The 112305-nt window shown below is 70.3% G+C and carries 102 protein-coding genes and 5 pseudogenes; 59 read left to right on the top strand and 48 right to left on the bottom strand.

Going from position 1 to position 112305, the window contains the following annotated elements; translation table 11 throughout:
• The first annotated feature begins 633 nt into the window (after positions 1-633).
• Complete coding sequence (locus tag ABZ826_RS08865) at positions 634-1860, top strand: cytochrome P450 (RefSeq protein WP_361444410.1); 1227 nt, start codon at positions 634-636, stop codon at positions 1858-1860.
• A gap of 82 nt (positions 1861-1942) precedes the next feature.
• On the opposite strand, the gene ABZ826_RS08870 is transcribed toward ABZ826_RS08865, so the two are convergent.
• On the bottom strand, positions 1943-2635 hold the full coding sequence (locus ABZ826_RS08870) for an SUMF1/EgtB/PvdO family nonheme iron enzyme (protein WP_361444413.1): 693 nt from the start codon (positions 2633-2635) through the stop codon (positions 1943-1945).
• A gap of 296 nt (positions 2636-2931) precedes the next feature.
• Entirely contained in the window at positions 2932-3693 is a 762-nt protein-coding gene (locus ABZ826_RS08875) for a metallophosphoesterase family protein (RefSeq protein WP_361444416.1), read from the bottom strand.
• Positions 3694-4099: 406 nt separating this feature from the next.
• Between ABZ826_RS08875 and ABZ826_RS08880 the strand changes: the two genes are divergently transcribed.
• A complete protein-coding gene (locus ABZ826_RS08880) occupies positions 4100-5206 on the top strand; it encodes a PP2C family protein-serine/threonine phosphatase (protein WP_361444419.1) in 1107 nt (368 codons plus the stop codon).
• An 88-nt stretch (positions 5207-5294) separates the two neighbouring features.
• On the opposite strand, the gene ABZ826_RS08885 is transcribed toward ABZ826_RS08880, so the two are convergent.
• The 4 genes from ABZ826_RS08885 to ABZ826_RS08900 all read right to left on the bottom strand — a co-directional run bounded on the left by ABZ826_RS08885 (position 5295) and on the right by ABZ826_RS08900 (position 8979).
• Positions 5295-5795 carry an NUDIX domain-containing protein gene (locus ABZ826_RS08885; RefSeq protein WP_361444422.1) on the bottom strand — a complete coding sequence of 167 codons (501 nt, stop codon included), beginning with the start codon at positions 5793-5795 and terminating at the stop codon, positions 5295-5297.
• 310 nt (positions 5796-6105) lie between these two features.
• The gene (locus ABZ826_RS08890; protein WP_361444425.1) at positions 6106-7005 is read right to left on the bottom strand and encodes a hypothetical protein; all 900 of its coding nucleotides are present in this window, start codon (positions 7003-7005) and stop codon (positions 6106-6108) included.
• On the bottom strand, positions 7002-8015 hold the full coding sequence (locus tag ABZ826_RS08895; protein WP_361444428.1) for an SPFH domain-containing protein: 1014 nt from the start codon (positions 8013-8015) through the stop codon (positions 7002-7004). The genes ABZ826_RS08890 and ABZ826_RS08895 overlap by 4 nt, the downstream gene beginning before the upstream one ends.
• 337 nt (positions 8016-8352) lie before the next feature.
• Positions 8353-8979, bottom strand: coding sequence for a TetR/AcrR family transcriptional regulator (locus tag ABZ826_RS08900; protein WP_361444431.1), 627 nt, complete (start codon positions 8977-8979; stop codon positions 8353-8355).
• 162 nt (positions 8980-9141) lie between these two features.
• Between ABZ826_RS08900 and ABZ826_RS08905 the strand changes: the two genes are divergently transcribed.
• Both ABZ826_RS08905 and ABZ826_RS08910 read left to right on the top strand, forming a co-directional pair.
• Positions 9142-10023, top strand: a complete 882-nt coding sequence (locus tag ABZ826_RS08905) for a phosphatase PAP2 family protein (protein WP_361444433.1) — start codon at positions 9142-9144, stop codon at positions 10021-10023.
• Complete coding sequence (locus ABZ826_RS08910; RefSeq protein ID WP_361444436.1) at positions 10020-10985, top strand: hypothetical protein; 966 nt, start codon at positions 10020-10022, stop codon at positions 10983-10985. The genes ABZ826_RS08905 and ABZ826_RS08910 overlap by 4 nt, the downstream gene beginning before the upstream one ends.
• Positions 10986-11139: 154 nt before the next feature.
• Here ABZ826_RS08910 and ABZ826_RS08915 read toward each other — a convergent pair whose 3' ends face one another.
• Both ABZ826_RS08915 and ABZ826_RS08920 read right to left on the bottom strand, forming a co-directional pair.
• A complete protein-coding gene (locus ABZ826_RS08915; protein WP_361444439.1) occupies positions 11140-11694 on the bottom strand; it encodes a PadR family transcriptional regulator in 555 nt (184 codons plus the stop codon).
• Positions 11695-11794: 100 nt separating this feature from the next.
• A complete protein-coding gene (locus ABZ826_RS08920; RefSeq protein ID WP_361444442.1) occupies positions 11795-13810 on the bottom strand; it encodes an NADPH-dependent 2,4-dienoyl-CoA reductase in 2016 nt (671 codons plus the stop codon).
• A gap of 238 nt (positions 13811-14048) precedes the next feature.
• On the opposite strand from ABZ826_RS08920, the gene ABZ826_RS08925 reads away from it, so the two are divergent.
• Complete coding sequence (locus tag ABZ826_RS08925; protein ID WP_361444445.1) at positions 14049-14576, top strand: DoxX family protein; 528 nt, start codon at positions 14049-14051, stop codon at positions 14574-14576.
• A gap of 64 nt (positions 14577-14640) precedes the next feature.
• On the opposite strand, the gene ABZ826_RS08930 is transcribed toward ABZ826_RS08925, so the two are convergent.
• From ABZ826_RS08930 to ABZ826_RS08950, 5 genes are all read right to left on the bottom strand, one after another.
• Positions 14641-15780, bottom strand: coding sequence for a hypothetical protein (locus tag ABZ826_RS08930; protein ID WP_361444448.1), 1140 nt, complete (start codon positions 15778-15780; stop codon positions 14641-14643).
• A 307-nt stretch (positions 15781-16087) separates the two neighbouring features.
• Positions 16088-17278, bottom strand: coding sequence for a PP2C family protein-serine/threonine phosphatase (locus tag ABZ826_RS08935; protein ID WP_361444451.1), 1191 nt, complete (start codon positions 17276-17278; stop codon positions 16088-16090).
• 166 nt (positions 17279-17444) lie between these two features.
• Positions 17445-18350 (bottom strand): polysaccharide deacetylase, encoded by a 906-nt coding sequence (locus ABZ826_RS08940; protein WP_361444454.1) that lies wholly within the window; start codon positions 18348-18350, stop codon positions 17445-17447.
• A gap of 17 nt (positions 18351-18367) precedes the next feature.
• Complete coding sequence (locus tag ABZ826_RS08945) at positions 18368-19588, bottom strand: hypothetical protein (RefSeq protein ID WP_361444457.1); 1221 nt, start codon at positions 19586-19588, stop codon at positions 18368-18370.
• Complete coding sequence (locus ABZ826_RS08950) at positions 19585-20934, bottom strand: MFS transporter (RefSeq protein ID WP_361444460.1); 1350 nt, start codon at positions 20932-20934, stop codon at positions 19585-19587. Before ABZ826_RS08950 ends, ABZ826_RS08945 begins: the two co-directional genes overlap by 4 nt.
• Before the next feature lie 224 nt (positions 20935-21158).
• Here ABZ826_RS08950 and ABZ826_RS08955 point away from each other — a divergent pair, with 224 nt between their 5' ends.
• Complete coding sequence (locus ABZ826_RS08955) at positions 21159-21830, top strand: GntR family transcriptional regulator (protein WP_361444463.1); 672 nt, start codon at positions 21159-21161, stop codon at positions 21828-21830.
• Between the two features lie 829 nt (positions 21831-22659).
• Positions 22660-23202 (top strand): annotated as a pseudogene (locus tag ABZ826_RS08960) (MFS transporter); the annotation flags it as partial.
• A 281-nt stretch (positions 23203-23483) separates the two neighbouring features.
• Here the strand turns inward: ABZ826_RS08960 and ABZ826_RS08965 are convergent.
• Positions 23484-23990 (bottom strand): pyridoxamine 5'-phosphate oxidase family protein, encoded by a 507-nt coding sequence (locus ABZ826_RS08965; protein WP_361444466.1) that lies wholly within the window; start codon positions 23988-23990, stop codon positions 23484-23486.
• Between the two features lie 243 nt (positions 23991-24233).
• Between ABZ826_RS08965 and ABZ826_RS08970 the strand changes: the two genes are divergently transcribed.
• Together ABZ826_RS08970 and ABZ826_RS08975 are read left to right on the top strand one after the other, a co-directional pair.
• The gene (locus tag ABZ826_RS08970; protein ID WP_361444926.1) at positions 24234-24713 is read left to right on the top strand and encodes a hypothetical protein; all 480 of its coding nucleotides are present in this window, start codon (positions 24234-24236) and stop codon (positions 24711-24713) included.
• On the top strand, positions 24710-25426 hold the full coding sequence (locus tag ABZ826_RS08975; protein WP_361444469.1) for a vitamin K epoxide reductase family protein: 717 nt from the start codon (positions 24710-24712) through the stop codon (positions 25424-25426). The genes ABZ826_RS08970 and ABZ826_RS08975 overlap by 4 nt, the downstream gene beginning before the upstream one ends.
• Here ABZ826_RS08975 and ABZ826_RS08980 read toward each other — a convergent pair.
• The gene (locus tag ABZ826_RS08980) at positions 25377-26714 is read right to left on the bottom strand and encodes a globin domain-containing protein (protein WP_361444929.1); all 1338 of its coding nucleotides are present in this window, start codon (positions 26712-26714) and stop codon (positions 25377-25379) included. The two genes, ABZ826_RS08975 and ABZ826_RS08980, sit on opposite strands and share 50 nt — an antisense overlap.
• Before the next feature lie 340 nt (positions 26715-27054).
• Between ABZ826_RS08980 and ABZ826_RS08985 the strand changes: the two genes are divergently transcribed.
• Positions 27055-27756 (top strand): response regulator transcription factor, encoded by a 702-nt coding sequence (locus tag ABZ826_RS08985; RefSeq protein ID WP_361444932.1) that lies wholly within the window; start codon positions 27055-27057, stop codon positions 27754-27756.
• 35 nt (positions 27757-27791) lie between these two features.
• Here the strand turns inward: ABZ826_RS08985 and ABZ826_RS08990 are convergent, their stop codons facing one another.
• Positions 27792-29462: a GAF domain-containing protein gene (locus ABZ826_RS08990; RefSeq protein ID WP_361444935.1), complete on the bottom strand. Its 1671-nt coding sequence runs from the start codon at positions 29460-29462 to the stop codon at positions 27792-27794.
• Between the two features lie 543 nt (positions 29463-30005).
• Between ABZ826_RS08990 and ctaD the strand changes: the two genes are divergently transcribed.
• The 5 genes from ctaD to ABZ826_RS09015 all read left to right on the top strand — a co-directional run bounded on the left by ctaD (position 30006) and on the right by ABZ826_RS09015 (position 34871).
• Complete coding sequence (gene ctaD, locus ABZ826_RS08995) at positions 30006-31790, top strand: cytochrome c oxidase subunit I (protein WP_361444938.1); 1785 nt, start codon at positions 30006-30008, stop codon at positions 31788-31790.
• 47 nt (positions 31791-31837) lie between these two features.
• Entirely contained in the window at positions 31838-32197 is a 360-nt protein-coding gene (locus tag ABZ826_RS09000) for a hypothetical protein (RefSeq protein ID WP_361444472.1), read from the top strand.
• Positions 32198-32275: 78 nt separating this feature from the next.
• Positions 32276-32605 carry a hypothetical protein gene (locus ABZ826_RS09005; protein WP_361444475.1) on the top strand — a complete coding sequence of 110 codons (330 nt, stop codon included), beginning with the start codon at positions 32276-32278 and terminating at the stop codon, positions 32603-32605.
• A 42-nt stretch (positions 32606-32647) separates the two neighbouring features.
• Positions 32648-33052 carry a nuclear transport factor 2 family protein gene (locus tag ABZ826_RS09010; RefSeq protein WP_361444478.1) on the top strand — a complete coding sequence of 135 codons (405 nt, stop codon included), beginning with the start codon at positions 32648-32650 and terminating at the stop codon, positions 33050-33052.
• Between the two features lie 334 nt (positions 33053-33386).
• Positions 33387-34871 carry an NAD(P)/FAD-dependent oxidoreductase gene (locus ABZ826_RS09015; RefSeq protein ID WP_361444481.1) on the top strand — a complete coding sequence of 495 codons (1485 nt, stop codon included), beginning with the start codon at positions 33387-33389 and terminating at the stop codon, positions 34869-34871.
• Between the two features lie 86 nt (positions 34872-34957).
• Here ABZ826_RS09015 and ABZ826_RS09020 read toward each other — a convergent pair.
• Positions 34958-35629 (bottom strand): annotated as a pseudogene (locus tag ABZ826_RS09020) (amidase family protein); the annotation flags it as partial.
• Between the two features lie 189 nt (positions 35630-35818).
• Entirely contained in the window at positions 35819-36310 is a 492-nt protein-coding gene (locus ABZ826_RS09025) for an FBP domain-containing protein (protein WP_361444484.1), read from the bottom strand.
• An 84-nt stretch (positions 36311-36394) separates the two neighbouring features.
• Between ABZ826_RS09025 and ABZ826_RS09030 the strand changes: the two genes are divergently transcribed.
• The 4 genes from ABZ826_RS09030 to ABZ826_RS09045 all read left to right on the top strand — a co-directional run bounded on the left by ABZ826_RS09030 (position 36395) and on the right by ABZ826_RS09045 (position 40735).
• Positions 36395-36976, top strand: a complete 582-nt coding sequence (locus tag ABZ826_RS09030; protein WP_361444941.1) for a WHG domain-containing protein — start codon at positions 36395-36397, stop codon at positions 36974-36976.
• A 56-nt stretch (positions 36977-37032) separates the two neighbouring features.
• Positions 37033-38214 (top strand): GDSL-type esterase/lipase family protein, encoded by a 1182-nt coding sequence (locus ABZ826_RS09035; RefSeq protein WP_361444487.1) that lies wholly within the window; start codon positions 37033-37035, stop codon positions 38212-38214.
• Between the two features lie 235 nt (positions 38215-38449).
• Positions 38450-39802 carry a diaminopimelate decarboxylase gene (gene lysA / locus ABZ826_RS09040; protein WP_361444490.1) on the top strand — a complete coding sequence of 451 codons (1353 nt, stop codon included), beginning with the start codon at positions 38450-38452 and terminating at the stop codon, positions 39800-39802.
• A gap of 9 nt (positions 39803-39811) precedes the next feature.
• A complete protein-coding gene (locus ABZ826_RS09045; protein WP_361444493.1) occupies positions 39812-40735 on the top strand; it encodes a LysR family transcriptional regulator in 924 nt (307 codons plus the stop codon).
• A gap of 19 nt (positions 40736-40754) precedes the next feature.
• Here ABZ826_RS09045 and ABZ826_RS09050 read toward each other — a convergent pair whose 3' ends face one another.
• Genes ABZ826_RS09050 through ABZ826_RS09070 form a run of 5 tightly spaced genes read right to left on the bottom strand, consistent with a single transcriptional unit; the run spans position 40755 to position 45853 of the window.
• Positions 40755-41600 (bottom strand): serine hydrolase, encoded by an 846-nt coding sequence (locus ABZ826_RS09050; RefSeq protein ID WP_361444496.1) that lies wholly within the window; start codon positions 41598-41600, stop codon positions 40755-40757.
• Entirely contained in the window at positions 41597-43216 is a 1620-nt protein-coding gene (locus tag ABZ826_RS09055) for a D-aminoacylase (RefSeq protein WP_361444499.1), read from the bottom strand. Before ABZ826_RS09055 ends, ABZ826_RS09050 begins: the two co-directional genes overlap by 4 nt.
• Positions 43216-43989, bottom strand: coding sequence for an amino acid ABC transporter ATP-binding protein (locus tag ABZ826_RS09060; protein ID WP_361444503.1), 774 nt, complete (start codon positions 43987-43989; stop codon positions 43216-43218). Before ABZ826_RS09060 ends, ABZ826_RS09055 begins: the two co-directional genes overlap by 1 nt.
• Positions 43986-44960, bottom strand: coding sequence for an amino acid ABC transporter permease (locus tag ABZ826_RS09065; RefSeq protein WP_361444506.1), 975 nt, complete (start codon positions 44958-44960; stop codon positions 43986-43988). The genes ABZ826_RS09060 and ABZ826_RS09065 overlap by 4 nt, the downstream gene beginning before the upstream one ends.
• Positions 44961-44968: 8 nt before the next feature.
• Complete coding sequence (locus tag ABZ826_RS09070; protein WP_361444509.1) at positions 44969-45853, bottom strand: ABC transporter substrate-binding protein; 885 nt, start codon at positions 45851-45853, stop codon at positions 44969-44971.
• A gap of 722 nt (positions 45854-46575) precedes the next feature.
• On the opposite strand from ABZ826_RS09070, the gene ABZ826_RS09075 reads away from it, so the two are divergent.
• The 8 genes and pseudogenes from ABZ826_RS09075 to ABZ826_RS09110 all read left to right on the top strand — a co-directional run.
• Complete coding sequence (locus ABZ826_RS09075) at positions 46576-46917, top strand: nucleotide pyrophosphohydrolase (protein ID WP_361444512.1); 342 nt, start codon at positions 46576-46578, stop codon at positions 46915-46917.
• 218 nt (positions 46918-47135) lie between these two features.
• Positions 47136-48320, top strand: coding sequence for a PP2C family protein-serine/threonine phosphatase (locus ABZ826_RS09080; protein ID WP_361444515.1), 1185 nt, complete (start codon positions 47136-47138; stop codon positions 48318-48320).
• Between the two features lie 193 nt (positions 48321-48513).
• Positions 48514-48663 (top strand): hypothetical protein, encoded by a 150-nt coding sequence (locus ABZ826_RS09085; protein ID WP_361444518.1) that lies wholly within the window; start codon positions 48514-48516, stop codon positions 48661-48663.
• Positions 48660-48959 (top strand): annotated as a pseudogene (locus tag ABZ826_RS09090) (hypothetical protein); the annotation flags it as partial. The gene ABZ826_RS09085 and the pseudogene ABZ826_RS09090, both read left to right, overlap by 4 nt.
• Entirely contained in the window at positions 48956-49282 is a 327-nt protein-coding gene (locus tag ABZ826_RS09095; protein WP_361444521.1) for a hypothetical protein, read from the top strand. The pseudogene ABZ826_RS09090 and the gene ABZ826_RS09095, both read left to right, overlap by 4 nt.
• Positions 49283-49452: 170 nt before the next feature.
• Entirely contained in the window at positions 49453-49998 is a 546-nt protein-coding gene (locus ABZ826_RS09100; protein ID WP_361444524.1) for a GNAT family N-acetyltransferase, read from the top strand.
• Between the two features lie 88 nt (positions 49999-50086).
• Positions 50087-51352, top strand: a complete 1266-nt coding sequence (gene istA, locus ABZ826_RS09105) for an IS21 family transposase (protein WP_361444527.1) — start codon at positions 50087-50089, stop codon at positions 51350-51352.
• A 263-nt stretch (positions 51353-51615) separates the two neighbouring features.
• Positions 51616-51957, top strand: a pseudogene (locus ABZ826_RS09110) (transposase); the annotation flags it as partial.
• A 120-nt stretch (positions 51958-52077) separates the two neighbouring features.
• Here the strand turns inward: ABZ826_RS09110 and ABZ826_RS09115 are convergent.
• Positions 52078-52293 (bottom strand): hypothetical protein, encoded by a 216-nt coding sequence (locus tag ABZ826_RS09115; RefSeq protein ID WP_361444530.1) that lies wholly within the window; start codon positions 52291-52293, stop codon positions 52078-52080.
• Between the two features lie 46 nt (positions 52294-52339).
• Between ABZ826_RS09115 and ABZ826_RS09120 the strand changes: the two are divergent.
• From ABZ826_RS09120 to ABZ826_RS09130, 3 genes and pseudogenes are all read left to right on the top strand, one after another.
• A pseudogene (locus ABZ826_RS09120) lies at positions 52340-52543 on the top strand (aspartate 1-decarboxylase); the annotation flags it as partial.
• Positions 52544-52573: 30 nt separating this feature from the next.
• Positions 52574-52936 carry a GNAT family N-acetyltransferase gene (locus ABZ826_RS09125; RefSeq protein ID WP_361444533.1) on the top strand — a complete coding sequence of 121 codons (363 nt, stop codon included), beginning with the start codon at positions 52574-52576 and terminating at the stop codon, positions 52934-52936.
• 34 nt (positions 52937-52970) lie between these two features.
• A complete protein-coding gene (locus ABZ826_RS09130; RefSeq protein ID WP_361444536.1) occupies positions 52971-53597 on the top strand; it encodes an aspartate/glutamate racemase family protein in 627 nt (208 codons plus the stop codon).
• A 364-nt stretch (positions 53598-53961) separates the two neighbouring features.
• Here the strand turns inward: ABZ826_RS09130 and ABZ826_RS09135 are convergent, their stop codons facing one another.
• From ABZ826_RS09135 to ABZ826_RS09145, 3 genes are all read right to left on the bottom strand, one after another.
• On the bottom strand, positions 53962-54405 hold the full coding sequence (locus ABZ826_RS09135) for a hypothetical protein (protein WP_361444539.1): 444 nt from the start codon (positions 54403-54405) through the stop codon (positions 53962-53964).
• A 2-nt stretch (positions 54406-54407) separates the two neighbouring features.
• Positions 54408-54893, bottom strand: coding sequence for a MarR family transcriptional regulator (locus ABZ826_RS09140; protein ID WP_361444541.1), 486 nt, complete (start codon positions 54891-54893; stop codon positions 54408-54410).
• Between the two features lie 151 nt (positions 54894-55044).
• Entirely contained in the window at positions 55045-56436 is a 1392-nt protein-coding gene (locus ABZ826_RS09145) for a tetratricopeptide repeat protein (RefSeq protein ID WP_361444944.1), read from the bottom strand.
• A 403-nt stretch (positions 56437-56839) separates the two neighbouring features.
• On the opposite strand from ABZ826_RS09145, the gene ABZ826_RS09150 reads away from it, so the two are divergent.
• Positions 56840-58252, top strand: a complete 1413-nt coding sequence (locus tag ABZ826_RS09150; protein WP_361444544.1) for a M64 family metallopeptidase — start codon at positions 56840-56842, stop codon at positions 58250-58252.
• A 7-nt stretch (positions 58253-58259) separates the two neighbouring features.
• Here the strand turns inward: ABZ826_RS09150 and ABZ826_RS09155 are convergent, their stop codons facing one another.
• From ABZ826_RS09155 to ABZ826_RS09170, 4 genes are all read right to left on the bottom strand, one after another.
• A complete protein-coding gene (locus ABZ826_RS09155) occupies positions 58260-59057 on the bottom strand; it encodes a family 1 encapsulin nanocompartment shell protein (RefSeq protein WP_361444547.1) in 798 nt (265 codons plus the stop codon).
• Positions 59057-60127: a Dyp-type peroxidase gene (locus ABZ826_RS09160; RefSeq protein WP_361444550.1), complete on the bottom strand. Its 1071-nt coding sequence runs from the start codon at positions 60125-60127 to the stop codon at positions 59057-59059. The genes ABZ826_RS09155 and ABZ826_RS09160 overlap by 1 nt, the downstream gene beginning before the upstream one ends.
• Before the next feature lie 332 nt (positions 60128-60459).
• Entirely contained in the window at positions 60460-61902 is a 1443-nt protein-coding gene (gndA, locus tag ABZ826_RS09165; RefSeq protein ID WP_361444553.1) for an NADP-dependent phosphogluconate dehydrogenase, read from the bottom strand.
• A gap of 115 nt (positions 61903-62017) precedes the next feature.
• Complete coding sequence (locus ABZ826_RS09170; protein WP_361444947.1) at positions 62018-62770, bottom strand: NAD(P)H-dependent oxidoreductase; 753 nt, start codon at positions 62768-62770, stop codon at positions 62018-62020.
• 73 nt (positions 62771-62843) lie between these two features.
• On the opposite strand from ABZ826_RS09170, the gene ABZ826_RS09175 reads away from it, so the two are divergent.
• Entirely contained in the window at positions 62844-63734 is an 891-nt protein-coding gene (locus tag ABZ826_RS09175) for a sigma-70 family RNA polymerase sigma factor (RefSeq protein WP_361444556.1), read from the top strand.
• Between the two features lie 297 nt (positions 63735-64031).
• Positions 64032-65354, top strand: coding sequence for a transglycosylase family protein (locus ABZ826_RS09180; protein WP_361444559.1), 1323 nt, complete (start codon positions 64032-64034; stop codon positions 65352-65354).
• On the opposite strand, the gene ABZ826_RS09185 is transcribed toward ABZ826_RS09180, so the two are convergent.
• Positions 65324-66541 (bottom strand): DMT family transporter, encoded by a 1218-nt coding sequence (locus ABZ826_RS09185; protein WP_361444562.1) that lies wholly within the window; start codon positions 66539-66541, stop codon positions 65324-65326. The genes ABZ826_RS09180 and ABZ826_RS09185 overlap by 31 nt on opposite strands.
• Before the next feature lie 234 nt (positions 66542-66775).
• Here ABZ826_RS09185 and ABZ826_RS09190 point away from each other — a divergent pair, with 234 nt between their 5' ends.
• Positions 66776-67456 carry a (2Fe-2S)-binding protein gene (locus ABZ826_RS09190; RefSeq protein WP_361444565.1) on the top strand — a complete coding sequence of 227 codons (681 nt, stop codon included), beginning with the start codon at positions 66776-66778 and terminating at the stop codon, positions 67454-67456.
• A gap of 183 nt (positions 67457-67639) precedes the next feature.
• Here ABZ826_RS09190 and ABZ826_RS09195 read toward each other — a convergent pair whose 3' ends face one another.
• The 3 genes from ABZ826_RS09195 to ABZ826_RS09205 all read right to left on the bottom strand — a co-directional run bounded on the left by ABZ826_RS09195 (position 67640) and on the right by ABZ826_RS09205 (position 70593).
• Positions 67640-69286: an APC family permease gene (locus tag ABZ826_RS09195; protein ID WP_361444568.1), complete on the bottom strand. Its 1647-nt coding sequence runs from the start codon at positions 69284-69286 to the stop codon at positions 67640-67642.
• Between the two features lie 340 nt (positions 69287-69626).
• Positions 69627-70352: a dienelactone hydrolase family protein gene (locus ABZ826_RS09200; RefSeq protein ID WP_361444571.1), complete on the bottom strand. Its 726-nt coding sequence runs from the start codon at positions 70350-70352 to the stop codon at positions 69627-69629.
• A gap of 109 nt (positions 70353-70461) precedes the next feature.
• The gene (locus tag ABZ826_RS09205) at positions 70462-70593 is read right to left on the bottom strand and encodes a hypothetical protein (protein WP_361444574.1); all 132 of its coding nucleotides are present in this window, start codon (positions 70591-70593) and stop codon (positions 70462-70464) included.
• A 539-nt stretch (positions 70594-71132) separates the two neighbouring features.
• Here ABZ826_RS09205 and ABZ826_RS09210 point away from each other — a divergent pair.
• Entirely contained in the window at positions 71133-73742 is a 2610-nt protein-coding gene (locus ABZ826_RS09210) for a PA14 domain-containing protein (RefSeq protein ID WP_361444577.1), read from the top strand.
• Between the two features lie 131 nt (positions 73743-73873).
• On the opposite strand, the gene ABZ826_RS09215 is transcribed toward ABZ826_RS09210, so the two are convergent.
• The 3 genes from ABZ826_RS09215 to ABZ826_RS09225 all read right to left on the bottom strand — a co-directional run bounded on the left by ABZ826_RS09215 (position 73874) and on the right by ABZ826_RS09225 (position 77319).
• A complete protein-coding gene (locus tag ABZ826_RS09215) occupies positions 73874-74329 on the bottom strand; it encodes an ATP-binding protein (protein ID WP_361444580.1) in 456 nt (151 codons plus the stop codon).
• A gap of 99 nt (positions 74330-74428) precedes the next feature.
• Positions 74429-76054 carry an ATP-binding protein gene (locus ABZ826_RS09220; RefSeq protein WP_361444583.1) on the bottom strand — a complete coding sequence of 542 codons (1626 nt, stop codon included), beginning with the start codon at positions 76052-76054 and terminating at the stop codon, positions 74429-74431.
• Positions 76051-77319, bottom strand: coding sequence for a fused response regulator/phosphatase (locus tag ABZ826_RS09225; RefSeq protein ID WP_361444586.1), 1269 nt, complete (start codon positions 77317-77319; stop codon positions 76051-76053). Before ABZ826_RS09225 ends, ABZ826_RS09220 begins: the two co-directional genes overlap by 4 nt.
• A 295-nt stretch (positions 77320-77614) precedes the next feature.
• Between ABZ826_RS09225 and ABZ826_RS09230 the strand changes: the two genes are divergently transcribed.
• The 4 genes from ABZ826_RS09230 to ABZ826_RS09245 all read left to right on the top strand — a co-directional run bounded on the left by ABZ826_RS09230 (position 77615) and on the right by ABZ826_RS09245 (position 81359).
• Positions 77615-79099, top strand: coding sequence for an SDR family NAD(P)-dependent oxidoreductase (locus ABZ826_RS09230; RefSeq protein WP_361444589.1), 1485 nt, complete (start codon positions 77615-77617; stop codon positions 79097-79099).
• A gap of 347 nt (positions 79100-79446) precedes the next feature.
• Positions 79447-79623 (top strand): hypothetical protein, encoded by a 177-nt coding sequence (locus ABZ826_RS09235; protein WP_361444592.1) that lies wholly within the window; start codon positions 79447-79449, stop codon positions 79621-79623.
• 408 nt (positions 79624-80031) lie between these two features.
• The gene (locus ABZ826_RS09240; RefSeq protein WP_361444595.1) at positions 80032-80994 is read left to right on the top strand and encodes an urea transporter; all 963 of its coding nucleotides are present in this window, start codon (positions 80032-80034) and stop codon (positions 80992-80994) included.
• A 59-nt stretch (positions 80995-81053) separates the two neighbouring features.
• A complete protein-coding gene (locus ABZ826_RS09245; RefSeq protein ID WP_266750742.1) occupies positions 81054-81359 on the top strand; it encodes an urease subunit gamma in 306 nt (101 codons plus the stop codon).
• A 248-nt stretch (positions 81360-81607) separates the two neighbouring features.
• Here the strand turns inward: ABZ826_RS09245 and ABZ826_RS09250 are convergent, their stop codons facing one another.
• Positions 81608-82135, bottom strand: a complete 528-nt coding sequence (locus ABZ826_RS09250; RefSeq protein ID WP_361444599.1) for a hypothetical protein — start codon at positions 82133-82135, stop codon at positions 81608-81610.
• A gap of 82 nt (positions 82136-82217) precedes the next feature.
• Between ABZ826_RS09250 and ABZ826_RS09255 the strand changes: the two genes are divergently transcribed.
• The 7 genes from ABZ826_RS09255 to ABZ826_RS09285 all read left to right on the top strand — a co-directional run bounded on the left by ABZ826_RS09255 (position 82218) and on the right by ABZ826_RS09285 (position 90737).
• Positions 82218-82715, top strand: coding sequence for an urease subunit beta (locus ABZ826_RS09255; protein ID WP_361444602.1), 498 nt, complete (start codon positions 82218-82220; stop codon positions 82713-82715).
• Entirely contained in the window at positions 82715-84439 is a 1725-nt protein-coding gene (gene ureC, locus ABZ826_RS09260; RefSeq protein ID WP_361444605.1) for an urease subunit alpha, read from the top strand. Before ABZ826_RS09255 ends, ureC begins: the two co-directional genes overlap by 1 nt.
• A 7-nt stretch (positions 84440-84446) precedes the next feature.
• A complete protein-coding gene (locus tag ABZ826_RS09265; RefSeq protein ID WP_361444608.1) occupies positions 84447-85217 on the top strand; it encodes an urease accessory UreF family protein in 771 nt (256 codons plus the stop codon).
• Positions 85218-85246: 29 nt separating this feature from the next.
• The gene (gene ureG / locus ABZ826_RS09270) at positions 85247-85867 is read left to right on the top strand and encodes an urease accessory protein UreG (protein WP_361444611.1); all 621 of its coding nucleotides are present in this window, start codon (positions 85247-85249) and stop codon (positions 85865-85867) included.
• A gap of 1 nt (position 85868) precedes the next feature.
• Entirely contained in the window at positions 85869-86834 is a 966-nt protein-coding gene (locus tag ABZ826_RS09275) for an urease accessory protein UreD (RefSeq protein ID WP_361444614.1), read from the top strand.
• A gap of 44 nt (positions 86835-86878) precedes the next feature.
• Positions 86879-88228 carry an ammonium transporter gene (locus ABZ826_RS09280; RefSeq protein ID WP_361444617.1) on the top strand — a complete coding sequence of 450 codons (1350 nt, stop codon included), beginning with the start codon at positions 86879-86881 and terminating at the stop codon, positions 88226-88228.
• 142 nt (positions 88229-88370) lie between these two features.
• Positions 88371-90737, top strand: coding sequence for an alpha-L-fucosidase (locus tag ABZ826_RS09285; RefSeq protein WP_361444620.1), 2367 nt, complete (start codon positions 88371-88373; stop codon positions 90735-90737).
• Positions 90738-90749: 12 nt separating this feature from the next.
• Here ABZ826_RS09285 and ABZ826_RS09290 read toward each other — a convergent pair whose 3' ends face one another.
• Genes ABZ826_RS09290 through ABZ826_RS09300 form a run of 3 tightly spaced genes read right to left on the bottom strand, consistent with a single transcriptional unit; the run spans position 90750 to position 93578 of the window.
• A complete protein-coding gene (locus tag ABZ826_RS09290) occupies positions 90750-92165 on the bottom strand; it encodes a lipase maturation factor family protein (RefSeq protein ID WP_361444623.1) in 1416 nt (471 codons plus the stop codon).
• A gap of 37 nt (positions 92166-92202) precedes the next feature.
• Positions 92203-92727: a DUF1990 domain-containing protein gene (locus ABZ826_RS09295; RefSeq protein WP_361444626.1), complete on the bottom strand. Its 525-nt coding sequence runs from the start codon at positions 92725-92727 to the stop codon at positions 92203-92205.
• Entirely contained in the window at positions 92724-93578 is an 855-nt protein-coding gene (locus ABZ826_RS09300; RefSeq protein ID WP_361444629.1) for a YndJ family protein, read from the bottom strand. Before ABZ826_RS09300 ends, ABZ826_RS09295 begins: the two co-directional genes overlap by 4 nt.
• 117 nt (positions 93579-93695) lie before the next feature.
• On the opposite strand from ABZ826_RS09300, the gene ABZ826_RS09305 reads away from it, so the two are divergent.
• Positions 93696-93938, top strand: coding sequence for a hypothetical protein (locus ABZ826_RS09305; protein WP_361444632.1), 243 nt, complete (start codon positions 93696-93698; stop codon positions 93936-93938).
• Between the two features lie 15 nt (positions 93939-93953).
• On the opposite strand, the gene ABZ826_RS09310 is transcribed toward ABZ826_RS09305, so the two are convergent.
• From ABZ826_RS09310 to ABZ826_RS09320, 3 genes are read right to left on the bottom strand one after another with little or no spacing between them, the layout of a single operon-like run.
• Positions 93954-95018, bottom strand: a complete 1065-nt coding sequence (locus ABZ826_RS09310) for an iron chelate uptake ABC transporter family permease subunit (RefSeq protein WP_361444635.1) — start codon at positions 95016-95018, stop codon at positions 93954-93956.
• Entirely contained in the window at positions 95015-96052 is a 1038-nt protein-coding gene (locus ABZ826_RS09315) for an iron ABC transporter permease (RefSeq protein WP_361444638.1), read from the bottom strand. The genes ABZ826_RS09310 and ABZ826_RS09315 overlap by 4 nt, the downstream gene beginning before the upstream one ends.
• An 11-nt stretch (positions 96053-96063) precedes the next feature.
• Positions 96064-97119: an iron-siderophore ABC transporter substrate-binding protein gene (locus ABZ826_RS09320; protein WP_361444641.1), complete on the bottom strand. Its 1056-nt coding sequence runs from the start codon at positions 97117-97119 to the stop codon at positions 96064-96066.
• A gap of 259 nt (positions 97120-97378) precedes the next feature.
• On the opposite strand from ABZ826_RS09320, the gene ABZ826_RS09325 reads away from it, so the two are divergent.
• Positions 97379-98428 (top strand): chitinase, encoded by a 1050-nt coding sequence (locus tag ABZ826_RS09325; protein WP_361444950.1) that lies wholly within the window; start codon positions 97379-97381, stop codon positions 98426-98428.
• A 95-nt stretch (positions 98429-98523) separates the two neighbouring features.
• Here ABZ826_RS09325 and ABZ826_RS09330 read toward each other — a convergent pair whose 3' ends face one another.
• Positions 98524-99891 (bottom strand): FAD-dependent oxidoreductase, encoded by a 1368-nt coding sequence (locus ABZ826_RS09330; protein WP_361444644.1) that lies wholly within the window; start codon positions 99889-99891, stop codon positions 98524-98526.
• 261 nt (positions 99892-100152) lie between these two features.
• Here ABZ826_RS09330 and ABZ826_RS09335 point away from each other — a divergent pair, with 261 nt between their 5' ends.
• The 10 genes from ABZ826_RS09335 to ABZ826_RS09380 all read left to right on the top strand — a co-directional run bounded on the left by ABZ826_RS09335 (position 100153) and on the right by ABZ826_RS09380 (position 110912).
• Complete coding sequence (locus ABZ826_RS09335) at positions 100153-102219, top strand: SpoIIE family protein phosphatase (RefSeq protein ID WP_361444647.1); 2067 nt, start codon at positions 100153-100155, stop codon at positions 102217-102219.
• A gap of 120 nt (positions 102220-102339) precedes the next feature.
• A complete protein-coding gene (locus ABZ826_RS09340) occupies positions 102340-103716 on the top strand; it encodes a wax ester/triacylglycerol synthase family O-acyltransferase (protein ID WP_361444650.1) in 1377 nt (458 codons plus the stop codon).
• Positions 103717-103860: 144 nt separating this feature from the next.
• On the top strand, positions 103861-104850 hold the full coding sequence (locus ABZ826_RS09345; protein WP_361444653.1) for an aldo/keto reductase: 990 nt from the start codon (positions 103861-103863) through the stop codon (positions 104848-104850).
• 1 nt (position 104851) lies between these two features.
• Complete coding sequence (locus ABZ826_RS09350) at positions 104852-105163, top strand: L-rhamnose mutarotase (RefSeq protein WP_361444656.1); 312 nt, start codon at positions 104852-104854, stop codon at positions 105161-105163.
• 1 nt (position 105164) lies between these two features.
• Positions 105165-106019, top strand: coding sequence for an amidohydrolase family protein (locus ABZ826_RS09355; protein ID WP_361444659.1), 855 nt, complete (start codon positions 105165-105167; stop codon positions 106017-106019).
• 36 nt (positions 106020-106055) lie between these two features.
• Positions 106056-106916 (top strand): DNA-formamidopyrimidine glycosylase family protein, encoded by an 861-nt coding sequence (locus tag ABZ826_RS09360; RefSeq protein ID WP_361444662.1) that lies wholly within the window; start codon positions 106056-106058, stop codon positions 106914-106916.
• 120 nt (positions 106917-107036) lie between these two features.
• Positions 107037-107789 carry a LytTR family DNA-binding domain-containing protein gene (locus tag ABZ826_RS09365; RefSeq protein ID WP_361444665.1) on the top strand — a complete coding sequence of 251 codons (753 nt, stop codon included), beginning with the start codon at positions 107037-107039 and terminating at the stop codon, positions 107787-107789.
• A gap of 65 nt (positions 107790-107854) precedes the next feature.
• Positions 107855-108217, top strand: a complete 363-nt coding sequence (locus ABZ826_RS09370; RefSeq protein WP_361444668.1) for a hypothetical protein — start codon at positions 107855-107857, stop codon at positions 108215-108217.
• A complete protein-coding gene (locus ABZ826_RS09375; protein WP_361444671.1) occupies positions 108214-109695 on the top strand; it encodes a cation acetate symporter in 1482 nt (493 codons plus the stop codon). Before ABZ826_RS09370 ends, ABZ826_RS09375 begins: the two co-directional genes overlap by 4 nt.
• Entirely contained in the window at positions 109692-110912 is a 1221-nt protein-coding gene (locus tag ABZ826_RS09380; RefSeq protein ID WP_361444674.1) for a histidine kinase, read from the top strand. The genes ABZ826_RS09375 and ABZ826_RS09380 overlap by 4 nt, the downstream gene beginning before the upstream one ends.
• Before the next feature lie 19 nt (positions 110913-110931).
• Here ABZ826_RS09380 and ABZ826_RS09385 read toward each other — a convergent pair whose 3' ends face one another.
• The gene (locus ABZ826_RS09385; RefSeq protein WP_361444677.1) at positions 110932-111450 is read right to left on the bottom strand and encodes a hypothetical protein; all 519 of its coding nucleotides are present in this window, start codon (positions 111448-111450) and stop codon (positions 110932-110934) included.
• Between the two features lie 125 nt (positions 111451-111575).
• Here ABZ826_RS09385 and ABZ826_RS09390 point away from each other — a divergent pair, with 125 nt between their 5' ends.
• The gene (locus ABZ826_RS09390; protein WP_361444680.1) at positions 111576-111773 is read left to right on the top strand and encodes a zf-HC2 domain-containing protein; all 198 of its coding nucleotides are present in this window, start codon (positions 111576-111578) and stop codon (positions 111771-111773) included.
• Here the strand turns inward: ABZ826_RS09390 and ABZ826_RS09395 are convergent.
• Positions 111707-112276, bottom strand: a complete 570-nt coding sequence (locus ABZ826_RS09395) for a sigma-70 family RNA polymerase sigma factor (protein WP_361444683.1) — start codon at positions 112274-112276, stop codon at positions 111707-111709. The two genes, ABZ826_RS09390 and ABZ826_RS09395, sit on opposite strands and share 67 nt — an antisense overlap.
• Between the last annotated feature and the right edge of the window lie 29 nt (positions 112277-112305).

The following is a 112305-nucleotide window of genomic DNA, read 5'->3' on the forward strand; positions in this document are numbered from 1 at the left end:
TGTCGGAACGCCCGAATACATCCAGTATTCGGGCGTCCCTCCGCCTTGCGATGCACCGCATCTGACGCCGCACGCTGATCCACCAGGGATTACGGGACAGCCCTTGGCTGGCCGCCCGAGTGCACAGTACCCATCGGATCGCGGACAACGCCGCGATCCGGATCGGCTGCATCAGGTTCCACGAATCCGTGACGCCGCACGTGCTCGAGGTCGAGAACGGGCAGGTCAACTGGCCGACCTAGAAATGTCTCAGGCGGACGGCCGGCGTCAACCGGAAGCGCATGTCCCAGAAATCGACACAACAGGCCCGCCATCGCGCCGGTTTGGGGGCTGGCCCGGTCATCGGCTTCGGCGCGATGATCGCGTCGAACACCAGGGCCGAGTGGGGCGAGGCGATGCCCGTCGGGACCGTTGGCCATCACGATCGCCCCGCGAAGGACCGGTACGGCGTGAGGCCAAACGCGCCGGGTTCCGACCCGAGAGCGTCCGAGGAGCGGTGGCCCGGCCGGTATGCCGTGTCGGGCTCGGGCCGTATGTTCCCTCGATGGTGCCCCCGGCCCATTAGGCTGGGATGAATCAGATAAAAATCGCACAAATATGCGCGAACAGGCGCGATGCCCCACGGGAGGCATGATGAGTCAGCAGCCGGTCCTCCTGCCCTATGGCGATCCGGCCTTCGTGGCGAACCCTTTTCCGTTCTACCGGCAACTGCGCCAGGAGGGCCCGGTGCGGCGCGGTGTCGTTGCCGGGGGCCTGGAAGCCTGGCTGGTCACGCGGTACGAAGACGGCCTCGCGGCCCTGTCCCACCCGCAACTGAGCAGCGACGTCCGTGATGCGTCGGATCCCCGTTTCGCCGAACGGCTGCCCACCAGCGACCGCGAGTCCGTACTGCGCAACATGCTCCGCGCCGATCCGCCCGACCACACCCGTCTGCGCCGACTGGTCTCCCGGGCGTTCACCGCGCACAGGGTGGCGCAGCTGCGGCCCCGCGTCCAGGACATCGCCGACCGACTGCTCGACGAGATCGCGCCGGCCGGTCGCGCCGACCTCATCGAGAGCTACGCCTTGCCGCTCCCGGTCACCGTGATCAGCGAACTGCTCGGGGTGCCCGTGACCGACCGGCACGACTTCCAGCAGTGGACCGACGACATGGTCCTGAGAGGGGCCGAACCACCGGACCCGGCCCGGATGGACGGGGCGTGGCGCCGGATGCGCTCTTACCTGACCGGGCTTCTGGAGGCCAAACGCGCCCAGCCCGGGGACGATCTGCTCAGCGCACTGGTCGTCGCCCGGGACGAGCAGCAGCGGCTGGACGAGGACGAGCTGATCGCCATGGCCTTCCTGCTGCTCGTGGCCGGCTACATCACCACGGTCAACCTCATCGGCAGCGGCATCGCAGCACTGCTCGCCCACCCCGACCAGATGAGGATGCTGCGGGACGATCCGGCGCTGCTGCCCGGCGCGATCGAGGAGTTCCTGCGCTACGACGGACCCGTCAACCCCGGCATCGCCCGGTTCGCGCGCGAGGACGTCACCCTCGCCGGGGTGGACATTCCGCGCGGTGCGACCGTGCTGATCGCTTCCGCCATCGCCGACCGCGACCCGGAGCAGTTCCCCGACCCCGACCGCCTCGACATCGCCCGCAGGGACAACGCGCACCTCGCGTTCGGGCACGGCATCCACTACTGCCTGGGTGCCCCGCTGGCCCGGCTCGAAGGCCAGATCGCCGTCGGCACCGTCCTGCACCGACTTCCACGCCTCGCCCTCGCGGTGCCGCCCGGCGAACTGCGGTGGCGGCCGGGCGGCCTGCGTGGCCCGGAATACCTGCCGGTCACGTTCACCGCAGGTGCCCCGGCCTGAGAGGAACTCACAAAATGGGCGCCCGGCTCGGCGGCCGCCCCGGAGCGGGGGACAGCCGCCGGGCGCGCTGCGCATCCCCGGCTCAGTTCGATCGTGCGAGCCGGAAACCCAGGTCGTCGATGCGGAAGGTCGGGTGACTCTTGCGGCGGCAGGACGCCCGGCACCCCCGGGGGCGGTCGTACGCGCCGCCACCACGGAAGACACGGTACGGGCCGTAGACGCTGGGATCGTAGACGTCCCAGCACCACTCCCACACGTTGCCGATCATGTCGTGGAGCCCCCACGCGTTCGGTGCCCTCGTCGCGACATCGTGCACCGTGCCACCGGAGTTGCCGCGGTGCCAGGCGATCTCGTCCAGCTCTCCGTAGCGGGCGTCGGACGTCCCGGCCCTGCACGCGTACTCCCACTCCGCCTCGGACGGGAGACGGTAGCCGTCGGCCTCCCAGTCACAGACCACGTCCTGCCCGTCGGGATCGTCACCGAACGCGTAGCAGGGTTCGAGTCCCGTCGCTCGCGAGAGCAGATTGCAGAAACCGACGGCCTCCTTCCAGGAAACCTCCGTCACCGGTGCCCGCGGGCCCGACGGGCCCGCGGGCACCTCGCCCCGGACAGCCAGGTACAACTCGGTGGTCACGGGATACGGCGCCAGCCGGAAGGCCCCGACCGCGACCTTCCAGTTCGTCCTGGTGCCCTCGTCCCGCAGGACGATCTCCCCGGCGGGGATGGCCCTCATGTCCTCGGCGGCCGCCTGTCGGAGTATGGCTTCAGGGCTCATCGCTGCTCCTCATACGCTCCGGCGCCTCGGGCCCATGTACCGCTGACCCAGCGATACGGGAATCCGGTCCGGGCTCGCGAACTTTCGAACAAGTGACGATACCGATCACAACGGAACGCTGCCGGGGCGGATCGGGGGACGGCCGCCGTGCCCGGCTCCCGCGCCGCCCGAACCGCTCTCGGCCGGGGCGTCGCACCGAGTGCGGCTGCTGAGCGGCGTGCACGCGGTCGAGGCCGTGGGAGTCATCGCCGAGAGCGGTCCGCCCGCCCTGCTCGCCGGGGCGCCGAGGGGGAATGTCAGGGCGCGTGCTCGCGGCCGTCCCGTGGGGCGAAGGCCCGTAGAGCGTCCTCGTCCGTGGCGCGGGCGTGCAGGAAGTAGTCGGCCCAATCGGAGATTTCCGGGTAGCCGGAGTCCTGCCCGATCTGCGCCGAGGCGGTCTCGATGTCGAACGCCGTGGTGCGCAGTTCGACGCCCGGTCCGAGAACGGCCCAATGGGCTCCCGCTCTTCCGTAGGGCATGCCGACACTACCGGGGTTGACCACGAGCCGGCCGTGGGCGAGGCGGACGAACGGCATGTGGGTGTGGCCGCAGACCACGGTGCGCACGTCGTCGTCGAGTCCGCCGAAGACCGCTTTCCAACGGTCGAGGCGGGAGTCGACCAGGACGACTTCTTCATCGTCACGGGGAGTCGCGTGGCAGAACAGCACCTTCCCGAGGCCGCGCACGGACAGGGAGAGCGACCGAGGCAACGAGCCGAGCAGGTCGAGGTGATCCTCGCGCAGCTGCTCGGCGGCCCAGGGGGCGATCGGATCGGGAATCGAGTCGCGCTGTCCGCGGCGGTATTCGACGAGTTCGCGGTCGGCGTTGCCGCTGATCCACACGACGCGGTCGCCGAGGCCGACGAGCCGGTCGAGGACCTGGTTCGGCTGCGGACCGGCGGTGATGTCACCGGTGAGCACGATGCGATCCGCGGCTTGCACGTCCGGATCGGCGAGCACGGCCTCCAAGGCCGGCAGGACTGCGTGGATGTCGGACAGTACGGCTACTCGATTCAGCATGGTCACAAGTGTGCGGTGAGAACGGTCAGGGGGCGGGAGCGTTCGCCTGATGGGTGGCCGCCGCGGACCGGGGTCTGTGCCGCGTGCCGGTGGCCCGCGAGGACCGGGCGTGGTGGCGCCACGACCCGCAGGCGGTCGAGTGCGTCCCGCACCTCGTGCCGCGGATGTCCCGCGCCACGGGCGCAGCGACCCGCCGCCCGCCCCGACCCGTCGCCCGCCTGACGGGCCCACGCTCACCGATGACGTCGCCCCGGTCCGTTCCGCCCTGCCCATTCGGCGCCGTCGGCCCCATGGCGCCACGGGGCCCGGGGCCGAGCGGGAGCCGATCCACTGGTGGGGTATATGTGGACATTACGGGTGATACGTTCAATTCTGGGATGCTGGAGGGGTGCGACAGGGAGTGCAGGTGCAGGAGAGTCGGCGCACAGCGGCGTGGGCGGGCTGGCTGCTCGTCGCACCGGCCCTGGTGGCGGGTGTGCTGCTGAACGTCCTCGCGCCCCAGCCGTACATGGGGCTTCCGCTGCTGGCCGCGGCGCCGCTGATTGCCGGAGCGATGCTGTCGTTCCGGGCGGCGGTTCTCGTCGCGAGCCTCGCCTGCGGGGTGTCGCTGGCGCTGGACCTCGTCCGGGGGCGTTCCGCCACGGCGAGTTTCGTCGATCTGGCCGTGGTCGGCCTCATCGGGATTCTGGCCCTCGCGGTCAATCTGCTGTTGCAGCGTCAGGGGCGGGATCTCGCGCGCGCTCGGGTCATCGCCGAGGCGGTGCAGCTGGCGGTGCTGCCGGACCCGCCGTCGCGGGCCGGGCCGCTGGCCGTCGCCGCCGGGTACACCGCCGCACAGGCCGAGGCGAGGATCGGCGGCGACCTCTTCGCGGTGCAGGAGACGCCCTACGGGGTGCGCATGATCATCGGGGATGTGAAGGGCAAGGGAGTCCAGGCGGTCGCAGCCGTCTCGGTGACGATCGGGGCGTTCCGTCAGGAGGCCGAACACGCCCCCACGCTGGCCGAACTGGCCCAGCGCCTGGACGACGCGCTGAGCAGGGAGTCGAGCCGCAGCGGAAGCGAGACGTCCGGCGAGGACTTCACCACGGCCGTGCTGGCCGAAGTGCCCGGCGACGGCGAGCTGCTGCGCCTGGTCAACCGTGGCCATCCGGGCCCGTATCTGCTCCACGACGGTGCGGTCGCACGGCTCGACGCCACCCGCCCGCAGCTGCCTCTGGGCATGGGGCTGGGCGCGGTGGCCATGCCGGACGGCGACACCCTCACCGATGTCTTCCCGCTGCCGTCCGGCGCGCTGCTGCTCCTGATCACCGACGGTGTCACCGAGGCGCGCAATCGCACGGGCGCCTTCTACGACCCGTGTGCGTCCACCATCCTCACCGGCACCTGTTTCAGGGATCCCGACGACCTGGTCCATGCGGTGACCACGGATGTCGCCCGCTGGACCTGCGACGGCCACCAGGACGACATGGCCATACTGGCCGTCGCGCGGCGCCGCGGTCACCGGTTCGGCTGAGGTCTTTCCGTTTCGATCAGGCCGGATCGGTGAGCGGCGCCGGGGCACGTGGGCCCGGAGTGATCCGAACGTCAGCGGCCGGCCGCGGTCACGAGGCGTCGTCGGCGGCGGAGACGGTCAGCCGGTGTGCCGGAGGGTGTTCGATCGAGAGATCGGGGCGCCAGGCCGCGAGCACCTGCGCCGAGGGACCGAACAACGGCCGCGGCAGCGCGTCGAGTGCGGTCCACTGCCAGGTGCTGATCAGGTGGGGCTCGGTCACCCGAGGGTGTCCCGACTCCAGGGTCACCACGGCCGCCATCGACACTCGGTTGATCCCCGCCACCACGTCATGGAGCATGGCGAACACCCTCACGTCGGCCACATCGACCTCCAGGCCCGTCTCCTCGTGGAGCTCACGGACGGCGGCAGCGGCGATGGACTCATGGGTCGGGTCGACCTTGCCACCGGGGAGTTCCCACGTGCCGCTGTGGTGTCTGCCGAGCAGCACGCGCCCGTGGGCGTCCTGCACGATGACGCCCACGCCGAGCGCCGCCTGCGCCAGCGGCGGACGGGAGTTGCGGGGGAGGGCTTCGTCGGGGGCGGTGTCCATGGTGCTCCTCGGGGTCGGCGCGGAGTGTTGCGGGCGCGGGGCCTCGACACTCCGGTGTACGTGGAAGGAAGCGTACGGACCACCATTCGTTCGCGGGGGCCGGACAGCGGCTCCGCCGGGTGAGCCCGTCCTGCCCGTTCGCGTACGGGCCCCGCTCGGAGCGGGTGCCCGCGCCGACTGCCGCGCCCCGGCCGGAGCGCCACCGGCTGCCCGAGGTCGCGGGATCGTCACCGGGGCCGGACCGACGCCCGACAGCTCTTCAGGGGCACCGGTACGGCAACCGCCCCCGTCAGGTGTGTGGTTCGGGTCGTCAGACCGCCAGCCGCAGCGAATTCTCCGAGATGCCCAGCCGGACCGTCTGGCCCCATGTCAGGTCCAGCGCGTCCGTCTCCATTCCGTCGCCGAAGACCACCACCCGGTCGGACTCGACGGTGAGCCTCAGCCCCTGTCCGCGCCCCAGTTCGCCCGCGACCAGCGAGGTACCGGTCGCGGGCGACGGCCAGGCCTCGCGGACGAACCACAGCAGCCGGGGATCGGTGGGTGCCGGGAGCGGCAGGGCGCTGTGGCGTTCCTGCCACAGTGAGCGGAGCCAGCCCGTGGCGCCGGTGCCCGTGCCGACCAGGACACCGGACGAGGCCTGCGGTTCGGTGGCGGCGCCGGGTGCGTCGGGGCCGATCCGGTAACGGGCGGTCTGATGGCCGGGCGGACCGAGATAGATCTCGTTCAGGGCGAGCAGGCGCTGGGCGTCGTCGGAGACCGCCTCGACCATGGTGAGTTCGTCCGCCGCGCCGCCGGGGGCCGCGGCCGTCCGGAGCAGGCCGGCCGCGTCGGAGGGACGGTGGCGTACCAGCACCCCCGGATTGCGTCCGGGGTCGGTGTCGATGCCCACGACGGGCTGACCGGACAGGTACTTGGCGACGTTGGCGACCAGTCCGTCCTGTCCGACGACGACCACCACGTCCTCGGGCGCGAACAGGAAGCGGTCGAGATCGGCGCGCTCCACCCGCGACTGCCGCCACTGGAGCGGTACGGCTGCCGCCACATCGGCGAGCGCCTGCTGGGTGTGTCGGTGCCGCCGGGCCACCTCGTCGATGGACCGGCCTCGGCGGGAGAGGAAGAACGCGGCCTGGCCGTGCGTGCCGTGCCGGGCCAGCAACTCCTCGTACTCCGTGGTGCGGTGGACCAGGACCGCGCGCGGGGCGAGGCTCACGGCCGGGGCTCGGGACCGGTCCTGCCGAGCTTGCTGAGCAGGCCGGTGAGGACGTCGGGGGAGAGGGTGAGGCTGTCGATGCGGGGCAGGTTCTCCGCCAGTCTCGTCGCTGCCATGGCGTGCAGGGTCGCGGCGTCCACCTCGCCGTGCACCCGCAGCCAGGCCGCCTGGGACTCCGCGCGCGCGGCGCCGACCTCGCGTGCGGCCTCGGCCTCGGCCCGTGCCAGGCGTACCTTGCGCGCCGCCTCCGCCTCGGCACGCACCTTGTCGGCCGCCGCGTTCTCCTCGGCCTCGCGCCGGGAGTTGGTGCCGCGCTGCTCGACCAACTGCTCCTCGCGACGGGCAAGTTCGATCTGGCTGGCCAGTTCGTTCTCGGCGATGGCCCGTTCCCGCTCCACGGCAACGGCGCGGCGCTCGTAGGTGGCCCGGTCGGCCTCCTGCTGGATCTGCTCGCGGGCAGGGGTGCGCAGGGCGCGCTCCACCTCCGCCTCGGGACGGATGGCGACCACCCGCACCGCGACCACATCGATGCCGGTGGCGGGCAGTCGGGGTTCCGCGACGAGCCCGGCCCCGACCCGGTCGCGCACCGATGCGACACCGTCGACCAGTGCCTCGGCCAACGCGGTCCTGGCCAGTACGTCCAGCGTGTGCTGTTGAGCGGTCTCGGTGAGCAGGGTGGCGATCTGCTCCAGCGGTGCGCCGCGCCACACCCCGGTGTCCGGGTCGACGGAGAAGTCCAGGCGGGCAGCGGCCTCGGCCGGGTCGCTGATCCGGTACGTCACGGTGGCCTGCACGGTGACGTCCTGGAAGTCGGACGTGCGTGCATGGAAGGCCATCGCCAACTCCCGGTCGTTGACCGGCACTTCGGAGAGCGCCGCAGTCAGGGAGCGGTACCAGAAACTCAGCCCCGGCCCGTCGTGGGCGAGCCGGCCGCGCTTGTGGTGGCGGATGTGCGCAGTGGGTGCGGAGCGCAGGTGGCGCCAGCCGAAGCGCCGGGTGATGTCGGCCATGTCGGATCCCCTCCGTTCTCGTCATGGCGACGATAAGAGGCGTTGTTCATATCGTCAAGGGGGCGAGAATGATCGCCGTTCCGCATCGGTCCTGTCGGAGGCGGAAGCGGAATGGGGAGACCATGACGATCGCCGTGCCGATTTCCGTTGCGCCGGTCGTGATCGGCCAGGGCGGGCGAGAGGGTCGCTCAGGACGGGCGAGGGGGAAGGGAAAACGGGCGGCCGGCGACTCCCGAAGGAGTCACCGGCCGCCCGGATGGTGCGCCGCCCCCGTCCCCACGGTGCGGCGCGAGCGGGTCGTCGTCATCCGCTCGGACGGCGACCCACGTCTCTGGGGTCACTGGGGCGCGGACGCGTCCAGTCCGAGCGCGGGAAGGACGGCGCTCTCCATGAAGCGGGTGAGATAGGCCTCATCCGCGTACTTCCCCTCCAGCAGCGGCCGGGCGCGCATCACGCCCATCAGCTGCACGGAGACGAATTCCGCAGCGGGGGTGTCCGCCGGGATCTCGCCGCGCTCCGTGCCGCGCCGGACCATCGCTTCGATCGCCGCGATCTCCGGCGCGATCAGTGCCTCACGCAGCGCGCAGAGCAGCTCGGGGCTCTGCAGTGCGGCGTGGCTGAGCGCGTGCATCAGTGGGGTGTCGCGGCCCGAGCCCGCACCGATGGCCCGTGCCGCCTCGCGCAGATCTCCCGCCAGTGTGCCGGTGTCGATGTGTGAAAGCAGTACCCGCCGGGTGCCGTGGAGTGCCGCCACGACCAGTTCGGGCTTGGAGCCCCACTGCCGGTAGAGCGTGGACTTCCCGCAGCGCGTCCGCGAGGCGACCCCTTCCATCGTGAGGGCCTCGTAGCCGGACTCTCTCAGCATGTCGAGCACGGCCGCGTAGAACTCCTGCGCTCGCTCCGGCGTGATCTTCGAGCGGCGGGGCGTGTGTGCCGGTTCCTGCGCGGCTTCCTGCGGCGCCATGTGTTTTCCCTCTCAGCGATTCTGCGACGAGGTCCATCGATACGCCAGTGTACCGAAACGCACGTGTACCGATACGTTCGCGTATCGGTACACTGGCGTATCGATATGGCGTGGCCTGAGCCCTGCCTCCGTAACACCGCTTCGTCAGCAAAGGGGCACCGGATGAGGTACGCCGGTAGCGAGCCCGCAGATCGGGAGCCGGACAGTACTGCCCGACCGCCCCTCCTCCGCGAGCTTCTTCTCGTCGTGGGACTCTTCGTGATCTACAAGCTCGGCCGGCAGGCCGCGAACGGTCATGTCGAGGAGGCGTATCGCAACGCGGGAAACGTCTGGGACTTCGAACGGTCCCTGCACCTGCCCGGCGAAGGCGCGGTGCAGAGTCTGCTGCTCCACAACGAGACCCTGATCCACCTCGCGAACACCTATTACGCGACCGTGCACTTTCCGGCCACGCTGCTCTTCCTCGTGTGGCTGTACTGGCGTCGCCCACGCCACTACGTCTGGTCGCGCCGCATCCTCGCCGCGCTCACCGGCGCCGCGCTCGCCCTTCATCTGCTGTTCCCGCTCGCCCCGCCGCGGCTGCTGGCCGCCGCAGGTCTCGTCGACACCGGCCAGGTGTACGGACCGACGGTGTACGGGGCGACTCCGGCGGCCGACTCGATGGCCAACCAGTTCGCCGCGATGCCCTCGCTGCACTTCGGCTGGGCGGTGATGGTCGCCGTGGGGCTGATCGTCGCCACCCGCAGCCGGTGGCGCTGGCTGTGGCTGCTGCATCCGCTCGTCACACTGCTGGTGATAGTCGGCACGGCCAACCACTACTGGCTCGACTCGATCGTGGTCTCCGCGCTCCTCGCGGTGGCTTTCGCCGCCTTGCCCCTGCGGCGCACGGAGCCGGTACGGGCACACGTCCCATGGCCTGCCACCGCCAGTACGCCCGCGTCGACGGTCTTGCCCCGCCCCGCCGATCCCGCCCCGCCGACCGCGTACGCCGCACCGCGGGCCCACCCCGCGTCCTCGTACGCGTCGCCCGGAGCGCGGCAATGAACGCCACCCTGATCGCCGTCGCGCTGTCCCTGGTCTCCGCCGCCGCGTACGCCTCGGCCGCCGTGGCGCAGGCCCGGCTCGCCGGGCGCACCGAGCCGGACGCGGGGGTCCTGAGACTGCTCGGGCGGGGCGCCTGGTGGTCGGCGGTCGGACTGAACGCGGGCGGCGCGCTGCTGCACGTCGCGGCACTCAAGTACGGGCCGCTCACCCTCGTCCAGCCGCTCGGTGCCCTCACCCTCGTCGCGGCCGTCCCGCTGGGTGCCAGGACCGCCGGGCGCCGGGTCACCCGGATCGAATGGCGCGGCACGATCCTGACCCTGCTCGGGCTCGGTGCCCTGCTGATCACCGCGGGCGGCACCGCGCCGCACGAGACGCTCAGCCTCCCCGAAGCGCTGGCCGTCGGGGCCACGACCATGGCTGTCGTCGCCGGACTGAGCCGCCCGGGAACACGCCCCGGGCTGCGGCATGCGGCGGCCTCCGGCATCACCTCGGGAGTCGCCTCGGCACTCACCCAGACCCTGACCGTCTCCGTCACCCACCACACCGGCCCGCTGCTCAGCCGGCGTCTGGTGATCGTCGCCCTTCTCGTCTCCGCGTTCGCGATGGGCGGGCTGCTGCTCTCCCAGACCGCCTACCGGGGCGGTCTGGGTGCCCCACTGGCCGTCGTCACCCTCGCCAATCCGGTGGCTGCGGCGGCAATCGGCCTGGCCCTGCTCGGCGAACGCCTCCAGGGTGGCACGATCAGCCTGGTCCCGGCGCTGCTCGGCACGGTCGCGGCGGTACGGGGCGTGATTCTGCTCAGCCATGCGCAGGCGCAGGCCCTGGCCGTCACCGACCCGGCCGCGACCGATCCGAAGTCCGTGGCCGGATCACCGTCGCGGGTGGTGATCGGGAGCCGGGGGCCGGTGGACCGGCCGATGCTGCGCCCCGAACCGGGCCGGACCCCGGTGGGCGGACCGTAACGCGCCGCGGTGGCTCTGCCGCCGGGAACGTCCCGCGGTGACGTGACATTCACCGGCCGAGGTGTGCCATGTACGGAAGCCATCCACCCGGCGGCCCGTCACGCACGGGCCCGACTCACTCGTCCGGACGCCCGGCGGATCGGCGACGTCGGTCTCAATGGTCCGGCGGACCCGGCACCTGGTCCTCGTCCGGGGCCAGTGCCCGGGTCAGCCAGCCGATCCAGAAGTTCTCCAGATCGATGCCGCCACGCAGCACCAGATGCCGCAGCCGGTCCTCCTCGGAGTTCCGCTCGGGCGGGAAGTCGCGCTTCTCGATCTCCAGATACTCCGCCAGCTGCCGACGGTGCAGTCCCAGATGACGGCGCAGCTCCGCGTCCAGGCCGGGTGATCCGACGACCGCGGCCGCCCGCATCCGCAGCAGCAGCGGATCGCGGATCTGCTTGGGGTCCTCGGAACGGGCCACCCACGCGGACAACGCCTCCCGGCCCGCGGGCAGCACCTCGTACTCCTTCTTCTGCCCACGGGCGGGCTGCTCCGACGGCAGCGCCCGGATCTGCCCGGCCTGCTCCAGCTTCCCCAGCTCGCGGTAGATCTGCTGATGCGTGGCGGACCAGAAGTAGCCGATCGACCGGTCGAACCTGCGGGTCAGCTCCAGCCCCGACGACGGCTTTTCGAGCAGGGCGGTGAGGATCGCGTGCGGGAGTGACATGGGGTGCATCCTAAGGACGGCCGGGCGGCGGCCCCATGACTGAGCTCCTCCAAGGGGCCGGGCCGGCGGAAACTCCTCGTGCCAGGGGTTTGCGGATCTGTCACAGCGAGGCCGCGAGCTCCGTGCCCTGGTGGATCGCGCGCTTGGCATCCAGCTCGGCGGCCACCTCGGCGCCGCCGATCAGATGCGCGGAACGGCCCGCGGCGACGAGCTCCTCGTACAGCTCGCGACGCGGTTCCTGGCCCGCGCAGAGCACCACCGTGTCGACCGGCAGGAGATGCTGTTCGCCGTCGACGGTGAGGTGCAGCCCGTCGTCGTCGATCCGGTCGTAGGCGGCGCCCGCGATCATCGTGACGCCGCGGTGCCGCAGCTCGGTGCGGTGGATCCACCCGGTCGTCCTGCCCAGCCCGGCACCGACCTTGCCGGTCTTGCGCTGGATCAGGTGCACGGTGCGCGGCGTCCTCGGACGCTCTGGGACACGGAGACCGCCCCGGTCGCGGTAGTCGGTGTCGACGCCCCACTGCCGGAAGAACACCTCGGGGTCGAGGCTCGCGGCATCCCCCGAGTCGGTCACGAACTCGGCGACGTCGAAGCCGATGCCGCCTGCCCCGATGATCGCGACCCGCTCGCCGACCCGTGCCCCGTCGCGCAGGACATCGAGATAGCTGACCACGCAGGGGTGGTCCAGGCCCGGGATCGCGGGGGAGCGAGGCGTGACACCGGTGGCGAGGACGACCTCGTCGTAGCCGTCGAGCGCACCGGCTGTGACCCGCGTACCGAGCCGCAGCTCGACCTTCTCCTCCGCGAGCCGGGTACGGAAGTAGCGCAGCGTCTCGTTGAACTCCTCCTTGCCGGGAACCCTGCGGGCCACGTTCAGCTGCCCGCCGACCTCCTCGGCCGCGTCGAAGAGCGTCACCTCGTGTCCGCGCTCCGAGGCGGAGACGGCGCACGCGAGCCCGGCCGGCCCGGCTCCGACGACCGCCACCCGCTTGACCGTGCGGGTTGGCGACAGGATGAGCTCGGTCTCGTGGCAGGCGCGCGGATTGACCAGACAGGAGGTGACCCGGCCGCTGAAGACGTGGTCCAGGCAGGCCTGGTTGCAGCCGATGCAGGTGTTGATCGCGCCGGCGCGGCCCTCGGCCGCCTTGACGACGAAGTCCGGGTCGGCGAGGAACGGCCGGGCCATCGACACCATGTCCGCCCGTCCCGAGGCGAGGATCTCCTCGGCGACCTCGGGCGTGTTGATGCGGTTGCTCGTCACCAGCGGTACGGAGACGGCACCGCGCACCCGCTCGGTGACCCAGGTGTAGGCGCCGCGCGGCACGGAAGTGGCGATGGTGGGGATCCGGGCCTCGTGCCAGCCGATGCCCGTATTGATGATCGTCGCTCCGGCCGCCTCGATCTCGCGGGCGAGTCGCACGACCTCCTTCAGGGAGGAACCACCGGGGACCAGATCCAGCATGGAGAGCCGGTAGATGAGGATGAAGTCGCCGCCGACCCGCTCACGGACCCGGCGCACGATCTCGACGGGGAACCGGATGCGGTTCTCGTACGAGCCGCCCCAGCGGTCGGTGCGCCGATTGGTCGCGGCGGCGATGAACTCATTGATCAGATAGCCCTCGGAACCCATGATCTCGACACCGTCGTATCCGGCTCGCCGGGCGAGCTCCGCGGCCCTGACGAAGTCCTCGATGGTCTCCTCGACCTCGTCGTCCGTGAGGGCGTACGGGGTGAAGGCACTGATCGGAGCCTGGATCGCGCTCGGCGCCACCAGCTCGGGATGGTGCGCGTACCGGCCGAAATGCAGGATCTGCATGGCGATCCGGCCGCCCGCCGCATGGACGGCGGCAGTGACCCGCGCATGCTGCTCGGCCTCCGTCTCGTCGGTCATCTTGGCGCCTCCGGGGAAGGAACAGCCGCGAGCGTTCGGTGCGATACCGCCGGTGACCATCAAGCCCACGCCGCCCCGGGCGCGTTCCGCGTAGAAGGCGGCCATCCGCTCGAAGCCCCGCTCCACCTCTTCCAGACCGATGTGCATCGACCCCATCAGCACCCGGTTGGGGAGGGTGGTGAACCCGAGGTCGAGCGGGCTCAGCAGATTCGGGTACGGGCTCATGCGGGGGCTCCTCGCGCAGTGTCGTTGCGCCAGTTGTAGACCACCTGAACGCCATTGTGCAACAAGTTGCATAATGGCGTGCGTTACAGCGCCACGCAGGGCGGGCCGTCCCCCGGACGGCGTAACACCAGGGCACACCGGCGCTCCGCGCCAGCGAGAGTGGAAACGCGGCACCCGCCGCCACGGCGTGGGGCGGAACGTTCCGACCCGCTACCCCTGAACCCTTGCGGAGGCTCCCATGGCCTGCCTCGACCGACGTGATCTCGGTCTGCTCGTCCTGCGCGTCGGCACCGGCGCGGTACTGGCCGCGCACGGCACCCAGAAGCTGGCCGGCTGGTTCGGCGGCGGAGGCATCGAAGGAACCACCGCCGCGATGGAGGCCATGGGCTTCCATCCGCCGAAGTACAGTGCGGTCGCCGCCGGGCTGGGCGAGGCGGGCGGCGGCGCGCTGCTGGCCCTCGGCCTCGCCACCCCGGCGGCGGGCGCGGCCGCGGCAGGAGCGATGGCGGGCGCCGTGGCCGTCCACGCACCCGCCGGATTCTTCGCACAGGGTGGCGGCTACGAGTACCCGGCCTTCCTCGGCTTCACCGCGGCGGCGATCGGCCTGACCGGACCCGGCCGGTACTCCGTCGACCATGCCACCCGGCACACCTTCAACCAGCCCTGGATGGTCGCCCTCGCCTTCGCGGGCAGCGCGGTCGCGGCGGCGGCGGTCGTCGGCAGGCGCGCCAGGGGCCGGGCCGCGGTCGATCCCGACGCGACCTGAGCCACCCGACAAGGACAGGGACCGGACGGCACCCCAGGGAGGGAGCCGCCCGGTCCCGGCCGCGCTACTTGCGGAACGTCAGCGAAGCGGCCGGGGAGGCGTTGCCGTACGCGTCGACGGCGACGACCCGCGCCACGTACCGCCTGCCCTCGACCGCGCCCGGCACCGGGATGTCGAGGGTGTTCGGCCGGGGCATGAAGTAGAAGTCCGAGAGGACCTTGGACGAGACGACCGAGGCGCCCGTGGCCGCGTCGGTGATGTCGACGTCGTAGTGGTGCACCATCTGGTCGTCCTCGGCCTGTGCGATCCGCAGCGCGGTGCCGCCCTTCGCGTCCTGCACCCGGGACAACGGCCGACGGGTGGTGAACTCCGGCGCCACCGTGTTGCGTTCGGTGTCCGTGTAGCGGAAGTTGTCCTTGATCTGCTGGCTCGTCGAGCCCTTGAGGCGCACGGTCCAGGTGGCGCCGCTCAGGGTGCCCGCGCTGGCGTACGGCGGCTGCCAGCTCGCCGACCACTGGCCACCGGTGTAGATGTCGTGCTTGTCCGCGGCCATGTTCACCCGCGCGATCTCCGTACGGTCCTTGTAGACCTCCACGAAGAGCGCCTGTGCGGTCGGCGACTCGAAGCGATTGGCGAGGCCGTCCTCGGTGACCATCTGGTAGCCGTGGTCGATCTCGACGTAGGACATCGAGCCGTCGTTGACCGAGGTGAAGTCGCGCTGATGGATCGATCGGTCGTCGTTGATGTTCAGGTGCGAGTGGCCCGAGAAGAGGATGGCCTGCGGGAAGGCGCTCAGATCCTCCGCGAGCCGCGGGTTGGAAGCCTGCTGTCCGTCCATGGTCGTTCCGGTGGTGGGACGGTGTCCCTGGACCAGGACGGGCTTGCCCGAGTACGCCGGGTCGGCGGTGATCGCGGCGAGCCGCTGCTTCAGCCAGGTGCGCTGCGCGGTGTCGGAGTTGTACGTCTCGGTGTTGACCGTGAGGACGTGCAGCCCCTTCACCTCCGACTCGTAGTAGCCGCCGCCCGAGTCGGGGAACCATGCCTTGGGATATCCGGACCGTATCGCCGCGAGGCTCGCGTCGTGGTTGCCGTTGGAGATCAGCAACTGGGTGTCGGTCATGCCCTTGCGGGCGAGGTTGGCCTGGAAGATCTCGGAGACGATCTTGTGGTCGGGGCCCTTGCCGTCGCCGTTGTCGTTGATCATGTCGCCGTTGGACAGGATCTCGCGTCCGGCTGAGGGAAGATCGATCCGATGGTGTCGAAGAAGCTCTCGTACTTCTTGTCGGCGCTCGCGTGGCTGCCCAGGTGGCATGCGTCAGGCTCTGGTGGGGCCCGATCGACTCCCCGGTGAAGCGATCATGAATGTCTGGTTGGAGGTGGCTCGGCCCCTTGCCCGATGTCCGGGCGGACTCTGTGGCAGACGTGGCCCCCGGGACGGCAGCCTGCCCCGGGACGGCAGGGGCCCCGGGGCGGGGGCGTCCCCGGTCACCGCGCGTGCTGGACCATGCCGGTCAATGCCGGGGGCCGATTGTTCCGGAGCCGTGGCGGAAGCCGTCGGGGCGGTTGATCCTCGCGGGATGGTGTCCAGGACGGGGCGCGGTGGAATCGCGGTGGATCGCGATGAGGGCGGCGTCGTCGCCCAGCCGCCCACCGACGTGGGCGAGGAGGTCGCGTCGCAGATGGTTCAGGAGGGTCTCCGGGGAGCTCTCCGTCCATCGGGCGGCCCGTTCCGCGAACGGGTAGAAGTCCCCGCCCCGGTCGCGTGCCTCGGCGACGCCGTCGGTGTAGAGGAGGAGGGTGTCACCGGCCTCGAAGGGGAACGCGTCCACGGCGTAGCTGGTGGGACCCATGCAGCCGACCCCCAGCGGGGGAGCCGGGCGCAGACGCGGCACTCTGACGGAACGCCCCGGACTCAGGAACAGGGGTGCGGGGTGTCCACAGCTGGTCATGCGGATGACGTGATCCTCGTCGGGGATCTCCAGGAGCAGTGTGGTGACGAAGCACTCCCCGATCGCCTCCTGCGACTCGAAGTCGTCCTCGTAGCGGCAGACGCTCTGTTCGAGGGCGGTGGCGAGTTCGGGCAGGCTGGTGTGCTGGTGGGCGGCCTCGCGGAAGGCGCCGAGCAGGAGGGCGGCTTCTCCGATGGCGGCCAGGCCCTTGCCCCGCACGTCCCCGATCATCACCCGCGTTCCGCCTTCGACACGGGTGGCCGCGTACAGGTCTCCGCCGATCAGGGCCTCGTCCTCTGCGGCCAGGTACAGCGAGGCGACCCGCAGGGGGCCGATCCGGTCCGGGAGCGGCCACAGCAGGACGCGCTGCGCGGCTTCGGCCACCGACCGCACGCGCGCCAGCTGTCGGCCGCGCCGCTCGCGTATCAGGGCGAAGCACACCGTGAGCGCCGAGAGCAGAGCGAGAGCGACGATCTGCACCACCATGCTCCGGGAGGACAGCACGCCGAATTGCCGGCCGATGTACGCCTGGGCCGCCACGGCCAGGAGGCCGATGACACCGGTCGGGAGCGCGCCTGCGAACGAGGCGGTGATCGCCGGAGCGATGACCAGCAGCGGTCCCAGGCGGATGTCCTGCGGCGCGAGGATGTCCACCGAGGCGATCACGACGATGAGCACGACGGGAATCGCCAGCAGCGCATGGCTCGGCCGCCATGGTTCTCGCAGATCCGTAAACCGTTCACTGAGGCCCACGTCTTCCACAGTGCACCGCCCCCCGGCCATGCACGACTCGGCCGGACGCCCTCGCCGTGCCGCTGCCGCGCCCGCGCCGAGGAGCTCCAGCATGGTGTGCGACGGGCGCGGCATCGAACGTGACAGCGGCATCGGGCGGAGGCGGGGCGCCGGAGGCCGCCGCACCTCAGCGCATGTCGGCCGGCCGCTCCTCTCCCTCGAACGGGAAACGGCGGCGGAAGTCGTCCGCCGCGTCCTCCAGCGTCACGAACGAAACGCCCTCGTGCCCGGAGACGTAATCGATGAACCGCTCCAGCATCAGCAGGACCTGCGGGCGCCCGGAGACGTCCGGGTGCAGCGTCACAGGGATCACCGCGTAGTCCAGCTCCCGGTGCACCCAGTCGAACTGGTCCTTCCAGTCCTGCTCCAGGGCGCGCGGCGAGACATAGCCGTGGCTGTTGTGGGCGTGCTTGTTGAACATCATCGGGGGCAGGTCGTCGACGTACCAGTTGCCGCAGAACTCGACCAGGTCGACCTCGCGACCGTGGATGAGGGGCTTCATCCAGTCCTTCGCCTCGCCCGAGTAATCGATCTTCGTCCAGGAGTCGCCGACCCGGGCGTAGAAGGGGGTGAAGTCGCGGTAGTTCTGCGAATGGTCGTAGCTGAAGCCGTACTTGTGCAACAGCGCGGCCGTCGATTCCGACATCTCCCACCACGGTGCGACGTACCCCTTGGGCCTGCGCCCGGTGAACTGCTCGATCAGCTCGACCGACTTGGCGAGGACGTCCTCCTCCTGTTGAGGGGACATCGCGATGGGATTCTCGTGCGAGTACCCGTGCGCGCCGATCTCGTGCCCCGCCTCGACGATCATCCGGGTCTGCTCGGGGAACGTCTCGATGGAGTGGCCGGGAATGAACCAGCTCGTGCGGATGCCGCGGCGCTCGAAGAGCTTGAGCAGACGTGGCGTGCCGACCTCACCGGCGAAGACACCGCGTTGAATGTCGTTGGGGGAGTCCTCACCGCCGTAGCTGCCGAGCCAGCCGGCGACCGCGTCGACATCGACACCGAGGGCTATCCGGATGTCCTTGGGCATGGTGGCGTTTCTCCTCTTCAGTGGAATGTTTCGGTGAACCGGCCGATGACGGCGGAGAGCCGGTTCGCCGCCGCGGTGGCGTGCGCGACGTCCGCGTCGCTCCAGGAGCGCTCGCTCAGGCTGTGTACGGAGATCCAGCCGGTCAGGGCGTCGTCACCCGGCACCGGTACGGGGACGAGCACCTGGGCCCGTACGCCATACGCCTCGATCAGCGCACGGGGTGGACGCGGCTCGGCGGTGAACCGCGGCTGGACGAGAGGACGGCGGTGCTCCGCCAGCCACCGGACGGTGTCGAGACGTCGCTGGTCGAGAGAGGCGTCGCGGCGGATGGGGCGGACGCCGGGGCCGCAGGCCTCGCCCGCGGTGAGATCCACGTGCAGTCCGAGCGCGGGCAGGTCGACGCGGAAGGTGGTGCGGTCCGCCCCGGTCGCCGCCAGCAACGCCTCCAGCGTCTCCTGGATCCGGGCACGCGGGCTTCCGGCGTGCAGCAGCGTGCCACGACCTGGCAGTGCGGCGGTGGCGCCCGCGAGATCCAGGGCCTTCCACAGGGTGGCCGTCACGGAGTCGAACACCGGGATGCCCAGGATCCGTTCGAGACGGGCGGCCTCGAACGCGCCGTGCACGTTGGTACAGACGACGGCGACGGCGTGCACGGCGGCGTCCTGCACCGTCACCGCCGCTTCCTCGATCTGACGGGCGACATCGGCGGCCGGGATCCGTGCGAACGCCTCGTTGTCGTCCTCGCCGAACGGCTCGGCGAGGACGCACTCCAGGCCGGCCTCCTTCGCGTATGTCTCCACGATCCGCTCGCACACGTCCCGCGTGTACGGCAGCGCGAGCCCGAGGCGTGTCACCCCGTACGCGGCGCAGGCGTCCAGCAGGGCAAGTGTCGAGGTGGTGGCGGGAACGCCGGTCCCGGCGGTGATCGCCTCGGCCAGCGCGCGGTCCCGGGCGAGCCCGAGCCAGGAACCCGAGGTGCCGTTCCAGGCGATGACATCGACCTTGGAGTCGGCGAGCTGCCGGGCCGCCGTCAGGATCGGACCGGTGTCGAACTGGGCGTCGCTTCCGGCGTCGAGCGCGATCCGGGTGACGGGGACACGGGCGAAGTGCGCCGTGAAGCGGGTGGTGTCGGTGCCGAGCAGGCCGTACGTCACCGGTTCCAGACAGGTGTTGGACGACGGGGTGAGCATGCCGAGCCGTATCGGACGGGTGCGCTCGGTCAGGGACTGGTCCATCATCGGGTGGCAAGCCTCCGGGAGTAGTCGATGACAAGGGACGAAGCGGTGAACAGGGCCCCGGCGCCGACGAAGTACAGCAGCGCCCAGGTGTAGGAGCCGGTGCCGCCGACGATGAAGCCGACCGCGATCGGCGTGACGATGCCGGCGATGTTGCCGGAGAGGTTCATGGCGGCGCCCACCACACCGGCGTTGCAGCGCCCGCCCAGAACGGAGGGGAGCATCCAGTACAGGCCGGCCCAGCGCAGGAAGAACAGCACGATCGACAGCAGGAGCACGGCCGTCAGGGCATCGGGTACGAGGACGACCCCGAGCAGGCCAGCGACGACGGCCGCACCGGCGACACCCATCATGGTGCGCATGACCGTGTTGGCGTGGTCGCCCCGTGCCCGCCAGCGGTCGGCGAGCCAGCCGCCGAACAGCTCACCGACGAAACCGGCGCCGAAGATGACCAGCGTCGACCAGCCGATGGTCTTGATGTCGAAGCCCTTGGACTCGGAGAGATAGAGCGGTCCCCAGGTCAGCACGCCGTAGAAGACGCCGTTGAACCCCATCCAGCCCAGGCACATCCCCCAGAACGACCGGTACTTGAGGTAGGCGCCGAGCCGGGCCGGCGCGTCGGCGACCGGACTTGCCGCATCCTCCTCGGCGTGTGCGCGCTCGATGTGGGCGAGTTCGGCGGCGTTGACGGAGCGGTGGGCGCCCGGGGTGTCGCGCAGGTACCGGAGGGCGAACAGGCCGACGCCGACCGTCACCGCTCCCGCGATGACGAAGCTGGCGCGCCAACTGCCCGTCCAGGTGATCAGCCCCGAGATCGCGATGCCACCGAGCGCCGAACCCAGCGGTGCCCCGCCGTCCATCAGAACGGCGCCGCGGCCGCGCTCCCGTGCGGGCAGCCACTGCGCGTTGAGCTTGCCGCCGGCCGGCATCACCGGTGCTTCGACCGCACCGAGCAGCAGCCGGTAGCCGAGCAGCGAGCCGACGCCCGTGGAGGCAGCGGTGAGGGAGGTGGCGAGCCCCCAGCCGACGCAGGCACCCCCTGCCATCCGACGCGGCCCGAACCGGTCGATGAGCTTGCCCGCCGGTATCTGCATCAACGCATAGGTCCAGAAGAACGCGCTGAGCACGAACCCGGTGACCTCCTTGGACAGGTGCAGGTCCTTGGTGATCAGCGGCAGCGCCACGGAGACGGAACCGCGGTCGATGTAGTTGAGCGCGACGATGCCCAGAAGAAGGACGAAGATCTTCCAACGCGTACGTGTGGGACGCGGATCGACGCCCGTCCCGCCGGACGGCGGGACGGTTCTCGTCGAGCGGGCGGTCTCGGGTGGAGGCAGGGACGACGACATGGCGGGATCCTCGATTCGGCTGGCGATGACGATGCGGAGGCTGACGTCGAGCTGAGGACTGTGCGGTGGCAGGGGCGCGCGAACGCAGGCGCCGACAGATGCGTACGCTCCTGACGTGCCCCTTACTCGTTATGGCATACCAAAGAATGAGTATGGGGCGGCCTCGCGTCAAGGGTTTGGTATACCGTAAGAACTTCTTTGCAGGCGGGACACGGGGGCGACACGTGACAGAGCGCGAGGCGGCAACGGCGAACGGCGGCAGCGCATGGCTGCGTGACCAGGTGTGCGAGGGAATCCGCGACCGGATCATCGCGGGTCAGCTCAAACCCGGCGACAGACTGGTGGAGCGCGAGGTCGCGGAGGAGTTCGGTGTCTCGCGCATTCCCGTCCGTGAGGCGATCCGGGTCCTGCTCAGCGAGGGGTTCCTGCAGGCGCTCTCACCGCGCCGCATCGTCGTGCGCGAACTGTCGCATCAGGATGTGCTCAATCTCTTCGACCTCCGCGAGGCCCTGGAGGTGCTCGCGGCCCGTCGGGCGGCCGAGCGCGCGCTGCCCGCACAGGTGCAACGCCTGGAACGGCTGCTGGAGAGCGCCCGCAAGGCCACCGGGTCGGGCCGGGCCGACCGGATCTCCCGCTCCAACACGGCCTTCCACCATCACATCATCGAAATCGCGGGCAACGACCTGCTCGCCTCGGCGCTTGAGCCCCTGGAGGGCCGGATGCGCTGGCTCTTCCAGCAGATCGACGACCCGCATCCGGTGTGGGAGGAGCACCGGGCCCTGTACGAGGCCATCGCCGCCTCCGATACGGAGGCGGCGGCCCGGCTCGCTCTGGCGCACGTGCGCCACTACCGCGCCGTGGCGCTCCGTCTGCTGTTCGACGAGCCCGGCCCGTGACGGGGCGCACCCGTGCGGCAGCTCGGGCCGGTCGGCGCGCGTCCTGAGAACCGGTGGGCGCCGCTCGGGCGGCAACGGAGTCATGTGCGGTCACTCGGCGCCGGTTTCATGGACGCGAACAGCTGCGTGGAGAGGCGCTCATCATCGGCAGGTGAACGTTCTCCGGGCTGTTCTCGGCCGGGGCCTCGGCTGATCCTTTGTCAGGGCGCCTCCAGGGCCATCGCGATCGGGTCCGCCGCGCGGGGCCGGTCAGTTCGGGTGGTCGGCGGTGACGAGCCAGGCGGTGCTGCGCATGCGTACCGCTCCGTCCCTCTCGTGTGTGCGCAGAATGCCTGCGAGCTTCCTGCGGGCGCGGGTCCGGGCGTCATTGTCGACCTGGCTCGTCAGGTGACGTCCAGGGCCCGAGCCCAGCAGGAAGTCGGCCGCGTCCTCCCCGTCGCGGCCCCAAGTCCCGTACGCCTCTCCTTCCGGAAGGTCCGACCGGTGATCCGTCGCTTCCTGGGTAGCGTGACGGTCGGCCCCGGAAAGCGGTTCCCGGGTTGATCACCGGAAAGTGTGGCCGGACCGGCGCCGTTCCGTGCAGCGCCGGTGCCGAGGTTTCCGGCCGACCGGCCCGATGGGCTGGGACGCCTTCTACGAAGCCCGCGTCGGTGACCGGCCAGAGCCGTCGTCCACGTACGGGCCGGGCCAACAGCCCTACGCTCCCAGGCGCGCAAGGTGGCCGGCCGCACGGCGGCGAGCCGTACCGGCGCGATCGTGTGTAGGTTGAACGAGGCCGGATCGTGGGGGGACGGCACGGGCGTGACGGGCGAGCACAGGAAGAGGCCGTATGGTCACGGCGCAACCGGCTTCGTGGCACAGGCAGGCGGTGCTCGCGGCCCTGATGCTGGCCGCCTTCACCTTCAACACCGCGGAGAACCTGCCGATCGGCCTGCTGGAACTCATCTCCGATGACCTGCGGGTGTCCCTGTCGGCGGTCGGTTACCTGGTCACCGGATACGGCGTGACGGTCGCCGTGACGTCCCTGCCGCTGGCCCACACCACGCGGACCGTGCCCCGACGTCATGTCCTCACCGGACTGCTGGCCGCGCTCATCACGTCCAGTCTGGTCGCGGCGTCGGCCACCTCCTACTGGCTGCTGCTCGCGGCACGGCTGCTGACCGCGCTCGCACAGGCGCTGTTCTGGGCCGTGATGGGGCCGGTCGCGGTGGGTCTGTTCCCGCCCGAGGTCCGTGGGCGGGTCGTCGGGGCGCTGTCCGTCGCCGGTTCGCTCGCCCTCGTGCTCGGCGTTCCCGCCGGGACCTGGCTGGGCCGGCGGAGCGACTGGCCGGTGCCGATCGCGGTGCCGGCGGGTCTCGGGCTCGTCTCCCTCGCGGGGGTGCCGTCCACAAGTCCTGCCCACATGAGGGGTGATGCGAGGGTGATGGTGGCTCTGTTGTGTTCGATGGTCCTGCCGTAGGGGGTGGCGATGCCGCACCGCACAGGACGTCACACCGATCTGATGAAGCGTCAGGAATGCGGGACTCGTCAGCACAGGTCCGCAAGGACTTGGCGAGAGCCGAATCGGGCGGAGATCCTTCCGGGGCCACCACTCTGCAGGAATCCGGGTTATCTCCCGAGCACGGCGCTCTGTCAGAAGTTCCGAGTGTCGTGTCAGACGGTCAGCCGGATTCCGGTGATCAGATGCGGACGGATGTGGACCGCACAGTTCATCACCGGGCCCGACCAGGGGCGGAGCAGCCGCTGGTAGCGCGTCAGCGCGTCCGGATCGGCGACCGGGCGGCAGTACCCCGTGACGACGACACTCCAGCCCAGATGGGTCAGCGGGTCGATGTCGTCGGCCTGGTAGGCGACCACGACTCCCCGATCGCCATGGTCGCGGGCCTGGGCGTACAGCTCCGAGTCCTCATGGGTCAGGATGACGATCCGACCGTGGTCCAGCAGATGGTTCACCGGTCGGATGGCGGGCAGCGCGCGCTGAGTGAAGACGATTCGCCCGAGCGACGCCCTGCCGAGCAGGCTCAGTGCCTGGGCACCTGTCAATTCGACCGTGCGGCGTGGCCCGGTGGCCGCCGAACCCGAAAACGGTGCCGTCTCCGATGGTGTGGTCACAGCCGTGCGCGCGGACGGCTGGGGCGCCTGATGGCATGAGTGGCTCATGGGGCCTGCCTCGTCTCCTGGTCTGCTCACCTGCCGCACGAGTACATCGTGCGGTGCCGTCCCCACGCCAGGGCCGAACGGCCCCAGGGCCGAACGGCCCTAGCGGCGTCGGACCTCCGATGGGTTCACTGCGGTGCATCGCATGCTGCGGGCCGGTCCATTACCGGCTCCTGGGCCGGGCCGGGCCGTGGCGTGGCGTGCGGGATCGTTCGGACGGTGCGGTGCGCGCAGGAAGGAATCGTGGTGATCGCAGTTGTCGGGCACAGAGACCTCGGCAAGAGAACCCTGGAACTGGTGGAAGCTGAACTGAGAGCGCGGCTGGACCGCTTGGCAGAGGGTGCGGCGGCCTTGGTGCGGGTCGGGGCGGGGCTGCCGCTGGTGTTCGGGCGGGCGGCCCAGGAGGCCGGGCGGAAGCTGACAGTGCTGCTGCCGGCCCAGGGCGCCGTTCCCGCGGTGCTGCCCGAGCGGGATCGGCCGGCCGCGGGCGAACTCCTGGTACTGGCCGAGCACGTACGGCTGCTGGCTTTCGATCCGGCCGACCGCAACGCGTGTGTCAGCGCCGACGAACGCCTGGTGGAGACGTGCGGGACCGTGCTCGCCGTGTGGGACGGATCGCCGTCGGACGGCCGGGACGCCACCGCACATCTGGTTGCCTTCGCGCGTGCGCGAGGAATCCGGGTGGAGGTCGTCTGGCCGGACGGTTCCGTACGGGGGCGGGCATGAAGCTGTCGGAGCGTGGGGCCGGGAAGACGGCGGACGAGCCCGAGGCCGACGACCGGATCCGCGCCAGTGCGTCCGGGACGGGCCATGACCTGGAGTGCGCCAGTGCGTCCGAGGCCGGCCACGACCTGGAATGCGCCGGGGCGAGACGGGGGTTCGGGTGGCTGTTGGTGATCACCGCGGCGCTCGGGCTGCTCGGCTCGTTCGTCATCACGATCGACAAGTTCGAACTGCTCGCTGACCCCGGCTTCGTGCCCGCCTGCTCGCTGAGCCCCGTGGTGTCCTGCACGAATGTGATGCGCAGCGAGCAGGCGTCGGTGTTCGGCTTCCCCAACCCGCTCATCGGGCTGGTCGCCTTCGGAGTGGTGATGGGAGCCGGCGCGGGCCTGCTCGCAGGCGCACGTTACAGGCGCTGGTACTGGTTGGGGCTGAACCTCGGCACGCTGTTCGGCGTCGGCTTCTGCACGTGGCTGATGACGCAGGCGTTGTACGACATAGGCGCGCTCTGCCTGTGGTGCGTGCTCGTATGGGTGGCCACCATCTTCATGTTCTGGCACACCACGGTGCACAATCTGCGCCATGGCGTCCTGCCCGCCCCACGCGCCCTGGTCGCGGCGGTGCTGGAGTTCCCCCTCGTGGTGCCGGTGACCTGGTGCCTGGCCATCGTCATGCTGATAGCAACCCGGTTCTGGTCGTACTGGCAGACGTTTCTGTGACCGCGACGATGCCGGTGGTCTCGTGATGGATGTGCGCGGCCGGTACTCCGGCGGCGACCAGCCGCTCGGAGACGGCCCGCGCCGGCTCTGTCGTGGAGGCCTCCGGGGCCAGGGCCAGGAAGGCGTGCTGTCGGGCGGCGGCCCCGGGACGCGGGGGCAGTATTCCGTTCAGGACCCGCAGCCCCGCACCCGCGAAGCGGGCATCCGTCGCATCGGCCGCGATGACGGTCAGCCAGGGGCGTCCGCGCCAAAACGCCTCCAGATACGCCGCGTCGTACATCCCTTCGGCCGCCGCCCCGTTCTCCGGCGCTGCGGGACCGAGCAGCAGCCGTACCCGGTGCGCACGCGACCGGTCGGCGTCGATCCGCTGGAGCAGCGCCTTCATCGGTGCCCAGCCCGTACCGGAGGCGATCAGCAGAATGTCCGCGGACGGAGTGTGATCGGGCAGCGCCAGCGCGCCGCGCGGGGCGCTGAGACGGACGACTTCGCCCTCCCGTGTACCGTGCGCCAGCGCATCGCTCACCCCGCCGGCGCCCCGCGCCCGTACATGGAACTCCAGCTCACCGTCCGGATGCGGCGCGCGGGCCAGATAGTAGGGACGCCATGCCTGTTCCAGCAGCGGCGACTCCAAGGACGCGTACTGCCCGGCCTCGAAGGCGTAGGGCTGATGCGGCCGTACCCGCAGCACCGCGAGGTCGGGCGTGCGGAGTTCGTGCGAGGTCACCGTCGCCTCCCAGCTGGGCGGTTCGGCGATCGCCTCGTCCGCGCCCCTGACCATCGCGGTAACCGCCAGCCGCACCATCCGCAGCCAGGCGCGCTCCAGCGCACTGGTCCACCGGGCGCCCGCGCGCACGCGCAGTGCTTCGATCAGCGCCGCCTCGAAGGCCTCGAAATGCGCCGGGCGCACACCGAGCTTGCGATGGTCGCGCCCCAACTGCTCGAAGACGCCGATCATCTCGTTCGTACGGTGCAGATTGCCGATCAGATAGCGGAAGCTCCTTACGAGGTGGACCTGCTGGAACGCCATCGACTCGGGGAACAGGGACCGTAGATACGGATGCCGCTCGAAGAGCAGCAGGTACAGCTCGGCGATCAGCTCCTCCAGCGGGCTCACCAGTGGCAGGGAGTCGCTGATCAGCAGCTGGTCGGCCGTTCCGTCGTACGCCTGCGGGGCCTTGGCGCTCCTCGGTTCGGGGCGGTTGTCGGACGGGGCCAGGATGCGTCGCCGCAGCCGCATCGCGTCATGCCGTGCGAGCAGTGCGTGGTAGTCCTCGCTCGAAGTGTTCATGGGCCGGTGACTCCTCGGTGCAGCGCAGTGGGGTGGCCGGGAATGGGAGATGTCCGTGGCGCCCGGACGATCTTGGCGGCGCCAGTATGGCACCGCGCCCAGCCCGCTGACCGGCCCCCGGGGCAGGGCCTTTCGGCCCTGTTCAGACGCCGTTCGCCGTGCTGTGGCACCCCGGCGGGAGCAGGCCCGCGGACCGGCACATACTGGTTCCGGCCCTCTCCCCGAACCGATCGAGCATGATGTGAACGAGTCCGCGAACACCCCACTGAGAACGACCCTACTGAGAACGACCCCACTGAGAACGACCCCACTGAGTACGACCCCACTGAGTACGACCCCCCTGAGCACGGCCCCGTCGCAGTTCGCGGCCCCCGTACGCGTCTTCATCCTGGACGACCACGAGGTCGTACGGCGCGGGGTGCGCGATCTGCTGGAAGCCGAGGACGGCATCGAGGTCGTCGGCGAGGCGTCCGACGCCCGGGAGGCGCTGGCCCGGGTACCGGCCAGCAGACCGCAGGTCGCCGTACTGGACGTACGCCTCGGCGACGACCGAGGCGGTGACCACGCCGGTATCGAGGTGTGCCGGGAACTGCGTGCCCTGATGCCCGAACTCGCCTGCCTGATGCTGACATCGTTCGACGATGACGAGGCGCTGTTCGACGCCATCATGGCGGGCGCCGCGGGTTACGTGCTGAAGCAGATCAACGGAGCCGATCTGATCGCCGCCGTACGCACGGTCGCGTCAGGCACCTCGATGCTCGATCCACGGACGACCGCCCGCGTGATGGCCCGGCTGCGGGGCACCCAGCGAACCCCTGCCGAGGTGTCGCAGGCATCGGAACTCGATGCGCTCACGCCCAGGGAAAGGCAGATCCTGGATCTCATCGGCGAGGGCCTCACCAACCGTGAGATCGCGGAACGTCTCTTCCTGGCGGAGAAGACCGTCAAGAACCGCATCTCCTCGATCCTCGCCAAACTGGGCGTGGGCCGCCGGATCCAGGCCGCGATGCTCGTCGGCCGCATCAAGGACCGACAGGGCTGACCCCCGGCCCGGGGGAGCTGACGGGCGCTCAGGCGTCAGTCGTGGAGCGGCACGCGCCAGACGATCCGGGTGCCGCCGTCCGCCGGCTGTTCGATGGCCAGTGTGCCGCCGCACAGCTCCGCCCGCGTACGCATATTGGCCAGCCCTCCGAGGCGCCCGGCCGCCGGTTCGTCGGCGTCGACCGCCGCCCCAGTCCCCGGGACGGTCGTGACACCGTCCCGGATTCCGATGCCGTTGTCGGTGACGGTCAGGGCCACCGCGTCGTCGGCCGACAACACGATGCCGATACGAGTGGCACGGGCATGGCGAGAGGCATTGGACACCGCCTCGGCGGCGACCGCCACCACGTGTTCGGCCAGTTCGTCCGGCACCGTGGTGTCCACCGGCCCGTCGATCCGCACTGAGGGCCGGAAACCAAGGGCGTGTGCCGCCGAGCGAGCGGTCTCCGTCATCCGGTGCCGCAGCCCGCCACGGCCCGAACCGTCCGCTGTCCGCAGATCGAAGATGGTGGACCGGATGATCCGGATCGTGGTGTCCAGATCATCCACCGCCCGGCTGACCCGCTCGGCCGCGTCCGGCCGGTCCGCGATGGCGCGCGTGGTGCTCTGGAGAGTCATCCCGGTCGCGAAGAGACGCTGGATCGCCAGATCGTGCAGATCGCGGGCGATCCGGTCCCGGTCGTGCATGACGGCGAGTTCCTCGGACTCGGCCCGCCTACGCGCCAGTTCCAGGGCGATGGCCGCCTGGTCGGCGAAGCCCGAGACGAGCGCGACCTCGGTGTCGTCGAACGGCGGACGGTCCACCGGCCGCCCCAGGCGCAGTACGCCTCTCGCTCCCGTGTCGACCCGCAGAGGCACCGTCACCACCGGACCCAGGCCTTCCTCGGCACCGTCGTCGAACGGATGGGCCCGGGGATCGGTACGGACATCGGCGCAGTGCACCGGTGTCCCGGTACGGGCGGCGAGCCCGGCCAGCGATCCCCACGCGGGCACGGACAGTCCCGTCACGCGTTCGGAGTCCCTGCCGTGGGCGACGGCAACGGTGAGACGTGCCTCAGCCCCGGATGTCTCCGAAGCCCCGGAGAGGGACGCGGAAGGCGTCGGCAGCAGAATCGCGGCGCGGTCGGCCCCCGCCACCTCCATCGCCCGCTCGGCGATCAGATGCAGCACCTCGTCGGCGTCCGTCCCCGAGAGCAGGGTGCGGGTGATCTCTCCCAGTGCCTCCAGACGCCGCTCCCGGCGACGGCTCTCGTCGTACATGCGGGCGTTGTCGATGGCGACCCCGGCCGCGATCGACAAGGTGGTCAGCACCGCCTCGTCGTCGGCGTCGAAGCTCACCCCGCCCCGCTTCTCGGTGAGGTAGAGGTTGCCGAACACCTCGTCGCGAACCCGCACGGGCACCCCGAGGAAGGTACGCATCGGGGGATGATGGGGCGGAAATCCGAAGCTGCGCGGATGGCCGCTCAGATCGGTGAGCCGCAGCGGTTCTGGGTGATGGATCAGCTCGCCGAGGATTCCGCGCCCGCACGGCGTCTGGCCGATCACGGCGGCGAGCTGCTCCGATATGCCGACCGGCAGGAACTTCAGCAGCTTCTGCCCGTCCCCGACGATGCCGAGCGCTCCGTACTGTGCGTCGGTCAGGGTCACTGCGGCCTCCACGATGCCGCGGAGCACCTCGGGCAGTTCCAGGCCCCGCCCCAGACTCATCACGGCATCCAGCAGACTGCGCGTCCTGTCCGGCCGACTGGGCTTGGGCCAGGTCGCCGGGGCGGGGCAGGGGGCTCCGGGCGAGTCGAGGGCGGGGGAGGCGGAGCCGGGAGCAGGGACTCCGAAGGGGGAGTCGGGCGCGGTAGGTGCTGTCTCTGTCATCGGGGCGCCGCTCTCTGGATCCGTGTGCCGTATGCCGGGAACTTGCTCACCGGATCACCGCAGGGCTGGGACCGGTCCACGGACGGTCAGCCTACGACAGCCACGGTCCCGAGGGCCTGGCGGTGCCCTGCCGCAGGGACCGGCTCGGGTGAGGCCGGACGGCTGTCTGACGGATCCGCAGTAGGGCCGGTCGGCCCCGTGGAAGGTACCTGTCGGTCCCTGGAGGGCTTCGAGGGGCGCGGCCAGGATGGTGAGGCCGGGAAGGTCCGGTCCGTCCCCTCGTGATCCGCCGGACCTTTCCGACCGCTCCCCTTCGCCCCGTCCGGCCGGGGGAGCGCTCGAAGAACCGCAACAGCTGGAGGACACGGTCCGGTGGACGCAATGGAATCGCAGGGCAATCAGACCGCCCCCGTACAGGGGCCCATGCCCCCCGACCCCGGTGCCGCCATCGCCGACGCGCACTCCACCAGGAACGGCCACCCGGCCGCCCGGGCCGACACGAAGGAGCCGGCGGCGCTACCCGGCACCCATCTGCCGGGCCGTTCGTCCCGCGGGCGGATCGTCGTCTCGTGGCTCACGACGACCGACCACAAGCAGATCGGCACGCTCTATCTCGTCACCGCGTTCGTCTTCTTTCTGATCGGTGGCGCGATGGCACTCGTGATGCGCGCCGAACTCGCCCGTCCCGGGACGCAGATCATTTCCAACGAGCAGTTCAATCAGGCATTCACCATGCACGGGTCGGTGATGCTGCTGCTGTTCGCGATGCCGCTGTTCACGGGATTCGCCAATTGGCTCATGCCGCTTCAGATAGGCGCACCCGATGTGGCATTTCCGCGGCTGAACATGCTGGCGTACTGGTTGTTCCTCTTCGGTTCACTGATCGCCGCCGCGGGGTTCCTGACTCCTCAGGGCGCCGCCGACTTCGGGTGGTTCGCCTATGCTCCGTTGTCCGATGCCACGCATTCACCGGGCATCGGCGCCGACATGTGGATCATGGGCGTGGCGCTTTCCGGCTTCGGTTCCATTCTCGGAGCGGTGAACTTCATCACCACCATCATATGCATGCGTGCCCCGGGAATGACCATGTTCCGGATGTCGATCTTCACCTGGAACGTACTGCTGACCGCCGTACTCATCCTCCTGGTCTTCCCGGTCCTGGCCGCGGCGCTCTTCGCGCTGGAGATGGACCGGAAGTTCGGCTCACACATCTTCGATCCCTCCAACGGAGGCGCGCTCCTGTGGCAGCACCTCTTCTGGTTCTTCGGCCACCCGGAGGTCTACGTACTGGCTCTGCCATTCTTCGGCATCGTCTCCGAGATCATTCCGGTCTTCTCCCGCAAGCCGATGTTCGGCTATATCGGTCTTGTTGCCGCGACGATCGCCATCGCCGGACTGTCCGTCACCGTCTGGGCCCACCACATGTATGTGACCGGTGGTGTACTGCTGCCCTTCTTCGCCTTCATGACCTTCCTGATCGCCGTACCGACCGGAGTGAAGTTCTTCAACTGGATCGGCACGATGTGGAAGGGATCGCTGTCCTTCGAGACACCGATGCTGTGGACCACCGGATTTCTCATCACCTTCGTCTTCGGTGGGCTGACCGGAGTCATCCTGGCCTCACCGCCGCTGGACTTCCATGTCTCCGACTCGTACTTCGTTGTCGCCCACTTCCACTACACGCTCTTCGGCACGGTCGTGTACGCGATGTTCGCCGGATTCCACTTCTGGTGGCCGAAGTTCACCGGCAGGATGCTCGACGAGCGCCTTGGCAAGATCACTTTCTGGGTGCTGACGGTCGGATTCCATCTCACGTTCCTCGTGCAGCACTGGCTCGGGGCCGAGGGAATGCCGCGCCGGTACGCGGACTATCTCGCCGCTGACGGTTTCACCGCTCTCAACACCCTTTCCACCATCGGCTCATTCCTCCTCGGGCTGTCGTTCCTGCCCTTCTTCTACAACGTCTGGAAGACCAGCCAGTACGGCAGGAAGGTCACCGTCGACGACCCCTGGGGTTACGGCCGCTCCCTGGAATGGGCCACGTCCTGTCCTCCGCCGCGGCACAACTTCACTTCCCTGCCCCGCATCCGCAGCGAGTCCCCGGCGTTCGATCTGCACCATCCGGAGATTGCCGCGCTCGAACTCGAACCCGCCGTACCGCACTGACCCTTCCATCTCCCCCGCAAGCCCCGCCCTCAGGAGAGTGCTGCCCGATGTCCCATGGTGTTCTGGCGGTCGGTGTCGTCGTGCTCCTCGCATCCGGCAACGTCTGGTACCTGCCCGCTTATATCGATCTGCGGGCGGGCCAGGACCGGCCGCGCTCGCGGCGGCTGGCCGCGGCTGCTGTGCTGACCGGCTGGGGATCGGCGGCCCTCACGATGTTTCTGCTCCTCACGCCGGTCGATCCGAGCGTGGTCGCGCTGCTGGCGGTCGCGGGCATCACCGCCGTGGGGTCCCTGACCGTCCAGGCGTGGCGGCGACGGGGCCGGGAGCAGCGCGAGGAGGAAGCTCGCTGGTCCGCGCTCTTTCCGGTACGGACCGCCGGCCCGGTCGGGACCGCCGAGGACGAGTAATGAGCGGCCCCTCGCGTACCGGAACGCCCCACCGGCCTCGGCGAGGTGGACGGCGACCGACGCGAGGTGCCGGTAGCGGTGATCGGCTGGACCTGGACGGTATTCGGCCTGAAGCGGCACCGGGTCGGCATGTTCGAGCTGTCCAACCACAGCATGCATGAACGCATGCACTGCCGGCCGTCGGGACAGCCCTTACCCCCGGTTCCACATGCACTCGACCACACCTGCTCCTCCTGGCTCAACCAGGTCGAGCGGTGGTTCGGGCTCCTGGCGGACAAGCCGATGCGGCGCGCCGCCCACAATTCCCTCCAGGCGCCGGAGAAGCAATTCGGAACGGCTACGCTGTCACCGTTGCCCATGACGTTCAACGGTCCCAGCGTCCCGGGAGGAAGCCTCGATGCGTTTTGAGGTTCCCGGATCGATCCGGCCGCCTGCAGAAGGGACAATGCGATGGATCCTGATATCCGGACCAGGGCCGCACTCGACGAACACTGGCGGGCATCGGAACGCGGGGATACCGAAGCCGAGCACGCCATCTACGCTGCGGACGCGATCCTCGACTACCCCCAGTCAGGTGAACGATTCCGGGGCCGCGCGACGATTTCGGCGCAACGTGGCGGGCACCCTGCCAGTCGGCATTTCACCGTCCACCGGATCACTGGCAGCGGGAGTCTTTGGGTGAGCGAATGTCTCATCACGTACGACGGGGTGCCGTCCTATTCGGTGAGCATCATGGAATTTGCCCACGGGTACGTGGTGCACGAGACGCAGTACTTCGCGGACGGCTTCGGTGCGCCTGAATGGCGGACAGCACTCGCGGAACCGATGCCGGACAGGAACATCGCCAGGGCCTGACCCGGGGCCGGCCGCCTCGATCGTTCATGATTCCGTGTCAGTTTTGCTGAGCCCTCGGTCCAGGTCCAGTGGCGGGCGGCGCAGGTGGGTGCGTCGACCGGTGTTGGTCGGGCGGGCGGCTGCGGAGAACGGACTCAGGCGGAGGGCTTGGGGATGGCCTCGCGGGGAGGCGCCGGACCGCCCGAGGCCGATCACGGCGTGGGTGCGGCCACAAGGAGCACGAATGGCCGCTCTTGCTGAGTCCTACGGCCAAGGTATGACGGTCGTCGCGCGCCTCGCGGTTACATGAACCGGGGGATGTGACCCCGTCCCCCCGACCAGACGCGAGGGAGCCATGAGCCAAGCACGCGAGAATCAGGGGAGCGGCGCCTACGACGTGGTCGTGTTGGGGGCCGGCCCGGTCGGCCAGAACGTCGCCGCCCGCGCCCGCGCCGCCGGCCTCACCGTGGCCGTCGTGGAGCGTGAACTGGTCGGCGGCGAATGCTCCTACTGGGCCTGCGTCCCCAGCAAGGCGCTGCTGCGGCCGGTCATCGCGGTCGCCGACGCCCGGCGGGTGGACGGCGCCAGGCAGGCCGTCACCGGCCAACTCGACACCGACCAGGTCTTCGCCCGTCGCAATCATTACGTCGCCGACTGGGACGACAGCGGACAGGCCGAAGGAGTGAAGTCCATCGGCGCCGACCTCTTCCGCGGCCACGGCCGCATCGACGGCCCCCGCCGCGTCACGGTCACCCGGGACGACGGCGCACGCCACACCCTCACCGCCCGACACGCGGTGGCCGTCGCCACCGGCAGCCGACCGGCTCTGCCCGACATCCCCGGCATCCAGGAGGCCCGGCCCTGGACGAACCGGCAGGGCACCGACTCCAGCACGGTCCCCGCCCGGCTCGCCATCGTCGGAGGCGGCGGAGTCGGCGTCGAGATGGCCACCCTCTGGCGGGGCCTGGGCTCCCAGGTCATCCTGCTCGCCCGCCACCGCCTCATTCCCCGCATGGAGCCCTTCGCGGGCGAGCTCGTCGCTCGCAGTCTCACCGAGGCAGGCGTGGACGTGCGCATCGGCACCCAGGTCACCGCTGTGCGCCGCCCGGACCCCACCGGGCCCGTCACCCTCACCCTCGACGACGGCAGCGAACTACAGGTCGACGAGGTCATGTTCGCCACCGGACGGACTCCCGCCACCGACGACATCGGCCTGGACACCGCCGGCCTGACCCCCGGCACGTGGTTGGAGGTGGACACCACCTGCCTGGTCGACGGGGTCGACGGGGCATGGCTGTACGCCGTCGGCGACATCAACCACCGGGCCCTGCTCACCCACCAGGGCAAGTACCAGGCGCGGACCGCCGGCGACGCCATCGGCGCCCGCGCCGCAGGCGTTCCCCTGGACGACGGACCGTGGGGAGACCATGCCACCACCGCCGACCAGCACGCCGTGCCCCAGGTATTCTTCACCGATCCCGAGGCGGCCGCCGTGGGCCTGACCGCCGAGCAGGCGGCCCAGGAAGGCCACCGTATCCAGGTCGTCGACCTCGACTTCAACGCCGCCCAAGGCGCTGACCTGTACGCCGACAACTACCGTGGCCACGCCCGAATGGTGGTCGACATCGACCGGGAAGTCCTGCTCGGGGTGACCTTCGTCGGTCCCGGAGTCAGCGAGTTGCTGCACTCGGCGACCGTCGCGGTGGCCGGCGAGGTCCCGCTCAAGCGGCTCCGGCACGCGATCGCCTGCTTCCCGACCGTCAGTGAGGTCTGGCTCTTCCTCCTCGCCGCCTACGACCGCGACCGCACCGGAGCGAACGGGAACAGACCTTCGTCCTGAAGCTCGGGTTGCGAGTGCTTCGAGATCCCGAAAGAGGGTGGCACGGTCAGCCAGGAGCACCCGCACCGGCTCTCCAGGAGCACTCCTCAGCGGTCCGTGTGGTTCCCTGCCCACACCGTGGAGGTTCGGCCCGACCACGAGCTTGCCTGTTCGAGTTGTCCAGCGAGGCGGAAGAGACGGCCTTCGAGCCCGTAACCGGCAGCGAACTGCACACCGATCGGGAGTCCCGTCTCGGCGTCGGCCCTCGCGGGCACGGACATGGCGGGTGTGCCCGCCACATTGAACGCCGCGGTGAACGGGTAGAGGTCGAAGAGGCGGCGAAGCCGGCCAAGGCCGTCCAGCGCCTCTGCGCCCTCGGCATGGGTGCCCAGGGGCGCGGGACGCTCCGGCAAGGTCGGGGTGAGCAGCATGTCGTGAGCGTCGAAGTACCGTGCCGGGCTTCGAGCGATCTGATGCCGGATCGCGAGAGCGGTGACGAACTGGGCGCCACTGACCTGCTGCCCGTAGCGGTGGCCGGCAAGGACAGGCGGCTCAAGGGCTGAGGAGTCGATGGGCCGGTCGAAGGCGGCAGCCGGCTCGTCGACCGAGGCCTTGAGATTCGCCGTCCACTGACGGGCGCCGGCCAGGACGAACTCCTCCCAGTCGGTTCCGAGGCCGACCTTGACCTCCTCCACCTGGTGGCCGAGGGATTCGAGTAGACGCACGGTGCGAGAGAGAGCGTCGGCCACTGGTGTGGTGGTGCGGCGTCCGCCCTCCGATCCACCCTCGTGGTCGCGGCTGCGCGGGCGCCTCACGGTCGAGGTGAGCCGGGCCGGGCCGGGCCGGCCGCCGGTGGATCTTCGTGGTCGGTCCGCCGCGGGGCCGGCCGATTGCGTGGTCGTCCGAAACGGCAAGGACGAGCGGCAACGTGCCGGGAAGGACGCCGAAGGTCCAGGTCGGGGCGCTGCTCACGCGGTCACCTTGGCAATGAAGGCGGCGAGGTTCGCCACGGTCCGCTGGACCTTCTCCTCCAGGGTGAGGGACTCGTGGAGGCGTGCGCCGATGCCCGCGTCCTTCTTTCCGCGTACATAGAGGGAGCAGGCCAGGTCGCTGCACATGTAGACACCGACCGAGTTGCCCTGCTGCCCGGCCTTCCCGGACCTCGGCGCGACCATCAGAGAAACGCCCCCGGTGTGGGTGGTCACACACACCGAGCACATGCTGCGTCGCATCTGCCAGGAGCCAGCGGTGGAGGAGCGCAGCTGGATGCCGACCGGGCGGCCGTCGAGCTCGGTCACGAGGTAGGCCCGGTCGGGGGCCTGGGGATCTCGCCAGCCCAGGAAGTCCAGGTCCTCCCAGCGCTGCTCGGCCAGGTCGCGGGGGACGCTCAGGCGCTTGGCCTCGCCCTTGGTGCAGTTCACGAACGCCGTACGAATCTCTTGTTCAGTCAACGGTTTCATAATAGGCACGCTAATTTGCCTAATCGAATTAGGCAAGTGCATAATCGTCGATGTCAGGGATGGGGAGTGATTCGGAGGATGAACATGGCACGGGCCGGACGGGTAGGACTGACCACGGAGCGCCTGGTCCGGGCGGGGGCGGAGCTGGCCGACGAGGTCGGCTTCGAGCAGGCGACCCCCGCGGAGCTCGCCCGGCGGTTCGGCGTACAGACCGCGAGCCTGTATTCGCATGTGAAGAACGCCCACGACCTCAAGACCCAGATCACCCTGCTCGCCCTGGAGGAACTCGCCGACCAGGTCTCCGCCGCGGTGGCCGGACGGGCCGGCAAAGACGCCCTGACCGCTTTCGCGAACGTCTACCGCGACTACGCCCTCAAGCACCCGGGGCGCTTCGCCGCAACCCGGTTCCGGCTCGACCCGCAGACGGCGGCCGCCAGCGCCGGAGTCCGGCACGCCCAGATGACACGGGCGATCCTGCGCGGATACGACCTGGCCGAACCGCACCAGACACACGCGGTTCGGCTGCTGGGCAGCGTCTTCAGTGGGTACGTCGGCCTGGAGACCGCCGGCGGCTTCAGCCACAGCGCCCCCGACTCGCAGGAGAGCTGGACCGAGATCCTCAACGCGCTCGACGCCCTGCTGCGCACCTGGCCCACCAGCTCCTGATCAACCCTTCCGGGGGCCTCTGCCAACCGACCCTCCTGATCGAAGATACCGAGGAAATGAACACCGAACACGACTGGACCACCACTCCCATCACCGCCGGCCTCCTCCGCGGCGCCCTCGACCTGGAGCGCACCGAACGCGGCATACTGCCCCACCGGTTGCCCGCGCGTGCCCGGCAGCAGATCCCCGACGGCCAGCTGGCCATGGCGGAGTCACAGCCCTCCGGCGTGCGGCTGGCCTTCCGTACCCGGGCCACCGCCGTCGAGCTGGACGTCGTGGCCACCAAACGGGTCTACGTCGGAGCGCCGCCGCGCCCCGACGGGGTGTACGAGCTCCTCGTCGACGGGCGGCTCGCAGGCCGGGCCGGCGCGGCCGAGGGCGACACGCTGACCATCGACATGGCCTCCGGAACCACGCAAACCCGTCCCGGTCCGGTGGAGACCCTGCGCTTCACCGGCCTGCCGGACGACGAGAAGGACGTCGAGATCTGGCTGCCGCACGACGAGACCACCCAGCTGGCAGCCCTGCGCACCAACGCCCCCGTCCACACACCACCGCCCAGCGGCCGCAAGGTCTGGCTGCACCACGGCAGTTCGATCAGCCACGGCTCCAACGCCGCCACCCCAACCGGGATCTGGCCTGCCCTGGCCGCTGCCCTGGGCAAGGTGGAGCTGGTCAACATGGGATTCGGCGGCAGCGCCCTGCTCGACCCGTTCACCGCCCGCACCATGCGCGACACCCCCGCCGACCTGATCAGCATCAAGATCGGCATCAACATCGTCAACGCCGATGTCATGCGGCTGCGCGCCTTCGGCCCGGCCGTCAACGGTTTCCTCGACACCATCCGCGACGGCCACCCCACCACCCCGCTGCTGGTCATCTCGCCCATCTACTGCGCCATCCACGAGAACACGCCCGGACCCAGCGCCCCGGACCTCAGCGCGATGAGCGAGGGGCGGCTGCGGTTCGTGGCCACCGGCGATCCCGCGCAGCGTGCTGCCGGGAAACTGACCCTCACCATGATCCGGGACGAGCTGTCCCGCATCGTCCAGCAGCGTGCCGCCACCGACCCGAACCTGCACTACCTCCACGGCCTCGACCTCTACGGCGAGGCCGATCACGCCGAACTGCCGTTGCCCGACGATCTGCACCCGGACCCCGCCACCCACCGGCGCATCGGCGAACGCTTCGCCCACCTCGCCTTCGGCAACGGTCCTTTCACCTCGAAGAACCACTGACCGACTGCTGGGCACGGATCTCTGGCTGGGGAACGGAGGTATCGCTCACCGCCGCGGCGGTCGGCGGCACCGCACCGGACACCGTCGCCCAGGGTTCGCGGCCCATGCGGTGGCCCGCGACCGGCGACGCGGCCTGAGCATCGAGATTCATGAGGCTCAGCCACAGAAGAATGCGCTTTTGTGACCCCTCCTGCAGGCCGCAGGATGGCGGAGAACCGGCCTGCGGGGAGGAACCATGACGTCAGCCATCGAAACGGATCTGCTGCCCTTCACTTCCGAGATCCGCCCGGAAGGGCTTGCCGTCGGAGGGGTCCTGCTCACCGAACTGGCGCGGTGCTCGGGAACACCGCTCTTCGTGTACGACGAGGATCACCTGCGCCGACGCTGCCGGGAGGCGGTCGCCGCCTTCGGCCAGGGCAACGTCGCGTACGCCTCCAAGGCGTTTCTGTGCACGGCCATGGCCCGACTGGCCCACGAGGAGGGGCTGTTGCTCGATGTGGCCTCCGGCGGCGAGCTGCGGGTGGCGCTGCACGCGAATGTTCCGGCCGGACGGATCGTGCTGCACGGCAACAACAAGGACGAGGCGGAGCTGCGCACGGCGATGTCAGCCGGGGTGAGGCATGTGGTGGTCGACAGCTTCGACGAGATGGACCGCATCGAGCGCCTGTACGCCGAGGAACAACTACCGCCCGTCCGAGTTCAGTTGCGGGTGGCGCCCGGTGTCGCCGCAGGTGCACACGAGGCGATCCGTACCGGTGGCAACGACTCGAAGTTCGGCTTCGGCCTCGTCGGCGGAACCGCCGCGGCGGCAGTGCGGCGGGCCGCCGGTTCCCTGGCGATGGTCCTGGAGGGCGTCCACGCGCATGTGGGCTCCCAGGTGCTGGACCCGGCGGAGCTCGCGGCAGGAGCCGCGGCCGTCGCACGGTTCGCCGCGGAGACACGGGTCCACCGGCTCACCGTCGGTGGCGGCCTCGGTGTCGCGTACGAGGCGGGGCAGACCGTACCCTCGTTCGCGACCTGGGCGGCCCGGGTGCGCACCGCGGTGCGCGATGCGGGCTGGGGCGGCGACGTGACAGTGGAGCCCGGCCGGTCCATCGCCGCCCGCGCCGGGCTGACCCTGTACCGGGTGGGCACGATCAAGCGCATCGAGGGCGTGCGGACATACGTCAGCGTCGACGGCGGCATGAGCGACAATCTGCGCCCCGCCCTGTACGGCAGCCGCTACGAGGCGTTCCTGCCGCACGACCCCCGCGCGCCGCGACCGCTGCGGGCACGGCTGGTCGGCAAGCACTGCGAGAGCGGCGATGTGATCGTCGACGAGGCCGCCCTGCCGGCCGAGACCGCGGTGGGTGATCTCCTCGCCACGCCGGTCACGGGCGCATACGGATACGCCATGGCGTCCAACTACAACAAGTTGCCGCGTCCTGCTGTCGTCTTCGTGTCCGACGGCCGTGCCCGCACCGTGGTGCGCCGGGAGACCGAGGAGGACCTGCTGCGCCTGGACGTGGACGAGCCCGCCAGGCTCGTCGTGCCGCCGACGACGGTAGGATCGGGTGCCGGGGCGGCGCGGTGCGTCGGCACGGCCTAACCTGACCCGATGCTGAACAGTGCTCGACTGCTCGTCCTGCTGGAAATAGCCCGCACGGGCACCATCGTGGCCGCGGCCCAGGCGCTGCATCTGAGCCCGTCCGCCGTCTCTCATCAACTCGCGCGGCTGGAGCAGGAGCTCGCGGTGGCGTTGGTGGAACGCCAGCCGCAGAGCCTGCGGCTGACGGCGGCCGGTGTGCGACTGGCCGAGCATGCTCAGGCCGTCGCTGACCTGATGGCCGTCGCGCAGGACGATCTGCGGGCGCACTCCAAGGGTGACGCCGGGGTACTGCGGCTGGGCTTCTTCGCTTCATCGGGCCTGGAGCTGCTTCCTCGGGCGCTGGCGGTCTTCGCGGCCGAGCGGCCCCAGGTCGAGCTGGAGCTGATCCTGGGGCAACCGCACGAGCTGGTGCCTGATCTGGAGGCGGGCCGGCTGGATGCGGCGGTCGTCTTCGAACATCCGCTGGATCCCTGGTGCCGGCATGCGGCCGTGGAGGTGGAGATGTTCTTCGACGAGCCGCAGCTGGTGGTCCTTCCTTTGCGGCACCGTCTCGGGCGGCGCACCGCGGTCCGGCTCGCCGCCCTGGAGGGGGAGAGCTGGATCGGTACGCACGGCGGCCACACCGGCGAACCGGTCCTGGAACGCGCATGTGCGGCCGAGGGGTTCCGGCCGCGGGTCCGCTGCCGCAGCGATCATTACCAGGTCACGATCAACCTGGCCCGCGCGGGCATGGGTATAGCGCTCGTCCCGGCCCTCGGGCTCGGCGACACCACGGGTGTGCACGTCTGCCGCCTGGACCATCCCCGACTGCATCGGCGGATCGGGGTCGCCACCCGGCCCACCAACCGCAATCCGCTGCTGCGGATCTTCCTCGCGGAGCTGCGGTCGGCGGCCGAGGAGATCCGGTCGCTGTTGGATATGCAGTGGTCCTGACCAGCGGGGCGCACCGCTCTCATTCGCCTGCGTGGCGCCGGGCACACGCCGCGAGGGTGCGGCCGACGTCCCGAATGGCGTGCACCGCGGCCCGCTCCGTGCTGGGCCCCAGCACCGGGTCCCAGTGCGCCACCACCGCGTACGCCAGCCGGCGCACACCGACGATGACTCCGGCATCGGCGCGGACCCCGGCATCGGTGCCGGTCTTGTTGGCCACCAGAAGCCCGTCGGGCAGGGGATCGGGGAAGCCGGGGGCGTACGGGTCGTGGTCCACCAGGGCGGGGACCAGTCCGTGGTCGGTGTTGGCGCGCATCCACTGCAGGAGCCGCGCGGAGGCTGCCGGGGAGCTCAGCGTGCCGCGCACCGCATGAGTCACCAGCCGTGCCAGGCCCTGTGCGGTGCCGGTGGCGAAGACGGGCGGCACATCAGGGCCCCGGATGTCACGGACCTTGTCGTGCAGTGTGAGGCGGTCGAGCCCGAGCTCCTTCGCCAGCCGGGCCGTGGACTCGCGGCCCACCAGGCGGAGCAGCGCGTTGGTGGCGGTGTTGTCGCTGACCGAAGCGGTCAGCCAGGCCAGATCCTCGACGGTCCAGCCGCGCCTGCTCATCCGGCGCAGCAGCCCGGTCCCGTCCGCCAGGTCCTCGTCGAGGACCTCGACCGGCCGGTCGGCGAGCAGCTCACCGGTGTCCAGCCGGCGCGACACCTCGGCGAGCAGCAGCAGCTTCGAGGTGGACGCGACCGGCAGCACGGTGCACTCGTCGGCCCCCGCCGTCTCGCCGCCGTCGATGTCGACGGCGGCGACGGCCAGGGTGAGCGGCAGCGCGGCCGAACGCCGCGCCGCCGCGGCCACTTGGGCCAGACTCATCGGATCCTCACCACTTCCCCCGCTCGCGCCGCGGTCGCGCAACCGCCCCTCACCGCGACCCGTCCCGCCACCACTACGGTATCGATGCCTTCGGGCGCCAGCAGCGGTCGGTCGAACGTGGCGGTGTCACGTACCGACGCCGGGTCGAGGACGACCAGATCGGCGAGGGCGCCGTCGCGGACCACACCGCGGCCGGTGAGCCCGAACCGCCGGGCCGGCAGACCGGTCATCTTGTGCACCGCCTCCTCCAGCCGGAGCAGCTGCTGATCGCGGCCGTAATGGCCGAGTACGCGGGCGAAGCTTCCCGCCCAACGAGGGTGCGGGCGGCCGGGTTTGGGGACGCCGTCCGAGCCGATCATCGACAGCGGGCTGGCGAGCACCCGCCGCACGTCGTCCTCGCGCATGGAGTGGCTGATGATGGTCACCTCGCCCTGCTCGGCCAGCAGCAGGTCGCATGCGTAGTCGACCGGGTGGACGCCGCGCCCGGCGGCGAGGTCGGCGATGCTGCGGCCCTCGGCCTCCGGGTGCGCCTGCGCGGCGGCCACGGTGATGAGGTCCCAGCCACCGTTGCCCACGGTGTTCTCCCACCCGTTGACGCCGCGAGCGATGTCCGTACGGATCCGGTCGCGGGTATCGGCCCGGCGCAGCCGTTCCAGCAGGGCGCCGACGCCGCCCTCGCTCGTCCATGGTGGCAGCATGGCGTGCAGGACGGTGCTGCCCGCGGTGTACGGGTAGACGTCGCACAGCACGTCCAGCCCTTCGGCTCGGGCCTGTTCCAGCCGGGGAAGGGTGCGAAGCGTGGCGCCCCAGGCGTATCGGCCCGCGGTCTTGTGGTGGGAGATCTGCAGCGGGGCGCCGGAGCGCACCGCGATCTCCAGGGCTTCCTCCAGGGCGGTCTCCACCTGTGACATCTCGTCGCGCAGATGGGTGACGTAGGGCTTGCCGTGGCGCGCGGCCACTGTGGCCAGCGCGACGATCTCCTCGGTGTCGGCGTAGGTGCCGGGCGGATAGATCAGCCCGGTGGACAGGCCGGCCGCACCCTGGCCCAGCGCCAGGTCGAGCAGCGCGCACATGGTGTCCAGCTCGTCGGGCCGGGGCGGGCGGGCCTCGAAGCCCATCACCCCGGCGCGCAGCGTGCCATGGCCGACGAGCGAGGCGATGTGGGTGTGGCGCAGGGCAGGATCCTGCCCGGCGGCGAACGACTCGAAGTCCACTGCGGGCCGGACAGGCCCGAGCCCGAAGGTCACCCTGAGATGCTCGGTGAGTGAAGGCAGCCGTTCCGGCAGCGAAGGGAACAGGCTCGTCCCGCAATTGCCGCAGATCTCAGTGGTGACGCCCTGGAGCAGTGGTGCGAGGCGAAGGTCGTCGACCGGCTCCGCGGTGCGGTCGGCGCCGTGGGGTGCCGCGAGGGCGTCGGAGTGCGTGTGCACATCGATGAAGCCGGGCGTGATGACCTGGCCCGTCACATTCAGCGTCTCGGTCGCCGCGGCCGGGGTGCCGGCGGGAAGCACGGCGACCCGCCCGTCCACCATCGCGATGTCCGCCTCCCTGGCGGGCGCGCCGGTTCCGTCGACCAGTGTGCCGCCGCGCAGCAGCAGATCCACAGGCCGGCCCATCACAGCACCGTCGAGAGGAAGGCCCGCGTGCGTTCGTGCCGCGGGTCGGTGAACAGCAGCTCCGGGCTCCCGGCTTCGACGACGGCACCCTGGTCCATGAACACGACACGGTCGGCGACCTCGCGGGCGAAGCCCATCTCGTGGGTGACCACGACCATCGTCATACCGCTGCGGGCCAGGTCGCGCATGACGCCCAGGACCTCGCCGACGAGCTCGGGATCGAGAGCGGAGGTGGGCTCGTCGAAGAGCATGAGTGCCGGCTCCATGGCCAATGCACGGGCGATCGCCACACGCTGCTGCTGCCCGCCGGACAGCTGCCCCGGGTAGTGGTTCGCCCGGTCCGCAAGACCGACTTGGTCCAGCAGCTCCCGGGCCTGCTTCTCGGCCTGCGCACGGGAAAGACCCTTGACGGCGACGGGCCCCTCCATCACGTTCTGCACTGCCGTGCGGTGCGGGAACAGGTGGAACCGCTGGAACACCATGCCGATCCGCTCGCGCTGACGTCGGATGTCACGGGGGCGCCGCTCGCGCAGGCCACGCCCGGACGGGCCGTGCTGCTCGTAGCCGATCAGCTCGCCGTCCATCCACACCCGCCCCGCGTCGATCCGCTCAAGGTGATTGAAGCAGCGCAGCAGCGTCGACTTCCCGGACCCGGAAGGACCTATGACGCACAGCACCTCACCGCTGCGGACATCGAGATCGATGCCCTTCAGTACCTCGGTGTCACCGAAATGCTTACGGACCCCACGGGCCCTGAGGATCGCCTCGTTCATGCCGCCGCCTCCTTTCTGTCACGCCCGGGTACAAGATTCGTCAGGACCCTGCGCCGTAGCGGCCGGGCGGCTCCCGGGCTGTAGCGGCGTTCGACGGCATGCTGGCCGATGCTGGCGATCGTGGTGAGCACCAGGTACCAGAGGGAAGCCACCAGCAGCAGCGCCACCACCTCGAAATTGGCGAGGTAGAGGTGCTGGGAGACGGTCATCAGGTCGGCACCCGCGATGACAGAGACCAGCGAGGTCGTCTTGAGCATGGAGATGAACTGGTTTCCGAACGGCGGAATGATGACCCTCATCGCCTGCGGAAGGATGATCCGGGACAGGATCTGACGGTTCGACATGCCGATGGACGCACCCGCCTCGCGCTGGCCGGGGTCCACGCTCTGCATGCCCGCCCGAACGATCTCGGCCATGTAGGCCCCCTCGTTGATGGAGAGGCCGAGCAGGGCCGCCACGAAGCCGGTGATCACCTGGTTGGACTGCCAGCTGATGAGTTTCGGGCCGTCGAACGGGACACCGATGCTGATCACCGGGAACAACAGGGCCAGGTTGAACCAGAAGATGAGCTGGACCAGCAGCGGGGTGCCCCGGAAGAACCAGGTGTAGGCACCGGCGGTGAGACGCAGGACCGGACTGTCGGAGAGTTGCATCACCGCGACGAGTACCCCGATGACGATGCCGAGAGCCATCGAGACGAGCGTGAGCTGAATGGTCACCCCGAGGCCCTTGAGGATCACGCCGTCGAACTGGTACTTGGCGACGATGTCCCAGTGCAGGTTGGGATTGACGATGACGGTGTAGGCGAGCCACACCGCGAACAGTGCGGAGGCGAGGACCGCCAGCCAGCGTCCGGGACGGGGGCGCCGGGTCACCTGGACGGAGAGGTCGTCCCCCGGTGGCGTATCGGAGGTGGTGGCTGCCGCTGCCGCACTCACGACGGCGGCACCGGGCATTTTCCGGTCGGTCATGTCCGCACTCACTGCCCGTCGTTGACGGTGGCTTCGGGCACGGCACTGTCGCCGACTTCCCAGGTGTCGAGGATCTTCCGGTAGCCGCCGTTGTCGATCAGTTCCTGCAGGGCCTTGCTGACGGCGTCGCGCAGTCCGCCCTGGCTCTTCGCGACCGCGATGCCCCAGGGGGCGGTGCCGTACTGCGTCGGCAGAACCTCGTACGCGCTGCTCTTCTTCGTGAACATCCTGGCGACGGGATAGTCGACGATGGTCGCGACCGCGCGTCCGCTGTCCAGTTGCAGCAGCCCGGTCGGCGCGTCTTCGCTCTGCGAGATCCGCATCTTCTGCTTGCACTTGGCGTTTTGTTCCTCGCCGATGTGGAGGTTCGAGCTGCCCTTGGCGAGGACGACGGTCTTTCCGCACAGGTCCGTGAGGGACTTGATGCCCTGCGGGTTGCCCTTCTTCGTCATGATGACGCCACCGGTACGGAAGTAGTCGACGAAGTCGACCGCCTGGCGCCGCTGGGCACTGTCTGTCATGGACGACATGACCAGATCGAAGCGGCCCGACTCCAGACCGGGGATCAACCCGTCGAAGGCGGCGTTGGTGAGTTCGAGCTTCAGCTTCAGCCGCTCGGCGACGGCCTCGGCCAGGTCGGGGTCGACACCTGTGAGCCGGGTGGTCCCGGCCTCGTACATCTCCATCGGTGGATATCCCACCGCGGTGGCCACCCGCAGCACACCCTTCTGCCGGTACTGCGCGGGGAGCAGCTCGGCTGCGGTCCGGCCGGCGGCGGCCTGCGAGGAACTGCCGGCCGGGGCGTCGCCCTGGCCGGAGCGTCCACACGCAGTGGCCGCGAGAGCCACCACGGCCAGGGCTGCCAGACAGCGCAGAGAACGGGGACGATTCATCGGATTTCTCCCTAACGGGGTGGCGGTGCGCCGATGCTGGCAGTCGCGCCCGGGTGAATGGAAGATGATGAAGCTATTCATGCCTGACCATCGAAATCCATACGGGTCCGCATCCCTGCGGATGAGGACTCCGAACGGGAACGGGGCATCGCATCCGACAGCCACCCGGCTCACGTGCACTGCCGCCCGGCACCGGTGGACTGCTCGCGGGATCCACGGGCTGTTCGGCAACCGCCCGGACTGCGGTCGGCCCGTCCGAGTCCGTGTCCGTCCGCGTCTTTGCCCGACATGCGAGGCGTCGATCGCGGCGTCGTCCCTCTCCAGCAGGCCGGCCGCACGCGGCTCGATCGGCATGCGCGCCCAGGAGAACTCCTCGACTGGAAACCGGCCTTGCCACGCTCCTGCCACTGACGCCGCCGGCGTTCCACCGACCGTTCGCGCACTCGCAGCGCAGCAGCAATCTCCCGGTTCTTCTCCGCGCCCGCGAAGCGGCCGGAAGCCTCCAGCCGGATCTGTTTCCGCACAGCCCTCAGTCTTTGGCCGACCGCCTTGTCCAGCATCGCGAGAGCGCAGCAGTCGATGCGACTCCGGGTGTCTGCCGCCGGTCGACCGATCTCGCCGGCTGTGCCGACTGTCCAGGTAGGGGTGTGGTAGTGGTAATGATCGGTGCCCTGACCAGAGAGTCGGATCTGCATCGCGCGTGGAGTCGGGAGGGACGGCCTGTGGAACTTGGCGAGCTGAAGAGCCGGGCGATCCGGATTCATGATCTCTACGACCGGTTGAACCGTCGTGAACGCGGACGGGTCTGGACCCGCAACGAGTTCATGCTGGGCTTCATGGGAGACGTCGGCGACCTGGCCAAACTTGTCATGGCTGAGGAAGGAGCACGAGACGTCCCTGGCGGTCGAACAGCTCTGGAGCATGAGCTCGCGGACTGCCTGTGGTCGGTGTTGATCCTGGCCCATCGCCACAACGTGGATCTTGAACTTGCCTTCCGTCGGACCATGGCAGAGCTCGACGAGACGATCAATGCTCAGCTCGCCCGCTACGAGGACACGCGCTGAACCGCAGGTCCCGCCGGGGCACCGCACGGCCGCTTTCGCCCTGTACGATCACCGGCCGGATCCTCCGCCGTCCCGGCTGCGCACTCACGGAGGCGTCCCTTCTGATCGCTGTCCACGGCAGCCCGAGGCACAACCCGGCGGGCAGCGGCGGAAAGGCTGTGACGGGCGTGCGTGCTCCTGCACCTGCGGGGTTGCCGCGACGGGTGTAAGCATGGAATATGCGCGTCTGGGAGCGGTTTTCGCTCCGTCATCGCTCGCGGCAGGCCAGCTATGCCCTGCTGGTGCTTCCGCTCAGCCTGATCGTGGTCATCGTGCTGGTGGACGTAGTGTCGATCGGCTTGCCGCTGGGGCCGTCGTTGCTGATCGTGGCGCCCGCACTCACCGCGTCCTTCGCCTCGACCCGCGTCACCGGGGCGGTCGCTGCCGTTGTGGTGGTCGGCATGCTCGTCATCGGTCTGGACGCCCACCTGCTCGGCACGTTGGACTTCGACTCGCAGCTCATCGCCCTGGTGGCGGTTTCGGTGATCGTGACGGTCTTCCGCTATCTGCAGGAGCGGCATGCCCGTGAGCTGGCACTGGTACGGATGGTGTCGGAGGCCACGCAGCGGGTGGTGCTGCGGCCGCTGCCACGCAGGATCGGCCCGCTGCGGGTGGCGTCGATGTATCTGGCGGCGCAGGAGCAGGCACTGATCGGTGGTGACCTGTACGCGGCAGCCCGCACCTGCATGGGCACTCGGCTGATCATCGGCGACGTGATGGGCAAGGGCCTGACCGCGATCAGCGACGCCGCCCTGCTGCTGGGCGCCTTCCGGGAGGCCTCGCACCGCCAGGCCACGCTGTCCGACCTCGCGGCCTACCTGGATCAAAGCGTGTGCTGGAACCTGGTCGACCCCACCGAGACGGAGAAGGCCGGGGAGTGTTTCATCACCGCCGCGATCCTCGACATCCCCGACACGCTGCCGCACATCCACATGGTCACCTGCGGACACCCGCCGCCCCTGCTGCTGCGTGGCCGACGGGTCACCACGCTGCACGCCACCAACCCCGCGCCACCGCTGGGCCTGGGCGAACTGACCGCCGCCGCCTACCACGAAGACACCTTCACGCTTGAGCCCGAAGACCTGCTCCTGCTGCATACCGACGGAGTGATCGAGGCCCGGGACCCCCTGGGCGTGTTCTACCCGCTGGCCGAACGCGCCGCCTCCTGGACCGACCACAGTCCGTCCGCGCTGGCCCACCACAGCCCCTCCGCGCTGGTCCACTACCTGCGCACCGACCTGCTCGCCCATGTCGGCGGAGACCTGGCCGACGACGCCGCCATGATCGCCATCCAACGCACTTCCTCCGAAGCAATCACCAGCGCAGCCGAGCACGGCTATCCACCACGGCTCGAAGGCAGCTGATTCACACCGACCGCCGTCTCGACAGAGTCTGGGCCCAGCGCCATGAAAACGGTGGGCCAGTGACCGGGCTGAAACCCCTCCGGAACAACGGGACCAGCGCAAACGAACGGTTGCGCGGAGCCCCGATTCGGACCGGGCTGCACAGGTGCGAACGGAGAGCGCTCGTAGCGGATTACTGAGAACAGTGACACGCATGGGGACGTCGTCAGCCCACTCTCCCGAACAGTGGGGCATCCTTCTCGTCCCGCACCTGCCCACCGCCTGCACCCCTGTCCGCGCTCTGACGTGTGAGACCACCGTCTGCCTGCAGCGTGGATTCGACCCCACCCGCCACCAGATCTGACGCCGCGCCACGGCGTGCCGAAGAGGTTCAGGAACCTGCGTGCGAAGGCCGGCTCCCCAGCCGGTGCACCACAGCCTTCCCGCCCAGGTCCCGGTCAACTGCAAGGTTCGAAGAACCGCCGACCGGCCACCCGGCATGACGTCGGCCGGGTCCTTGCCACCGGCGAGACACACAGCTGCCCCGCCCATCAGAAAATGGCACCAAACCCCGGCGAGGAAGCCATGCCGACACCGGTGGCAAGCGACGTAATCTGCTCGGGGCGTGGGCTGATACGAGCTCGACGGGTGGATTCATGACACATGGCAGTAAGTCCGACAACGACGCCGGAGCATCATCGGACCAGTACATGCAAGATATCCGTGCTGACCATCAGGCCACTCGGCAAGCACTGCGCGCAGACGTCGGCGGGGCCCACATCGGACTGCTCGTGGTGATCACCGCCCTGGTCGTCCTCGCCGGTTTCTCAGACCCTTGCCGGGCCCTGACCGTTTCCGGGGGCTTCACCGCCTGGTTTGTCCTCGCGTCGGCAGTCATTCGCCTCCGCGGTGGTCGTGGCAGGCATGCCCTCCGGCGCGCCTACGTTGCCACTTTCGGCTGGGGCGACTACGTCACCCCCTGACGGGTCCGAACGACAGGCTACGAGGTCGCGCGGAAAGGTCGCGGTCGTCGGGCAGGACGGCCTTCCCACCGCTAAGTGTATTGCCCCGCAGGGTTGTTGACTCGGCAGGTCAATACACCGAAGCCTTGTCCTTCGGGCCACTCTCATGGGCGTGCGATAGGTTGCCCGCCATGACTGAACCCGGACCCGTCGCCTGGCCACCTGCCCCGATGAGGACCGAACGGCTCGTGCTCCGCGAGTCCGAGGCCCGGGACCGTGCGGCGTTCATCGAGCTGTTCGCATCGCCCGAGGTGAGCACCTACCTCGGTGGCCCTCGACCGCGTCATGAGCTCGGGCGCACGTTGCCTGAGGTGCCCGGGCGGCGCCCCGGCCTTTTCGTGGTCGATCTCGACGGAGCGGTGATCGGTACCATCGAGCTCAACCGGCGCGACGCGGAGCGTCGGAGTCATGTCCGTCCGGATGCCGGGGAGGCCGAGCTCGGCTACCTGTTCCTGCCAGAGGCATGGGGACGCGGGTACGCCGCCGAGGCGTGCGCGGCGGCGCTCGGCTGGTTCGCCGACGCGCTTCCCGGCGAGCCGGTGGCGCTCTGCACCCAGACCGCCAACGACCGCGCGATGCGCCTTGCGGCAAAGCTGGGGTTCACCGAGGTGCAACGGTTCGAGGCGTGGGGCGCGGAGCAGTGGTTCGGCGTGTGGTCCTCTCTCGGCGTCGCTTGAATCCTGACCCTCTGACGGCGGATCAAAAGTGACCCACTTGGTGATCTTCGCCTAAACCTGATCTTGATGGAAGGTCAGGAGGGAGAGGGTGATCCTCGTGGAGGACTGGGCAGAGATCCGCAGGCTGCACCGGGCTGAGCAGATGCCGATCCGGGCGATCGCACGGCATCTGGGCATCTCGAAGAACACGGTCAAGCGAGCCCTGGCCACGGACCGGCCGCCGAAGTACGAGCGCCCGTCTCAGGGGTCGGTGGTGGACGCGGTCGAAGTCCAGATCCGTGAGCTTTTGCGGGAGACTCCGACGATGCCGGCCACCGTGATCGCCGAGCGGATCGGGTGGGAACGCGGGATGACGGTCCTCAAGGACCGGGTGCGGGACCTGCGGCCTGCCTACGTGCCGGTGGATCCAGTCTCCCGGACGACGTATCGGCCCGGCGAGCTGGCGCAGTGCGACCTGTGGTTTCCCGAGGCGGACATCCCGCTCGGCTATGGCCAGAGCGGACGGCCGCCGGTGCTGGTGATGGTGTCCGGGTATTCGCGGGTGATCGCCGCGCGGATGCTGCCCTCGCGCACGACTGGTGATCTGATCGACGGGCACTGGCGGCTGCTCTTGGCCTGGGGTGCGGTGCCCAGCACGCTTGTCTGGGACAACGAGTCCGGGGTCGGCCGCGGGAAGCTCACGGCCGAGTTCGCCGCGTTCGCGGGCCTGCTCGCCACGAAGATCCACCTGTGCCGGCCCCGTGATCCAGAAGCGAAAGGGCTGGTAGAGCGGGCCAACGGCTACCTGGAGACGAGTTTCCTTCCCGGCCGCACCTTCAGTGGCCCCGGCGACTTCAATACCCAGCTGACCGCCTGGCTGACCGTGGCCAACCGGCGTGTCCACCGCACTTTGCAGACCCGCCCCGTCGAGCGGTGGGAGGCCGACCGGGCCGGAATGCTCTCCCTGCCGCCCGTCGACCCGCCCGCCTGGTGGCGGCTGCAGACCAGGATCGGCCGCGACCACTATGTCCGCGTCGACACCTGCGACTACTCCGTGCACCCCGCCGCGATCGGACGCACCGTCACCGTGCTCTGTGACAACGACGAGATCACCGTCCTCGCGCCCGGCGGCGAGATCGTCGCCCAGCACCCGCGCTGCTGGGCCCGCCACCAGGCCCTCACCGACCCCGCCCACGCCGCCGCGGGCAAGATGATGCGCGGCAAGGTGCACTACCAGCAGGCCGCCCGCGCCAAAGCCGCCCGCACGGCCCAGACCAGTCCGGGCCCGCTCATCGAGGTCGAGCAACGCGAACTGGGCACCTATGACCGGCTGTTCACGGTCATCGAAGGCGGCAAGAACAGGGAGGCCGGCTGATGCCCCGCACCACCGCCGTCCTCGACAACGCCACCAACGAGACCATCGGCTCCACGCCGGCCGCGGGCCGCAGGACCGGCTCCCAGACCGCAGCGGACCTCGCCTTCCTCGCGCGTGCGATGAAGGCTCCGGCCTTGCTGGATGCCGCTGACCGTCTCGCTGAGCGGGCCCGCAAGGAGTCCTGGACCCACGCCGAGTACCTGGTCGCCTGCCTCCAGCGCGAAGTGTCCGCCCGTGAGTCCCACGGCGGTGAAGCAATCCTGGCCCTGCGGGTTCGCCCGGCCAACCGATCGATCCGGCGAAACGCCGACGGCGTGCTGCCCGAATGCTGGCTGCTCGTCGAGTGGCCACCCGACTCCGCCGAGCCGACCGACTACTGGCTCTCCACACTGCCCGCCGACACCCCACTGCGCGAGCTGGTGCGAATCGCCAAGATCCGATGGCGAGTTGAGCACGACTACCGTGAGCTCAAGGACGGTCTCGGCCTGGACCACTTCGAGGGCCGCAACTACCTCGGCTGGCACCGCCACGTCACTCTCGCCTCCCTCGCCCAGGCCTTCTGCACCCTGCTCCGACTCGACCCAAAAGCCCCTGCGCCGGCCTGACCCTCTACGCGGTACTCCGCGAACTCCAGGCCCTCCTGGCCACCTGGACCGGCGCCTGCTCGATATGCGGCCAACCCGCACCAACCCCCGAACCCCACCACAGAACCTAACAAAGCCCTACTAGGCCATCACGTGTTCGGCCAGAGCCCGGGGCAGCAGCTTGTCGGGGCGGGGGAAGTCGTCGGGGTAGAACGTCGCGTTCGCCGGGAGGCTCTGGTCCCAGCCGTGGCGGCGCACGGCGTGGAAGAAAGCATTGAGCGAGCCGATGTCCCGGCCGCGGGAATGCGTTGAGCGCGAATCGAGGGCCAGGTCGGCGAGGTAGCGTTCCAACACCATCCGGACCACGAGGGCCCCCGGTGTGCGCGCAGGGCGGGATCAGGGCGGCGCCGCCGCCCACCTCGTCCACCCCGGTGACCTGGTCATCCTGATCAGCTACGCCCAGGTCGACGACGTCGAGGCCCGCCGGATGACTCCGCGCGTCGTGCACGTCGACGCCGGCAACCGTATTGTCGGGCTCGGCGCCGACGCCTCCGTGCCCGGCACCGCCACCGAACGGAGCCCGCACGCCGTCGCCTCGGCGCGCTGACCCGGCTCGACCGCTGAGGGAGCACCCGCCATGGCCGAACAGACGGACCGGATCGGACTCGACATCCGCGACGACCGCGCGAGCGGAAACCTGCTCGCCTACGAGAGCGGCAAGGCCGTCGGAGTCATCGCGTACTTCGTGATGGACGGCCGGCCGGCCGCGCTGGTCGCCGTGCACACCGTCGTCGAACCCGGCCACGAGGGCAAGGGCATCGCGGGTGCCCTCGTCCAGGAGTTCTACGCCATGGCGGGACGCGAGGGCGTGCCCGTCGTCCCGCTCTGTCCGTACGCCGCGAAGTGGGCGGAGCGCCACCCCGACAGGGCTCCCGAGGCGCCGGCGGAACTGGTGGAGCAGGCGAAGAGGCAGCTCATGGCCCGACCCGAGCTGCACTGAATCGCGGCGGCCGGGGGGCTGTACCGTTCGGACGGTGACACTCGCGCTGCTGCACACCTCCCCGGTCCACGTTCCCGTCTTCGACGCGCTCCGGGACGCGGACCATCCTGGACTGGTCCTGCGCCATCTCGTGGACGAGGGTCTGCTGCTCCGGGCCAGGGAATCGGGCCCCGAAGCGGTGTCGGGCGAGATCCGGGCGCTGCTCGCGGGCGTTGTCGGCGAGGGGGCCTGCGCCGTGCTCTGCACGTGTTCGACGATCGGCGCGGTCGCGGAATCGGCATCGGCGGCGATCGGCGTCCCCGTGCTGCGTGTCGACCGTCCGATGGCGGCCGATGCCGCGCGACGGGGGCGCGTGGTGGTTCTCGCCGCGATCACCGGCACTCTGACGCCGACGCTCGCGCTGCTGGCAGAGGAGGCGGGGGAGCGGTCCGTCGAGGTCCGTACCGTTGTGGTCGACGGGGCCTGGGCGTGCTTCGAGGCCGGTGACCGCGACGGCTATCTGGACCTGATCGCGGCCGCGGCCGACGCGGTGACGGAGGCCGATGTGATCGTGCTGGCCCAGGCATCGATGGCCGACGCGGTTTCCCGGACGGCCACCCGGATCCCGGTGCTCTCCAGCCCCCGGCCGGGCCTCTCCGCTGCGGTCGCTGCGGCGCGCTGATCCTCCGGACGGGGCGCGGGAGGAGCCGGGCGGAGCATCCCGAACCCGTACGCATGGACTCACCGGGCGCGGGCAGCCGCTCCGGGAGACGGTGGAAGGAGATCCACCCCGAACCGCTCGGAGGCCTCCGATGTCCGATCCGTACCCCGACCCCGTACCCCCGGCTCCCACTCCCGGACCGATGCCCGGGCCGCCGTCACCGCTTCCGGAGCCGCCGCCACCGCCGCCCGGACCCGTTCCGCCCGGCCCCTCGCCGGATCCGATTCCGCAGCCGCCCACGCCGGAACCGCAGCCGTCACCCCAGCCGGCCGGATGACCGTGCCCGGGTGTGTTCAACGGGCCCGGCGCGCGCCGGCGGCGCGTCTCAGATTCCTGCCAGGACTGCGTTCGCCCGCGCGGTGACCTCGGTGAGCACGCGGCCGGCCGCTGCCAGGTCCGCGGTCGGCAGATCCCCGTACAGCCGGGCCGTGATCTCGGCGATTCCGGCCCTGTGCGCCTCCTGCCGCTCACGACCCGCGGCCGTGAGCGCGATACGCGCAGTGTCGCCCGGGACCTCTTCCACCAGTCCTGCGGCGGCCAGTTCGGCCAGCACCGTTTCGGCGACTTCCGCGTCGATCTTCAGCGTGCCGGTCATACGGTCGACGAGCCCGGCGCGCTCTTTCGCCGCGCCGTGGTCCGCGGTGGCGTTCAGCGCCACCGACTGGTGGAACGTGGTTCCGGTGGTGGCCAGCAGTCGTTCGAGTACGGCCCGGGTGGCGTAGTGGGCCTGTCCTATGATTTGGCCGTTGACGCTCGGTGTGGCAGACATGACTACTCCTTGGTCTCGTTGGTCGATGGACTTGGAACTGAGGGAATCGGAACGTCGAGAAGAGCTGTCACGGTGCGGATGAACGCCTCGGTGTCCGCACCGTCCAGTCCCCCCAGCGGGGCCAGTTGCTGATCGAGCAGCTCGCGCACCACATCGACCGCGCGGAGCGTGACCGTGCGCCCCGCATCGGTCAGCGAGAGCTGGACCGCCCTGGTGTCGCTGGGGTCGGTCGTGCGCTCGATGAGGCCGGCGGCCTCCAGGGCACGGGCGAGCTTCGACACGTAGAGCGGTTCGAGGCCGGTGTGGTCCGCGAGCCGGCGCTGACTGGGCCGAAGCCCCGACTGCCGCATGTCGAGCAGGGATCCCAGCAGGGAGTACTGCGCATGTGTGAGGCCGAGCGGCCCGAGCGCCCGGTCGACGGCCACCCGCCACTTCATGGACAGACGCCAGACCAGGAAGCCAGGGGTCGGTCCCTCAGATGTGCGCATGAGCATTAAAGTACATGGCTACTATGTACATGGCTATTAAGTTACGGTCCGTTGCCTCGTATCGCCGTCGAGACCGTGGGGCTTTTCCAGGGGCCCGTACCGGCCGTCCGGCCGGACGTGGCCCCTTGCCTCCGGCGCGAGCACCGTCCGTTCACCCGGGCAGTCGGGGCGTTCCCGGTGCGGGGGCGTGATGGGCCGACGGTCCGGCCCCGTCGGACGGAACCCGGGCCGTGGGCGGCCGTACCGGCGCCGGTCCCAGTGTGGTGCTGCCGGGTGAGGCGCGGTGCCCGAGTCCAGTCCGGTACGCGTCCATCGCCGCTTCGGTACGGCCGAGGCGGCGCAACAGATCTCCCAGAAGTCGGCAGATGTCCGCGAGATCGCCCGCCGCGCCCGCCCGCTCCAGCAGGGCCAGCGCCGTGACGTAGTGTTCCTCGGCGGCTTCGAGATCGCCCTGATCCTCGTGGACGAGGCCGAGCAGCCGGTGTGCGCCACCGGCGTGGACCGATCCCCGTTCGGGATGAAGTTCGCCCAGGAGCCGGTGCAGCAGTTCGCGGGCCTCGGCCGTCCTGCCGCTTCGGCGCAGTACGTCGGCCAGCTCCACCTCGACCTGTGCTGTGTACAGGGCGGCCCGCTTCGACGCCAGCATGTCGCGGGCGGCGCGCAGTTCGGTCTCGGCGCCGGACAGGTCGCCGTCCTGCGCGCGTACGTAACCGCGCATCCAGTGGCAGTGCGCCATCTCCGTACGGATCTGGAGCTGCTGGTAGATCTCGGCCGCCTTCGCGAGGGAGGCGTCCGCCTCCGTGATGCGGCCCGCCGCGATGAGTGTGCGGGCGACGCTTCGGTGCAGTCCGGCGACCAGTTCGGGATCGGACACCTGTGGCGCCAGGGCCAGCGCGAGCTCACCCGCCTGCGCGGCGCGGGCGTGGGCGCCCATGTCCATGTAGGGGGCGATCGCGGCCGTGTACAGCAGGAGGAGCGCGCCCGGATCCTGCAGTCCGGAGGAGTTCAGCTCGTCGATGGCGCTCTCCAGCAGGTAGCAGGCGTAACGGAGTTCGCCCGCCAGGAGGTGGGCGACTGCCCGGCCGCGGACGGCAGGGGCGCGCCGGGGGAGCGGTGCGTCGGAGAGAAGTCGCTCCGCGGCCTCGAAGTGCTCGCGGGCCACGGGCAGATCGCCCGTCTCCAGAGCGCACTGGCCGAGCCCGAGGAGGGCCGTGGCGTGTTCCTCGTCGAGGCCGTACCTCTCGGCCTCGACGAGCAGCCGGGAGTAGACGGCGGCGGCGTCCTCGGCGGCGCCGGTGGCCAGCGTCCGCTGGGCCTCCACGAGTCTCAGCCGCAGATCGGTGGCGAGATGGGCGGGGCGGCCCGTCGCCAGCTCCTCGTACGTCACGCCGAGCCGATCCGCGAGATGGCGCACGGCTGCTTCCGACGGGCGCACCCGGCCTGCCTCCAGAGTGGAGACGTAGGCCGCGGTGTATGCGGGCTGGGCGAGCTGACGTTGAGTCAATCCACGTTCGGAGCGCAGTCGTTGTACGCGTCGCCCGATGGCTCCAGGATCGCCGTCGGGTCCGTGCGGGGAGCCCGGCGAGGGCGTGCCGTCCGGCCCCTGTGCGCTGTCCCGTCCGCGGGGGGTGGCCGGTCCGTGCGCGCTCCGTCCGTGCGGGGAGTCCGGGGTGCGGGCGTCGTGCGGCCCGTCTCCGGGGAAGGCGCCGGTTCCTCGTCCTGCTGTGCGCTTCTCGTTCATCGCGCCCCGCCCTTCCGCCTCGCCCGGCCTCGAAATGTGGCCCATGCATCGTAAATGCCCGGTTGGGTGCCTCAACCGCCAGACGTCCTGGTCTTGTTGGGAACGCCGCACGCTTCTATGTTAAGCGTCACCTTAAGTCGACTTAACTCATGGGTTAAGTGGCGACGGACAGTCAGAAGTGCCCCAGGACCTGAAGGAGTTGTCCATGCGCATACGCCCCCACGCGCGCCGAACAGCGGGAACGGTGGCGGGATTCGTTCTCGTCGGTCTCCTGGCGGCGGCCGCCGCACCCGCCTCCGCGTCGGCCTCCGTCGAGGACCGCGACGGCGGCCGACGCGTCCAAGCCGAGTACTTTCCCGACCCCGGCGGCCCTGGCAGGACCGTGGAGGTCCCCGCGACCACCTCCGCTCAGCGGGGCGGCGGCACCCCCGCCCCGCTGAGTGCTGCCGGGACCGCCGTCGACGGCACGGTGGGCCGACAGGTCGTGACCGGCCCCACCGACGACCGACTGGACGTCGTGGTCATCGGGGACGGCTACACGGTGGACCAGCAGGACGACTTCCACGCGGACGCCGTCGCCAAATGGGCCGACATCACCGCCCTGGAGCCGTACAAGAGCTACCAGGGCCTGTTCAATGTCTGGACCGTCGACGCCGTCTCCCGTGAATCCGGCATCAGTGGCGATCCCGGAGCGGACACCGTCCGGGACACCGCGCTCGGCAGCTACTTCTGGTGCGCGGACACCGAGCGGCTGATCTGCACCGACATCGACAAGGTGGCCGCGTACGCCGCGAAGGCCCCGGCGGCCGACCTCGTGGTGGTGATCGCCAACTCCACCAAGTACGGAGGCGCGGGATACTCCGGACTGGAGGCCGACGGGTACCCCTTCAACGGGGTCTCCACGCTCTCCTCCGACCACGCCTCGTCGAGCCTGATCGCCGCGCATGAGATCGGGCACTCGGTGGGTCTGCTCGACGACGAGTACACGTACGACGCGTACGGCACCTGGACCGGAGGCGAGCCCGGCGGAATCAACTCCACCACGTACACGCCGGCGCAGCTCACCGAGAAGCGCGCCAAGTGGTACCGCTGGCTGGGACGGAGCGACCCGGCCGGCGGCACGGTGGGCACGTACGAGGGAAGCGCCTACTACCCGTTCGGCATCTACCGGCCGACCGCCTCATCGATCATGCGCGAGCTGAGCAACACCGAGTTCAACCTGCCCGGACGCGAGGCGATGATCGCGGGGTTCTACCGCGCGGGCAACGCGCTGAGCAGCACCGTCGACACGGAGGCCGCCGTGGGTCAGGGCCGCCGTATCACGGTGGCCCTCGCGGGCCTGGGGTCTGTCGGCACCAAGCCCCCCACGCACCGGCCCGGCGCCGCCGCCGGTCTCGCCAGGACCGATCTGCGCTGGTACGTCGACGGCGTCGAAAGGGTCTTCGCCCGGGGGCGTACCTCCGTCACCCCGGCCTCGCTCGGTGTCCGTGCGGACGGCCGCGACCACAAGGTGACCGCCGAGGCCGTCGACCGCACCGACGCCATCCGCGACCCCGCGGTCCGGGCCCTGGCCACCGAGACCCTCACCTGGCGCGTCGGAGCGACCGGGCACCGGTAGCAGGTCCTCAGGCGATGATCGGGACGACGGCCTCGGGGGTCAGCATCCGGAAGGTGAACGCCTGATGGAAGTAGAGCCGGATGCTGGTCGCGTCGTGGTCCAGATAGCCGATCGACAGATCCTGGCCCAGACGCAGCTCGAAGTCGCCGCCACGGGTGGACAGCAGCACGCCGCCCGTGACGGCGGGGGCCCACAGGATCTGGTCGTCGAGCAGCCGGGTCAGATGCGTGGCTACCGGGTAGCCGTGGTCCGAGGTCTCGGTCGCCTCGGTGAAGGCGTCCGCACCGAGCAACAGCCGGTAAGGCCCGTCGACACCGGCCAGCCGCAGCCGGGTCAGCGCCTGGCTCACGGCGGCCGGATAGTCGCGGGCGTCGGCCGGCAACGGCAGCGGTGCGTGCGAGGAGCCGTCCCGCAGCCCGGTGATGCCCGCCGACGCGTACCCGTCGATGATCGCCATGTCCTCGGCGAACGCGCAGGTGCGGGCCGCGTCCTTGACGGGCTGCCAGTCGCTGTCGGCGGAACCGCGCTCGACGTCGTCCACGGCCGACCGGGTCACGGTGAACGGCACCCGCCAGTCGATGACGGGCATCGAGGTACGGGCCCTGGCGAGCACATCCGGCGTGGGCGGATCGATGTCCCGCAGATGACCGTCGCCGACGGCCGCCAGCTCGGGGCCGTCGGGACCGGTGACATCGACGACACGGCGGCCCGCCAGATGACGGCTGAAGGTGCGCCGGGCCTCCTCTTCGATCTGGTCCCAGGCGGATTCCGTGACAGGGGCGAGCTCGCGGTGGAGGTTGTTCATCACTGGGCGCTTCCTTGCAGGCTGCCGATGCGCAGCGAACCGTCGTCCGAACGGACCAGGACCGGGGTCCGTGCCACCGGCGCCGACGCCGGCTCAGGCAGGGTCTCGGCGGCGGTCACCGCGGGCGACGGCGGCGGGGCGTCGAAGAAGTCGGCGCCGGGGACATAGAAGAGCGTGCCGGTGACCGCTGTCGAGAAGTCGAGGATGCGGTCGTACGTGCCGGGCGGATTGCCGAGGAACATGTTGCGGAGCATCTGTTCGGTCACGCCCGGGTCGGCGGCGTAGCCGATGAAGTAGGTGCCGAACTCGCCCTGTTCGAAGCTGCCGAACGGCATGTTGGCCCGCAGGATCTCGCGTTCCGTGCCGTCGGGGTCGGTAATGGTGTTGAGGGCGACATGCGAGTCGGCGGGCTTGACGTCGTCGGAGAGCTCGATGTCGGTGAACTTCGTACGGCCGATGACGCGTTCCTGCGCCTCGGTGCTCAGCGCGTTCCAGGAAGCGAGATCATGCAGGTACTTCTGCACGATGACGTAACTGCCGCCCGCGAACTGCGGATCCTCCGCGCCGATCAGGGCCGCCGACCGCGCGTCCGTCCCCACGGGGTTCTCGGTGCCGTCGACGAAGCCGAGCAGATCCCGGTGGTCGAAGTAGCGGAACCCCTGCGTCTCGTCGACGACCTTCACCGACCCGCCGAGCCGGTCGAGGAGCTGGGACGCCCACTCGTAGCACACGTCCATCCGCTCGGCCCGGATGTGGAACAGCAGGTCCCCCGGGGTCGCCGGAGCATGGTGGCGGGCGCCGCGCAGTTCCTGGAACGGGTGGAGCCCCGTGGGCCGGGGGCCCGCGAACAGTCGGTCCCAGGCGTGGGAGCCGAAGCCGGTCACGGAGACCAGTTCGGTGACCGGGAACCGGAATCCGATGGAGCGGGCGATCGCCGGAAGGTCCGGCAGCGCCTCGCGCACGACGGCCTCGCCACCGGGCTCGATCGTGGCGACCAGGATCAGGGCCGCACTGGTCAGCGGCGTGACGACGGGCTGCGCCGTGACCGGATCCGGCGTGGCGTCGGGCATACGGGGGCTCCATGGGGCGTCAGCGGTACGGAACGACAACGGCTCGCGGTGCGGGGGGCGACAACAGGCCCCGTTGCCACTTACGCACACGCACGGCAACGCCGCACTCCGGTGCACCCGACCGGGCGACCGCCCGGGGACCGGCGTCCCGCGCCCGGGTGTCGAGGGGCATGAAGAACAACACCGGCGTCGGGGAAGGGCGCGGGCATGACGCCGCGCGCCCTCTCCCGTCGACCGGACAGCTCATGCCCCGACCGGTGCACGGGGCAGGGGCCCGGAGGGCCGTCGCCCGCCGCGGCGCAGCCGGCGGGCGCGCCCCGGTGCCCTGTGCCTCAGCCCGCCCCGACCTCGGAGCGGTCGCCGCCCCAGAGCGTGTGGAAGGAGCCCTCGCGGTCGGTGCGCCGATACGTGTGCGCGCCGAAGAAGTCGCGCTGCCCCTGGGTGAGCGCCGCGGGCAGCCGGTCCGCGCGCAGTCCGTCGTAGTACGAGAGCGCGGCCGCGAAACCGGGTGTCGGCACCCCCTGCCGCACCGCCTCGGTGACCACTGTCCGCCAGTCGTCCTGCGCCGCGCCGATCTCCGCCGCGAACTGCTCGTCGGAGAGCAGGCTGAGCAGGTCGGGGCGGGCGTCGTAGGCCGCGCGGATCCGGTCCAGGAACGCTGCCCGGATGATACACCCGGCCCGCCAGATCGCCGCCACTGCGCCGAGGTCGATGTTCCAGTCGTACGCTTCGCTGCCCACCCGGATCTGATGGAACCCCTGGGTGTACGAGACGATCTTGGATGCGTACAGCGCCTGCTCCACCCGGTCGGCGAAGGCGGCGGCCTCGGCCTCGCCGAGCGCCGTGGCCGACGGGCCCGCCAGGCCTTTCGCCGCCTCGCGCAGATCCGCGTGGCCGGACAGCGAGCGGGCGAAGACGGCCTCCGCGATACCGGAGACGGGCACTCCCAGATCCAGCGCGATCTGCACCGTCCAACGGCCCGTGCCCTTCTGCTCCGCCCGGTCCTGCACGACGTCGACGAAGGGCTTCCCCGTGGCCGCGTCGGTATGGGCCAGGACCTCCGCCGTGATCTCGATCAGATACGAGTCGAGGCGGCCGGTGTTCCAGCTGCGGAAGGTCTCGGCGATCTTCGCGGGGGAGTACCCGGCGACGGTGCGCAGCAGGTCGTAGGCCTCCGCGATCAGTTGCATGTCCGCGTACTCGATGCCGTTGTGGACCATCTTCACGAAGTGCCCGGCCCCGTCGGGACCGATATGGGTGGTGCACGGGGTGCCGTCCTTCGCCTTGGCGGCGATCTTCTCCAGCAGCGGCCCCAGCGATGCGTACGACTCGGCCGAGCCGCCCGGCATGATGCTCGGCCCGTTCAGCGCGCCCTCCTCACCGCCCGAGATGCCGACGCCCACGAAATGGATGCCGTGCTCGCGCAGCTGCTTCTCGCGGCGGCGGGTGTCCTCGAAGTGCGCGTTGCCACCGTCGATGATGACGTCGCCCTCCTCCAGGAGCGGGGCGAACTCCTGGATCACGGCGTCCGTCGGATCACCCGCCTTGACCATGATGACCAGCCGGCGCGGACGTTCCAGCCCCGCTACGAACTCCTCCGGTGCACGCGCGGCCACGAAGGAGCCCTCGTCGCCGAACTCCTCGACCAGAGCGTCCGTCTTCGCTGTCGTCCGGTTGTGCACGGCGACCGTGAAGCCGTTGCGCGCGAAGTTCCGGGCGAGATTGCGGCCCATGACCGCGAGGCCTGTGACGCCGATCTGCGCAGTGCCGCTCATCTGTCTGCTCTGCAATCTGTGTCGGGAATGCCGGGTTCTCCAGTATGGATACGGGGCCCGGTGACGGCCTGCTCGGTATGGGCCGTACGGACGCAAGCGGTCCGGCCGGGCCGCATCAGTCCGGAGCCCCGAGCGGGGTTGCCACCATCGGCGCGGTCCCACCGACCGCGGGAATCGGCGACCGGGGCGCGGCCGTGGCCAGAGCGGTCACCTCGGCCCGCGCCGCGGCCAGCGAACTCGCTGCCATCGGCCGGAAACGGGCCAGGTGCGGGACGAGCCCGGCCATGGTCATCTCGACGCCGACGAAGCTCAGGTCCTCGTCCGCCACGCCCTGCCCGCCGAAGTACGTCCGAAGGTAGGGCGTTTGGAAGTCCCATGCCTCGCGTGGGGTGCCAGGACCGTAGGAACCGCCCTGCGTGGTGATCACCACGACCCGCGTACCCCGCAGCAGGCTCTCCCCGGTGTCCGGGTCGGTGAGAGCCCCGGGAAAGCCCACTCGGTCGATCCACGCCTTCAGTGAGGCGGCCACCGAGTAGTTGTACATCGGGGCACCGATCAGCACGGTGTCGGCCGCCAGCAGTTCGCAGACGAGCGGGCGGGTCAGTGCCCACTCCCGTTTCTCGGCCGGGCTCTCCACCAGAGCGTCCACTTCGGCCGGCGGGACGAGGCCGTGTCGCTCCACGCGCCGACCGAGCGAGCAGTAGGCGGTGCCCAGCGGCGGCACCGGGTCGGCGGCCAGATCCCGGTACCGGTAGCCGGCCGTGCCGTGCGCGGCACGCCAGGTCTCCGCGAACAGCGAGGTCAGCTGTCTGCTGAGGGATTCGCCGGAAAGATTGGCACTGGAATCCAGGTGCAGCAGGGACGTCATCGCTTCTCCAGTCACTTCGGCTACGTTGCGTTCGTCAAGAGAGCTGACGGGGCGGGACGGAGAAAGGTGACCGGTGGACGAGCGCGACGGGCTGGCGGAACGTTTCGAGGCGCAGCGCGGCAGACTGCGTGCAGTCGCCTACCGGATGCTCGGATCGTTGGACGAGGCCGATGACGCCGTGCAGGAGGCATGGCTCCGGCTCGGCCGGATCGACGCCGGCGAAGTGGACAATCTGGCCGGCTGGCTCCGGACCGTGGTGACCCGTATCTGCCTGGACATGCTGCGTTCCCGCAGCTCGCGGCGGGAGGACCTGACCGCGCAGGAAACGCTCGACCACATCGCGAACCCCGCGCGGGCGAACCCCCGGGAAGATCCGGAGGACGAGGCATTGCTGACCGACTCGGTGAGCCGGGCCCTGCTCGTCGTGCTGGACGCACTGGGCCCCGCCGAACGGGTCGCGTTCGTGCTCCATGACATGTACGCCGTGCCGTTCGACCAGATCGCGCCGATCGTGGAGCGCACGCCGGTCGCCACGAAGAAGCTCGCCAGCCGTGCGCGCCACAAGGTGCAGGGCAGGCCGGTGGTCCCGGCGGCAGAGCTCGCCCGGAACCGACAGGTCGTCTCCGCGTTCCTCACCGCCGCGCGGGCCGGTGACCTCGGCGCGATCCTCGCCGTGCTGGCCCCCGACGTGGTGCGCCGCGCCGATCCCGCCGCCCTGCCGCCGGGCGGAGCGACCGTGGTCCGCGGCGCGCGGCCCGTGGCGGAGGGCACCGCCGCACTGGCCCGGAGGTCCCGGCTCGCGGAACTCGCCCTGGTCGACGGTGCGGTGGGTGTCGTCGTGGCCCCGCGCGGACGGCTGTTGTTCGCGCTCACCTTCACCGTCGAGAACGACAGCATCGCCGCGTACGAGGTCATCGCCGACCCGGCGCGCCTCCGACGGCTCAGCCTCGCCGTCCTCGACTGACGGGCGACAGCGCAGACCGCCGGCTGCCACCGCCCCCGGCGGACTCTCACCGGGATTCGGCTCCGGGATCCCGGGGTCGGCTTCGGGGTGGTCAATGACTTCGATCACTGGTCAGGAGAGCGTGGCCGGGGCGTTCCGGCCGCTTGTTGCAGGTCCCTGAGACATGAAACCCGGACGGCAGTGTTCCGTGAGCCGTCCATGACGGGTGGGCTGTTCTCGCTCTCTTGTCATCGGCCTTTGCCTGCACATAAGTTGGGCGCTTGCGACGTGTCCTACTGCCAGTGGGGGAGCCAAGTCATGGCCGCAAACGGACGGCACCGCAGATACCAGCCCAGTCGGCTCAACCGTGCCTCGCTCACGGTCACCGCCGGAGGTGCGGGCATCGCGCTCCCGCTCATCGCGGCCGCCTCGGCAGGCGCCGCCTCGACGGACGTCTGGGAGAAGGTCGCCGCCTGTGAGTCCACCGGCAACTGGCACATCAACAGTGGCAACGGCTACTTCGGCGGCCTGCAGTTCACCCGGTCGACGTGGGCGGCCTACGGAGGCACGGTCTACGCCCCGCGCGCCGATCTGGCCACCAAGGGGCAGCAGATAGCGGTCGCGGAGCAGGTGCTGGAAGGGCAGGGGCCGGGCGCCTGGCCGCGCTGCTCCACCCGGGCGGGGCTGACCAGCGGCGGGGCCGCCCTCGACATCAGCCCGCAGTCGGAGCGGACCGGTCACGCCAAAGTGCCGGGGAAGGCCACCGCCGGAAGGCCGGAGACGAAGCGGACGTCCGCGACCGCCACGCCGACCACCGTGCCCGGCAAGCGTGAGATGTACACCGTGGCCCGTGGTGACTCGCTCTCCGCCATCGCGGCGACCGAGCACGTCCGGGGCGGCTGGCAGCATCTGTACGCGACGAACCGCGAGGTCGTGGGCGACGATCCGGATCTCATCCTTCCCGGGCAGCGCCTGAGCCTGGACGCGTCCCGGGCACCGAGGACGGGTTCCCGGACGGGTTCGGTCTCGGCGACGAAGCCGAAGACGAAGCCGAAGCCGAAGACGCAGGAGGCGACCGCACCACGCGAGAAGGCGAAGCCGCAGCACCGGACGACCCCACCGAAGCAGCGAGCGGCCGCGCCCCGGCACGAGCCCTCGAAGACGCACCACCAGAGCGCGAAGCCGAAGTCGCAGCCGAAGAGGGCCGAGGTCCACAGACCGGAGCGGGCCCAGAAGCACTCCGGCCTCGTCGCGCCGGTCATGGCGGGGATCGGCACCCCGTACCACCAGTCCGGTTCCTGGGCCAGCGGCCATCACACCGGTGTGGACTTCCCCGTCCCGACCGGCACCTCGGTGAAGGCGGTGGGTTCCGGCACAGTCGTCTCGGCAGGCTGGGCGGGGGCGTACGGGTACCAGATCGTGATCCGGCACAGCGACGGCAAGTACAGCCAGTACGCACATCTGTCCGCGCTTCACGTCCGTGAGGGTCGGCACGTCTCCGCCGGACAGCGGATCGCGCGCTCGGGCTCCACCGGGAACGTCACCGGCCCGCACCTGCACTTCGAGATCCGTACCGGCCCCGACTACGGCTCGGACGTCGACCCGCTGGCCTACCTCAGAGCGGGCGGCGTCAGCGTCTGAACGGCGCCCCGAGGGGCGTCCGGATCAACCGGTGCGGCAGGCCCCGCCGACGTGCCGCCCCGCCGTGCGGAGCGGGAACGCGAAGAGCGGCCGGTCGTGAACTCCGCCTGCCCGAGCCGACGCTTCAGCGGCATCGTCAGGTGCAGCGCAGGGGCCGCCGCGGACCTTTCGGCGACGGCTTCGAGGGCTCCGGCGGGCGTCGACGGTGCGGGCTCGTGACATGCCGTGACCGTCGGCGCGGGCTGAGGCGGACCAACCGCCGGCTCCGCAGCGCCGGGGGCCTCGCCCGGGTGCTTCGGACCCGCCACCGCGCCCGGGACGACCGGGTGCGCGCTTCCAGCCTGCTGCCCGGCCCGCTGCTCCGCGCCCAGCCGTTCCGTCGTCAGCAGTATCAGCCCACCCGCGGCGACGACCCCGCAGGCCAGGGCGAGCATTGTGCCCGCCGTACCGTGCCGGAACCGCTCATCGAACAGGGTGATGCCGACAGCGGCGGCTATCACCGGGTTCACCACGGTCACGGTGGCCAGCGGCGCGGTCAGCCCGGCACCCCGGTACGCGGCCTGGGAAAGCAGCAGTCCGGCGGACGCGAACGCGGCGATCGCCAGCAACGCCGGCACTCCGGCGCCCGCCGCACCGGAGGCCCACTGCACCGCCACCGTCTTCGTGAACACCGAGGCGATACCGAAGGCCACACCCGCGCCCCCCGCCAGGACGACGCTCCTCACCACGGGCCGCTGCACCCCCTTGGCGATCAGGAAGAGCGCCGCGACCACGCCGAGTGTGACTCCGGCGAGCATCAGCTGGTCCGGGCCGCTCAGGGTGTGCGATTCGGCGTTCCCGGTGAGCGCGAGCAGTCCCGCCAGACCGACGGCCGCCATGATCGCGCCGCGCCACGCGGTGGCGCCCGCCCGGCGGCGTGCGAAGAGCGCCGCCATGGGCAGGGCGAAGACGATGGTCAGCGCACCGAGCGGCTGGACGAGGCTGAGCGGACCGTAGGCCAACGCCACCACATGCAGCACCGCCCCCACGCCGTTCAGCGCCACGGCGGCCCACCAGACGGGGTTGCGCAGGGGTGCGAACGAGCGGCCGTCTCCAGCCGTGGCCACGCGCTCCTGAACGATCGCCCCGGCCGCGTAGGCGACCGCGGAGACCAGTGACAGAAGCACGGACAGCGCAAGGGAACTCATGTACACCACGATGTCGCTTCAAAGTGGCTGCGTCGTCGTCCTTGAGGCGGCGATCCGGCGTACTGCCTTGGTAGTACGGGAGTAGTCCCAGTGTCCTCCTCCCGAAGGCAGTCGTCCCTCCGAGGGACCCGGAACGATCATTCCGACGGGTTACGGTGAGGACCGGGGCGCTGCAATCCGGGTGCCCGCGATGTCATCGTGGTGGGCGGCGGGGAGCCGGGAAGGAGCAGCGTGATGGACGAGCCCGCGGCGGATTCGCCGGCCGGATTCTTCGCACTCCGGACGTCCGCGCCGTCCGACGGGGCGCACCGGCCGCTGGCTCTCTTGTACGCGGGGGAGTCCGCACAGCTCACGGCTCGTATCGACGCCGTCGGCGTCCGGCTCGGTACCTCCGAGCGCAGGGTCGCCGCCTCCGTCGCACACCTGGGGCTGGCCGCCCGGCTCTGGTCCATCGCGCTCGGCCCCGCGGCCCTGACCGGACGCTTCCCCGCCCTTTCTCCCGATGCCCTGCTCTGGGACCCGCGGCACACCTTTCCCGACGACCTCTGGCTGAGCTCCGCCGCGACGCTGCCCGCCACGGCCGACCGGATCCGGGAAGCCGTCCAGTACGGCCATCTCGTTCCCCTCGCCGAGGCCATCCACCGGGACGGCCCCCTGTCGGACCGGCTGCTGTGGGGCAATGCGGGCTCGGCGCTGGCGGGGTCCCTGCGTGAACTGGTCGCCTGGGCCCGTGAACATCGCCGTCCCGACGTGTCGGGCCGGGCCCGTGCGCTGGTCGCCGAACTGTTCGAGCACTCGGACCTGCGGAATACCGGAGGCCCGCACGACACGGCGTTCCGCCGTCGCAGTTGTTGCCTGTACTACCGCTGCCCGGCGGGCGGTCTGTGCGGCGACTGCGTCTTCGAAAGCGCCTGACACGCCCGCGAGAGCGTCCGACACGCCCACGAGCCGCGGCGTCCACGAGCCGCGATGCCGTCGAGCCGGGACGCCCACGGGCCGCGACGCCCCCGGGCGGCAGCACCGCCGAGCCGCGACGTCCATGGGCCGCAGCACCGTCGAGCCCGACGCCGCCCGCGGTCGGAAGACCGGTGGGGTCGGTCACCCGCCGGGGACCACCTCGACGGAGCCGATGTATTCCTGGGTCTCCTCGGCCGGGAGACGGACGGCCTGGGCCCAGAAGTAGATCACCAGACTGAAGGCGGCGATGAGGACGATGTCCCACCACAGCGGCAGCGCGTCGGTCGCACCGCAGGACGCGGACGATGCCGGGCCCGTGCTGCAGAAACCGCCCTGCCAGGAGATCAGGCCCATGCCCACGAGGTACACCGGCAGCCACTGCGCGGACCGCCAGTCCATGTGCGGAACTCTCGGGTTGAGCTTGAGCAGGGCGGAGCCGCCCAGCAGCAGATAGCCGAGCACGATGGCCACACCGAGCCGCCACAGGGTGTCCCAGCCCGCCCAGTAGATGATCAGATTCGAGACGATGAACGCCACGGGTGCCCAGAACATCCCCCCGCGCAGCCGGTACGGACGAGGCCGCTCCGGGTCCTGTTTGCGCAGGCACCCGAAGGCCAGCGGTGCTCCCGCGTACATCAGCACACTCGCGGACGTGACGAAGCCGACCAGCTTCTGCCACGTGGGGAACGGCAGGAACACGATGAGTCCGATCACGAAGGCGAAAAGCAGGCTGAACCACGGGACGCCGCGCTCGGTGGTGCGCTCGAAGACCACCGGGACGTAGCCGTTGCGGGACAGTCCGTAGGAGACCCGTGAGGTGGCCGTGGTGTAGATCAGGCCCGTACCGGACGGTGACACGACCGCGTCGATGTACAGCAGCGTGGCGAGCCAGCCGAGCCCGACGGACGTGGCGAGTCCGGCGAACGGCCCCGCCTTTCCGCTGAAGGTCAGGTCGGCCCAGCCATGGGCGAACGCGCTGTGCGGCAGGGCGGCGATGAAGACGACCTGAAGTGCCACATAGATGAGGACGCCGATGAGAATCGAACCGATGACCGCCCGTGGGATGTCCTTGGCGGGATTACGGCTCTCGCCCGCCAACTGGTCGGCCTGCTCGAAGCCGAGCAGCGCGAAGATGATGCCGCTGGTGCTGATGGCGGAGAGCACGCCCTTGGCTCCGAAGGGGGCGAAGCCCTGGTAGCCGAAGTTGGCGCTGTGGAAGGTGGTGGCGGCCAGCACGACGATGGTGAAGACCGGGACGGCTACCTTCCACCACGTCGCCACGCTGTTGGTGTGGGCGAGCCATTTGATGCCGAGGAAGTTGACGACGACGAAGAACGCCATGAACGCGACGGCCAGCCCGTATCCCGCGGGTGTCAGATGATTCTTGCCGGTCTGCACCCAGGGGGCGTGGACGCTGAGATAGTTCAGCGACGCCATGACCTCGATCGGCGCCACGGTGACGGCCTGGAGCCACGAGAACCATCCGAAGGACGCGCCGGCGGCGCTGCCGAAGGCGTAGTGCGGGAAGCGGGCGGTACCGCCCGCGACCGGGTACATCGCTCCCAGCTCGGCGTGGACGAAGGCCAGCACGATGATGGCGAGCGCCCCGATTCCCCAGGAGATGAGCGCCGCCGTGCCGGCTGCCTGTGCGGCGAACAGTGCGCCGAACAGCCAGCCGGATCCGATGATGGACCCCTCCGAGGTCCAGATGAGACCGATCAGCCCGATGTCCCGCTTGAGGCCCGGGTTCGTGGGCGCCGTGGGCGCGACCGGCCTGGACATCCGCATGGTGCATGCACCCCTTGCTCCGGCGGGGATGAGGCGTGGGGGGTGTAGATGTGCCTCGGGGGACCTCAACAAGATGCCCCGAACCCGGTGATTCGCTCGCGGTGCACGCGGAAGTTGCGCCACTCGGGGTGCCGTCAACGAGCGGTGAACCCACAGAAATATTGCTGACCGTGACCGAATTCGGGGCGGCTTTATCGAGCGTGTCCGTGGTCGGAGCTCCGGCGCCGACGGGCAAGCACCTCGTCACAGTTTCTCTGAGCTGCGGTGATGTCCCACCGACCGGTGCCGGTGGCGGTCGACCGGCCTGGTTCGCGGCCCGGGATCGCGGTTGCCGACCAGATCACTCCGTTACGGGCAGGCACTCGGCGAGCAGGTCGACGACGTCGCGCCAGGCCCGCTGCGCGTGCCGTGGGTGGTGGCCGACGCCGGGGCGCACGGGATGGTCGACCGGCGGGTGGTGGAAGGCGTGCAAGGCACCGCCGTAGACCACGAGGCGCCAGTCGACGTCCGCGGCCTGCATCTCGGCGGTGAACGCGTCCCGTTGCGCGGGCGGCATGATCGGGTCTTCCGACCCGACCCCGGCCCACACCGGGCAGCGAATGCGCGCCGCCTCGCCCCGTCGGCCCGTGGTCAGCGCGTTGACTGTCGCGATCGCGCGCAGGTCGACGCTGTCGCGTCCGACTTCCAGCACGATTGCGCCCCAGGTGCCGTAGCCGATGGCGGCGATCCGGTCGGGGTCGGTCCGCGGTTCGGCGCGCAACACGTCGAGCGCCGCGTGGCCGATGCCCCGCATCCGGTCGGGGTCGGCGAGCAGGGGGATCACGTGCGCCAGCATCTCCCCGGGGTCGGTGAACCAGCGACCGCCATTGATGTCGAAGGCCAGCGCCACGTACCCCAGCTCGGCCAGGGTGTCGGCCCGGCGGCGCTGGAAGTCGTTCAGCCCCGGCCCCTCGGGCCCGACCAGGACCGCGGGCCGGCGGTCGACACCGGCCGGGAGCGCCAGGTGCCCGATCATCGTCAGGCCGTCGGCCGGGTACTCGACCGTGTGCGTGGTAACCGTCGTCATGAGACTGGACGGTAGTGATCGTCGAGCCGAGGCGGGCCGGTGTTCACCGCCGGCAGAAGAGCGCGGAAGTGCCTCTGCAGACCCGCGTTCCCGCGGCGGCGACATCGGATCACCTGTCCCGGCCACGGTGCTGGAGCCGGACCTGCCGGGTCTGCCGCCGGGGGCGTGCCTCGCGCTGGACGAGCAGGTCGACGGCGCCACCACCGCCCACGTCGGCCACACCGAGGTTCGCCTGGTGCACGAAGCCGCCCGAACGCGGAACTCCGACCGGGCTACCGTCGGCGGTCGGTGCCTGGCGTCTGCCGAGGGCATGCCGCATCGCTCAGGCGGCGGGTCCGCCAGGGAACAGGGCGCGGGGTGCGAGGGCGAGCCGGGTGGTTGGTGTGGTGTCGGGCGGGTCGAGGCCGAGGCCGCCTGCACGACGCCTATCGGCCGCTGGAGGTGGACGGACTGGACGAGGGCCGGCTCGCGCTCTCCATGCTCGCGCAGCGTCGGTCGCTGACGGCCGGTCCACTACGGCTGCCCGACAGGGACTTCCCCGGCCGGGCGTTCATGGCGGGTAGCGCCGAGTACAAGCTGAAGAAGGCGCTGGAATGGTGGACGCCTGAACGCCCGGGTGCGGTGTGCCCGTGCCGAGCAGCGGGAGAGGTGGACCGTTCCCGACTTGTCATGCACCTGGACAGTTCGGCGGGTGTCGTGCTGTCATGCCAACTGCCGTTCCTTCCAACGTTGTACATCCTGCTGCAACGAGCCGCCACCCTTCCTCGACAAGGAGGATCCGTGCGCATCAGAAAGAAACTGGTTCTACTTCTCGCTGCCGTTCTCGGCGCCGCCGGCCTGTCCGCCGTGCCTGCCGCTTCGGCCGTCCCGGACCCCGGGAGCACCGGTGAGGTGCATGGGCTGAAGGGCGAGTACTACACGCATACCGCCCCCGGCGCCTTCGACTTCGGGCAGCTCAAGGCCACCGGATTCGACCCCGACATCGACTTCCCCACGCTTGAGCCGCGGTTGGTTTCGGCGACCGGGCAGAGCGATGACGTCAGCATCCGCTGGACCGGAAAGATCGTTCCGGAGAAGACCGGTGCGCATGTCTTCTCGATGATCGGGGACAACGGCTTCCGGCTCTGGATCGACGGGAAGCCGGTCATCGACCACTGGGTCGACGACTGGGAGGTCGAACAGACCTCGCAACCGGTCGAGTTGACTGCGGGCAAGGCCTACGACCTCAAGGTCGAGTTCTTCGAGCATCAAGGAGGGTCCAGCCTCCATCTGAAGTGGACCGAACCCGGTGGCGGCAAGGTGCCGGTGCCGCAGTCCGCCTTCCGGCTGCCCGACGACTTCGCGTACGACGGCGCCATCGCCGCCACGGTGCTCGCCGACGGGCGCAGTCTCAAGCTGGGCTTCGCGCAGAAGCTCGCTCCCCTGCCCGCCGGGCTGGCCAACCATCTCGACGCCGTGATCGGCGGTGCCACGTGGCCGCTCGGCGCCGTCAAGGCGGACCCGGCCGACCCGCGCAGCCTCACCGTCGCGCTCAAGGAGCCGGTCGTCGGCAACAAGCGCGGTGACGCCAGGGGGCTCGCCGATGTCCGCTACGACGGTGCCGGGGCCCTGGCGGGGGAGGACGGCAAGCCCGTCGGTGCCTTCTGGTCCAGCGGGCCCAACCGCTCCAGGTACGAACTGCGTACCGGGTGGGCCGATGAGGTGGGCCCGCACAACGCGCTGCCCGAGTACCCGCGACCTCAGCTCACTCGCGTCAACTGGCAGAATCTCAACGGCTCCTGGGAGTTCGCCCCGGCGAGGGCGGGGGAGCGGCCCCCGGTCGGCAGGAAGCTCGGCGAGAAGATCCTCGTTCCCTATCCGGTCGAGTCGCAGCTCTCGGGGATCGAGCGGCACGAGGACCGGATGTGGTATCGCCGCACCTTCACCGTCCCCAAGGACTGGAAGGTCGGATCCGGCAAGCGTCTTCAGCTGAACTTCGGGGCCGTCGACTGGCAGTCCGAGGTGTACGTCAACGGCAGGAAGGTCGCCGAACACCGGGGCGGCTACGACAAGTTCAGCGCGGACATCACCGATGCGCTGAAGCCCGGCCGCAACCAGGAACTGATCGTCGGTGTCCACGACCCGACCGATTCCGCGAACGGTGAGAACCCGCCGATGGGCAAGCAGCGCCTCGATCCCAGCGGCATCTGGTACACGCCGTCGTCCGGGATCTGGCAGACGGTGTGGATGGAGCCCGTCGCCGCCGATCACGCGGACTCGCTGAAGCTCACCCCCGACGTCCGGGGCGAGAAGGTGGCCGTCGAGGTGCGCGGCGTACGGGACGGGGTGCCGGTCAAGGCCACCGCCTACGACGGGGACCGCAAGGTCGGGAGTGTCAGTGGACGTACCGGGGCGGCACTCGACCTCGGTGTGCCCGACCCGCATCTGTGGTCTGCGGACGATCCGCATCTGTACCGGCTGAAGGTCACCGTCGGTTCGGACCGGGTCGGCAGCTACTTCGGGATGCGGTCCGTCGCCGTCGAGAAGGTGAACGGCACCCCGCGCACCGTGCTCAACGGCAGGCCTGTCTTCCTGATGGCCACCCTCGACCAGGGCTTCTGGCCCGACGGTCTGCACACCGCCCCCACCGACGAAGCGCTGGCGTACGACCTGAGGATGCACAAGGCGATGGGGTTCAACTCCGTCCGCAAGCACATCAAGGTCGAGCCCGACCGCTGGTTCTACTGGGCGGACAGGCTGGGCCTGCTGGTCTGGCAGGACATGCCCGCGATGAACACCGTCAACCCGTCCGCCGCCGCGCGAACCGAGTACGAGCGCGAGATGAAGGAGATGATCGACGAACACTCCAGCCACCCGTCCGTCGTCATGTGGGTCACCTTCAACGAGGGCTGGGGCCAGTACGACCAGGCCCGCGTCGCCGAGCAGGCCAAGTCCTGGGACCCGACCCGGCTGGTCAACAACATGAGCGGCCTCAACTGCTGCGGCGCGGTGGACGGCGGCAACGGTGACATCGCCGACGCGCACGGCTACCCGAGCCCCGCGCTTCCGCGGCCCGACGGGAGACGCGCCCTGGTCAGCGGGGAGTACGGCGGGCTCGGCCTGGCCGTGCCGGGGCACGCCTGGGCCGTACAGCAGTCGTACATCGCGGTCGACCCGGCCACCTACACCGACGACTATCTGGCCCGGCTCGACGAGGTGCGAAAGCTCGCCTGCAACGGCAGCAACGGCGCCGTCTACACCCAGATCTCGGATGTCGAGGGAGAGTTGAACGGACTCCTCACCTACGACCGCCGGATCGTCAAGCCTGATGTCGAACGCATCAGGGCGGCACAGGAGGCGCTCGTCCGGGACGCGTCGAACCCGGTCGTGGCGGGGTGTCCCACCGCCTGATCCGTGACAGCGCTCCGGCCCGTACCGGCCCGTCCCGGACGGGCCGGAACGTGTCCGTCCGCACCTCTGGCCCGGATCGCCGGGAATCCACCGTGGCCGTGGGGCGGGCGGCGTCCCGCCCGCCCCACAGCTCAGCTGCTCAGTTCGAACTCGGCCCGGATGCGTTTGCCCACCGGTACGCGCTCGGCGGTCAGCCGGTCGCAGAGGGCCACGACGATCTCCATGCCGTGGCCGCCGGGGCGCGTGGGATCGGGCGAGTAGAACAGCGGCAGGGCCGTACTGCTGTCGTACACCGTCACGCTGACGCGTTCCGCGGTGCCCTCCAGCTCCAGCAGATACGGGCCCTGACTGTAGCGGTCGGCATTGGTGACCAGCTCGCTCACGGCCAGCATCAGATCGCTGCGCGTGTGTTCGCCGAACACCGCGAGCCACTCGGCGGCCAGCCGGACCAGGAAGCGGTCGGCCAGCTCCCGGGCCTGCGCGATGCAGCCGGGCTCGCCGTCGAACACCTCGGCGCTGTGCAGAACCTCCGTGGGCCGGTCCGGGAAAGGGCGACCGGCCGGTCGGGAGGTGGCCTGTTCGTTCATGTGCTCCAGCCAGGGCGACGCAGGGGTGTTCGTTGACAGCTTCTCGCCGTTCGCCTACCCGCCACGAACGGTCCCACTCCGGGGAGAACCCGGCAGATCTCAGCCATGGCCGGGCCTTGCGGCGGAAGGATCCACGGCGAGCGGTGCTGCCGTCGAGTGCGCCGGCACGGCGGGGGCGACGGGAAGGGTGAAGTGGACGCAGGCGCCTTCGGTGGTCTCCGGGTCCAGCCGGATCCGGCCGCCGTGGAACTCCACGATCTTCCGGCACAGGGCCAGGCCGATGCCCGTGCCCTCGTACTCGTCCCTGCTGTGCAGTCGCTGGAAGATGACGAAGACGTCCTGCGCGGACTCCGGCGCGATTCCGATGCCGTTGTCCGTCACCCGGAAGTGCCAGTCGTCGCCGTCCCGCGCGCAGCCGACCGTGATCCGGCACGGCACGTCGGGGCGGCGGAACTTCACCGCGTTGCCGATCAGGTTCTGCCAGACCATGGCGAGCGCCGTCGCGTCCCCGGTCACCTCGGGCAGCGGACCCTCCCGTACGACCGTTGCACCGGACTCCTCGACGACCAGCGCGAGATTGGCCAGCGCGCGGTCGAGGGTCCGGTCGAGGCCGACCGGCTTCCACTTCTCGTGCACCCAGCCCGTACGGGAGAAGGTGAGCAGATCGTCGATCAACACCTGCATCCGCCCGGCGCCGTCGACCGCGTAGTCGATGTACTGCCGCGCCCGGTCGTCGAGCTGCGCGCCGTACCGTTTCTCCAGAAGCCGGCAGAACGAGGCGACCTTGCGCAGTGGCTCCTGCAGATCGTGCGAGGCAACATAGGCGAACTGTTCCAGCTCTCCATTGGACCGGCGCAGCTCCCGCGTCTGGTCCGCCAGCAGCGTCTCGCGCTCCCGGGACTCGGCCAGTTCCTCGACGATACGGCGGCGCATGTCCTCCACGGCCGCCGCCACCGCCCGCACATCGGACGGGCCGTCCACCTCGATCCGGCTGTGGAACGCCCCCGAACTGACCGTCTCGGAGGCGGCGGTCAGCCGGCTCAGCGGTCGGCCCACCATCCGGTTCAGCAGCAGACTCAGCGAGAGGACTGCGAGCAGAAAGCCCAGGACCAACGAGATCAGCACCTGGTCGCGGGTGGTGCGGGCCGTGCTCAGATCGGCGCGGGCCCGGTCGCGCGCCACGTCGAGATGTGCCTGCTGGGTGGCGTACAGCTGCCGCAGGGTGTCGAACTCGTGGTTGCTCCGCCGGATCGGGGCGGAGGACTCGGATGCGGGGCCTTCCCGCCGGACCGCGGCGACCAGCGGCTCGGCGTGCACGCTGCGCCACTCCCGCGCGGCCGCGGCGATCCGGTCGAGATCGCGGGCGAAGGGCTGCTCGTCCCCGACGAGCGCGCGCACTCTGGCCAGCCGCAGCTTCTCGTCCCGCATCCCCGCCTCGTACGGCCGAAGGAACGTCGAATCACCGGTGAGCGCGTATCCGCGGACCCCGGTCTCCTGGTCCAGCAGGGCGTTCTGCAGTTGGAAGGACGACGAGCGCGCCGGCTGTATCCGGTCCACCAGTTCGGTGGTGCGGTCGGATATCCGGGCCAGCACCAGGCCACCGACGGTCAGCCCGGCACAGACGACCAGCACGAAGACGGCGAGAATCAGATGGACCCAGTTCTGGACCGACAGACGGGCGGCCGGACGGCGGCGCGGGGCCGACGGCGCGTCCCGGCCGCTCACCGCGGCTCCTCCCGCCCCCAGCCCAGGTGGAGCACGGCCACGTCGTCGGCGAGGCCGCCGTACGGGGACGCGGCCAGGGCGGCCTCGTCGACCAGGGTGTCCACGAAGGCGCGGGCCGCCAGTGATCCGTGTCGGCGGGCCATGGCGAGCAGCCCGTCCTCGCCGAGCCGGGTTCTCGGCCCCGTACGCCCTTCGAAGAGGCCGTCCGTGAAGAGGACGATCCGGCCGTCCCCGGGCAGCGAGAGCTCCGAGGCGCTCCAGTGCCCCGTTCCCGGCAGCAGTCCCAGCGCCATGCCAGGCTCGGGCTCGACCCAGCTCACCCGGGCACCGCCGCGCAGCAGCAGCCCGGGGTGACCGGCCCGCACCACCCGCACGCGGCGTCGGTCCGGTGCGAAGACCAGTGAGGTGACGGTGGCGAAGACATGCGGGTCGGAGCGTTCGGCGACGAGGATCTCCTCCAGCAGCCGGACCTGTTCGGCCTGACCGGTGGCGCACAGCACCGCCGTGCGCCACGCCACCCGCAGGCAGACACCGAGCGCCGCCTCGGCCGCCCCGTGCCCCGACACGTCGCCGATCACCGCGTGCACCGTGCCGTCGGACGTCTGCACCACGTCGTAGAAGTCACCGCTGAGCAGGGCCTGAGCCCGGCCCGGTGCGTACCGCGCCACCGCTTCGAAGGAGTCGTCGTGCAGCAGGGGCACGGGCAGCAGACCGCGTTCCAGGCGGGCGTTCTCCTGAGCCATGAGCCGGTTGGCACGCAACGCGGCGGCGGCCCGCTCGACCTGCTTGCGCTGGAGGGCGTAGCGGACCGAGCGCCCCAGTGCCTCCGGATCGAGTCGGCCCTTGACGAGATAGTCCTGCGCACCGGTCGCCACGGCCGACAGGCCCGTATCGGCCTCGGACCTGCCGGTCAGCACCACGATGGCGGCGTCGGGCGCCGATTCCACGATCCGGGTGACGGCGTCCAGGCCGTACCCGTCGGACAGGTGGAGGTCGAGCAGGACACAGCACGGGGTCCGGCAGCCGGCCAGGAACCGGCGCGCCTCCGTCAGCGTTCTGCACCAGGTCAACGCCGAGTCGAGCTCACTGTCCGCGAGCATCTCCTCGACGAGGAGCGCGTCACCGGCGTCGTCCTCGACCAGCAGGATCACGGCATCGACATCCCAGACGGAACCGCTGTCGGCCGGGGGACGCCCGATCTGTACGGGGACGGCGGCCGGATGTACGGGCTGTGCCGGGGATCCACCCACGGGGAGCTCGGTCACTGTCCACCCCCTGTGTACGGACCGGATACGGCCCGGCTCCGGCCGTATCGCAGGGAAGCATATGTGACCGAACTGTGGAGGGCCCCGGGGGCCGAGCGGCTCGGCCCCAGCGAAGTCACGGGACGACGCGCGAAGTCACACGTTGACGCGCCCGGCGCACCACGGGGTGCCTCACGGGACACGTCACACGAACGGAGCAGCATCAGGTGCATGGCAGACTTGACCGGGGCGTTCGGCCCGACAGGACCCGGTACGGCGGTCGGCGCCACGAGGGACGAGTGACAGAGGAACGGCAATGACGGTGACAGAGGAAAGCCCGGAGCTCGCTCCCGGTACTGAGGAGTTCGGTCCCGGTATCGACCCGGGGCGGCTGGCCGTCTGCCTGAGCGTGCTCGACGAACTCGACACCATCGAGGTCGACCACCCCGACGCCATAGCCGTGCGCCGTGCCACGGCCGGGATCTACCGGACCGTGAAGCAGCGCCGCCGTCAGGAGCGCCGCGCCGCCAAGACCGCGCACGACAAGGCCGTCACCGAGGCCACCGCGACCGGCTCGGCCGACCGCATCGACGACGAGACACAGGGGATCCTGCCGTCGTCCTCGGCCCGCGCCGAGATCGCCGGCGTCCTGCAGCGCCCCCGGTCCTGCTACATCTGCAAGACCCGGTACGTCGAGGTGGACGCGTTCTACCACCAGCTCTGTCAGCAGTGCGCCCAGGAGAACCGGGCGCGCCGCGACGCGCGGACCGACCTCACCGGCCGCCGCGCGCTCCTCACCGGCGGTCGCGCCAAGATCGGCATGTACATCGCGCTGCGGCTGCTGCGCGACGGCGCGCACACCACCATCACCACGCGTTTCCCCAACGACGCGATCCGCCGCTTCAAGGCGATGCCGGACAGCGACGAGTGGATCCACCGGCTGAAGATCGTCGGCATCGATCTGCGCGACCCGGCCCAGGTCGTCGCGCTCGCGGACTCGGTCGCCGCCGAGGGCCCGCTGGACATCCTGATCAACAACGCGGCGCAGACGGTGCGCCGCTCCGCCAACGCGTACAGCGAACTGGTCCACGCCGAGTCCGCCCCGCTTCCGGCGGGTGAACTGCCCGCAGCCGAGGTCATCGGGACCTTCGGCAGTGGCACCGTCGACCGGGTCGCGGCGCTGCCCGCCGCCCGCAAGGAGGGCCTGAGCGCGCAGGACGTGACCGAGCTCGCCCTGGTCACCGGGTCCGCCTCCCTGGAGCGGATCGCCGCCGGAACGGCGATCGACGCGGGCGGTCTCGTGCCCGATCTGCATGACACCAACAGCTGGATCCAGACGGTCGACGAGGTCGAGCCGATCGAGCTGCTGGAGGTCCAGCTCTGCAATTCCACCGCGCCGTTCATCCTGATCAGCCGGCTCCGTCCGGCGATGGCGGCGACCGCCGCCAAGCGCGCCTACGTGGTCAACGTCTCGGCGATGGAAGGCGTGTTCGGCCGCGGCTACAAGGGCGCGGGCCATCCGCACACCAACATGGCCAAGGCCGCGCTGAACATGCTCACCCGCACCAGCGCCCAGGAGATGTTCCAGAAGGACGGCATCCTGATGACCGCGGTCGACACCGGCTGGATCACCGACGAGCGTCCGCACCCCGACAAGATCCGCCTCGCCGAGGAGGGCTTCCACGCCCCGCTCGACCTGGTCGACGGCGCCGCCCGCGTGTACGACCCGATCGTGCGCGGCGAGGGGGGCGAGGACCTGTACGGCTGCTTCCTCAAGGACTACGCGACCGCCAACTGGTAGGCAACGGGCGGCGGGGCGTGCGCGCGGGGTCATGGACCCGGTCGGGAACCGCTCCTGGCCGGGTCCTTTCCGTATTCGGTGGCTGAAAGTGACCTACGGCACACATTCCATCGAGCGGGAACGCGCTCATTTGGTTACTCTGATGTGAACGGACGTCATCGAGGAGTCCACGAATCCTCCCCGACCGTCCTGGGACAGGCTTGTCAACCAAGTCGCCGTCCCGTCCCGTACCCGGCGCCACCGCGACCGTACTGTTCCTTCCCCCGCCCCTCGCGGGTGGTCGACTCCTGGTAATGAGGCCGGGGTGTCGGCGACGCCCGGGGCCACGCGACACAAAGGAGTGCGCGGTGACGACACCAGAACTGACGAAGCACGAGAAGCCTTCGGCCGAACGATACGGAGAGCGGGCCCGCAGGCCCGAGAAGCTCCGCAACATCGAGGTCTGGGCCAGGTCCGCGCCGATCCGGCTGGCCGGCTACGAGGAGGACCTCGCCGAGCCGCACATCCTGCCCGGCATCGACTGACCGCTTCGCGTCCGACCGCCTCACCCCCGAGCTCCGGCCCGCATCCCGCAAGGGGCGGGCCGGAGCTCGGTCGTTCCTGCTCATCCGCCAGTCCCAGGACCGTGTCCGCCACCGCGGCCCCGGCGAACGAGAGCCCGACGCCAGCGCCGACGGTCAGCACCGGACAGCCGGCCCCGCCCGATGGCCTGACGGCGAGCCGAGGTGAAGGTCAGCAGCTCGTAGGAGGAGCGACGGCGGACGCGGGACACCCGGCACGCAGAACGACTCGGGTGCGCACTCGAATGGATCTACCGAACGGCTCACCAGGGGAAAAACGGCCCGTCATGTGTATGGATGGCGGTGAGTGGTTCTTCGACCGCTCCGCCCGGTCGTCAGACCGTCCCTCTCCGCCCGACCGTTGGAGCCCCCTTGTCCGTCGCCGAGCCGGATGCCGTTGGCAGGCTCGAGAGCCGGCAGCCGACCGCCTACCTCCTGGCATCGGTGCGTGGAGTCGGGCAGGTCGACCTCCAACCCGGGATCTGGACGGGCGCGTTCATCCTCGCCGGGCTGTGGGCCGCGGGCTGGCGGATCGGCCTGTTCGCCACGCTCGGCACGATGCTCTCCACGGCGACCGCCTACGCGCTGGGTGTCGACCGGTCGGGCATCGCCCTCGGCCTCCAGGGCTACAACGGCTGCCTCACCGGCATCGCACTGGTCACCTCGCTCGGACACCACCCCGCCACCTATGTGCTCACCGTCATCGGCACGATCATGTGCACCCTGCTGATGGCGGCGCTGACCACCCTGCTCGCCCCCTACGGACTGACGGCGCTCACCGCACCGTTCTGCCTGGTCTCCGGCGTCATGGTGCTCGGGGCTCCGTCCTTCCACCGGGTCTGGCACGGTGCCCCGAGGGCCGTCTCCAGCGCCACCACCGGGGACACCGGCATCTCGTGGGACGACCTGTGGCACGCCTTCTTCACCAATGTGTCGCAGATCTTCCTGGTGGGTGAGTGGTACGCCGGGCTCATCATGCTCGTCGGCCTGGCCCTGGCCGGAGTGCGCGTGGTGCTGTACGCGGCGGCCGGCAGCGTCATGGGAATCGTCGCGGCCTGGGCACTCGGTGCCCCCACCGCGCTGGTTGCCGAGGGCATCTACGGATACAACGCCGTTCTCGTCGCCATCGCCATCGGCGCGGTCTTCCTCACCGACACGGTGTGGAACGGGGCGTACGCGCTCTTCGGGGCCGCGGCCACCACCGGCCTCACGGCCTCACTGACGTCTTTCTTCAAGCCGTTCGGCGGCCACACCTTCACCTGGCCGTTCATCCTCACGACCTGGGCGTTCATGGCAGCCGTCCCGCTGCTGACGCGCCTTCGCCGCAGCGACTGACGCCGCCCCCACGGACGTTCCCCACCCCTGTCCGCACAGCTCCGAGGAAGGTACTGACGATGAACCTCGCACCTCGCGAGATCGACAAACTGCTGGTGTACGTCGTGGCCGACCTGGCGCGCAAACGCCAGGGCCGCGGTCTCAAGCTCAACTACAGCGAGTCCGTCGCGCTGATCACCGAAGCGATCCTGGAAGCCGCCCGGGACGGCAGGAGTGTCGCCGACTGCATGGAACTCGGCCGTCAGATCGTCAGCGAGGACGACACCATGCCGGGCGTACGGGACATGCTCGGGCTGCTGCAGGTCGAGGCATCCTTCGTGGACGGCACCAAGCTGGTGTCCTGCCACGACCCCATCGGCGGCTGAGCCCGGTGTCCGACCGCTGTCGGGTGATCGCCGTGTGCGGGCATGAAGCCGCGTACGGGAAGGCGCTGCACGGCCTGGTGGACCCCGCGGTGACCGTCGTGCCCGGCGGACGCGAGCTGTTCCGGAGCGTCGCCGGACTGAGGCGCGGCGGCGAGAAGGTGTGCGTCGTCCCCATGACGCTGGGCCGCGACCCGGAACTCGTCGCGGACACCGCCCGTACGCTGCGCGCGCTGCCCGCCGACGAACGATCAGGGAGCCTGCTCGCCGAACCGTTCGGCACCTCCGGGCACCTGGTCGCCTGGCTGCGGGCGGCGGCGGTCCGCGCCCCCGATGCCGCGGCGCTGCTCCTCACCGCCCCGTCCGGCGACCCGTTCGAGGACGCCGAGCTGTACCGGGTCGCGAGTCTGGTCCGCCGATTCGGCAGCCACTCCCTGGTCGAGGTCGCGTTCGGCGGCGGCGATCCCGATCCGGTCGAGGGGGTGCGGCGCTGCAGGCTGCTCGGCGCCTCCCGCGTGGTGCTGCTCCCGGCCGCGTTCGTACCGCCCGAAGTGCCGGACGTATCGGGTACGCGGGTCGAACGCGCCGGTCCGCTGGTGCCGCCCGCCGCGCTGGCCCGGGTCCTCGCCGAGCGGGTGGCCGATGCCCGGCGGAAGTGGAGCGAGCGCGGCGACGACGGCATCGCGACCGGGCTGACCGCCGCCGACGAGCACGGCCACTCGCACACCCATGCGCCGGGCGAGGGCCACGACCACGACCACGGCCGTGGTCACGGACATGCACACACGCACACGCACCCACATCAGCACGCGCGTCAGCACCCGCAGGTACAGGGTGCGGGCCAGCCATCAGGAGCACCGTATGACGTTCCGTCAGAAATACCTCTACGGCAAGGATCCGATCGAGATCAACGCAGGTCGCCGCACCGTCAAACTCGCCGTCAGCAACACGGGCGACCGCGCGGTCCAGGTCGGGTCGCACTACCACTTCTTCGAGGTGAACTCGGCGTTGTCGTTCGACCGTCAGAAGGCGCTCGGCATGCACCTCAACATTCCCGCCGGAACCTCCGTGCGCATCGAACCCGGCGGAACCCGCGAGGTGGAGTTGTGCGCGTACGCCGGCACCGGGCGTCTCGTCGGCTTCAGCGGGTTGCTCAACGGCAGCCTCGCATCCCACCCGGCCAGGGTCGAGGCCGTCCGCAAGGCGATCGAGCAGGGCTTCCAGGGCGCCCGGAACGACGCCGGCTCCGGCATTCCGTCGAAGAACAGAAGGAACACCAAGGACGCAGGGAGTCCGAAGAACCCGACGAACCCGACGAACCCGAAGGACTCCAAGCCGAAGAAGAAGGGTTCGCGCTGATGCCCATCCTGCCGCGCAAGCAGTACACTGACATGTTCGGCCCGACGGTCGGCGACCGCTTCCACCTCGCCGACACCAACCTCGTCGTCGAGGTCGAGAAGGACTTCAGCGAGGGCCAGTACGGGGACGAGGTCCTCTACGGCGGCGGCAAGACCATGCGTGACGGCATGGCCGCGGACCCACAGGCCACCAGCGCCCAGGGCGCGCTCGACACCGTCATCACCAATGTCGTGGTCATCGACCCCGTCGTCGGCGTCGTCAAATGCGACATCGGCATCAAGGACGGGTTCATCGCGGGCATCGGGAAGTCGGGCAACCCGCAGACCCAGAACAACGTGCACCCGGACCTGGTCATCGGGCCCGGCACGGAGGCCATCGCCGGTGAGCACCTCATCGCCACCGCGGGTGCCATCGACACCCACGTCCACCTGATCTCCCCGCAACAGGCCGAGCAGGCACTCACCAACGGCATCACCACCCTCATCGGCGGTGGCACCGGCCCGTCCGACGGCACGAACGGCACCACCTGCACGCCGGGCCCGTACAACATCGCCCGGTTCCTGCAGGCGGCCGAGACCCTCCCGGTCAACCTCGGCATCATGGGCAAGGGCAACGGCAGTCTGCCGGAGGCGCTCGACGAGCAGATCGTCGCCGGAGCCTGTGCGCTGAAGGTCCACGAGGACTGGGGTGCCACCCCGGCCGTGATCGACAACGCGCTGGCCGTCGCGGACCGGCACGACATCCAGGTCGCCATCCACACCGACAGCCTCAACGAAAGCGGCTTCTTCGAGGACACCCGCTCCGCGATCGACGGCCGCACCATCCACACCTTCCACAGCGAGGGCGCGGGCGGCGGTCACGCCCCGGACATCCTGCGGGTCGCGGGCGAGCCGAACATCCTGCCGTCCTCCACCAACCCGACGCTTCCGTACACCAAGAACTCGGTGGACGAGCTCCTCGACATGGTCATGGTCTGTCACCACCTCAGCCACGACATCCCCGAAGACGTCTCCTTCGCCGACAGCCGGGTCCGCGCCGAGACGATCGCCGCCGAGTCGGTCCTGCACGACCTCGGCGTGATCAGCATGTTCTCCTCCGACTCGCAGGCCATGGGCCGGGTCGGCGAGTCCGTCACCCGGGCCTTCCAGACCGCCCACCACTGCAAGGACAAGCTCGGCACGCTGGAGGGCGACTCCGCCCGCAACGACAACCAGCGGGTGCTGCGCTACCTCGCCAAGGTCACCATCAACCCGGCCATCGCCACCGGGATCTCCGACCACATCGGCTCGATCGAGAAGGGCAAGCTCGCCGACATCGTGCTCTGGCCCATCCACTCCTTCGGCGCCAAGCCGAAGATGGTGATCAAGGGCGGCATCATCTCCTGGGCGCAGATGGGCGATCCCAACGCCTCGTTGCCGACCCCGCAGCCGGTGATCTACCGGCCGATGTTCGGCCAGTACGGCAAGGCCCTGCCGGCCACCCATGTCACCTTCATGTCCCAGGCCGGCATCGCCGCGGGGGTCCCCGCCGAACTGGGCCTGGAACGCAAGGTGCTGCCGGTCAGCCGGACCCGGACCATCGGCAAGCACAACATGATCCGCAACAACGCGCTGCCGGACATCAAGGTCGACCCGGAGACGTTCAAGGTCACCCTCAACGGCAAGGTCGCCACCATCGACCCGGCCCAGGAACTGCCCCTCAACCACCTGTTCTTCCTGGTCTAGGGCCTCGATGTACCGCGATGAGAGCGAGATGCCGGGCGGCCCGGCCCCGATGGCGGCGGAGCTCGCCGCCATCGGGGCCGGGTCGCCCGGGTCCGGGCTCGGACCGCTGCTGGTCAGCCTCCAGTTGACCGACTCGGCGTTCCCGAGCGGCTTCTACACGCTGTCGCACAGCCTTGAGGGCTTCGCCCAGGCCAAGGCGGTCGGCCCCGACAGCCTGTCGCTGCTGCTCGAAGACCTGCTGTTGCACGGCGTCGGCCCGGCCGACGCCACCGCGCTCGCACTCGCCCACCGGGCGACACGGGCGGGCGAACCGGAGGCCGTGGCCGGAATCGACGAGCATCTGTTCGCCACCAAGCTGGGCCGGGAGATGCGCCAGGCCGCCGTCCGGACCGGCCGGCAGCTTCTCGACCTCGCCCAAGAGGTCTTCGACCGCCCCGAGATCGATGACTACGTCGAACGTGTGGAACGCCGGGAGGCACCCGGAACCCAGGCGGTCGTCGCGGGGGTCATCTACGCGGCGACCGGTGTGCCGGTCCGTCAGGCCGTCGCCTGCGACCTGTTCGCGTTCTGCGCGAGCTTCGCGGGAGCGGCCCTGAGACTGCGGCTGACCGACCACCGCAGGGCGCAGACCTTGCTGCGGGGCGCCGCATCCGTCATCGAGGCGGCGGTCGAGGCCGCGCTGCGGCGCGAACTCGCCGATGTCGGCGCCACCGTCTTCGCCTCGGACGTCATGTCGGGCCGTCATGAACGTGCCGAGGCCCGGCTCTTCGCCAGCTGATCCAACCACCCCCACGAACAGGGAGCACCATGGACGACAACGTACTGCGGGTCGGTATCGGCGGACCGGTCGGATCCGGCAAGACCGCGCTCATCGAGGCGCTGGTCCCGGTACTGATCGAGCGCGGTCATCACCCCAGCGTCGTCACCAACGACATCTACACGCAGGAGGACGCCCAGCACATCCGCCGCACCCTCGACGGGGTCCTCGAACCGGAGCGCGTCGTCGGCGTCGAGACGGGCGCCTGTCCGCACACCGCCGTACGGGACGACCCGACGATGAATCTGGCGGCGGGCGCCGAGATGCTGGAGCGCTTCCCCGACACCGACACGCTGTTCTTCGAGTCCGGTGGCGACAATCTCACCCTCACCTTCAGCCCCGCGCTCGTCGATCTCTTCCTCTTCGTCCTGGACACCGCCGAGGGCGAGAAGATGCCGCGCAAGCGTGGGCCGGGCATCACCGATTCCGACCTGCTCGTCATCAACAAGATTGATATCGCGCAGTATGTGCGCACCGACATCGGCATCATGGAATCCGATGCCCACCGGGTCCGTGACGACCGCCCGGTGGTTCTCACCGACTGCCTCACCGGCGTGGGCATCGGGGACATCGCGGACTTCCTCGAATCGCGCCGCAAGGCGCTGATCTGACATGCGGCCCACCCTGCCCTGCCCCGGCCCGGACCGTCTCGCCCCCGACTACTACTCCGCGGTCCGTGTCCCGCCGGACGTGGCGGCCCTGGCGTCCGTTCCCGATACGCTCGCGCCCGGCTCCCCGGCCAAGGTGGGGATCCTCGATCTGGCCTTCGCCGTGCGGGGCGGGCGCACCGAACTCGTCGAGCGCTACCAGAAGACCCCGTTGCAGATCATGCGGCCGCTGTGGATCGACCCCGCCATGCCGGGGATGAGCCACGTCTATCTGATGGCGACCGGCGGCGGCATCGCCCAGGCCGACCGCTACCGGATGGACTTCCGCTGCGGTCCCGGCACCCAGGTGCATCTGACCACCCAGGCGGCCACCAAGGTCTTCCGGATGGAACACGACTACGCGAGCCAGCGCGTGCATCTGACGGCCGAGGCCGGCGCCTACGTCGAGTATCTACCGGACCCGCTGATCCCCTTCAAGGACGCGCGGTTCTACCAGCGGACCGAGGTCACGGTCGCGGTCGGCGCCACCGCGGTCGTCGGCGACATCCTCACCGCCGGGCGGCTCGCCCGCGGCGAGCGCCACGACTACCGGATCCTCGCCACGGACCTGCACATCGCCCGGCCCGACGGCACCCTCCTCGCCATCGACACCCTGCGCCTGACCCCGGGCGCGCAGGGACCCGGCAACGGCGTCGTCGGGCCGGGCGTCTTCGCCGGGCACGACCACGTCGCGTCGCTCTTCGTGGTCACCGACCGCGTCCCGGCCACCGAGATCGCCGACACCCTGCACGGGGCGCTGGCCGGGCTCGGTGTGCTGTACGGGGTCAGCGTGCTGCCCCGCGACTGCGGCGCCTGGGTCCGGCTCCTGGACGACCGTCCCGTCGCGGTCGCCGCCGCACATGCCGCCGCCTGGCGGTCCGTGCACCGGCTCCTCACCGGACATCCGGCACCCGACCTGCGTAAACCGTAGCCCGACCGACCCGTTCCCCCCACACCCCTACGAGGTATCCGCAGATGAACACCGCTCCCGCGCCGATGCCACCCGCGTACGACTCCGGCGACACCGCCTGGCTGCTCGCCGCCACCGCCATGGTGCTGCTGATGACGCCGGGACTGGCGTTCTTCTACGGCGGCATGGTTCGCACCAAGCACATCCTGATGATGATCAAGATGAGCTTCGCCGCGCTCGCCTTCGGCACGCTCGTCTGGTGGGCGATCGGATACACGCTGGCCTTCGGCCCCGACGTCGGCGGCGCCGGACTCATCGGCAACCTCGACCACGTGTTCATGCACGACATCGGGCTGACCACACTGACCGGTCACATCCCCACGTATGTCTACGGCACGTTCCAGATGGGCTTCGCGATCATCACCGTCGCGCTGGTGAGCGGCTCGATCGCGGACCGCGCCACGATGAAGGGCTGGCTCGTCTTCGTCGTGCTGTGGCTGCTCATCGTCTACATTCCGCTGGCGCACTGGGTGTTCGACCAGGACGGCTGGATCGTCAAGCACCTCGGGGCGCTCGATTTCGCCGGCGGTCTGCCGGTGGAACTCAACTCCGGCGTCGCGGGTCTCGCCGTCGCGCTCGTGCTGCGGGCGCCGCGCGACTTCGCCCGTCGTGAGGAACGGCCCAACAACATCCCGCTCGTCGTGATCGGTGTCGGGCTGCTCTGGTTCGGCTGGTTCGGCTTCAACTCCGGCTCCGCGCTGAGCGACCAGGGCACGGCGGCCGGCGCCTTCATCAACACCCAGCTCGGCGCCGCGGGCGCCATGATCACCTGGCCGCTGGTCGAGAAGTGGCGCACCGGCACGGTCACCACGATGGGCGTCGTCTCCTCGGCCGTCGCGGGCATGGTCGCCATCACCCCGGCCTGCGGTGAGATCAACACCCTCGGCGCGGTGATCACCGGCCTCGTCGTGGGCGCGGTCTGTGCCTTCGCGATCACGCTCAAGTTCCGCTTCGACGTCGACGACACGCTCGATGTGGTGGGTGTGCACGGTGTCGGCGGGCTGATCGGGCTGATCATGGTCGGCCTGTTCGCCACCGCACGCATCAGTGGCAAGAAGGGGCTCTTCTACGGCGGTGGCTGGGGGCTGTTGGGCAAGCAACTCGTCGCGATCGTCTCCGTGATCGCGTTCTCCTTCATCCTCACCTGGCTCATCGCGAAGGTGGTCGATCTGGCCGTCGGCTTCCGCGCCGAGGACGAGTACGACAAGGTGCCGGGTTCGGAGGTGGAGCGCGCGTACGACTTCCAGACCGCCGAGCGCCTCGGTGCCTTGGTCTCGGGCAAGGCCGTGACCAGCGACGACGAGCTCGTCCGGCAGATCACCAAGCTGCTGCGGGCCCGGGAGGAATCGCGATAGGGAACCCGGCCGGGACCGGCGTGGATCGGTCGGCCCCGGCAGTGAATGCGCCCTAGTCATCGGATGGTTGTGGGGTACGGGTTTCGTTCTGTCTGGAAGATTGCATTGACAGGTTCGCTTCGTGCTCCAATCATCGGATGTCATGACCGAACTTCCCAGACGCCATGTACTCGGAATGACGGCAGGGGCGGCAGTCGGCGCCGCCCTGCTCACCCCCGCCACCGCCGATGCGGCCCCGCGAACCGGAGCCGCCCGAGCGCCCGCAGCGGCCGGTGCCCACGACGGCGACTGGGGCACCGTCCCCGCCGCTGTCCCCGTGCCTCTCGACAGGTGGTTCGACAACGACGGCATCGACACCGCCGATGCCCGCGGCGGCAACTTCGACGGCTCCGGCTACACCTTCCCCGGCGAGGAACTCCCCACTGGAGAACGGAACATCGACGGCACCGCGTTTCTCTTCCCCGGCTCCGGAGCGGGTGTCAGGAACAACATCGTCGCCCTCGGACAGCGCATCGACCTCCCGCCGGGCCGCTATCTCTCCGGCCTCTTCCTCACCGCGTGCAGCTACGGCGCCGTATCCGGCAGGGCCACGGTCCACTACGCCGACGGCACCACCTCGGCCCCGGTACTCGGCGGCCCCGACTGGTACTCGGGGAGCGGCGCCGTCACCGCCGCGTACCGCTACACGGCCGACGGCGCCAAGGACGCGCACCAGGTCTCCATCGCCGTCAGCGAGATCGCGCTCGACCCGGCCAGGGAAGCCGTCGCGCTCACCCTGCCCACCACCCAGCCCGCCGAGGCCGGCAAGCCGTCCCTGCACATCTTCGCACTCTCCCTCCAACCAGCCGCCCAGGGACGGGCGTTGACCTTGCGCGACGCCCACTCCACCACTTCGTTGCTGGACTCCGGAGCCCAGAGCGTCGAGGCCACCGTCGTCAACGCGGGCACGGTCGGCATTCTCGCCGCGGACGGCCTCACGCTCGCCGTGGACGTGCCCGGAGCCCGTACCGTCGCGCCCGCCCGCATCACCCGGCTCGCCCCCGGCGACCAGGCCCGCGTCCGCATCGGCATCCGCAACAGGCCCGGCACCGCACCCGGCACCGCCCGGGACGGCGACGTCGTCGCCCGCGGTCGCGGACAGCAGGCCGCCACCGTCCGCCGCTCGCTCACCCTCGGCGTCCCCGACTACGCCCCGACCGACGAATCCCTCTCCACCCATCAGGCGCCGTACTGGTTCCAGGCGGCCAAGTTCGGGATCTTCATCCACTGGGGGGTCTACTCGGTACCCGCCTGGGCTCCGGTCGGCACGCAGTACGCCGAGTGGTACTGGAGCCAGATGCAGGACCCCAACAACCCCACCTACACCCACCATCGCGACACCTACGGCGAGTCCTTCGCCTACGACGACTTCATCCCGCGGTTCCGCGCCGAGCGCTTCGACCCGCGCTCCTGGGTGGAGCTGTTCCGGGACGCCGGTGCGCAGTACCACGTACTCACCTCGAAGCACCACGAGGGTTTCGCGCTCTGGGACACCAAGCTCTCCGACCGCAACGCCGTCAAGATGGGGCCGAAGCGCGACCTCGTCAAGGAACTCTTCGACGCCTCGCGCCGCTACACCCCCGAACTCCACCCGGGGCTGTACTTCTCGATGCCCGAGTGGTTCAACCCCGACCATCCCTGGATGGGCCACGCCCCGCGCAATCCGTACACCCTGGAGCCCGTCCCGTACACCGGGTACACGGCGGGCAAGGACTACGTCACCCAGTTCCAGGGCCCGCAGATGCTGGAGCTGATCCACCGGTACGGCCCCGAGATCCTCTGGTGCGACATCGGCGGCGACAACGACAGCCACCGCGTGCTCGCCGAGTACTTCAACCACGCCAAGAACCGGGCCCGCCCGATCGAGGTCACCGTCAACAACCGTTCGGGGATCGGGCCGCACGACTTCACGACGCCCGAGTACACGACGTACGACCAGATCGTCACCGCGAAGTGGGAATCGAGCCGCGGCCTGGACCCGTACAGCTACGGCTACAACGCCCAGACGCCGGACGGGAAGTACATGACGGCGGAGGAGATCGTGCACTCGCTCGTCGACATCGTCTCCAAGAACGGCAACTTCCTGCTCGACATCGGGCCGAGGGCCGACGGCACGATCCCCGACATCATGCAGCGCAGGCTGCGCGAGACGGGGGAGTGGCTGAGGACCAACGGGGAGGCGATCTACGACACCACGTACTGGGCACGGATGCCGCAGCTCGGCGAGGACCTGCGGTTCACCGTGCGGCCCGACAAGGCCTTCTACATCCACTCCCTGGCCCAGCCCGGTGCCACCCTGACCGTCGAGGCGCCGGTGCCGATCCGCGGCGGTGACCGGGTCACCCTGCTCGGTCACGACCGGCCGCTCGGCTGGCGCACCACGGGCGGCTCGCTGGTGATCGACGTACCGGCGGCGGCCCGCAGGAGCGGAAAGCACGCCTGGGTGTTCAAGATCGCCTGGTCGGGCTGAGCCGGGCGGGACCTACGGGATCGCCCTCAGCGCGACGGGGGGCATGAAGTCGCGTACGTAGGCGCGGTGCCACCAGCGTCCGGTGGCCCGCAGTTCGCGCCAGGTCGTGTACCGGTACCGGTACACCCTGGCGCGGACGTGCGTGGGCGGCGCCTCGGGGAACGGGTTGTGACGCAGCAGCCGCAGCGTGTCCCGGTCGTTCTCCAGCAGCCGTTCCACGAACTGCCCGAACCAGGGGCCCGCGTACGCGGGGGAGAGCGCCGCGAACCACATCAGCCAGTCGAGCCGCAGATGGTACGGGGCGAACTGGCGCGGCAGCCGGCGCGGATCGCCGGGCTTGCCGCGGAATCCGTACTCCTGCCAGACCGTGCCCTCGTGGAGCACCCGCTCCTTCGTGCCCTCGACCACGACCTCCAGCCTCACCCGGCTGATGCTCCCGAACGCGCCGTAGGTATTGACCAGATGGAGCGGGTCGAACGAGCGGTTCATCACCTGGCGGCGGGAGACGAGATTGCGCGCCGGGCGGTAGCTGAGGAACGCCACCAGTGCCGTGACCGCGAAGACGACGATCTCGTACCAGAGGGGTGGCGCGGACTGTGCGGGCGGCTCGGTGAACAGGGACCAGTCGACGGCGGACAGGGCGAGGGTGATCGTCACCCAGTTCAGCCAGGCGAAGTTCCCCGAGAGGACCAGCCACAACTGGGTGACGATCATCAGCCCCGCGGCCGCGCTCGCCACCGGCTGCGGAGTGAAGAGGAGCACCGGTACCAGGAGTTGGGTGACGTGGTTGGCCGCCACCTCGGCCCGGTGGACGGGCTTCGGCAGTCGGTGGAAGAACCAGCTCAGCGGTCCCGGCATCGGCTGGGTCTCGTGGTGGAAGTACAGGCACGTCAGCTTGCGCCAGCACTCGTCGCCACGGATCTTGATCAGCCCGGCGCCGAACTCCACGCGGAACAGCACCCAGCGCAGCAGCCACAGCACCAGCACCGGTGGAGCCGTGTCCGCGTTGCCGAGAAAGACGGCGAGGAAGCCGGTCTCCAGCAGCAACGACTCCCAGCCGAAGCCGTACCAGGTCTGGCCGACCTGGACGATCGACAGATACAGCGCCCAGGGCAGTGCCCAGAGCAACATCGCCGCCCAGAGCGGAACGTACGAGTCCACGCCCGCGAGCAACGCGACGGCGATTGCGCAGCCCATCCAGGCGACGACGGCGAAGAAGCGGTCGGAGTAGTGGAGCCGGAAGAGACCGGGCGCGCTGCGCCAGTCCGTACGCCGCAGGAAGTCGGGCACGGGCAGCATGCCGCGTTCACCGATCAGCGCCCGGAACTGGAGCGCGGCGGTGAGAAAGGCGAACAGATACACACCGGCGAGAGCCCGCTGGAAGATCAGCCGGCTGAGCCAGTACCCGTCTGCGGTGAACCACTCCATCGCTTCCAGTATCGGGCCGACGGCCCGGCTCAGCCCCTCAGAGCGGCGTGGTCCGCCCTTCGTCGACGATCCGGCGCAGCGTGGTGCCGAGCCGCCGGGCGTACCACCGCTGGAGCACCGGTACGACGGGCCCCGCGAGCCGGGCGTACCAGGCGGCCGGGCGGCTGAACGCCATGACGGTGAACCACACCGTCCCGTCGTCCGCCAGCTCCACCACGAAGGACTCCTCGCCACGCTCCGGGTGTCCCGTGCGTGTTCCGTAGCCGAATCCGATGCGATCGCTCTCGTACGCCGCCCAGACGACCAGGCACGGTGCGGTGAACCGGAACGGGCCGATGCCGATCGACACCCGGACCAGGACCCCGGCCTGGGCACGGGCCGCCGACGCGCGGACCCTGGCCCCGCTGTTGCGATGCATGCGCCAGTCGGTGACCGCCGCGCCCGCTGCCGCCAGGTCGGCCCGGCCGTGACCGACCCGGGTCCGGTGGTGGAGGTGGTGATAGCCGTCGGGGAGCGGACCCGGACGGGTGGCTCCGACCTCGGAGTAGTTGAGGGCGCTCATACGGTCCTGCCTTCGTGATCGGTGGGGTTCTGGAGCCTCTGCCAGGCGAGCATCGAGCAGAGTGCGAAGCCCAGCGCGTTGCCGAGACCGTGGGTGGCGGCCATCCAGGTCAGTGCGGGGTGCGGGAGCCCGGTGGCCTCACCGAGTGCCCAGCTCAGCGCGAGCACCATGGTGACCGCGAGCACGGCGGACGAGCCGGCGAGCAGCAGCCGGGTGATCCGGTCCCGTTGCCGGCCGCGGATCGTTCGCCAGGTCAGGAGGGCGACGGCCCACATGCCCGCTGTCAGGACCACCGCCCCGGCCAGCTCGGCCCAGTCCCCGATGAAGTAGCCGATCAGGACGAGCAGGGTGCCCAGCGGCACGCTCAGCGCGGCGAACCTTCCCGCGTTGCTGTCGGCGACCCGGCAGACGAGTCCCGCGACGAGCGCGGCGGCGAATCCGGCGAAGTGGAAGTGCGGCACGGTCAGCGCGAGGATACCGAGCCCGAAGCCGAAGAGTGTGTGCCCCGAGCGTTCGGCGACCAGCGCGGTGGCCGCGATCGAGGGGGTGACGAGGGCGGTGAGCAGGGCGATCTCGGCGGGTGCCACGGCGGACGCGTCGGGGTCCGCGCGGCTGTGGAGCAGCCGCACGGGGGCGTGCAGGGCCAGAAGTACGGCCCCGAGCGCGTAACAGGCCGCCAGGGTGGTGGCCGCCGCGCCGCGCGGCAGCCAGAGAGCGACGGCGCCGGGCACGGCGAAGAGCGGCCACAGGTGGCGCATCCGGTCCAGCTCGGGCGCTTCGGCCAGCCGCAGCCCCGCGGGGACCACCACGAGCATGCCCAGCATCACGATCAGATCGACCAGCAGAGACATCGAGCCCCCGACTTGAACGCGTTCAAGTGTGTTCGGCGATGACTCTACGGCCTCTCTTGAACGCGTTCAAGAGAGGGGGGAGGGATCGTCCACAGCGGGCAGGGCGGCGAGGTCGCGGTGGGCGACGGATGGATCCGACCGCCCCACCGGTTCCTCGACGACGTCGTCGCCGATCTGCGTGCCAGAGGGTGTACGAGCACCCCCGGCGAGATCGGCCGCGCCCTCCGTCCCGGCTTCTCGGCCCGGTCCACGCACTCGCTGTGGGTGGGGCACCTGGACCCGACGGCCGCACAGGACGACGAACGGGCCGTGCGTGAGGGCGTGTCGGTGGTGCCGTACCGCGGCTTCAGCGGTGAGTGACGCCCCGGAAGGGCCTCACAGGATGCCTCGGCGCCACTCCCGTATCAGCAGACAGCCGAGGTACACGCCTCCGATGGCCATGGTGTAGATGCCGACGGGCAGACTGTCGAACAGCGGCAGTTGCTGGGCGCAGAGATCCGCGAGGACCAGCAGCAGCGCGCCGGTGAGAGCGGACAGCACCAGGTGCGGGCCGGCCGCCCGGGTGATCCGCTTGGCGATCTGCGGGGCCGTCAGCGAGATGAACGCGATGGGCCCGGCGACGCTGACGGCGCCCGCCGACAGCACGATCGCGAGGACGACGGCGATCGTCTTCGTGCTGCGCGGCCCGGACCCCAGCGCCCCCGCGATGTCGTCGCCCATCTCGCCGATGTCCAGCCGCCGCGCGATCAGCGCGGTGAGCGGGGCCACCACCAGCAGCACGAGCCAGATCGTTGTGGCGTCGTCCCAGGACCGTGCCGACAGACTCCCGTTGACATAGGCGGTGAGGACGGCGGCCCGGTCCCGTTCCATGGCGTAGACGACGTACTGCGTGATCGCCGTGCCGATCGCGGCCACACCGATGCCCGCGACGACGAGCCGGGCGGGGTTGCGGAATCCGGTACCGGTCGACACGTAGACCAGTGCCATGGCGAGGACGGCGCCGAGCAGCGCGCCGAGCGCCACCGGCACGGTGTCCGGGAACAGCAGCGCGACGATCGCGGCGCCCGCCCCGGCGCCGGACGCCAGGCCGATCACATCGGGACTGCCGAGCGGATTGCGGGTGACGGACTGGAACAACGCCCCGGAAAGGCCGAGCGCCCCGCCGGTTCCCAGGGCGACCACCAGGCGCGGGCCGCGCAGGTGTTCCAGGACGAACGCGTTCTTGCCCTCGGCCCCACCGGTCAGCGCGCCGGCGAGATCGGCGAGCGGAATGCCGAGCCGGCCGAGCGAGAGTGTGGCGACGGCGGCCACCGCGAGCAGTACGGACAGCAGAAGAGCCGTCAGCACCGACACCCGGCGGACCGGCAGCGCCACGGTCCGGCCGATCCTCAGGAACCCCCTGGGCGAGGAGATGCGGAATCCCGCCTGATGCGACGTCATGTGTTGCCCCTCATCCTGCGTACGGCGACCAGCAGCGCGGGCGCGCCGATGAACGCGGTCACGACACCGACCATCAACTCCTGCGGGCGCATGACCACACGGCCCACGACATCCGCGAGGAGCAGCAGCGCGGGGCCGACCAGCGCCGAGCACAGGATCTGCATCCGGAATTCGACACCGACCAGGGCCCGCACCACATGCGGAACGGCCAGGCCGACGAAGGCGATCGGACCCACCGCCGCCGTCGCCGCGGCGCTCAGCAGCGTGGCCGAGAGCAGCCCGGCCGCCCGCACCAGGGCCGGATGCGCCCCGAGCGACGCCGCGGTCGAGTCGCCGAGTGCGAGCGCGTTGAGTCCGGGCCCCAGCAGAGCGGCTATCAGCAGACCCGCCACCGCGAACGGCAGGACCGACCAGAAGACGTCGAAGTCCCGGCCGCCGAGGGCGCCGACGACCCAGTACCGGTAGCTGTCGAAGACCTTCGGCCGGCTCAGTGTCACGGCCTGGATGTACGCCATCAGCACGGCGCAGAGCACCGCACCGGCCAGCACGAGCCGCACCAGCCCGCCGCCCGAGCCCGCCGATCCGATCACGTGGACGAGCAGACCGGCGATCAGCGCACCGGGCAGCGCCCACCACATGGTGTCCCTACTGCCCGATGCCCCGAGGAACGCCGTCGCGGTGACGATGCTCGCGGAAGCGCCCGCGTTGATCCCGAGGAGACCGGGATCGGCCAGCGGATTGCGGGTCACCCCCTGCATGAGCGTGCCCGCGACGGCCAGGCAGAGTCCGGCGAGCACACCGAGCGCGGTCCTCGGATACCGGCTCTCGACGATGGTGGTGACATTCGGGTCGGCGGTGCCGGACAGCACGTTCAGCACATCGCTGAACGAGGTGGTCCGGCTGCCGAACATGACGCTCGCGAACACGGCGAGCACGAGCGCGGCGAGTGCGACGACGACGTAGTACACCCGCCGAGCGGTGCCGGCCCGTGAGGTGCCGGCACCGCTCGGCGGCGCGTGTGTGGTGGCAGCCATGTGTGCGGCGGTCAGCCCCGGCTGCCGTCGGCGGCCTTGACCGCCTTGTCGATCAGCGGCAGGTAACGGTCGATCACCCACGGCACGGTGAGCGGGTTGATGATCGAGGAGGCGGTGACGAAGGAGTTGTCCTTGCTGGAGACGACGGCACCGCTCTTGACGGCGGGGATCGCCGCGTACAGCGGCTGTGCCTCGATCTCCTTGCGGGTCTTGTCATCGGTGTAGAACGTGAAGACCAGTTGGCTGTCCTTCAGCTTCTCGGCGTTCTCCAGACCGATGAGCGCCGAGTCGGTGCCCTTGGTCTCCTTGAAGGTGTTCACCACCGGGTCGACGGTGAGGCCGAGCGAGGAGACCATCTTGACGCGCTGCTCCCCGGGCTTGAACACGCCTAGGGTGCCGGGGCCGGAGGTGTAGATGTAGGAGAACTTGTACTTCTTGTAGTTTGGCCGGGTCGCCGCCGCGTCGGACAGCTGCTTCTCGATCTTCGAGATGAGGGTCTTCGCCTCGTCCGGCTGTCCCAGAGCCTTGGCGATGATCTCGATCTGCTGGTCCCAGTCCGTGCTCCACGCCAGATCGGGGTAGGCCACGGTAGGGGCTATGTCCTTGAGGATGTCGTACTGCTTCTGCGTGATCCCGGACCACGGCGCGAGGATGACGTCCGGCGCCAGCTCGGTGATGGCCTCGAAGTCGATGTCCTCGCCGCCCTTGAACTGGGTCGGCAGCTTCTCGCCCTTCTTCTCCACTGCCTCGTGGATCCAGGGCAGATAGCCCGTCTTGTCGCTTCCCCACTCGTAGCTCTCGATGCCCACCGGAGTGTGGCCCAGTGCGATGGCCGTCTCCGCCGAGCCCTGGCCGAGCGTGACGATCCGTTCGGGCTGTTTCTTGATATCCGCCGTGCCGAGCGCGCTCTTGATGGAGACGGGGAACGCTCCGCTGCTCTTCCCGGATGCGCCGGAGGTCTCCTTGCCGTCATCGCTCGACGAACAGCCACCGAGGACGAGAACGAAGGCTGCGGCGGTGGCAGTTGCGGCGAGCGTTCGGCGACGCACGCGGGTGAACCGGGACATGGGTGTTCCTCAGGGGTTGATGGACGGGGCGGTCGGATCCCGCACAGAGTGCGAAGGTTTAGGTAAGCCTAAGCTAAGTTAACTTCTGCCCACAACCGGCCTCCGATTCCCCGGTCCTCGCCATCGGTCCGGATCATTGACGAAAGGTCTGGACCAACCTACGTTGGGCGCATCTGCCGCACGAAGCCTCGCGGTGGACGGTTGTTGTCAGGATCATGACACTCATCGTTCGATTCGTCCGGGAAGGGAACGGAACATGATCGGTCGGACATCGCGCCTGCTGGGGCTGGGCCTCGCGGCGGCATGTGTCGTACAGACGCTGGTCGGCGCGACGCCGAGCGCCGCGCAGGAGGGCACCTGCGCGGTCAAGTCGAAGCCCGCGGACAAGGTGCTCCAAGGGTACTGGGAGAACTGGGACGGCGCTTCCAACGGCGTGCACCCGCCGCTCGGTTGGATCCCGGTCACCGACAGCCGCATCACGGCCCACGGCTACAACGTGATCAACGCGGCCTTCCCCGTCATCCTCTCGGACGGCACCGTGCTGTGGGAGGACGGGATGGACTCGACCGTGAGGGTCCCCACACCCGCCGAGATGTGCCGGGCGAAGTCCTCCGGACTCACCACGCTGATGTCCATCGGCGGTGCGACCGCCGGCATCGACCTCAGCTCCAGCGCGGTCGCCGACCGGTTCGTCGAGACGGTGGTGCCGATTCTGAAGAAGTACAACTTCGACGGGATCGACATCGACATCGAGACCGGTCTGACCGGCAGCGGTAACATCAACCAGCTGTCCACCTCACAGGCCAACCTCATCCGCATCATCGACGGTGTGCTCGCGCGGATGCCCTCGAACTTCGGTCTGACGATGGCCCCGGAGACGGCCTACGTCACCGGCGGGAGCATCACGTACGGCTCGATCTGGGGTGCCTACCTGCCGATCGTGAAGAAGTACGCGGACAACGGCCGCCTGTGGTGGCTGAACATGCAGTACTACAACGGCAGCATGTACGGATGTGCGGGGGACTCGTACTCGGCCGGCACGGTCGAAGGATTCACCGCGCAGACCGACTGTCTGAACAAGGGTCTCGTCATCCAGGGCACCACCATCAAGGTCCCCTACGACAAGCAGGTTCCGGGGCTGCCCGCCCAGCCCGGCGCCGGAGGCGGTCACATGACGACCGGTCAGGTGTCGCAGGCGTGGAACCATTACGGCAACAGCCTCAAGGGCCTGATGACCTGGTCGCTCAACTGGGACGGGTCGAAGGGGTGGACGTTCGGGGACAACGTCAAGGCACTGCAGAGCCGTTGAGCGATGCATCGGCCGGGCGGCTCCGTCGAGGTGGACGGAGCCGCCCGGCCGGACCGGCCGCGGTGGCCGGTCGGCCGGGGCGCCGGCCGGTGCTGTCAGGAGCGGGGCTCGGAGGCGTCCAGCATGGCCTCGCGCTCCACGACCTTGATCCTCTCGCGTCCCTGCTCCGCGCCCAGGGCCTGTTCGTGCGCGTCCAGACGGTGCCAGCCCTCGCGAGTGGTGTAGCGGACGCCGCGCTCCTCCAGGAAAGCGGTGACGGCTTCCGGCTCGGGGCGTTCGGGGGCGGGCAGCCGGCCCGAGACGTGGTCGTCCAGGAGGCAGGCGACCGTCTCGTTCGCATCACCCTTGGTGTGGCCGATCAGACCGACCGGGCCGCGCTTGATCCACCCCGTGACGTACACCGACGGCATGGGCCCCTCGCCGTCGACGACCCGGCCCGCGGCATGCGGGACGGTGCCGGAGGCCACGTCGAACGGGAGCTTCGGGAGCTCCTGCGAGTAGTAGCCGACCGCCCGGTAGACGCTCTGCACGTCCCAGTCGGTGAAGCGCCCGGTTCCCTTGACGTTCCCGGTGCCGTCCAGTTCGGTCCGTTCGGTGCGCAGGCCGACGACTTGGCCGTCCTCGCCGAGGATCTCGACCGGGGACTCGAAGAAGTGCAGGAACAGCTTGTGCGGCCGGTCGCCGACGTCGCGGATGGCCCAGTTCTCCAGCGTGGAGGCGACCATGTTGGCCTGCTTGTTGCCGCGCCGGGTCTCGATCGATCCCGCGTCGTACTCGATGTCCTCGGGGTTGACGATGACTTCGATGTTCGGTGAGTGGTCCAGCTCCCGCAGCTCCATCGGGCTGAACTTGGCCTGCGCGGGACCGCGACGCCCGAAGACGTGCACCTCCAGGGCCTTGTTGGCCTTGAGGCCCTCGTGGACGTTGGCGGGTATCTCGGTCGGCAGCAGTTCGTCCGCCGTCTTGGCGAGCATGCGCGCCACGTCCAGGGCCACATTGCCCACCCCGAGCACGGCGACCTTCTCCGCCTCCAGGGGCCAGGTGCGCGCCACGTCGGGGTGCCCGTCGTACCAGGAGACGAAGTCGGCCGCGCCGTGGGAGCCGGTCAGGGAGCTGCCGGGGATGTCGAGCGCGCGGTCCGCGTCGGCGCCGGTGGAGAAGATCACCGCGTCGTAGAAGGACCGCAGGTCGTCCAGGCCGATGTCGCAGGGGTAGTCGACGTTGCCGAACAGTCGCAGCTGCGGCTTGTCGAGCACCTGGTGGAGCGCCTGGACGATGCCCTTGATCCGAGGGTGGTCCGGGGCCACTCCGTAACGGATCAGGCCGAAGGGGGCGGGCATCCGCTCGAACAGGTCGATCGAAACACCCGGGTCCTGTGCGGCCTCGGATTTCAGCAGCGCGTCCGCTGCGTAGATACCGGCGGGGCCGGCTCCGACTATGGCGACGCGGACGGGGCGGGTCATGTGGTGCAGGTCCTTAGAACGGGCTGACGCGGGCAGTGCGGCGCAGGGTAGAAGTAAGGATGGGCTTACCGTGCTCCACGGGACACGGTAGCCGCTTGTGGCCTGCGGCCTTTGGGCGGGCGGCTGTTCCCGGCGCTCCGGTGGGCTGCCGCGCGGTGCCCTCCGGGCGTCCGGCATCCGCCCGGACGAGCGGCACGGCATTCCCTCCGAGGGCGTCGGGTTCACTCGAAGATTCGGACAAATGATGGCAGAGTGACCCACATGGATGATCGGGTAGCGGGTGCCCTGTCACTCCCGGACGACTGGCCCGCCCACCCGGATCTCAGTCTCGCCCTGAACCGTATGGGCAGCTTCGACTGGGACCTCGACAGTGGCCTCATGCACATGGACCGGCCCGCACTCGACGTGTTCGATCTGCGGGCCGAGGAGTACGACGGACAGCCGGAGTCGCTCGGCCCGCGAGTGCCGCCGGACGAGGGTGTGCGACTCGACGCCATGGTCGCGCAGGCGCTCAAGAGCGGGCAGCGGAACTACGGCGCGTACTTCAGGATCCTGAGGCGCGACGGCACGCTGCGCTGGACGCACACCCAGGGTTTCATCCAGCGCGACGGGACCGGCCGGCCCCTTCGTATCATCGGCATCGTCCGCGACGCCACCCAGGAGCTCGCCGACTCGACCGCCCGTCGCGAACTGGACGCGGAGCGGCGGCGCCGCACCAGCCTGGTGGAGGGCACCACGGCCGCGCTGGCCCACGCCCGGACGGTCCGGGACGTCATCGAGGTGCTGAAGAACTCCCAGGGCCTGGCGCATCTCGGCGCGACCAGCCTGGTCGTGGGGCTGATCGAGTCCGGGCGCATCCGTCTCGTGGCGGACGGGCCGGAGGGCTCGTTCGTCCCCGGTACCCGCTACACCCGGACGGACGAGCCGTACCCGATGAGCGAAGTGGTGCGAACGCTCATGCCCCGCTTCATCGAGTCCGCCATGGATTTCGCCACCTCGTACCCCATTCTCTGGCCCCACATCAGCCACCTCGGGATCACGTCCGCCGCCTATCTGCCGCTGATCGCCCAGGCCAGGCCCATCGGTGCGATCGGCCTGCTCTACGGCGACAAGGACGGCTTCACCGGTGACGAACGCAATCTCCTGGTCGCGCTCGGCAGTTCCATCGCCCAGAGCCTTCAGCGGGCCATGCTGTACGAGCAGGAGCACGATCTCGCCGAGGGCCTCCAGCAGGCCATGCTGCCGCGTCGGATCCCCGAGGTGCCCGGTGCACAGGTCGCCGTGCGGTACCGATCGGCCCGGCTGGGCCGGGACATCGGAGGCGACTGGTACGACGTCATCCCGCTGCCCGGCGGCCGGGTCGGGGCCGTCATCGGGGACGTCCAGGGGCATGACACGCATGCCGCGGCGGTCATGGGGCAGCTCCGCATCGTGCTGCGCGCGTACGCCGCCGAGGGGCACAGCCCCGCCACGGTGATGGCCAGGGCCTCCATCTTCCTCCATGAGCTGGACACCGACCGCTTCGCGACCTGCACCTACGCCGAGGTCGACCTGACGACCGGAGTGGTGCAACTGGTCCGGGCCGGCCATGTCGATCCGCTGATGCGCGACACCGACCGCAGCTGCCGCAGGCTGCCCGCGGAGGGCGGGCTGCCGCTGGGCCTCTCGGCCGAGTTCGGGCGGCTCGAATACCCCGTCAGCACGGTCGAGCTGGACCCCGGTCAGGCGTTGGTGCTGTTCACCGACGGCCTGGTGGAGCTGCCCGGCGCCGATCTCGACGAGGGCATGCAGCTGCTCACGTCCCTCGTGCGCGACGGTCCGCACGATCTGCAGAAGCTGGCCGACAAGCTCTGCGAAGAGGTCGACGACCGCGGCGGCGATGACGATGTGGCGGTCCTGCTGCTGGGCCGCAAGATTGCTCACGCGCCCCAGCCGGGCGGCCGTCTCCAGCAGCATGTCGCCCAGAGCGACCCGGAGGCGCTGAGCTCCGCGCGGCACATGATCAGGGCGGCCGTACGCGCCTGGGGCGCCAAGGCGCGGGCCGACGAGGTCGAGCTGGCCGCCGACGAGCTGATCACCAACGCGCTGATGCACACCGACGGCGGGGCGATCGTCACGATCCGGGTGCTCACCGGGCCCGAGCGCCGCCTGCGCATCGATGTCGAGGACCGGTCCAGCGCGCTGCCCCGGCGCCGGGACGCGGGGGAGGCCGGGGTGTCCGGGCGGGGGCTGATGCTGGTGGACCGGCTGGCGGACCTCTGGGGTGTGGAATCGCGCGGCAGCGGCAAGTGCGTCTGGTGTGAGTTCGTCATTCCGGAACGTGAATGACGGCAACGCCGAGCACTACCCGACAGTAACAGAACGTAACATGTCAGTGCTTGACCGTAACCGACCGCAAGCGATTGACTGCGACTCCGGCAGTTTGTCTTTCGATGACATGAGGATCCGTTGGGCACTGAACTTCTGGCACCCCTCGATCTGGCCTTCTGGCACCTCGAATCCGATGCCCACCCGATGCACCTCGGCGCGCTCGCCGTGTTCGCCCCGGCTCCCGGCGTCGGCGCCGGGAACGTGTCGGAACTGCTGGGTGCCCGCGCCGCCGCGATTCCCCGGCTGCGGATGCGCGTCAAGGACGTGCTGCTGCCGGTCGGTGGCGCGGCCTGGTTCGTGGACAAGGACTTCGACGTGCGCCGGCACATCGAGCGGGTGCGGGTGACCGGCGTGGAGTCGCGGGACGAGGAGGGATTCATGGCGGGCGCCACCCGGCTCGCCGGCGAGCTGATGGAGCGGCCGCTCGAACGGGGCCTGCCTCCCTGGCAGATGTATCTGGTCGAGGGCGCGGACGGCGGCCCCTTCGCCGTACTCGTCAAGCTCCACCACGCGCTCGCCGACGGGATGCGCGCCGTCGCCATCGGTGCCGGGATCTTCGACGAGATCGCCCCGCTGGCGGGCCGCGCCCGCAGCGCCGCCTCCCCCCGCCGGCCGCGCGCGGTCCCGCCCCGCTCCTGGATGCCCGGACCCCGCCAGGTGGCCGGTCTCGCGCTGGGCCGGATCGAGGATCTCGGGCGGGCGTTCGGGGTCGGTGCCTCCATGGTCCGGGCGAGCCGCCTGGATCCGCGCGGAGCGCCCGCACTCACCGCGAGTTCCAGTGGTACCCGGCGGCTGGTCACCGCGGACCTGGACCTCGCCGCCGTCCAGCGCATCCGCCGGGCCGCCGGGGGAACGACCAACGACGTCCTGCTCGCGGTCGTGGCCGGGGCGCTGCGCCGCTGGATGCTGGAGCGCGGCGAAGCGCTGCCTCCCGAGGACCCGCGCGCACTGGTGCCGGTCTCCCGTCGACGGCCGGGCCAGCCCGCCGCGACCGGGAACAAGCTCTCCGCCTATCTGCTCGGGCTCCCCGTCTCCGAGCCCGATCCCTGGCGACGGCTCCGCACCGTCCGCACCGCCATGGACCGGAACAAGGCCGCAGGCCCCTTCCGAGGTGCCGGCGCGGTCGCCGTGCTCGCCGATCAGCTGCCCTCGCTGGCCCACCGCTTCGGCGCGCCGATCGCCGGGAACGCGGCCAGGATGCTCTTCGACGTCCTGGTCACCAGCGTGCCCCTGCCGCGCTCGGCCCTCTCGCTCGGCGGCTGTCCGCTGCGCGCCGTCTACCCGATGGCGCCGCTGGCGCGCGGTCAGTCGCTGGCTGTCGCCCTGTCCACCTACGGCGGCCGGGTGCGGGTCGGGCTGGTGGCCGACGGCAAGGCGCTGCCCGATCTGGACCGGCTGGCGGGCTGTGCCGACGACGAGGTGGCGCACCTGCTCACGCTGCTGCCGCCTCCCTGAAAGACTGTCCTCGATAGGTCATAGGTCGGACAGATTTCTGAAAAGGCGCCACAGTTCATGGTGTCCGGGGTGTTGACGTGCCCAAGTGATCCGATGAATATTCGCTCTGTGCAGGAAGCGATCATCGGGGAGGGCGGCGGAAGCATGCGGCGCAACAGGCTGGGAAGCAGCGCGGTCGACGTCACCGAACTGTCCTTCGGAGCGGCCGCCATCGGCAATCTCTTCAGCGCCGTCGACCCCGCGCGGGCCGCGGCCGCCGTCGACGCCGCGTGGGACGAGGGCATCCGCTACTTCGACACCGCGCCGCACTACGGGCTCGGACTCTCCGAACGACGGCTCGGCGAGGCCCTGCGCGGCAGACCCCGCGACTCCTACGTGCTGTCCACCAAGGTCGGACGGGTGCTCGACCCGCTGCCCGACGGCGGCGCCCCGGAGAGCATGTCCGACGGGCTCTCCGAGGGCTTCGCCGTCCGGGCCACCCACCGCCGCCGCTGGGACTTCAGCGCCGAAGGCGTACGCCGCAGCATCGAGGACAGCCTGGAGCGGCTGGGTCTCGACCGGATCGACATCGCGTATCTGCACGACCCGGACGACCACGCGGAGACCGCGTTCCGCGAGGCCTATCCGCAACTGGAGGAATTGCGCGCACAAGGTGTCGTCGGCGCCATCGGCGCCGGAATGAACCAGACCGCGATGCTCACCCGCTTCCTGCGCGACACCGACGTCGACGTCGTGCTCTGTGCGGGCCGCTACACGCTCCTCGACCAGTCCGCCCTGTCCGAACTGCTGCCCGAAGCGGCCGCCCGCGGCCGCAGTGTCGTCGTCGGCGGCGTCTTCAACTCCGGGCTGCTCGCCGACCCGCGCCCCGGTGCCACGTACGACTACACGGCCGCGCCCCTCACCCTGCTCGACCGGGCGCTGCGCATGAAGGCCGTCACCGAGGGCCACGGCGTCCCGCTGCGGGCCGCCGCGCTCCACTACCCGCTGGCACACCCGGCCGTCGCCGGAGTGCTCGTCGGCACCCGTTCCCCGGACGAGGTGCGCGACGCCGCCGCCCTGCTCCGCCGGGAGATCCCGGACGAACTCTGGGACGACCTGCGCGCCGAGGGCCTGCTGACCGAGGACGGACAGTGACATGAGGATCGCCCTGCACACCAAGGTCCGTGCCGACCGCGTCGAGGAGTACGAGGCCGCCCACCGCGAGGTCCCCGCCGAGCTGACCACCGCGATCCGCGCGGCGGGCGCCACCTCCTGGACGATCTGGCGCAGCGGCGCCGACCTCTTCCACGTCATCGACTGCGAGGACTACGCCGCCCTCCTCGCCGAGCTGGAGAAACTCCCCGTCAACGTCGCCTGGCAGGCCAGGATGGCGGAACTCCTCGACGTGGCGCACGACTACTCGTCGGACGGTGCCGAAGCCGGTCTGCCGGCCGTATGGGAGCTGTGACATGACCGGTCAGGAACGGATCGTCGACGCCCATCACCATGTCTGGGACCTGTCGGTGCGCGACCAGGAATGGATCAACGGCGACGAACTCGCCCCGATCCGGCGCACCTTCACGCTCGCCGAACTGGAGCCCGAGGCGCGCGCCGCGGGAGTGTACGCCACCGTCCTCGTCCAGACCGTCACCGTGCCCGCGGAGACCCCCGAATTCCTGGCCCTCGCCCATGACAGCGATCTCGTCGCGGGCGTCGTCGGCTGGTGCGACCTCACGGCACCGGACGTGGCGGACACCCTCGACGCCCTGCGTGAACTCCCCGGCGGCGACCGGCTCGTCGGCATCCGCCACCAGGTCCAGGGCGAACCCGACCCCGAGTGGCTGCTGCGCCCCGACGTCCGGCGCGGACTGCGCGCCGTCGCCGACGCGGGACTCGTCTACGACCTCGTCGTCCAGGCCCACCAGCTGCCCGCGACCGTCGAGGCCGCCGCCCTGCTGCCCGAGCTGACCTTCGTGCTCGACCACGCAGGCAAGCCGCCCGTCGCGGCCGGTGAACTGCGTCCCTGGGCCGACGACCTCCGAGCGCTCGCCGCCCGCCCCAACACCGTGTGCAAGCTCTCCGGCCTGGTCACCGAGGCCGATGTGCGCACCTGGACCGTGAACGACCTGCGCCCGTACGCCGACACCGTCCTGGACGCCTTCGGACCGAGCCGGACGATGTTCGGCTCGGACTGGCCGGTGTGCCGGCTCGCCGCGACGTACGAGGAGGTCGTCGACACGGCACGCACCCTGATCGGCGCCCTCACCGAGGACGAGCGGCGCCGTGTCCTCGCCACCACGGCGGAGCGTGTGTACGGCATCTGACAGGCACCCGGCCCATGCTTCCGGCAGTCTGGAACCATGCCCGAACTGCCGGAAGTCGAAGCCCTGCGGCTCTTCCTCGACGACCACCTGGTCGGCAGGGAGATCGACCGGGTCCTGCCGCTCAACGTGAGCGTCCTCAAGACGTACGACCCACCGCTCACCGCACTGCACGGCGGCACGGTCACGGACATCGCCCGGCACGGGAAGTTCCTGGACATCGGCGTCGGCCCGCTGCACCTGATCACCCATCTCGCGCGGGCCGGACGGCTGCGGTGGAAGGACAGCTTCCCCACCACGCCGCCGCGCCCCGGCAAGGGCCCCCTGGCGCTGCGTACCGTACTCACCGGCGGCGACGGCTTCGATCTCACCGAGGCGGGCACCACCAAACGCCTCGCCGTCCACCTGGTGCACGACCCGGCCGAGGTCCCCGGCATCGCCCGCCTGGGCCCCGACCCCCTCGACGACTCCTTCGACCGTGACGCGTTCGCCGCGTTGCTCGCCGGGGAACGCCGACGGATCAAGGGGGCCCTGAGCGACCAGTCCCTCATCGCCGGCATCGGTAACGCCTACAGCGACGAGATCCTGCACGTCGCGAAGATGTCGCCGTACCTGCTCACCGCGAACCTCACCGACGACGAGATCACCCGGCTCCACACCGCGCTGCGCAGCACGCTCCGCGACGCGGTCGCCCGCTCCGGCGAACCGGCGGCCGGGAGGCCCAAGGCCGAGAAGAGGAGCGGGATGCGCGTCCACGGACGCACCGGCGAGCCGTGTCCCGTCTGCGGGGACACCGTCCGGGAGGTGTCGTTCAGCGACTCCTCGCTCCAGTACTGCCCGACCTGCCAGACCGGGGGCAGGCGACTGGCCGACCGCCGTCTGTCCAGACTGCTCAAGTAGCGCGGATCGGCGGGCGTCCGCCGCACCCGGCCCCGGCGCCGTCCGGCCCCGCCGTCCGGTACGGAAAGAAGCGGTGAACCACGAGGCCCCGTACCCCTGCCACGTCCTAAACTCCGCCCCATGCTGCGCGTACTCGCCGTCGACGACGAAGAACCCGCCTTGGAGGAACTCCTCTACCTCCTGCGCGCCGATCCCCGCATCCGCAGCGCCGAGGGCGCCACCGGGGCCACCGAGGCGCTGCGCCGCATCGGCAGCGCCGTCGAGGCGGGACCCGAGGACCCGTCCGCGATCGACGTCGTCTTCCTCGACATCCACATGGCCGGTCTCACCGGCCTCGACGTCGCCCAGCTGCTGGCCGGATTCGCCGCGCCCCCTCGCATCGTCTTCGTCACCGCGCACGAGGGCTTCGCCGTCCAGGCATTCGACCTCAAAGCCGTCGACTACGTCCTCAAGCCGGTACGCCGCGAACGCCTCGCCGAGGCGGTCCGCCGGGTGGCCGAACAGGTCGGCGACCGCTCCGCACCCGTGCTCGACACCGCCAACGACCAGATACCGGTGGAGCTCGGCGGCGTGATCCGGTTCATCCCGATCGACGACATCGCCTACGCCGAGGCCCAGGGCGACTACGCCCGGCTGCACACCGCCACCGGCAGCCACCTCGTCCGGGTGCCCCTCACCACCCTGGAGGAACGCTGGCGCTCGCGCGGATTCGTACGCATCCACCGCCGCCATCTCGTCGCGCTGGGCCGGATCGACGAACTCCGTCTCGACGCGGGCAGCATGAGCGTGCGCATCGGCACCGCGGAACTCGCCGTGAGCCGTCGCCACACCCGGGCGCTGCGCGATCTGCTGATGCGCCAGACCGGCCGCTGACCAGGGCCTACCCGGGTTCGCGGGCTCTTCCCACAGGGGTCCGGTGCTGCGTACACTCCGGGCCCATGTCCGCAGAGCCTGCGCCCCGGCGCGAAGTGGTGACGGGAGAGCCCCGGCGGGTCCGCCCGCTGCCCCGCTATCGCACCCAGTCGGAGATCGACGAGCAGACCGCACTCGGCGGCGCGTACGTCCGTTCGCTGATGCGCGGCCAGTTGCGCGCCGGACTCACCGCCTTCACCGTCCTCGCCGTGGTCGTCGGTACGCTGCCGCTGGTCTTCGAGGCCCTGCACAGCGCCGCGCTCGTCTGGGCGGTCCTCGGATTCGCCGCCTATCCGCCGCTGACCCTGACCGCCTGGTGGTACGTGCGGCGTGCCGAGCGCAACGAACGCGACTTCGCCAGGCTCGTGGAAGGCCGCTCCGCACAGTGAGCCGTACGTACGCGGTGGCGGCCGTCGCCGTGGTCGTGGCCGCGACCGTCCTCGTCGGTGGTTTCGGGCTGCGCATCTCCCGCACCACCTCCGACTTCTACGTCGCCTCGCGCACCGTACGGCCCCGGCTCAACGCCGCGGCGATCAGCGGCGAATACCTCTCCGCCGCCTCCTTCCTCGGCATCGCGGGCCTGGTGCTCGTGCACGGTCCGGACATGCTCTGGTACCCGGTCGGATACACCGCGGGCTATCTCGTGCTGCTGGTCTTCGTCGCCGCGCCGCTGCGCCGCTCGGGGGCGTACACCCTGCCCGACTTCGCCGAGGGACGGCTGGAGTCGCGGCAGGTGCGCCGGCTCGTGAGCGTCTTCGTCGTGGCGGCGGGCTGGCTGTACCTCGTGCCGCAGCTCCAGGGCGCGGGACTGACGCTCAAGATCCTGACCGGCGCGCCCGGCTGGCTCGGTGATGTGCTCGTGGCGTCCGTCGTCGTCCTCGCCGTCGCCGCAGGCGGCATGCGCTCCATCACCTTCGTGCAGGTCTTCCAGTACTGGCTGAAACTGACCGCACTCCTCGTCCCCGCGATCTTCCTCGTGCTCGCCTGGCAGGGCGACGGGCAGCCCCGGGTCACCTTCGACGAGCAGCTCTCCGTCTTCCGCGCCGACCACCCGCTGTACGCCACCTACGGGCTGATCGTCGCGACGTTCCTCGGCACCATGGGGCTGCCGCATGTCGTCGTCCGCTTCTACACCAGTCCCAACGGCCGGGACGCCCGTCGCACGACGGTCGCCGTCCTCGCCCTCGTCGGCGTGTTCTACCTGCTGCCACCGGTCTATGGGGCCCTGGGCAGGCTGTACGCCCCCGAACTGATCCACGGCGGGGACGCGGACGCCGCGGTGCTGCTGCTGCCCGAGCGGGTCATCGGCGGGCTCGGCGGCGATCTGCTCGGCGCGCTCATCGCCGGCGGCGCCTTCGCGGCGTTCCTGTCGACCGCCTCCGGTCTCACGATGGCCGTCGCCGGGGTCATCACCCAGGACGTGCTCCCCTCGCGCGGGGTACGGCACTTCCGGCTGGCCACCGTCCTCGCCGTGTGCGTACCGCTGGCCGGTTCGCTGATGGTCAGCAGGGTGCCGGTGGCCGACTCGGTGGGCATGGCGTTCGCCGTCTCCGCGTCCTCCTTCTGCCCGCTCCTGGTCCTCGGCATCTGGTGGCGGCGGCTCACCCCGCCCGGAGCGATCGCCGGACTGCTCCTCGGCGGCGGCTCCGCGTTCCTGTCCGTCGCCATCACCGTCAGCGGTGCGGTCCGCCCGCCGGGCTGGCCGCACGCCCTGCTCGCCTGGCCCGCGCTCTGGTCGGTGCCGGTCGGCTTCCTCGCCATGGTCCTGGTCTCGCTCGCCACACCCGGCCGCATACCTCCCGGCACCAACGCCGCCATGACCCGCTTCCACCTGCCGGAAGCGCTGACCGCCGGGAGACACCGATGACCGGGGCCGGATACGCCGTGCTCGTCCTTCTGGTGCTGGGCGTCGGCTTCCTGCTCGGCCGCCGCACCGCGCGCCCCGTCCGCACCAGCGACGTCGGAACCCCCGTCGAGCACGCCACCTTCGAGACCCTGCACACCGCCTCGCTCGCCGCGCCGGCCCTGCGCGCCGGACTCACCGAGGAGAGCGCACGCAAGTCCGCCCGCAGGCTCCGCTCGCTGCTCGGCACCGACGCCCTCTGCCTCACCGACCGCGACCGGGTGCTGGTCTGGGACGGCGAGGGCGAACACCACGGACGGCATGTCATGGACCAGGTGCGGGGCCTCCTCGCCAGCGGCCGTGACACCGCCTTCCACAGCGACTGCGACGACCTCGACTGCCCGCTGCGCTGGGCCGTCGCCGTGCCGCTCACGGTCGACCACCGAGTCCTCGGCACTCTCATCGCCTATGCCCCACGCGAATCCGCGGTGCTGGCGAGAGCGGCCGGAGAGGTGGCCCGCTGGGTCTGCGTACAGCTGGAACTGGCCGAGCTCGACCGCTCCCGCACCCAGCTCATCGAGGCCGAGATCAGGGCGCTGCGGGCCCAGATCTCCCCGCACTTCATCTTCAACTCGCTCGCCGCCATCGCCTCGTTCGTCCGCACCGACCCCGAGCGGGCTCGCGAACTCCTGCTGGAATTCGCCGACTTCACGCGCTACTCGTTCCGCAGGCACGGCGACTTCACCACCCTCGCCGACGAACTGCACTCCATCGACCAGTACTTGGCGCTGGTGAGGGCCCGCTTCGGTGAGCGGCTCGCGGTCACGCTCCAGGTCGCGCCCGAGGTGCTGCCCGTCGCGTTGCCCTTCCTCTGCCTCCAGCCCCTGGTCGAGAACGCGGTCAAACACGGCCTCGAAGGAGCGGTCGGCCCTCCCCGGCCCCTCGGCTCCGGCCGGGCGGGGGAGACCCCCATCCGGATCACCATCAGCGCACTCGACGCCGGCTCCGAGGCCGAAGTCGTCATCGAGGACGACGGCGCGGGAATGGACCCGGAACGCCTGCGCCACATCCTGCGCGGCGAGGGCGGCCACTCCACCGGGATCGGACTGCTGAACGTCGACGAAAGACTGCGCCAGGTGTACGGGGACGCCTACGGACTCGTCATCGAGACGGGCGTCGGCGCAGGGATGAGGATCACGGTGCGGCTGCCCAAGTATCGTGCGGGGGTGCACGGTTCCTGAGCACCGGGCGGGGAGGCGTTCAGTGCAGATGGATCGCCAGATGCCCCAGCGGCAGCCCCAGCTGCCAGGCGGGCGTCCACACCTGGGCCGTCTCGTCCGCGTCCGGCCCGTCGCCCACCGGTTCCCACGGCGGCGGACCGATCGCGTCGAGGTCGGCCGCGAGGAGCTCGGTCTCCTCCAGCCACCGCCAGGCCACGCGGGCCAGCGCCAGATCGGGGTCCGCGCCGCCGGACCCGGGCCCGCCGGACGCCTCCAGTGCGTCGAGCCGGTCACAGATCCAGCCGCGCCACGCCGCCCCGTACGCGGTCAGCAGCCGCAGCTCGTCCATCCGGGCCGCGGGCAGGGCAGCGGCCGCACCGTCGTCGGAGAGGAAGATGGTGAGCGCGAGCGCGTCGCGGCCCGCGCGGTACTCCAGCGTGGACGGCTCCATCAGATCGCCGGTCCGCAGCAGCTCATCGGCGATGTACTCGGCGTACATCCAGGCCATCGGGACCAGCAGCCCGCCCCCACTGGTTCCATCCTGACGTTCCGGGCACATCCCGTCTCGCCTCTTCCTCTTCTCGGCACCGGGCTTCACGGAGCATTGAACCGGGGGATCGCGCCCCACGTGGCCAGAAAGGCAGGATCCGTCACGACCGGACCCGTCCACGACACGAGGATGCGATGACCGCCGATCCCGGGGAGGGCCCGCACGTGCGGCAGTTGCTCGGCGCCTACGTTCTCGATGCGCTCGCGGCCGACGAGACCCGTATGGTCTCCCGCCATCTGCAGTCCTGCGACCGCTGCGCCGCCGACTACGTGGAGGTGGCGGAGGCAGCGTCGCTGCTTGCCCTGCTCAGCGTGGACGACCTGCTGGAGTAGCCCGGCAGGTTACGGGAGAGCTGCCGCAGCGCGTAGTAGGAACGGGACTTGACCGTGCCCGCCGGAACACCGAGGACCCGGGCCGTCTCGCCCACGCTGAGGCCGCGGAAATATATCTGGACGAGGACGGCGCGGTGCTCCGGGCTGAGGGTGCGTACCGCGTCGCGCACGTCGAGGGCCGAGACCGTGGACTCGGTGGTGTCCGCCTCGCCCGCGGCGGCCTCCAGCACGACGTCACCCACCTCGGCGGGCCTGGCCTGTCTCGACCGCCGCGCATCGATCGCCAGGCGCCGCGCGACGGTGAAGAGCCAGGGCCGCATCGAGTCGTACGGAGCGTCGAAGGCCTCCGGATGCTGCCAGGCCCGCACCAGCGTCTCCTGGAACAGATCCTCGGCCCGCTGCCGGTCGCCGAAGGTCAGCCCGAGCAGAAAGTGGAACAGGGCGGGGCCGTGTTCCCGCTGGACATCCGCGAGGGCCCGCTCATCGGTCGTCGTGGTGGTCATCGTGAACGCCCTTCCCCGCGGTGGTCCCT

The organism is Streptomyces sp. NPDC047515, from assembly GCF_040643055.1.
GTDB lineage: Bacteria > Actinomycetota > Actinomycetes > Streptomycetales > Streptomycetaceae > Streptomyces.

Excerpts from the sequence above, each read along its gene's own strand:
- ABZ826_RS08865 (WP_361444410.1), top strand. The coding sequence starts at position 634 with ATGAGTCAGCAGCCGGTCCTCCTGCCCTATGGCGATCCGGCCTTCGTG.
- ABZ826_RS08870 (WP_361444413.1), bottom strand. The coding sequence starts at position 2,635 with ATGAGCCCTGAAGCCATACTCCGACAGGCGGCCGCCGAGGACATGAGG.
- ABZ826_RS08875 (WP_361444416.1), bottom strand. The coding sequence starts at position 3,693 with ATGCTGAATCGAGTAGCCGTACTGTCCGACATCCACGCAGTCCTGCCG.
- ABZ826_RS08885 (WP_361444422.1), bottom strand. The coding sequence starts at position 5,795 with ATGGACACCGCCCCCGACGAAGCCCTCCCCCGCAACTCCCGTCCGCCG.
- ABZ826_RS08895 (WP_361444428.1), bottom strand. The coding sequence starts at position 8,015 with ATGGCCGACATCACCCGGCGCTTCGGCTGGCGCCACCTGCGCTCCGCA.
- ABZ826_RS08900 (WP_361444431.1), bottom strand. The coding sequence starts at position 8,979 with ATGGCGCCGCAGGAAGCCGCGCAGGAACCGGCACACACGCCCCGCCGC.
- ABZ826_RS08905 (WP_361444433.1), top strand. The coding sequence starts at position 9,142 with ATGAGGTACGCCGGTAGCGAGCCCGCAGATCGGGAGCCGGACAGTACT.
- ABZ826_RS08910 (WP_361444436.1), top strand. The coding sequence starts at position 10,020 with ATGAACGCCACCCTGATCGCCGTCGCGCTGTCCCTGGTCTCCGCCGCC.
- ABZ826_RS08915 (WP_361444439.1), bottom strand. The coding sequence starts at position 11,694 with ATGTCACTCCCGCACGCGATCCTCACCGCCCTGCTCGAAAAGCCGTCG.
- ABZ826_RS08920 (WP_361444442.1), bottom strand. The coding sequence starts at position 13,810 with ATGAGCCCGTACCCGAATCTGCTGAGCCCGCTCGACCTCGGGTTCACC.
- ABZ826_RS08925 (WP_361444445.1), top strand. The coding sequence starts at position 14,049 with ATGGCCTGCCTCGACCGACGTGATCTCGGTCTGCTCGTCCTGCGCGTC.
- ABZ826_RS08930 (WP_361444448.1), bottom strand. The coding sequence starts at position 15,780 with ATGATCAACGACAACGGCGACGGCAAGGGCCCCGACCACAAGATCGTC.
- ABZ826_RS08940 (WP_361444454.1), bottom strand. The coding sequence starts at position 18,350 with ATGCCCAAGGACATCCGGATAGCCCTCGGTGTCGATGTCGACGCGGTC.
- ABZ826_RS08945 (WP_361444457.1), bottom strand. The coding sequence starts at position 19,588 with ATGATGGACCAGTCCCTGACCGAGCGCACCCGTCCGATACGGCTCGGC.
- ABZ826_RS08950 (WP_361444460.1), bottom strand. The coding sequence starts at position 20,934 with ATGTCGTCGTCCCTGCCTCCACCCGAGACCGCCCGCTCGACGAGAACC.
- ABZ826_RS08965 (WP_361444466.1), bottom strand. The coding sequence starts at position 23,990 with ATGAGCCACTCATGCCATCAGGCGCCCCAGCCGTCCGCGCGCACGGCT.
- ABZ826_RS08975 (WP_361444469.1), top strand. The coding sequence starts at position 24,710 with ATGAAGCTGTCGGAGCGTGGGGCCGGGAAGACGGCGGACGAGCCCGAG.
- ABZ826_RS08980 (WP_361444929.1), bottom strand. The coding sequence starts at position 26,714 with ATGAACACTTCGAGCGAGGACTACCACGCACTGCTCGCACGGCATGAC.
- ABZ826_RS08990 (WP_361444935.1), bottom strand. The coding sequence starts at position 29,462 with ATGAGTCTGGGGCGGGGCCTGGAACTGCCCGAGGTGCTCCGCGGCATC.
- ctaD (WP_361444938.1), top strand. The coding sequence starts at position 30,006 with ATGGAATCGCAGGGCAATCAGACCGCCCCCGTACAGGGGCCCATGCCC.
- ABZ826_RS09000 (WP_361444472.1), top strand. The coding sequence starts at position 31,838 with ATGTCCCATGGTGTTCTGGCGGTCGGTGTCGTCGTGCTCCTCGCATCC.
- ABZ826_RS09010 (WP_361444478.1), top strand. The coding sequence starts at position 32,648 with ATGGATCCTGATATCCGGACCAGGGCCGCACTCGACGAACACTGGCGG.
- ABZ826_RS09015 (WP_361444481.1), top strand. The coding sequence starts at position 33,387 with ATGAGCCAAGCACGCGAGAATCAGGGGAGCGGCGCCTACGACGTGGTC.
- ABZ826_RS09025 (WP_361444484.1), bottom strand. The coding sequence starts at position 36,310 with ATGAAACCGTTGACTGAACAAGAGATTCGTACGGCGTTCGTGAACTGC.
- ABZ826_RS09030 (WP_361444941.1), top strand. The coding sequence starts at position 36,395 with ATGGCACGGGCCGGACGGGTAGGACTGACCACGGAGCGCCTGGTCCGG.
- ABZ826_RS09035 (WP_361444487.1), top strand. The coding sequence starts at position 37,033 with ATGAACACCGAACACGACTGGACCACCACTCCCATCACCGCCGGCCTC.
- lysA (WP_361444490.1), top strand. The coding sequence starts at position 38,450 with ATGACGTCAGCCATCGAAACGGATCTGCTGCCCTTCACTTCCGAGATC.
- ABZ826_RS09045 (WP_361444493.1), top strand. The coding sequence starts at position 39,812 with ATGCTGAACAGTGCTCGACTGCTCGTCCTGCTGGAAATAGCCCGCACG.
- ABZ826_RS09050 (WP_361444496.1), bottom strand. The coding sequence starts at position 41,600 with ATGAGTCTGGCCCAAGTGGCCGCGGCGGCGCGGCGTTCGGCCGCGCTG.
- ABZ826_RS09055 (WP_361444499.1), bottom strand. The coding sequence starts at position 43,216 with ATGGGCCGGCCTGTGGATCTGCTGCTGCGCGGCGGCACACTGGTCGAC.
- ABZ826_RS09060 (WP_361444503.1), bottom strand. The coding sequence starts at position 43,989 with ATGAACGAGGCGATCCTCAGGGCCCGTGGGGTCCGTAAGCATTTCGGT.
- ABZ826_RS09065 (WP_361444506.1), bottom strand. The coding sequence starts at position 44,960 with ATGACCGACCGGAAAATGCCCGGTGCCGCCGTCGTGAGTGCGGCAGCG.
- ABZ826_RS09070 (WP_361444509.1), bottom strand. The coding sequence starts at position 45,853 with ATGAATCGTCCCCGTTCTCTGCGCTGTCTGGCAGCCCTGGCCGTGGTG.
- ABZ826_RS09080 (WP_361444515.1), top strand. The coding sequence starts at position 47,136 with ATGCGCGTCTGGGAGCGGTTTTCGCTCCGTCATCGCTCGCGGCAGGCC.
- ABZ826_RS09085 (WP_361444518.1), top strand. The coding sequence starts at position 48,514 with ATGGGGACGTCGTCAGCCCACTCTCCCGAACAGTGGGGCATCCTTCTC.
- ABZ826_RS09095 (WP_361444521.1), top strand. The coding sequence starts at position 48,956 with ATGACACATGGCAGTAAGTCCGACAACGACGCCGGAGCATCATCGGAC.
- ABZ826_RS09100 (WP_361444524.1), top strand. The coding sequence starts at position 49,453 with ATGACTGAACCCGGACCCGTCGCCTGGCCACCTGCCCCGATGAGGACC.
- ABZ826_RS09115 (WP_361444530.1), bottom strand. The coding sequence starts at position 52,293 with ATGGTGTTGGAACGCTACCTCGCCGACCTGGCCCTCGATTCGCGCTCA.
- ABZ826_RS09125 (WP_361444533.1), top strand. The coding sequence starts at position 52,574 with ATGGCCGAACAGACGGACCGGATCGGACTCGACATCCGCGACGACCGC.
- ABZ826_RS09135 (WP_361444539.1), bottom strand. The coding sequence starts at position 54,405 with ATGTCTGCCACACCGAGCGTCAACGGCCAAATCATAGGACAGGCCCAC.
- ABZ826_RS09140 (WP_361444541.1), bottom strand. The coding sequence starts at position 54,893 with ATGCGCACATCTGAGGGACCGACCCCTGGCTTCCTGGTCTGGCGTCTG.
- ABZ826_RS09150 (WP_361444544.1), top strand. The coding sequence starts at position 56,840 with ATGCGCATACGCCCCCACGCGCGCCGAACAGCGGGAACGGTGGCGGGA.
- ABZ826_RS09155 (WP_361444547.1), bottom strand. The coding sequence starts at position 59,057 with ATGAACAACCTCCACCGCGAGCTCGCCCCTGTCACGGAATCCGCCTGG.
- ABZ826_RS09160 (WP_361444550.1), bottom strand. The coding sequence starts at position 60,127 with ATGCCCGACGCCACGCCGGATCCGGTCACGGCGCAGCCCGTCGTCACG.
- gndA (WP_361444553.1), bottom strand. The coding sequence starts at position 61,902 with ATGAGCGGCACTGCGCAGATCGGCGTCACAGGCCTCGCGGTCATGGGC.
- ABZ826_RS09170 (WP_361444947.1), bottom strand. The coding sequence starts at position 62,770 with ATGACGTCCCTGCTGCACCTGGATTCCAGTGCCAATCTTTCCGGCGAA.
- ABZ826_RS09180 (WP_361444559.1), top strand. The coding sequence starts at position 64,032 with ATGGCCGCAAACGGACGGCACCGCAGATACCAGCCCAGTCGGCTCAAC.
- ABZ826_RS09185 (WP_361444562.1), bottom strand. The coding sequence starts at position 66,541 with ATGAGTTCCCTTGCGCTGTCCGTGCTTCTGTCACTGGTCTCCGCGGTC.
- ABZ826_RS09190 (WP_361444565.1), top strand. The coding sequence starts at position 66,776 with ATGGACGAGCCCGCGGCGGATTCGCCGGCCGGATTCTTCGCACTCCGG.
- ABZ826_RS09195 (WP_361444568.1), bottom strand. The coding sequence starts at position 69,286 with ATGCGGATGTCCAGGCCGGTCGCGCCCACGGCGCCCACGAACCCGGGC.
- ABZ826_RS09200 (WP_361444571.1), bottom strand. The coding sequence starts at position 70,352 with ATGACGACGGTTACCACGCACACGGTCGAGTACCCGGCCGACGGCCTG.
- ABZ826_RS09215 (WP_361444580.1), bottom strand. The coding sequence starts at position 74,329 with ATGAACGAACAGGCCACCTCCCGACCGGCCGGTCGCCCTTTCCCGGAC.
- ABZ826_RS09230 (WP_361444589.1), top strand. The coding sequence starts at position 77,615 with ATGACGGTGACAGAGGAAAGCCCGGAGCTCGCTCCCGGTACTGAGGAG.
- ABZ826_RS09245 (WP_266750742.1), top strand. The coding sequence starts at position 81,054 with ATGAACCTCGCACCTCGCGAGATCGACAAACTGCTGGTGTACGTCGTG.
- ABZ826_RS09250 (WP_361444599.1), bottom strand. The coding sequence starts at position 82,135 with ATGTCCGTGACCACGGCCGTGGTCGTGGTCGTGGCCCTCGCCCGGCGC.
- ABZ826_RS09255 (WP_361444602.1), top strand. The coding sequence starts at position 82,218 with ATGACGTTCCGTCAGAAATACCTCTACGGCAAGGATCCGATCGAGATC.
- ureC (WP_361444605.1), top strand. The coding sequence starts at position 82,715 with ATGCCCATCCTGCCGCGCAAGCAGTACACTGACATGTTCGGCCCGACG.
- ABZ826_RS09265 (WP_361444608.1), top strand. The coding sequence starts at position 84,447 with ATGTACCGCGATGAGAGCGAGATGCCGGGCGGCCCGGCCCCGATGGCG.
- ureG (WP_361444611.1), top strand. The coding sequence starts at position 85,247 with ATGGACGACAACGTACTGCGGGTCGGTATCGGCGGACCGGTCGGATCC.
- ABZ826_RS09275 (WP_361444614.1), top strand. The coding sequence starts at position 85,869 with ATGCGGCCCACCCTGCCCTGCCCCGGCCCGGACCGTCTCGCCCCCGAC.
- ABZ826_RS09280 (WP_361444617.1), top strand. The coding sequence starts at position 86,879 with ATGAACACCGCTCCCGCGCCGATGCCACCCGCGTACGACTCCGGCGAC.
- ABZ826_RS09285 (WP_361444620.1), top strand. The coding sequence starts at position 88,371 with ATGACCGAACTTCCCAGACGCCATGTACTCGGAATGACGGCAGGGGCG.
- ABZ826_RS09290 (WP_361444623.1), bottom strand. The coding sequence starts at position 92,165 with ATGGAGTGGTTCACCGCAGACGGGTACTGGCTCAGCCGGCTGATCTTC.
- ABZ826_RS09295 (WP_361444626.1), bottom strand. The coding sequence starts at position 92,727 with ATGAGCGCCCTCAACTACTCCGAGGTCGGAGCCACCCGTCCGGGTCCG.
- ABZ826_RS09300 (WP_361444629.1), bottom strand. The coding sequence starts at position 93,578 with ATGTCTCTGCTGGTCGATCTGATCGTGATGCTGGGCATGCTCGTGGTG.
- ABZ826_RS09310 (WP_361444635.1), bottom strand. The coding sequence starts at position 95,018 with ATGACGTCGCATCAGGCGGGATTCCGCATCTCCTCGCCCAGGGGGTTC.
- ABZ826_RS09315 (WP_361444638.1), bottom strand. The coding sequence starts at position 96,052 with ATGGCTGCCACCACACACGCGCCGCCGAGCGGTGCCGGCACCTCACGG.
- ABZ826_RS09320 (WP_361444641.1), bottom strand. The coding sequence starts at position 97,119 with ATGTCCCGGTTCACCCGCGTGCGTCGCCGAACGCTCGCCGCAACTGCC.
- ABZ826_RS09330 (WP_361444644.1), bottom strand. The coding sequence starts at position 99,891 with ATGACCCGCCCCGTCCGCGTCGCCATAGTCGGAGCCGGCCCCGCCGGT.
- ABZ826_RS09335 (WP_361444647.1), top strand. The coding sequence starts at position 100,153 with ATGGATGATCGGGTAGCGGGTGCCCTGTCACTCCCGGACGACTGGCCC.
- ABZ826_RS09345 (WP_361444653.1), top strand. The coding sequence starts at position 103,861 with ATGCGGCGCAACAGGCTGGGAAGCAGCGCGGTCGACGTCACCGAACTG.
- ABZ826_RS09350 (WP_361444656.1), top strand. The coding sequence starts at position 104,852 with ATGAGGATCGCCCTGCACACCAAGGTCCGTGCCGACCGCGTCGAGGAG.
- ABZ826_RS09355 (WP_361444659.1), top strand. The coding sequence starts at position 105,165 with ATGACCGGTCAGGAACGGATCGTCGACGCCCATCACCATGTCTGGGAC.
- ABZ826_RS09360 (WP_361444662.1), top strand. The coding sequence starts at position 106,056 with ATGCCCGAACTGCCGGAAGTCGAAGCCCTGCGGCTCTTCCTCGACGAC.
- ABZ826_RS09365 (WP_361444665.1), top strand. The coding sequence starts at position 107,037 with ATGCTGCGCGTACTCGCCGTCGACGACGAAGAACCCGCCTTGGAGGAA.
- ABZ826_RS09370 (WP_361444668.1), top strand. The coding sequence starts at position 107,855 with ATGTCCGCAGAGCCTGCGCCCCGGCGCGAAGTGGTGACGGGAGAGCCC.
- ABZ826_RS09380 (WP_361444674.1), top strand. The coding sequence starts at position 109,692 with ATGACCGGGGCCGGATACGCCGTGCTCGTCCTTCTGGTGCTGGGCGTC.
- ABZ826_RS09385 (WP_361444677.1), bottom strand. The coding sequence starts at position 111,450 with ATGTGCCCGGAACGTCAGGATGGAACCAGTGGGGGCGGGCTGCTGGTC.
- ABZ826_RS09390 (WP_361444680.1), top strand. The coding sequence starts at position 111,576 with ATGACCGCCGATCCCGGGGAGGGCCCGCACGTGCGGCAGTTGCTCGGC.
- ABZ826_RS09395 (WP_361444683.1), bottom strand. The coding sequence starts at position 112,276 with ATGACCACCACGACGACCGATGAGCGGGCCCTCGCGGATGTCCAGCGG.